Below are 114,168 nucleotides of genomic sequence, written 5' to 3'. Positions count from 1 at the left end.
CGCCCTGGCGGCCACGGCGGCGCAGGTGTCGGACTTCGCCGCCGAGCACGGGTACCCGGTCGTGTTGAAGCACCGGGCCGGCTACAACTCCATCGGGTTGCGTATCGTCCGGTCACCCGGGCAGCTGCGGACCCACCTGGACGAGCTGTACCGGGGCGGCAGCCGCGACGACATCATCGTCGAGCGGTTCGTGCCCGGGAGGATGTGCCACGTCGACGGGTTCGTCCGGGCCGGTCGGACCGCCGTGGCCTGGCCCTCGCAGTACCAGTACGACCTCGCCTCGTTCGGCAGCGACCCGGGCCCGCGCGTCGACGTGACGCTCGACCCGGACGACCCGCTCACCGGGCGGCTGCTCGATCTGGTCGACCGGGTGCTGGCCGCCCTCACCCGCCGCCCCGGTGGGCTCACCGACCACGCCTTCCACGCCGAGGTGTTCCACACCCCCGACGACCGGTTGGTGCTCTGCGAGATCGCCTGCCGCAGCGGCGGGGCGAAGATCCGCGAGGTGTTCGAGGTGATGTTCGGCGTCAACCTGGCGGAGGCGGAGCTGCGTACCCACCTCGGGTTGCCCGTCCCCGCCGTCGACCGGCTCGCTGGCGGCGCCCGGCCGCGTCCGCGCAGCATGTCCGGTCAGGTGCTGATGATGAAGCGTCCCGGGCTGGTCCGCACGGTGCCCACCCCGCCGACGGAGCCCTGGGTGCGCCGGTTCTGGTGCTGGGCGCGACCCGGGCAGGTGATCCCACCGGCCGCCGGGTCGGCCGACTTCCTGACCGCCGCCATCGCCGTCGCCCCGACCCGGGTCGAGTGTGAGGCGCGGCTGCGCCGGCTCGGCGACCGGGTCGCCGCGCAGATCCAGATCGGGGAGCCGTCGTGACGACCCGGGGTGTCCAGGCCCGGTACATGGCCGCGATGGTGATCGACGCCACCGGCAGCGGCATGTACCTGCCGCTGTCGCTGATCTACTTCCAGCACAGCACCGGCCTGTCCGTGGGGCGGGTCGGCGCGATCGTCAGCGCGGCGGCGGTGCTCGGCCTGATCGCCAATCCGCTGACCGGGGTGCTCGTCGACCGGTTCGGCGCGCGGGCCGTCGTGGTGGGCGGTTACCTGCTGCGGGCCGCCGCCTTCGCCTGTTACCCACTGGTCGACTCGGCGGTGCCGCTGTTCCTGGCCGTGCTGGTGGTGGCGTTCGGCGACGTGTCGTTCTCCCCGTCGGTGCATTCGCTGGTCGCCGAGATCGCCACGGGTAGCGCCCGGGACAAACTCATCGCCGCGCAACGCAGCCTGCGCAACGCCGGCCTCGGCGCGGGTGGCCTGCTCGCGGGGGCCGCCCTCACCGTCCGGGCCGACCGGGCGTTCACCGTGATCGTGCTGACCGCCGCGGTGGCCTTCACCGTCGCGGCCGGGCTGATCCGCGCGATCCCCGTCCAGGGCGGTCGACCCGATGCCACCGCCCCGGCCGCGGCGGCCCGCCGGGGTTACCGGCTGGTGGCCCGTAACCGGCCGTTCCTCGCCCTCACCCTGCTCAACGTGCCGACCGCGTTCGGTTACATGGTGTTGTCGGTGAGCCTGCCCGTCTACGTGACCCTGCACCTGGGGCAGCCGGCCTCGCTCGTCGGCGCGCTCTACGCGGTGAACACCATCGGCATCGCGGTGGCGCAGATCCCCGTCACCCGGGCGCTGACCCGGTTCCGCCGGTCCCGGGCCGTGGCGGCCGGCGCCGGCATCTTCGGGTTGTCGTTCGTGTCGTTCGCGGTGCTCGGGGCGACGGCCGGAGGTGCGGTCCTGCTGGCGGGCGTCTTCGCCGCGACCGGGCTGTTCACCGTCGGGGAACTCCTGCACGGGGCGACCGCGTCGGCGTTGGTGGTCAACGCCGCCCCCGCGCAGACCCGGGGTCGGCACCTGGCCGTCTACCAGCTGTCCTGGGCGGTGCCGGGCGCGTTGGCGCCGGCGGTGCTGACCGGTTTGCTGTCGCTGTCGCCGACCGGCATGTGGCTGGTGCTGGCGGTGGGTGTGGTGGTCGCCGCCGTCGGCGTGTTGCGCCTCGAACCCCACCTGCCGCCGGAGGCGCTCCGACCGCAGCCGGCACCGGCGCAGGAGGCCCCACCGCCCACCGAAACCGACCCCGGGGACGGCCGTGCTGCCGCGGGGCTCGTACGAGTCAGGGAGAAGAACTGATGGGAGTTGCCAGCTGGGTGGTGCTCACCGGCGACGATCCCCGGCACGCGCCACCGCAGGCCGCCGGGCAGTGCGGCTGGGTGAGTCAGATCGCGCCGCTGATCACCGAGTTCACCCACCCCGGGGACCTGGTGTTCGACCCGTTCGCCGGGTGGGGGACGAGCCTGGTGGCGGCCTCGGTCACCGGTCGGCGGGGCATCGGCCTGGAGATATCCCCGGACCGGGCCGCGCAGGCGTCGCGCCGGTTGGGGGCGTACCCGCAGCAGGTGATGATCTGCGGTGACGCCCGCCGGCCCCCGGTGCCCGACCGCAGCGTCGACTTCGTCGTCACCGACCTGCCCTACTTCGGCACCGCGCTCGACACCGACTCCCCGGTCGACGGTCAGTTCTATGCGCTGCGCGACTACTCCGCCTACCTGACCGCCCTCGACCACGCCTTCCACGCGTTGGCCCGGGTCCTCAAGCGGGGCGCGTACGCGGTGGTCGCGGTGCAGAACCGGCGGGTCGCCGACCGGTTCGTGCCGTTGGCGTGGGACGTCGGCCGGGTGCTCGGGGGGCACCTCACCCTCGGCGACGAACGCATCCACCTGTATCCGCGCCCGGTCACCGGGGGAGACCCGCTGGTCAACAACCGGGCCCACGAATATCTGCTCGTCGCGCAGAAGCGGTAGTCGACGGCTCAGCCGGTGCCCACGCCCAGGGCGCGCTTGTCCGGCTTGCCACTCGGCCCCACCGGGACCCGGTCGATCACCTCGACCGTCGTCGGGACGGCGGCTCCGCCCAGGGTCGCCGCGACCCGGTCGCGTAACCGGCCGACGTCCAACGGGCACCCGGTGGCCGGCACCACGTACGCGTGCACCGCCTCGCCGGTGACGTCGTCGGGACGGCTGACCACGTACGCCTCGGCGACGGCGGGGTCGGCGGCGAGCACCCGTTCGATCGGGCCGGCGTACACCAGGTTGGCGTTGACGATGATGACGTCCCGGACCCGGCCGGACAGGTGCAGGTAGCCGTCGGCGTCCAACCGGGCCAGGTCGCGGGTGCGCACCCACCCGTCGGTGAACACCTCGGCGGTCTCGGCCGGGTCCGCCCAGTAGGCGCTGGCCTGCGCCGGGGTTCGGACGAAGAGTTCACCCTCGGCGGCCGGTCGGCCGGTGGCGTCGCGGATGGACAGGTCGACCACGTCGGGCGCGCGCCCGACCGAGGCGAGCCGGCCCGGGTCGGCCAGCAGCTCGGTCGGGGTGACCATCGCGATCATGCCGGTCTCGGTCTGCCCGTAGCCGTGGAAGACCACCGGCCCGAGCACGTCGAGCGCCTCGGCGAGCCGGGACGCGGTGAGCGGCGAACCGGACACCACGAGCGCCCGCAGGCTGCTCAGGTCGACCGGGTCGGTGCGCTGGTCGCGGACGAGCTGGTGCAGCTTGCCGACGGTGATCACGCTCGCGGTGGCCCGGTGCCGGGTGATCATGCCGGGGAAGCCCGGCGGGCGGGCGGCGACCAGGGTGCCCCCGGCGGCGAGGGTGAGGATGCCGTACTCCAGCATCACCTGGCTGCTCAGTGAACCGAAGACCAGGTAGCGGCCCAGCCGGGGCGCGAGGTCGGCGATCGCCGCCGGCCACCGGTCGGGGTGGGCCGCCCAGGCCGCGCCCATCGCCGCGTACGTCTGGGCGCAGCCCTTGGGGTTGCCGGTGCTGCCGCTGGTCCAGGTGATCCGGGCGATGTCGGCGGGCCGGCCGGCGGCGACCAGCGGGCTGCCGTCGTCGGGGGTCCGCGCCAGCGCGGCGAGCCGGGTGTCGTCGACGAGCAGCGCGTCGTCGCTGGCGAGCAGCCGGTCGAGTTGTGCCGGCGTCAGCTCGGGCCGGATGCCGGAGACCCGGGCGCCGACGGTGAACGCGGCGAGGACACCGGCGAGCGCCTCCGGGGTGACCCCGATCCGCAGCGCCACCGCCCGACCCGGCCCGATGCCGGCGGCGCGTAGCCCGCTGGCGGTCCGCCGGACCAGGTCCGCCAGCTCGGCCGCGCCGACGATCCGGTCGCCGTCTTCGAAGACCGGCCGGTCGCCACCGGTGGTGAGCAACCGCAGCACGGGCTGCGGCCACCGCTCGACACCGGCGGCGACCGGGCCGGAACCGGCCCGGTCGCGGTCCGCCGACCCGCGACCGGCCCGGTCGTGCCCGCCGTGGTGGCCGGGCCCCGTCGCGCAGCGGTCGGCGTGCTGGTGCTCCGCCGCGCGACGGTCGTCGTTGTGGTGTTCAGCCGCGCGGTGGTCGGCGTGCTGGTGCTCCGCCGCGCGACGGCCGTCGTGGTGGTGCTCAGTCGCGCGGTGGTCGGCGTGCTGGTGCTGCGCCGCGCGACGGCCGTCGTGGTGGTGCTCAGCCGGCATCGGACAGGACGCCCTTGAGGAACAGCGCCAGGGGCTGCTGGTGCACGCCGGGCAGGTCCCAGTTGTTCTCCAGGTTCTCGGCGAGATGGTGGGTGGCGACGAGCTGCCCGCCCCGGTGCACCCGGACGACGGGGTGCAGGTAGCTGGCGTCGTGGGCGCGTTCGGCGTCGTTCTCGGCGATCCGGGGGACGGTGATGTCGAACGGGTCGACCTGGTCGTGGTCCGGGCCGTACTCCAGGGTGGTGACCACGGCGAACGGCTCGGCCCCCAGGCCACCGTCGTGCAGGTGGGCCACCGGCACCTCCTCGTGGTAGCGCGCGACGCCGTCGGCGATGACGACGACGTCGCCGAGGACGGTGAACTGCTGCCACAGCGCGGAGGTGCGGTTGATCCGGGCGATGATCGCGTCGGTGATCGCTTCCGGGGTGGCGTCCAGGGTGGTGGCCGGCCACGGCGTGCCGTGGTGCCGGGCGGCGAGCATCCGGTGCAGGGCGCGTACGCCGTACCGGAAGCCGTGGATGAAGCCGTTGGTGGAGCGCTTGAAGTCGCGCTGCTGGGTGAGGGTGCCGGCGAAGTACAGACCGGGCACGTTCACCGACTCGAAGCCGGAGGTCTGCTCGGGGAAGCGGTCGTTGACGGCCAGCCGGGGTCGCGCCGACGGGTCGAAGATGCTGGCGTCGAAGCGGAAGCCGGTGCACAGGATGACCCGGTCGTAGTCGAGCTGCCGGATCGACTCGCGGGTGCGGGCGTACCGGAAGTCGATGCGGTAGCCGCCGTCGTCGCGGCGGGCGATCCGCTCGACGGTGCCGTCGAGCACCGCGTTCTGCGACTTGAGCTGGTAGGTGTCGAGGAAGTTGTTGTTAACCGCGCGTAGGTGCCCGACGTAGTGCGTCTGCCAGGCCAGCCGGATCGAGTGCGGGCCGGCGACGTGGATGACGGCGGCGGTCTCGACCAGGGCGTCGGCGGTCTCGAAGGCCGAGTTGCCCTTGCCGATGATCAGGACCCGTTGGTTGGTGAAGTCGTCCGGGTCGACGCTGACGGTGTCGTAGCGTTCGGCGAGGTCGACGCCGTCGATCGGCGGGACGTACAGCTGGGAGACGCCGGTGGCGACGACGACCCGGCGGGCGGTCAGGGTGTCGGCGTCGGTCTGAACGGTGAACAGGTCGCCGTCGCGGGCGATCCGGGTGACCCGGGTGTCGTACCGGACCCGCAGCCCCTGCGCGAAGGCGGCCAGGTAGCGCACCATGTCGTCGGCGTCGGGGAAGTAGCGCCGGCTGAAGTTGCGGAACAGCAGCGCCGGGTCGTCGGTGAGCAGCGAGTTCCAGTCGGAGCGCAGGTTGAACTCCGGATCGTCGGAACCGGTCCAGACCTTGTTGATCGAGATCAGCTGCCGGTGCCGGGGATAACGGGCGAAGAACGCCCCCGGCGTCGGCCCGGCCTCCAGCACCAGGTGGTCACGGCCGTCGCGCTCCAGCAGGGCGGCGAGCTGGAGCCCGGCCGGCCCGGCTCCGATGATCAGGTAGTCGAGCGTCATGCGGCGCACCGTATCGGCCCGATTTCAAAGCGTTCTGAGATTTCGTCTCTAGGGTCCCGTCGCATGACGACAGAGGTAGATCTCGCGGCCCCGCTGCGGATCGCCGACCTGAGCGCCGCCCGGGACCCGGTCCGGGTCGTGGTCGGGCCGCAGGTCCGCGACCGGGTCACGCACACCCGCATCTTCCTGTCCGAGGTGCTCGGTGAGGACCGCGCGGTGTACGGCAGCACCACCGGTTTCGGCGCCCTCGTCGGGTACGCCGGCCGGGCCGACCTGCGCGACCAGGCCGACAACACCCTCGCCCACCTCGGCGCGGGCCACGGCCCCGACCTCGCTCCCGCGATCGTCCGGGCGACGGTGCTGGTGCGGGCCTGGTCGCTGGCCCAGGGCGCGTCGGGGGTGTCCCCGCACGTGGTCGACGCGTTGGCGGCGATGCTCGGCACCACCTTCGTGCCGGCGGTGCCGCGGTGGGGTTCGGTCGGCGCGAGTGGTGACCTGATCCCGTTGGGGGCGGTGGCCCAGGCGCTGCGCGGTCGCGGCCACGCCTACCTCGACGGGGTACGCCTGCCGGCGGCGCAGGCGTTGCGACGGGCGGGTCTGGAGCCGTTGCCGCTGGACGGTCGGGACGCGCTCGCCCTGGTCAACGGCACCTCGCTGACCACTGCGGCGACGGCGTTGGCGTTGTCCGCCGTGCGGGCAGCGCACCGGGCGGTGCAGGTGCTCACCTGCCTGCTGGCCGACCTGCTCGGTGCCGATCCGCAGTTCCTCGACGCCCGGCTGCTGCGCGCGTACGGCCATCCGGGCGCGATCGACGTGGGCGTGCGGATGCGGCGGGTCAGCGACGGGCTGGTCCCGTCGGGCAAGCGCCCGTTGCAGGAGCCGTACAGCATCCGGTGTGCGCCGCAGCTGCTCGGCGCGGCCGAGGACGCGCTGCGCCACGTCGATGCCGTGGTCACCGCCGACCTGGGCAGCGTCAGCGACAACCCGCTGTTCTTTCCCGACGACGATCTCGTGGTGCACGGCGGCAACTTCTTCGGCCAGCCGGCCGCGTTCGCCGCCGACCTGCTGTCGATGGTGGTGGCGCAGGTCGGCAACCTCGCCGAGCGGCAACTCGACCTGCTCGTCGACCCGCACCGCAACGGTGGCCTGCCGCCGATGCTGGCCGCCGGCCCGGGGCAGCAGCACGGGCTCCAGGGGGTGCAGTTGGCCTCGACCGCGCTGATCGCCGAGATCCGCCGGGACGCCATGCCGGCGAGCATGCAGAGCCTGCCGACGAACCTGCACAACCAGGACGTCATCCCGCTCGGCACCCAGGCCGCCCTGCGGGTCTGGGACCAGGCCGGGCTGCTCCGGCTGATCGTCGGGTCGCTCGCGTTGGGGCTGCGGCAGGCCGCGTACGTGGGTGCCCGGACGCCCACCGCGCCGGGCTGCGGCGAAGCGCTCGCGGCGTTGGTGGAGGCGATCCCCCCGGTGGATCCGGACCGGCCGCTCGACGGTGACGTGCGGCGGGCCGCCGACGTCATGGACACGCTCGAACTTCCGTTGACCCCTCTCACCCTGGATGGCCGTCGTGACGCTTGACTATCTGATCATCGGGGCCGGGCCGGCCGGCCTGCAACTGGCGGCCCTGCTGGAGGCCGACGGCCGGCGCGACTACCTGGTGCTGGAGGGCGCGGACATCCCGGGCGCGTTCTTCGCCACCTATCCCCGGCACCGGCAACTGATCTCCATCAACAAGCCGCACACCGGCTCCGACGACCCGGAGTTCAACCTGCGGCTGGACTGGAACTCGCTGCTCACCGACGATCCGGCACTGCGGTTCACCACGTACACCGAGCGGTACTTCCCGGACGCCGACGTGATGGTCCGTTACCTGGCGGACTTCGCCGCGAAGACCGGGGTCAAGGTGCGTTACGGCAGCCGGGTGACTTCGGTGTCCAAGGTGGACGACGTCTTCGAGGTGCACGCCGGGGAGACCTTCCGGGCCCGGCAGGTGGTCGTCGCCACCGGGGTGTCCCGGCCGTACCTGCCGGACATCCCGGGGCTGGAGCTGGCCGAACAGTACGCGGACATGCCCGTCGACCCGCGTGACTACCTCGACCAGAAGGTGCTGATCATCGGCAAGGGCAACTCCGCCTTCGAGACCGCGGACAGCCTGATGGAGACCACCACGCTGATCCACCTGGCCGGCCCGAGTTCGGTGCGGTTGGCCTGGCGCACCCACTACGTCGGGCACCTGCGCGCGGTGAACAACAACTTCCTCGACACCTACCAGCTCAAGTCGGCCAACGCGATCCTGGACGGCACCGTCCGGCAGATCACCCGCGACGCCGACGGCTACCTGGTGACGTTCGCGTTCTCCCGGGCCGACGAGGTCACCAAGGAACTGCGCTACGACCGGGTGCTCGCCTGCACCGGGTTCGCGTTCGACGCGTCGATCTTCGACGAGTCCTGCCGGCCGGAGCTGGCGATCCGGGACCGTTTCCCGGCGCAGACCCCGGCGTGGGAGTCGGTCAACGTCCCCGGCCTGTACTTCGCCGGCACCATCACCCAGGAACGGGACTTCAAGCGTTCCACAAACGGTTTCATCCACGGTTTCCGCTACGCCGTACGGGCCCTGCACAAGATCCTCGAACGGCGGTACGCGGACGCGCCGTGGCCGGCGGAGAAGCTGGACGCCACCGGCGCGGCGATCACCGACGCGATCATCGCCCGGGTCAACCGCACCTCCGCGCTGTGGCAGCAGTTCGACGTCCTCGCCGACGTGGTCACCGTCGCCGACGCCGACGCGCGTTACCACGAGGAGGTGCCGGTGGCGTACTTCGCCGAGGCCGGTCTGCGCACCGCCGACCACGACTACTCCGACGCTTTCGTGGTCACCCTGGAGTACGGCCCGGAGCACGACCAGGTGGACCCGTTCGACGTGACGGTGAAACGGGTGGCCCAGGATGTCGTCGGTCAGGCCCACGACGCGGCGTACCTGCATCCGGTGGTGCGCCACCACCGGGCGGGGCAGGTCGTCGCGACCCACCACCTGGCGGAGAACCTGGAGAACCGGTGGGACCGGCCGCAGGTGCACGTGACACCGTTGGCCGCGTTCGTCGACCGTTGCCTGCGCAGGGCCGGGGACTGACGTGCCGGCCGCCGACGAGGTGGGGTTGAACCTGGCCGACGTGGCCGCCGCCGCCCGGCGTCGGCTCGACCCGGTGCACTGGGATTTCTTCGCGGGCGGGGCCGGCGACGAGCGGACCCTGCGGGCCAACGAGGCGGCGTTCGGCCGGCGTTGGCTGCGGCCCCGGGTGCTGCGCGGTGCCGGTGAGCGCGACCTGCGGATCTCGCTGTTCGGTAGTGCGCTGTCGATGCCGGTGCTGGTCGCACCGACCGCGTTCCACCGGCTGGCCCACCCCGAGGGGGAGGTGGCGACCGCCCGCGCCGCCGCCGAGGCCGGCACGGTCATGGTGGTCAGCATGGCGGCCACCCGGCCGGTCGAGCAGATCGCGGCGGCCGGCGGGCCGCTGTGGTTCCAGCTCTACCCGCACACCGACCTGGAGTTCACCACCACCGTGGTACGGCGGGCGGTGGCCGCCGGCTGCCGGGCCCTGGTCGTCACGGTCGACTCGCCCGTGTTCGGTCGGCGCGAGCGCGACCTGCGGCACGGTTTCGTGGACCTGCCCTCCGGCATGGTCTGCGAGAACATGCGTGACGCGAACGGCCGGGTCCGGGACATCGAGATGAACGCCCGGGTGGGCTGGGAGCTGGTCGCCGTGCTGCGCCGGCTCACCACCGTGCCGATCCTGCTCAAGGGGGTGTTGCACCCCGAGGACGCCCGGCTGGCCGTCGAGCACGGGGTGGACGGGGTGTTGGTCTCCAACCACGGCGGCCGGCAACTCGACGGGGTGACGGCCACCCTGGACGCGTTGCCGGCCGTCGTGGCGGCGGTCGACGGCCGGTTGCCGGTCCTGGTCGACGGGGGCCTGCGACGCGGCACGGACGTGCTTGTCGCGTTGGCGCTCGGGGCGACGGCGGTGCTGGTCGGCCGTCCGGTGCTGTGGGGGCTGGCGGTGGCCGGCGCGGCCGGGGTACGGCACGTGCTCGACCTGCTGCGCGCCGACCTGGACCGGGCGTTGGCCCTGGTCGGCGTCGCCCGACCCGGCGATCTCAGCGCCGATCTCGTCACCACGGGAGCGTCGGCGTGAGCGGGCCGGTGGTGTGGGGCGCGGTGGTCGTGCTCGGGGTGGGTTGGACGCTGCCCCGGTGGCTGCCCTCGGCGGTGGTGCGGCTGCGGCAGTGGGTCTTCGCCCGGGTCAACGGCGGGGAGGGTATCCCGGTGCCGGGTCCGCTGGTGGGTGTGGAGGATTTCGAGCGGCTGTACGCCGATCCGGCGGCGGACGGGCGCAGCCGGGGCGCCGGTCTGTCCGACCTGTTCTGGTACTGGCTGTCACCCGGCCCGCACATGCACCAGGAGCACCTGGAGCCGGGGGAGCGTTACCGGGCGGTGGCCGGGGTGACCCGGCGGGTGCTCGCCCTGCGCCCGCAGCGTGCCGACGCCCTCGCGACCGCCGCCACCCGGCGGGTGCTCGACGAGTTGCCGGCGGGGCGGGTCCACGTGCGGCTGCGGGACCTGATGATGCCGGTGTGGGCGGAGGTCTACCACGAGCTGATCTTCGGGGAGGTGTGCCCGAGGGAGGTCCGGGCGTTGTTCGTCGCCAACGCCGCCGACGTGGCCGCCGCGCTGAAGTGCACCGGCCTGCGGCACCTGGACCGGCGTGCCCCGTTGACCCGGTACCTGCGCGGGCGGGTCGAGGCGGGCACCTGCCCGGTGACGTTGCCGCCGCCGTTCACCGCCGAGGAGACGGCCTGGTACCTGCACGGCGCGTTCGGCACCACGGCGGTGGTGCAGATGTCCGAGGCGATGTCGCACGTGCTGCTGGCGCTGGCCAACCATCCGGATCTCCAGCGGGGCCTCGACGACGACGACGCCCTGGACCGGGTGATCGACGAGACCCTGCGGCTGCATCCGCTCTTCGGGGTCGCCCACCGGATCACCTCCGCGCCGATCGCGCTGCCCGCCGGGGTGACCCTGCCCGCCGGGTCGGTGCTGCTCTTCAACTACCTGGCGTTCCAGCGCAGCGGGCCGGCCGGCGACGAGCGGTTCGACCCGGACCGGTGGCGGACGCTGACCCGCCGGGATGCCCGCTTCATCCCCTACGGGGTCACCGCCAACCGGGCCTGCCCGGCGCGCGGGGTCGCGCCGGTGATGATGCGGGCCGCGACCCGTGAGGTGCTGCGCCGGTACGCCCTGGCGTCGTCGGCCGCGCACAGCCGGTCGCTGCCCAGCCGGGGCCCGGCGTACCTGATCCCGGCCGGTGTCCCCGGCCCGGGGCGGCTGCGGCTGGCCGCGATGCGGTGGCGGGACCGCTGGGCCGACGTGGGACGCAGCGTCCGGCAACTGGTGTTCGGCGCCTGGATGGTCGTCGACGCCCGACGACAACGGTTGTGCACCAACTACTTCGAGGAGGCGGTCCGGTGACCCCCACCCAGTTGGCTCCACGGTTCTTCATCGCGGTCGCGGTGATCCTCATCTTCTGCAAGGCGGTGGCCTGGCTGCTCGGCCGGGTGGGTCAGCCCGCCGTGGTCAGCGAGATGCTCGCCGGGGTGCTGCTCGGCCCGTCGCTGCTCGGGTTCGTCCTGCCGGAGGTGAAGGACGCCCTGTTCCCGACGGCGCTGCTGCCGGTGCTCTACGTGGTGGGCCAGGTCGGTCTGGTGCTGTTCATGTTCCAGGCCGGGTACGCGTTCGGCGCCCACCGGGTCACCGGTCTGGCCGGCACCGCCGGGCTGGTGTCGTTGGCCGGGGTGACCGCGCCGCTCGTCCTGGGGGTGGGGCTGGTCCTGGTCACCGCGGACGCCGTGCCGATGCGGGCCGACGGGACGTCGATCGGGGTGTCGGCCGCGTTCGTCGGGGTGGCGTTGGCCATCACCGCATTCCCCATGTTGGCCCGGATCATCACCGAACGCGGGCACGCCGGCACCCGGCACGGCACGTTGTCGCTGGCCAGTGGTGCGCTCGACGACATGGTCGCCTGGATCATGCTGGCGGTGGTGCTGGCGTTCGCCTCCGGCCGGGCCGGGCCGGCGGTCGTCACCGCCGGTGGCGCGGTGCTGTTCGGGCTGGTGCTGTGGTTGGTCGGGCGTCGGGTGACCGCTGCGTTGATGACCAGCCCCCGCCTCAACGACGGTGCCCGGGTGCTCGGCACGGTGGCCCTGCTCTTCCTGGTCGCCTGGTACACCGACGAGATCGGGCTGTACGCGGTCTTCGGCGCGTTCGCGGTGGGGGTGGTGATGCCGCACACCGCCAACACCGACCGGGTGGTGGACACCCTCACCCCGGTCGCCGCGACGGTCTTCCTGCCGCTGTTCTTCACCTATTCGGGGCTGCGTACGGAGTTCGGGTTGCTGGGCAGCGCGCCGGTGCTGCTCTTCGCGGCGGCCTGCGTGACGGCGGCGATCGTCGGCAAGTTCGGTGCCTGCTGGGCGGCGGCCCGGGTGCGGGGCGAGTCGCAGGGTGTCGCGTTGCGGGTGGGCGCGTTGATGAACGCCCGGGGTCTGATGCAGCTCATCGCGCTCAACGTCGGCCTGGAGGCGGGCATCGTGAACGCCTCGTTGTTCACCGTGCTGGTGGTGGTGGCGCTGGTCACCACGATGATGACGACTCCGTTGCTGAGTTGGATCGAGCACCGGGAGGCCCGTAGGCAAACCCCTGTCCGACCCCAGACCCTCGCGGTGGTGAAATGATAAAAAGATAGCTGTCACTATTTAGCCTTACTCTGTGCGATTGTGGACGCATGCCCGGGGGAGGATCGAACCGTCTGCTGTTGGTCGAGGACGACGAGGAACTGGCCGGCCTGCTCACCGAGTCACTGGTCGGTGACGGGTTCCTCGTCGACCACGCCTCGGACGGCCAACGGGGTCTGCATCTCGGACTGACCCGCACCTACGACGTGATGGTGATCGACCGGATGCTGCCGGCGCTCGACGGACTCGACCTGGTCGTCCGGCTGCGTTCGCGGAAGGTCCCGGCCCGCGCGCTGATGCTCACCGCGCTGGGCACGGTGGGCGACCGGATCGCCGGGCTGGACGCGGGTGCCGACGACTACCTGATGAAACCCTTCGACCTGGACGAGCTGAGCGCACGGATCCGGGCGTTGTGCCGGCGGACGTCCGAGGCCACCACCGTGCTGCGTGTCGGGGCCGGGCTGCTCGATCTGACGTCCCGCGACGCCGTGCTGGCCGACGGCACCCGGGTGGCGCTGTCCGCCCGGGAGTTCGAGCTGCTGCGGGTGCTGGCGGCCCGGCCCAACCTCGTGCACTCCCGGGCGGAGCTGCGCCGCCGGGTCTTCGACGAGACCGCGGCGGCGTCCATGGTGGACACCTACGTCTACTACCTGCGCCGCAAGCTCGGCCGGACGGTGGTCCGCACCGTGCACGGGCTGGGCTACCGGCTCGGAGCGCTCTGATGGAGCTGGTGGAGCAGGCGATGGTGCGCCGCGCCCGGTTGCGCATCGGCCTGCTGGTCGGGCTGGCCATCGGTGCCCTGCTGCTGTTGGCCGGCGGCCTCTCGTACGCCGTGCTGGTGCGCAGCCAGGAGGCCCAGATCCACCGGGAGTTGGCGTGGGGCACCAACCACGCCACCATTCCGGGTCCGCCCGCGTGCAGCTGGATCTTCCGCTACAACGGCCTGATCACCGACACCGGTCTCAACCCGCCGCCGCCGGGCTTTCCGCTGACCGGTGCGCTGACGTCGGTGGCCGCGACCGGTGTCACCGAGGTCACCACCGTCACCCGCAACGGCACGACCTACCACGTCCGCACCGAGTCCCGCAACGACGGGCTGGTCGTGCAGGCGGTGTTCGACGCGCGGTTCCAGCTGTCCGACCGTCGGCACCTGCTGCTGGCGTTCAGCCTCGCCGCGGCGGTCGGGCTGCTCGTCGCCGTGCTGACCGGTGCGCTCGTCGGTCGACGGGCCGTCGCGCCACTGGCGGAGGCGCTGACCCGGCAACGGCGGTTCATCGCCGACGCCAGCCACGAGCTGCGTACCCCGATCGCCCAGGTGCACATCCGCGCCCAGCTGATGGCGCGGCGGGCCCATACCGGTGGCAGCGCGGCGAGCCTGGAGGATCTCGACCGGCTGATCGGTGGCACCCGCCGGCTCGGCGAGATCGTGGACGACCTGCTGCTCTCGGCCCAGCTCGCCGCCGCTCCCGCCGACCGCCGGGCGTACCCGCCGGTGGATCTGACCGCGCTGGTCGGGGCGGCCGTCGCCGCCGAGGCGGACCGGGCCGCCGAACGCCAGGTCACTGTCGCGGCGGACCTGCCCGGCGAGGCGTTGCCGGTGCCGGGGGTCGAGTCGGCGCTGCGCCGGGTGGCCGGGGAGCTGCTCGCGAACGCGCTCGCCCACACACCCCCCGGTGGCCGGATCGACGTGTCGCTGCGCAGTGGCGGCGACTACGCCGAGTTCGTGGTCGCGGACAGCGGGGACGGCTTCGACCAGGCCGACGCGCGGCGCATCTTCGACCGGTTCCACCGTGGCGGGGGTGCCGGGGAGCACCGGTTCGGGCTGGGGTTGGCCCTGCTCCAGGAGGTCGTCACGAGCCACCGGGGCACGATCGAGGCCGAGGGCCGGCCGCACCGGGGGGCGGTCTTCACCGTCCGTCTGCCCGCCACCCGACCGTCCGCCCCCACGGAGCGGGTCTCGGGAATCCGACGTCTGCGGGTACGGCAGCTCGTGGAGCGGTGAGCGGGGCGGTACGGCCGTCGCCGCGCCGGTCCGCTGCCGGGAAAAAATCCCGGCCGGGATGTCGAGAACGGGGGACCAGCGTCGTCCCCGGGGTGAATGCGGCCAGAATGGTGGTCGCACCGGCACCGAGGAGACACCCGATGGCGAAGTACCTGCTGCTCAAGCACTACCGAGGCGCCCCCGCCGCGGTCAACGACGTCCCGATGGACCAGTGGACGCCCGAGGAGATCACGGCCCACGTGCGGTACATGAACGACTTCGCGGCCCGGCTGGAGGGCAGCGGGGAGTTCGTCGACGGGCAGGCGCTCGCCCCCGAGGGGACGTTCGTCCGGTACGACGGGCCGGGGCGTCCTCCGGTGACCGACGGGCCCTTCGCCGAGACGAAGGATCTCATCGCCGGCTGGATGGTGATCGACGTGGACAGCTACGAGCATGCCGTCGAGCTGGCCGGGGAGTTGTCGGCCGCCCCGGGGGCGGGCGGGCGACCGATCCACGAGTGGCTGGAGCTGCGCCCGTTCCTGACCGAGCCGCCGACCATCACCGACTGACCGGTGGACGGTGACCTGCTGCGCCGGCTCACCCCGCAGGTGCTCGGGGTGCTGGTCCGGCGCGGGGCCGACTTCGCGGCGGCCGAGGACGCCGTGCAGGACGCCCTGGTCCAGGCGGTACACGGCTGGCCGGCCGACCCGCCCCGGGACCCGTTGGGCTGGCTGGTCACCGTGGCCTGGCACCGGTTCCTCGACGCGGGCCGGGCGGATGCCGCCCGGCGTCGGCGTGAGGACCTCGTCGTCGAGGAACCGGCCCCCGGCCCCGCGTCGGGGGTGGACGACACGCTCCAGCTCTATTTCCTGTGCGCCCACCCGTCGCTGACCCCGTCCTCGGCGGTCGCGTTGACCCTGCGTGCCGTCGGCGGGCTGACCACCCGGCAGATCGCCCGGGCGTACCTGGTGCCGGAGGCGACCATGGCGCAGCGGATCAGCCGGGCCAAGCGCACCGTGTCCGGCGTACGCCTCGACCGGCCGGGCGACGTCGCCACCGTGCTGCGGGTGCTCTACCTGGTGTTCAACGAGGGCTACTCCGGCGACGTCGACCTCGCCGCCGAGTCGGTCCGGCTCACCCGGCAGCTCGCGGCGATGGTCGACCACCCCGAGGTGGCCGGGCTGCTCGCCCTGATGCTGCTGCACCACGCCCGTCGCGCGGCCCGGACCACGCCGGAGGGCAGCCTGGTCCCACTCGCGGCGCAGGACCGCAGCCGGTGGGACACCGCCCTGATCGCCGAGGGGGTACGCATCCTGCAGGCGGCGCTGGCCCGGGACCGGTTGGGCGAGTTCCAGGCCCAGGCCGCCATCGCCGCGCTGCACGCCGACGCGCGCACCGCCGGGGAGACCGACTGGGTGCAGATCGTCGAGTGGTACGACGAACTCGCGCGGCTGACCGACAGCCCGGTGGTGCGGCTCAACCGGGCGGTGGCCGTCGGGGAGGCCGACGGGGCGTGGGCGGGGCTGGCGGCCCTGGCGGCGGTGGACCCGTCGGTGCCCCGCCACGCGGCGGTGACGGCGTACCTGCACGAACGGGCCGGTGACCGGGCGACGGCGGCCCGGTGGTACGCCGAGGCCGCCGACCGGGCCGCCCACCTCGCCGAACGCGACCACCTGATCCGTCAGGCCGCCCGCCTCAACACCCGTCCGCCCGGCTGATCACCGGTGCGCCCGCCCGGAACCCGGGGCTGACGGCGGTGCCGTCGACCCGGGACGGGACCCTTTTCATTGATACCCTTGACTGCTCTCGGGGTGACCGCATTCGTGGGGGGCGCAGGGACGGGGGCCGGGCGATGACCGACTGTCGTACCCCTGGGGTGACCGCCGCGCCCCGGGCGGTGGCGGCGCTGGTCGCGTTGTCCGTCTCGGCGTTCTGCTACGTCGCCATGGAGACGTTGCCGGTGGGCATCCTGCCCCTGGTCGCCACCGACCTGGACGTGTCCGTGTCGCACGCGGGGCTGCTCGTCACCGGCTACGCGGTCACGGTCGCGGTCGTCTCGGTGCCGCTGACCCACGTCACCCGGCGGGTGCCGCGTCGCCGGCTGCTGGGTGTCCTGCTGGGCGTGCTGGTGGTGGCCACGCTGGTGTCGGCCGCCGCCCGCGACTACCAGGTGCTGCTCGGGACCCGGGTGGTCGTCGCGCTCACCCAGGCGCTGTTCTGGGCGGTGGTCGCGCCCGCCGCCGCCGGCATGTTCCCCGCCCGGGTACGCGGCCGGGTCACCTCCGTCGTGTTCGCCGGGGCGTCGCTCGGGCCGATGCTCGGCGTGCCGGCGGGCACCTGGCTGGGTCAGCATTGGGGTTGGCGGTCGGCGTTCCTGGCCCTGGCCGCCGTGGCGCTGGCCGGGTTCGTGGCGATCGTGACACTGATGCCGCCGGTTGCGGTCGGGGCGACGCACGCGTCGACCGGAACCACCCCGGACGCCCGCCGGTACGCGGTCGTCGTGGTGGCCACCGCGCTGTCGGTGGGGGGCCTGTTCACGGCGTTCACCTTCACCGCCGTGTTCCTGACCGACGTCTCCGGGTTCGCCCCGGGCGCTCTCGGCCTGCTGCTGCTGATCCGGGGCCTCGCGGACTTCGCCGGCATCGCCGCCGGGGGGATCGCGAGCGACCGCCACCAGCGGGTGGCGATGGTGACCCCGGTGCTGCTGCTGGTGGTGGCCCTGCTCGGGATGTTCCTGCTGGCCGGGTCGCCGGTGGCCACCGGGGTGCTGCTGGCCGTGTCCGGGTTCGCCATGGGCGCGTTGACCCCCGCCCTGCAGAACCGGGTGCTGGAGGTGGCCCCGGGCGGCGCCGACCTGGCGGCGGCCGGCAACTCCGCCGCCTTCAACGTCGGCATCGCCGGCGGGTCCCTGCTCGGCGCGGTGGTGCTGTCCCGGTCCGGGGTGCAGGGCACGGCGTTGGCGGGCGGCCTGGTGGCTGCGGTGGCGCTGGTCGTCCTGCTGGCCGAGCCGCTGGTCGCCCGGGGCGGTACGGCGCGACGGGCCGTCCGGGGACGAGAATAGATCGTATTGCGAGATGGTGTCTCTGTTGACGTTGCGGTGGGTGTTGGTTAGCCTGGACCGATCATCGCCAGCCGCAGGAGAACGCCATGATCCGAGTTCCGCAAGGCTCTGGATTGCTGGTGCGCGGCTACGAGGAGCCGTTGCGGGTACACCCGCCGCGGGAGGGCATGCGCCCCGGGACCGCCGCCGGGGACCCGCAGACCCCGTTCTGATGGACAGGCACGCCGTCTCCCGACCGGGACACGGCGATCGCCCACGTCGTTGATCATCCCGGTGGGCGGCACCGCCGCCCCGGGACATTGACCCGTTTTCCGCAGAACCGACCCTCGGAGCGCACCATCATGACCACCGCAATCGATCTCGCCCCCATCTCCGGCCCGTCCGCCTGGCGCGGTGACGAGCTGCGTACCTCGACCGAATGGGTCTACCAGCTCAGTGACGCCGAGCGCGCCGAGCTGGAGACCGTCGGCCGCCGGTTCGTCGCCGACAACCCCGACCTGCGTACGGTGACCGCCGCCGACTACCCGCTGCCGGCCTGTGCCGGGCTCAACGAGGAGTGCGCCCGCCAGCTCGACAGCGGACGCGGCTTCATCCTGGTCCGGGGCCTGCGCACGGAGGAGTACGGCGACACCCTCGCCGGGGCGATCTTCTACGTGATGGGGCTGCACCTCGGCGTGCCGATGGGGCAGAACCAGATGGGCGACGTGCTCGACCACGTCATCGCCACCTCCAACAAGACCCTCGACGACCCGTCGGCCCTGCCGTCGCGGGTCCGCGACCGGCTGCCGTTCCACTCCGACAGCTCCGACGTGGTCGCGCTGATGTGCCTGCGGGCGGCCAAGGCCGGCGGGGCGAGCAGCCTGGTCAGCGGCACCACCATCTACAACGAGATCCTGCGCCGCCGGCCCGACCTCGCGCCGCTGCTGTTCGAGCCGTGGCACTGGGACTGGCACCGGCAGGACCCGGACGCCCCGGCCCACACCTACACCTCGCCGATCTGCAGCTACGTCGACGGCATCTTCAGCACCTACGCCGGCACCTCGATGATCTTCTCGGCGCAGGACTACCCCGAGGTGCCCCGCCTCACCGAGGCGCAGATCGAGCTGCTGCACCTCTACGACGAGGTCTCCCAGGCTCCCGGCCTGGCCCTGGACATGGACTTCCAGCCCGGTGACGTGCAGTGGCTGCTGAACTACGCCGCCCTGCACTCGCGTACCGGTTACGTCGACTTCCCGGAGCCGGAGCGCCGCCGGCACCTGCTGCGGCTGTGGCTCAAGCGCGACGTCGGTCGGCCGCTGGTGGGCGGCTTCGGCAAGCACGTGGTGACCGAGCGCGGCAGCGAGATCGCGCCGGGCGGCCGGTTCCACATCGCCGAGGCGGTCGAGCCCAACTTCGAGTGGGGCAACTGACCCACCGGCCCCTCGTCAGGACGGCCCGCAGCGCCCCAGTGTCGTGGCGCGGCGGGCCGTCCCCGTGCGGTCGGCATCCGGTGCATCGTCGGGTGGGGTGGCACCGGGGGAGCGGTGGCGGGCGGCGTAGGTGAGTAGCCAGCCCATCAGGACGACCTCGCCGACGAAGGTGACCCCGGAGACCTGCACCGGCTGGTCGGCCGACAGCAGCGACCCGACCGAGTCGGCGAGGTAGCCCGCACCGGCGACCGCCACCAGCGCCGCCAACCAGGTCGGCACGGTGTCCGACCGCCAGGCCAGCCATCCGACCAGCAGCAGGTGGACGCCGAACAGCAGCAGGCCCAGGTCCCAGACCTGCTGGAAGTCGGTGAGTCGCGGAGGCCCGTCGGCGGCGAGCCGGTCGGCTCCCGCGCCGTCGCGCAGCAGGCCGGTGACGGCGATCAGGTGGGTGAGTGCCACGGCGAGGACGACCGCGTACCCGGTGCGGCACCAGGCCGACAGCAGTGCGACGGTGGGCCGGGTGCGGCTGAAGAACGCCCGTAGCGCCCAGCCGACCAGCACGTCGAGGCAGGCCACCGTGTACAGGGCGACCACGGCCAGGGTGAGCGCCCCCTGCCGGGCCGGCAGTCGGGTGGCGGTTGCGGCCGCGTCGGTGTCGACCAGCGGCTGTACGACGCCGAAGTTGGCCCACCCGGCGAGCACCGCCATCAGCAACAGGCCGAGCCCGGCGGCCAGTGCCGCCCGGCGGGCGCGGGAGCCGCCCGCTCCCACCCCGTCCGCTCCGCCGGTGGTGTTCGGCACGGCTGCACCGCCGGTGTTGTTCGGCGCAGCTGCACCGCCGGTGGTGGCCGGGGCGTCTGCACCGCTGGCGCTGGTGGACGTGCGTGGTCCAGGGGCGGGGCCGGGCGACGTGAAGCCCCGGGTGAGCAGCCGCAGGCCGAAGACGACCTCGAACAACCCGCCCGGGACGGCCAGCGCGACCCCGACCGCCACGCCGGCCAGCTCGGCTGCCGCGCCGACCGCCAGCAGCGCGTAGCCGAGGGTTCCCCAGAGTGCGAGCCAGCGGGGCAGCCAGTGCCACCGGGCCAGGGTCAGGCAGAACGGCACGCTGCCCAGCCCCAGCGCCAGCATGGCCAGCTGGTAGGCGAGGTCGCCGGCCCCGTCGCCGAACCGGTCCCGCAGCACGATGCCGGCGGCGAGCAGGAACGCCTCCGCGCCCCGGGTCACCAGGTAGACCCAGGCGGCGCCCGGCTGCACCCGGCGCAGCGCCCGGAAGGCCAGCGCACCGATCGCCGCCACCAGCGCGGAGTTGGCCAGCACCAGCACCACCCCGGCCGGGTGCCCGGCGAGCGCGCTGCCGGCGCCGTAGGCGACGAACGCCGCCAGGAAGAACGCGCCGGCCCACCGACCGGCCACACGCAGGGACATCGTCGCCTCCAGGGCCCTTCGTACTAAGTACGACTTACTTAGTACGGTACGGTGGGCGGTGCAGGCGGTCAACCGGGTGTCAGGGGAGCGACAGGTGGGCGAACCGGTGCGGCAGCTCAGCCGGGAGCGGGTGCTGCGGGCCGCCGTCGCCATCGCCGACGCGGACGGTCTCGGCGCGCTGACCATGCGCTCGCTCGCCGCCGCGCTGCACGCCAAACCGATGTCGCTCTACCACTACATCCGCAACAAGGACGAGCTGCTCGACGCGCTCGTCGACGGGGTCTTCGCCGAGATCGACCTGCCCGCGCCGGGCGGCGACTGGCGGGCCGAGGTGCGCCGGCGTTGCCTGTCGGCCCGGACGGTCCTCGCCCGGCACCCCTGGGCGCTGACCCTGATCGAGACCCGGACCAGCCCCGGCCCGGCCACCCTGCGCCACCACGACAGGATGCTGGGCGTGCTGCGGGGCGGGGGCTTCTCACTGCCGATGACGGCCCACGCCTACGCGGTCATCGACGCGTACGTCTTCGGTTTCGTGTTGCAGGAGGCGTCACTGCCGTTCGACGGCGGCGGCTCCGCCACCGAGGTCGCCGATGCGATCATGGCGGGTTTCGCGGCGGGCGACTACCCGCACCTGGTGGAGTTCGCCACCCAGCACGTCCGGCAGCCCGGCTACGACTTCGGCGGCCAGTTCACCTTCGGCCTCGACCTGATCCTCGCCGCCCTGGCGAAAGCGGCCTGACGACCACCGGCCCCGACCGGGCCGCACGAACCGCCGGCCCCCACGCATCAGAGGCTCCGGCCGCGCCACTGGTGCGGCCGGGCCGTCCAGCCCGGAGGTGGACGCCTGGACGGCCGACCCCGGGACCGGGCCGGCCGTCCAGGCAGGACCTACAGGTCCAGCACCAACCGCTCCGAGTGGCACCGCCCGACGCAGATCATCAGGCTCCGGCCGGCCGCGCGCTCCTCGTCGGTGAGCAGCGAGTCGCGGTGCTCCGGCGTACCGGCGAGCACCCGGGTCTCACACGCGCCGCAGTAGCCCTTCTCGCAGTCGTAGGTCAGGCCCGGCACGACCTCGCGCAGCACGTCGATCATCCGGCGGTCCCTCGGCACCCGCAGGGTCGCCCCGGTCCGCGCCAGGTGCACCTCGAACTCGGTGTTCGCCGCCGGGTCGAAGGCGACCTCGAGGTCGTCACCGGCGGTGAACCGCTCGACGTGCAACTGCCCCGACCGGTCCGTCTCGGCGCAGACCCGCTCCACCGCGTCGATCATGCCGGTCGGTCCGCAGCAGTAGACGGCGGTGTCCGGCCCGGTGGCGTCGAGCAGCGCCCGTAGGTCGGGCAGGCCGGCCTCGTCCTGTGGCAGCAGGGTCACCCGGTCCCCGGCCAGCGCCGTCACCTCGTCGACGAAGGCCATCGAGGCGCGGGTACGCCCGCCGTACACCAGGTGGAACGGCACGCCCCGGCGGTCGGCCTCGCGGGCCATCGCCAGGATCGGGGTGATCCCGATGCCCCCGGCGAGGAAGAGGTATGCGGGGGCGTCGACGAGCGGGAAGTGGTTGCGTGGGCCGCGTACCGAGAGGGCGACGCCCGCTCGGGCCAGCGTGTGCAGCTCCACCGAACCGCCCCGGCCGGCGGGCTCGCGCAGGGCGGCGATCCGGTAGTGCCGGGTGTCGGCCGGGTCGCCGCACAGCGAGTACTGCCGGACCCGCCCGGACGGCAGCCGCACCTCCAGGTGCGCGCCCGGCGCCCAGGGCGGCAGTTCCGCGCCGGTCGGGTCGGCCAGGCGTACCTCCAGCACCTCGTCGGTGGCGGTGGCGGTGGCCGCCATGACCAGTTCCCGGTCGCCGGTCAGGCTGGCGGTGGGCCGGGTCCCCGCCGCGTCGGCGTCGCGGCGGGGACCCGGGGTGAAGACGGCCGGGATCGCGTCCCAACCGCTCTGGTTGCCCCGGGTGGGGTAGGCGACGAGGCCCTCCTCCACCACCCGGAAGTCGGGCAGCCGGGTGAGTACCTGCGTGATCATCTCGCGGAACATCAGCCGGGCCAGGTGGGCACCGGCGCAGCGGTGGCTGCCGATGCCGAAGCTCAGGTGCCGGGCGGCGTCGCGGTCCAACCGGAGCTGCTCGGGCTCGGGGAAGACGACTGGGTCGTGGTTCGCCGCGACCCAGGGGATCAGCACCCGCTCACCGGCGGCGACCGGGCAGCCGCCGACCTCGGTGTCGGTGCGGACGGTACGGGCCATCGACTGGGACGGGGCGAACACCCGCAGGAACTCGTCGGTGGCGGTGAGCAGCAGGTCGGGGGACTCGATCAGGCGTTGCCGGTCGTCGGGGTGCCGGCTCAGGTGCACCAGGGTGGAGCCGGTCAGCGAGGTGGTGGTGTCCACCCCACCCGCGATCAGCAGCCCGATGACCGAGACCAGCTCGTCGGCGGCGAACAGCTCCCCGTCGGGGCGGCGCTGGGCGGCCAGGTAGCTCACCGCGTCGCCGGTCGGCACGGCCCGCCGCTCGACGATCAGCTCGCGGATGCGCTGGTCGAGGTAGGCCAGGCCGGCGGCCCCGCGTACGGCGCGTTCGCTGCCGGGCAGCGCGGCGAAGATGTCGTGGATCGGGCCGGCGAGCTTGGCCCAGTCGGATTCGGGGAAGCCCAGCCAGTCGAGGGTGACGGCGGCCGGCAGCGGGTTGGTCAGGTCGCGGACGAAGTCCACCGACCCCTCGGCGATGAAGGCGTCCACCACGCGGGTGGTGTGCCGGGCGACCATCGGGGCCAGCTCGGCGACCGCGTCCTGGGTGAGCAGCGGGTTGATCAGGTCGCGGTAGCCGGTCGCGGCGGGCGGGTCCAGCTCGATCGGGTACTGCTCCAGGCCGGGGCCCCGGGGGATGACGATGGCGGTGCCGTCACCCCCGGCGGTGGCGCGGGCGGAGGAGAAGGTGTCGTCGTCGCGGGCGATCCGGACCACGTCGGCGTACCGGGTGGTGTAGACGAAGCCGCCGTGCGCGTCGGTCCGGCCCACCGGGCAGGTCTGCCGGAACTCCCGGTAGTAGCCCACCGGGTCGGTGTTGCACTCGGCCGAGTGGTGGTCGAAGGGCGCGACGGGCCGGTCTGCGGTCGCGGTCTGCGCGGCGGCCGGGGCGGTGCGCTGCTGTTCGGTCATCGGGACGTGCTCCACAGGTGCGGGACGCTGCGCGGTGTTGCCCAGCCGCGCCACTGGGTGTGGGTCTGACGCCAAGGGTAATGTCGCTCACATAGCGAGACAACGTTTCACGATAAGATGCAGAACCGTCGATGTCGACCGGTCAGAGGGTCAGTACGGCCTTGCCGACCTCGCCGGACCGCAGCGCCGCCACCGCCTCGTTGATCTGCGTGAAGGGGAACCGGGTGATCAGGCGGTCCACCGGGAAGTTGCCGGCGGCGTGCAGGTCCAGCAGCTTGGGCAGGAACACCTGCGGGAGGCTGCTGCCGCCGATGATGCCGGTGATGCTGCGGCCGTTGAGCACGCTGCGCCACTCGAAGCTCATCTGCTCGCTCGGGCCGATCCCGACCACGCCGCAGCGGCCGAGCGGGCCGAGCGACTCGACGGCCAGCCGCAGCACGTCCTCCCGGCCGGTGGTGTCGATCGCGACGTCGAAGCCGTGCGGGGCGATCGCGGTCAGCAGCTCGCGGGGGTCGCCGTCGGTGGAGTTCACCCCGTGGGTCGCGCCGAGCAGTCGGGCCGTGTCGAGCTTGCCGGCGTTGACGTCGACCGCCGCGACGACCGCGCAACCGGCCACCCGGGCGGCCAGGATCGCCGCGACGCCGACGGCGCCCGCGCCGAAGACGACGAGCGAGGAGCCGACCTCCGGGCGCAGCACGTTGAGCACCGCGCCGGCCCCGGTGCCGAAACCGCAGCCGAACGGGCCGACCACGCCCAGGTCGATCTCCTTGCTGATCGGCACCACCGCGCGGGCCGGGGCGACGACGTGGGTGGCGAACGACGACTGGCCCAGGAAGTGGCCGTTGACCGGTTGCCCGTTGCGGGAGAGTGCCGAGCTGCCGTCGGGTCGCCGGCCGGTGAAGTTGACCGCGTCGAACTGGCGGCAGTAGGCGGGGTTTCCGCCCCGGCACAGCGGGCAGTCGCCGCAGGAGGTGAAGCTCATCGCGACGTGGTCACCCGGCGAGACGCCGGTGACCCGCGCGCCGACCTGCTCGACCACTCCGCTGCCCTCGTGGCCGAGCACCGCCGGGGTGGGGAAGAAGTTGGCGAACTCCAGGTCGGTGGCGCAGATCCCCACGCTGTGCACCCGGACCAGCACCTCGTCCGGCCCGGGGTCGGCGAGGTCGATCTGCTGGAGGGTGAACGGCCCTCCGGCGTTCTCCAGCACCGCCGCTGTGATCCGCACGCGCCCTCCCTAGTGACTCACAAAGCGAGATTGCATCTTGACATGCGAAACGTAGAGGGTCAAGGATTCGCACATGGCTGACCTGGACATTCCCACCGCCCGCCAGCTCATCGACGGCGACTGGACCGCCGCCGCCGACGGCGGTGAGCTACCGGTGCTCGATCCCGCCACCCGGGAGACCATCCAGTCGGTGGCCCGCGCCCGCGCGGTCGACGTCGACCACGCCGTCGCCGCCGCCCGGCGGGCCGCCCCCGGCTGGGCGGCCACCTCGCCCAGCGAGCGCGGCGCGATCCTCTCGCGCTGGGCCGCGCTGATCGGCGAGCACGTCGAGGAACTCGCCGCGTACGAGTCGCGTGACGTGGGCAAACCCCGCTCCGGCGGGCGGCTCAACATGTACATCACCCAGGGCATCGTCGACTACTTCGCCGGGGCCGCGGACAAGCTCACCGGCGTCACCCTGCCCACCCGTACGCCCGACTACTTCGGCTACACCCGGCCGGAGCCGTACGGCGTTTGCGCGGTGATCATCCCGTGGAACGTGCCGGCCGTGCTCACCGCCGCCAACGTGGCCCCCGCGCTCGCCGCCGGCAACACGGTGGTGCTGAAGCCGTCCGAGGTCGCGCCGCTGTCGCCGTTCGCGCTGGCCGAGCTGGGCCGTCGGGCCGGGCTGCCGCCGGGCGTGCTCAACGTGGTCACCGGGCTCGGCCCCGAGGCCGGGGTCGCGCTCACCGGGCACCCCGACATCGACCACATCAGCTTCGTCGGCTCGACGGTGACCGGCCGGGCCGTCATGCGGGCCGCCGCGCAGCACCTGGTGCCGGTCAAGCTGGAGCTGGGCGGCAAGTCCCCGAACGTGGTCTTCGCCGACGCCGACCTGGACGTGGCGATCCCGGCGATCATCGCCTCGATCACCGAGAACGCCGGGCAGAACTGCTACGCCGGCTCCCGGCTGCTGGTCGAGGAGTCGATCCGGGCCGAGGTGGTCGAGCGGGTCGCCGCCGGCATGAAGGCCGTCCGGACCGGCCCCTGGGACCAGGACCTGGACATGGGCCCGCTGGTCAGCCAGGCCCAGTACGAGCGGGTCCGGGGTTTCCTGGCCGAGGCCCCGGCCGCCGGGGCCCGGCTGGTCGTCGGCGGCGAGCCGGCCACCGCCGCGTTCGACGACGGCTGGTACGTCGCCCCCACCGTCTTCGACCAGGTCGACTCGGACATGCGGCTGGTCCGCGAGGAGGTCTTCGGCCCGGTGCTGGCGGTGCAGGGCTTCCGGGGCGTCGACGAGGCGGTGGCGCTGATGAACGGCACCGAATTCGGCCTGCTGGCCTGCATCTGGACCAGTGACGTGTCCCGGGCGCTGCGGGTGGCCGGGCTGGTCCGCTCCGGGCAGGTCGCGGTCAACCAGTTCCACGACGCCGGGGTGATCGGCTTCCCGTTCAACATGCAGAAGGAGAGCGGCTTCAGCCGGGGCGGCGGCTACGCGGCGCTGCGCGAGTACACCCAGGAGAAGGCCGTCGCGGTCCGGCTGCTCGACCGACCGTCGGCGTGAGCCGATCGGGTGAGCTGGCGGCGGCCCGCCCCCGGTTGGCCGTCGCCGCCGCGCCGTCGCCGGCCGCGTTCGCCCAGTGGCTCGCCGAACTCGCGTTCGGTGGCGCCGGCTGGCCGGAGCTGCTGGCCGCGGTGGCGGAGCGGACCGGCGTGGCCTGCCGGCTGGTGGCCGAATCGGGGGAGCTGCTCGCCGCCAGCGACGGCGCGGACGGCCCCCGTTGTGCCGCCGCGCCGGACGACGTGCGCCGCGCCCTGGTCACCGGCCGGGCCGGAACGGGGGTGCCGACCCTGGTCCGCTGCGTCGACGGGTGGACCGGTCGGGCGGTGGCGGTGGGTGCGGGGTCCCGCCGGCTCGGCGCGCTGCTGCTGGCCGAGCCGGTCGCGGCCGGGCAACTGGCGCTGGCGGGGGCCGCGACCACCGCACTGTTGATCGAGGCGGTCCGGCACGAGTCGCCGCCGCCTGCCGTCCGGGATGCCGCGACGGTGCTGCGGGCCCTGCGTGACGGTCTCGGCGACCCCACCGGGTCGCCAGCCGGACCCGCCGGGGGCGTTGCCGGGCTGCTCCGGGCGGGCGGGGCCGGCTTGCCGCAGGCGGGTGAGACCGGGCCGCCCCCTGCCGGCGGGGCCGGGCCACTGCGGCCCGGGGAGGCCGAGCTGCTGCGGGCGGGTGCGGCGCACGGCTGGCGGTTGGACCAGCCGCACGCTGTCGCCGGGATCGCCTACACCGGGGCGCAGCAGCGCCGCTGGGCGTCGGCGCTGAGCTGGCTGGACCGGCCGGTGCTGGCCGAGGGGCGGCGGGCCTGGACCCTGCTGCACGGTGACGTGGAGCGCGAGGTGACCCGGCTGCGGGTCCGGTTGGACCAGATCGTGGGGGCCGGGCAGGTGCGGGTGGTGGCCGGTGCGCTGGTGACCGGGCCGGCCCGGACGGCGGCCTCGTTCCGGGACGCGGACCGGCTGCTGCGGCTGCTGCTGCGCGCCCCGGACGAGTGCGTCGAGCTGCCGTTCGGGCAGGCGGGGCTGGCGCAGGTGCTGTTGGCCGTGCCGGACGAGCGGTTGCGCTGGTTCGTGCACCGGCACCTGGGGCCGATCGCGCACCGCGACGACCTGCTGCGCACCCTGGACTGCTGGTTGGCGACCGGGGGCAGCCGGCAGGCGGTCAGCGAACGGTTGCACCTGCACCGCAACTCGGTGGGTTACCGGGTCGGTCTGATCAAGCGGCTGTTGGGGGTCGACCCGCTCGATCCGCAGACGGTCGCGGTGCTGCGTACGGCGTTGGCCGCGCGGGAGTTGCTGGCCGCGTCCGAGGCCGGTTGATCCCCTGGTGGGTGGCCTGTGAACGGCCTGGACGACCTGCTTCGTTAACCGTTCCGCCTCTTTTGCGGCAAGCCGTTGACACGCCGCCGCGCCGCAGGCAGAGTACGTCTCCAAGCAACGAGAATCACAATGCAAGACGCCATATTGACTGGTAGACCATGGGGGAGGTTGCGATGCGGGCGATGGTCCAGACCGGTTTCGGGGGTCCCGAGGTGCTGAGCCTGCGGCACCTGCCCGACCCCGAGCCGGGCGCGGGCGACGTGGTCGTCCGGGTGCACACCGCCGCCCTCAACCGCCTCGACCTGCTCCAGCGGCGCACCGCCCTGCTCCCCGGCTTCGCCCTGCCCCACGTCGGCGGCATGGACGTAGCCGGGCAGGTCGACGCCGTCGGACCGCAGGTCACCACGGTACGCCCCGGCGACCGGGTGCTGATCGACCCGACCATCGGCTGCGGAGCCTGCGCCACCTGCAAGAACGGCCAACCGGGCTACTGCCCGACACTGGCCGTGGTCGGTGGCAACCGCCCCGGCGGCTTCGCCGAGTACGTCACCGTCCCGGCCACCGTCGTGCACCGGGTGCCCGCCCACGTCGACCTCGCCGACGCCGCCGCGCTGCCCACCGCGTGGAGCCTCGGCTGGCACGCCGTGCACCGCGTCGGTGAGGTCCGCGCCGGGGAGTGGGTGCTGGTGCAGGCCGCCACGAGCGCGGTCAGCATCGCCGCCATCCAACTCGCCCGCCGGGCCGGCGCCCGGGTGCTCGCCGTGGCGCGTACCGAGGCCAAGCGGGCCGTCGCCGCGGACCTCGGCGCGGACGTGCTCGACCTCGACGAGCACACCGTGGAGCGGGTGCTCGAGCACACCGACGGTCACGGCGTCGACCTGGCCGTCGATCACGTCGGCACCGCCACCTGGGCCACCTCGCTGGCCAGCCTGCGCACCGGCGGGCGGATCGTGCTGCTCGGCAACACCACAGGCGACCAGGTCAGCTTCTCCCTCTCCGACGTCTACCGGCGCGGGCTGCGGCTGCTCGGGGCCGGGGCGTACAGCCCGGCGGACTTCGCCGACATGCTCGACGCCTACTTCACCGGTGGCCTGCGGGTGGTCCGGGGCGCGGAATACCCGCTCGACGAACTGACCGAGGCGTACGCCCGGCAGGAGTCCGGCGACCTCATCGGCAAGATCCTCGTCCGGCCATGACCACCACCCCGACGGCGGGCACCGCCGACCTCCGCCCGGCCGACCTGCTGATCGTCGACGCCGAGATCGTCACCATGGCGGCCGACCGGGCGGTCGTGCCCGGTGGCACGATCGCCGTGGTCGACGGCCGGATCGCCGCGATCGGCCCGGCGGCGACGCTGCGGGCGGCGTACCCGGGCAGTCCCGAACTCGACGCCACCGGCTGTGTGGTCGTCCCCGGCCTGGTCAACGCCCACCAGCACACCACCGCCGACCCGCTGGTGCGCAGCAGCATCCCCGACGACGTCCCGGCCCAGCAGGCGATCTTCGACTGGATCGTGCCGCTGCACAGCGCGGTCACCGGCGACGACGACGAGTTGTCGGCCACCCTCACCGCCGTCGAGTCGCTCAGCTACGGGGTCACCACCCTGCTGGAGCCCGGCACGGTGGCGCACCCGCTGCGGGTCGCCGCCGGGCTGCGTACCGCCGGCATCCGGGCCCGGGTCGGCGGCTGGGGCTGGGACGCCCCCGACGTGCCCTATGCCCGGCCGGCCGGCGACACCCTCGCCGTGCAGGCCGACACCGTCGCCGCCCTGGCCGGCGACCCGCTGGTCACCGGCTGGATCACACTGGTCGGACACGACCTGGTCAGCGACGCGCTGTTCACCGGCGCGGCGGAGCTGGCCGACCGGCTCGACGTGGGCATGACCTGGCACCTGTCGCCCGGCCCCGAGGACGCCGCCGCCTACGCTGCCGCCGGCCGGGCCCGGCCGGTGCGGCACCTGGCCGACCTCGGCGTGCTGGGCCCCCGGCTGCTGCTCGGCCACGCGGTGTGGCTCGACGACGCCGAGGTCGACGCGCTCGTCGAGACCGGCACCGCCGTCGCCTCCTGCCCGGGGGCCTACCTGCGGCTCGGCCAGGGTTTCACCCGGGCCGGCCGGCACACCGCGCTGCACCGGGCCGGCGGCCGGCTCGCGCTGGGCTGCGACTCGCACAACGCCGGGGACACCCCGGACCTGTGGCGGGCCGCCCGACTCTTCGCCGGCCTGGAGCGGGACCGGGGCGTTCCCGACCCGCTGCGCGCCGACGAGGTCTTCGCCCTGGCCACCGTCGACGGCGCCGCCGCCGTCGGGCTGGGGACGCAGACCGGCTCCATCGAGGTCGGCAAGGCCGCCGACCTGGTGCTGCTCGACACCCGGACCATCCCCTGGACCCCGCGCGGTGACCTGCCCACCCAGCTCGTCTGGGGTGCGGCCGGGCACACCGTCCGGGACGTTCTGGTCGACGGCCGGCTGGTGGTCCGCGACCGGCGGATCACCACCGTCGACGTCGACGCCCTGCGCGAGGAGGCCGCCCAGCGTCGGGCCGCCCTGCTGCGCCGGGTCGGCATCGACATCCCCCCTCGCTGGCCCAGCGTGCCAGCGACCGAGTTCTCCGCGCGCCGGTCCGTGCCGGGCCGTGCGCCGACCCCACGTGAAGGGAAAGCACCATGACAATGAGGATTGGTCGGGGTCCGGCGGCGCTGCTCGCCGGGGCGCTGGGATTCGCCCTGGTCGGTTGCGCGAGCAACGACGCGACCGCGCCGTCGGCGGGAGGGTCGGCCAGCAGCGGTACGGCCCCCGCCGGGCAGCCCGACGCCAACGGTGACGGCAAGGTCGTCATCGGCGTGCTCAGCCCCGGTGACATCAACGACAACGGCTACTACGAGAGCTTCGTGATCGGTGCCGAGAAGTTCGCCACCGAGAAGGGCTGGCAGGTCATCAAGCGCGGCAACGTGCCGCCGACCGAGGCGCTCAGCGCCGCCCGCGCGCTGTGTCAGCAGGGCGTGGATATGGTGGCGCTCGGGGCCTCCGAGCTCAAGGACGCCATCCCGGCCTCCGAGGAGCCGGTCTGCGCCAAGACCTCCTGGTACGTGCCGTCGTCGGAGAACATCCCGCAGACGCCGCGGGTGACGCTGTCCAGCGACGACCCCAACCAGAGCATGCTCGCCGCCGGGTACGCCACCGGCCTGGTCATGCAGGCCAAGAACGCCACCAAGGCCGGCTTCGTCACCGGCATGGAGGCCGACTTCTCGGTCAACGCCGCCAAGGCGTACAAGGCGGGCATCCGGATGGTGGTGCCGAACGCGACCCTGGTGACCACCTACACCGGTGACTTCAACGACTCGGCGAAGGCCCGGGAGGCCGTCCAGGCGCAGATCAGCCAGGGCGTCAAGGTCGTCTACCCGTACCTGGGCGGGGCCACCGACGCCGCCGCCAAGCTGGCCAACACCGGCGGCGCGCTCACCCTGACCCCCGGCACCGATCGGTGCGACTCGACCGACCCGCGCTTCGACATCTCGGTCATCTTCGACCCGGGTGCGTACTTCGCCGCCGCGCTGGAGCTGTTCGCCAAGGGTGAGATGACCCTCGGCACCACCAAGAAGTGGGAGCTGGGCAAGGACCCGTACCCGGCCGTCAAGATCTGCAAGCCGACCCCGGAGCAGACCCAGAAGATGGACGCCTTCGTCGCCGACGTGGCCAGCGGCAAGACCGACACCGCCGCGACGGTCGCCAAGCTCGGCTCCTGATTCCCGCTGCCCGACGACCAACGAGGTGAAACGGACTGTGGACGTTGACGACCAGCTGACGCCGGCTCTCACCCTGCGCGGAGTCAGCAAGCGTTACGGTCCGGTCGTCGCCTGCGACGCCGTGGATCTCGCCGTACGACCCGGCGAGATCCACGGCCTGCTCGGCGAGAACGGGGCCGGAAAGTCGACCCTGATGAAGATCCTGCTCGGGTTGGTGCACCGCGACGCCGGCACCATCACGCGCGGCACCGAACCGGTCGAGATCGACAGTCCGCAGGTCGCCGCCGACCTCGGGCTGGGCATGGTGCACCAGCACTTCAGCCTGATCGAGCCGCTCACCGTCTGGGAGAACGTCATCCTCGGCGACACCGGGCGGATCGACCGGGCGGCGGCCTGCGCCCAGGTCGAGGAGGTGTCCCGCCGGTACGGGCTGCCCATCGACCCGAACGTGCGGGTCGACCGGCTCTCCGCCGGGGAACGGCAACGCGTCGAACTGATCAAGTGCCTGCGCCGTGACCCGTCCATCCTGATCCTGGACGAGCCGACCTCGGTGCTCACCCAGGCCGAGTCGGCGGAGCTGTTCACCGTGCTGCGCCGGGTGGTGCAGGCGGAACGGCGGGCGGTCATCCTGATCAGCCACAAGCTCGCCGAGATCATGGCGGCCACCGACCGGGTGACCGTGCTGCGGCGCGGCGCGGTGGCGTTCCACGGCGCGACGAAGGACACCACCGCCCAGCAACTCGCCAGGCAGATGGTCGGCCGGGAGGTGTCGTTGCAGTCCGAGAGCGCGGCGCTGGGCCTGCTGCCGGTCGAGCGCCCCGCGCCGGTCGGCGAGGCCGACGGGGCGGTGGTGCCCCCGACGGCCCCCGGCCCGGCCGCGCAGGACGAGCCCGCGGCGTTGCGGCTGCGGGAGGTCACCATGCTCATCGGCGGCCTGCCGGTGCTGGACAAGCTCAGCCTGGAGGTCGCCCCCGGCGAGATCGTCGGCCTGTACGGGGTCGAGGGCAACGGCCAGGCCACCGTCGGTGAGCTGCTGGCCGGGCTGCTCGTCCCCGACTCCGGCACCGTCGAGATCGACGGCCGGCCGGTCGACCTGGTCCGCCCCGGCGCGCTGCACCACGCCGGCCTCGGCATCGTGCCCGAGGACCGGCACCACTCCGGTGTGGTGCTGGACATGAGCGTCGCCGAGAACCTGGTGATGAAGTCCCTCGCCGGGGTCACCTCACGCGGGGTGCTCAGCCGGCGCAGGATGCACCGGATCGCCCAGCGGCAGATGACCGAGTTCAACATCGTCGCGCCCTCCCCGGACACCCCGCTGCGCAGCCTCTCCGGCGGCAACCAGCAGCGGGTGGTGCTGGCCCGGGAGCTGTCCGCCGGCCCGAAGGCGCTGGTCGCCGCCCAACCCACCCACGGGCTGGACGTCGGCGCGATCGAAGACATGTACGTGCGGCTGCGGCAGGCCGCCGCGGAAGGGGTGGCGGTGTTGCTGATCTCCACAGAGTTGGAGGAGGTGATGGCCCTGGCCAACCGGATCGCGGTGATCTCCTCCGGCCGGATCGTCGGGGTGCTCCCCACCGCCGAGGCCACCGCCGAGCGGCTCGGCATGCTGGTCGGCGGGGTGAGTCACTGATGGCCACCCTCGGTATCGACGGCACCGGCCAGCGGCTGCTGCGCCGGCTCAACCCCGGCCCCGGCGGCTGGCAGGTCGGCCTCGCCACGGTCGCCACGATCGGCGTCGCGCTCGGCCTGTCCGCCCTGCTGATCGCGGTCACCGGCGGCTCGCCGACCGCCTCGACCAAGGCCCTCTACCAGGGCAGCATGGCCTCCCCGGCGGCCTGGTCCACCTCCCTGCTCTATGTCGCGCCGCTGCTGCTGGTCGCGGTCGGGGCCTGCGTCAGCGCCCGCTCCGGCTTCTTCAACATCGGCCAGGAGGGGCAGGTGCTGATCGGCGCGCTCGCCGGCGCGTGGGTCGGCCTGCGGCTGGCCGTACCCGGACCGCTGCTGCTGGTCCTGGTGCTGCTCGCCTCGGTGGTCGGTGCCGGGATCTGGGCCGGGCTCAGCGCGTTGATGTACCGGTTCCGGGGCGTCAACGTCGTGGTGAGCACGATGCTGATGACGTTCCTCGCCCAGCAGCTCATCTCGTTCGCGGTGAACACCCCGTGGCTGCTCCAGGAGTCCCGGCTGGGCCGGGGAACGCTCTCCCCGCAGTCCAACCCCGTGCCGGAGAACGCCCGGCTCACCTCCCTCGGCGAATACCCGAACCTCCAGCTCAACGGGGGTCTGGTGCTGGCCGTCGTGGTGGCGGTCGTGCTGGCCCTGGTGATGGCGCGTACCCGCTGGGGTTTCCGGTTGAAGATGGTCGGCCTCAACCCGGCCACGGCCCGGCACGCCGGTGTGCGGGTCGGTGCCCTCGGCGGCATGGCGCTGGCGATCTCCGGGGCGCTGGCCGGTCTGGCCGGCGCGCTGCTGCTGACCAGCCCGGTCGGCACCAACCGGTTGCAGCCCGGGATGTCGCTCAACATCGGCTGGGACGGCCTGCTGGTCGCCCTGGTCGCCCGGAACAACCCGCTGCTGGCCATCCCGGTGGCCGTGCTGTTCGGCGTACTCCGGGCCGGCGGCAGCTTCCTGGCCGCCACCGGTGTGCCGTCGTTCCTGGTCGACGTGGTCAAAGCGCTGCTGGTGCTGGCCTTCGTCGCACCCCCGGTGGTGATCGGCATGCTGCGCCGACGCCGCCTGGCCGACGAGCCGGCGACCCCCACGGCCGCCGCCACCCCGACGGCTCCGCCGGCCACGTCCACCCCGCCGGCCGCCGCCGCGTCGACCGGCCCGGCCGACACGTCGGCCCCGGTTGCCGGGTCCGCCCAGGCGGCACCGGACACCTCGACGGCCCCGGTGCCCGGCCCCCGGAGCACCGCGCCGGAACCGGCGGACCCCGGCGACGCCGGGACCGCCGGCACCAAGGACGCCATGGAAGGCAGGTTGGCATGAGCGCCGCCGACAACATCGCCACCATCCTCTCCAGCGGGGCCCGGCTCACCGTGCCCCTGGCCTTCGCCGCCTGCGGGGAGTACGTCGCCCAGCGCGCCGGCACCCTGAACATCTCCGTCGAGGCGATGATGCTCGGCGCGGCGTTCGGGTCGATCGCGGTCGCCAGCGCCACCGGCAGCGCCACCATCGGCCTGGTGGCCGGTGCGCTGGTGGGGGTGGCGGTGGCGTTCGTGCACGGCATCCTGTCGCACCGGGTGCAGATCAACACGTTCGTCGTCGGCCTGGTGCTCAACGCCCTGGTGCTCGGCCTGACCAGCTATCTGATCACGGTGAGCACCTTCACCGGTCACCAGGTCTGGCAGGTGAACGTCCCCGTGCTGCGGGACATCCCGATCGTCGGCCCGATGCTGTTCGTGCAACGCTGGCCGGTCTATCTGCTGCTGGTGGTGATCCCGCTGACCTGGTGGCTGGTGGAACGCAGCCGGTGGGGGCTGGAGTTGCGGGCGGTGGGGGAGAACCCACAGGCCGCCGACGTGAGCGGGATCGAGGTCAACCGGCGACGGCGGCAGGCGCTGCTGTGGTGCGGGCTGCTCGCCGGGCTCGGCGGGGCCTACCTGGCCGTCGGTGAGGTCGGCTCGTTCAACCAGAACATGACCGCCGGCCGGGGCTACCTGGTCATCGCGGCGGTCATCTTCGGGGCGTGGCGGTTGGGCCGTACCCTGATCGGCTGTGTCGTCTTCGGCCTGGCCGACGCGATGCGGCTGGCGCTGCCGGCGCTCGGGGTGACCATGAACTCGCAGCTGCTGATCGCCGCGCCCTACCTGCTCGCCCTGCTGGCGATGCTGGTGTTCGCCACCACCCACCGCGAACCCCGGGCGCTGGCCCAACCGTTCCAACGCGGCACCACCTGACGGGGGATTCCCCGACTCCGGTCCGCCCACACGGCGCAGCGGCCACCCTCCTCCGGTGGCGGTCGCTGCGCCGTGTGGGTTTGCGGGTCGGCATCCGCCCGCCGTGGTGGTCGTATCTCGTTGATCACGAGGACCCGGGGGTCCACGGGGCATACCATGACTTTTTGTCACGATCGGTCGTGACAGCGGGACACTTCCGCAGCGCCTCGCGCGCTTGATTGGCTGGTCAGGCATCACGGGAGCGATCCGGATGCGCCGCCGATCCGAAATGAGAACCCATGCGCAAGCCCGTGCGAGTCGTGCTCACCACCCTCGGTGTCCTGGTCGCCGTGCCGGTGCTCCTGCTCGCGACCACCGCCGTGGTGAACGTCGTGGCGACGAAGTCGGAAGCCTCCTCGATCACCCGTTACGGGCAACTCGTGCCCGTGGACGGCAAGCAGATGAACGTGGTGGTCGCGGGCAGCGGTGCCGAGACGATCGTGCTCCTGCCCGGCCTCGGCACCGCCGCCCCCGCGCTCGACTTCCAGCCACTGATCACGGAACTCCGCAGCAGCTTCCGGGTCGTCGCGGTCGAACCGTTCGGCACCGGCCTGAGCGACCCCGCCGACACCGACCGCACCGCCGCGAACATCACCCGGGAGGTGCACGGGGCGCTCCAGCACCTCGGCATCGACCGCTACGTGCTGATGGGCCACTCGATCGCCGGGATCTACGCGCTGACCTACAGCGCCAGCTACGCCGACGAACTCGTCGCCTTCGTCGGCATCGACAGCAGCGTCCCCGACCAGCCCGGCTGGGACGAGCCGATCCCGACCGGGGTGATCGTCGGCCTGAGCAAGCTCGGCGTCACCCGGGCGCTGGCGGCGATCGCCGACGACCCCTACGCGGGCCTGCCCTACGACGAGCGGACCAGGAAGCAGCTGCGGTTGCTCAGCGCGAAGAACACGGCCGCCCCGACCATGGTCGACGAGATGGAGCACGCCTCGGCGAACTTCGCCGCCGTCAGCGGGAAGACCTTCCCGAAGGGGCTGCCCGTGCTGTTGTTCGTCCGGTCGGACGACCCCGACGTGGCGGACTGGGTCGCGCTCCACGAGCAGCAGGCGGCGAGCGTCGACACCGGTCAGGTCGTCCTCCTGACGGGCGACCACTACCTGCACCACACCCTGTCGCCGGAGATCGCCCAGCAGACCAGGGCTTTCCTGGCGGCCCGGTCGCTAGGCTGAGCCGGTGACGGACACCTGGCCGGGTGCACCGCGGGTCACCGCCGACCTCAGGGCGATGCGGCTGTTCACGGTGTTCTCCCTGGGGCTGGGGATGCTCGTCGGCGGCGTCGTGCAGCTGGTGCTCGGCGCGGGCACGGCCACCGGCGTGCGGGCGGTCACCCTCATGGTCGCCACGACCGCCGCCGTCCTGGTCGGGCTGGCCGCGATCCCGCTGCTGCTCCGGGCCCCCGACGAGGCGACGCCCGGTCATCCACTCGTCCTCGTGCTGCTGGCGCTGTCCGGCGCGGTGTGGGTGCTGGCCGTGCTGCCACCGTTCGCGGGCTGGGGGTGGGCGTTCACGCTCGCGATGGCGGGCGGGGTGCTCAGTTGCCTCGTGACGGGCTGGTGGCGGGCGGCGGTGATCCTCGGCTCCTGGGCCGCGATCGGGCTCGGCGGCCTCCTCGGCGTGCTGGCCCGGCCGCAGGCCGCCGCCGTGGCGTGGCGTGCCGAAGCGGGCGCCGAGGCCGTCGTGATCAGCACCCTCGCGCTGTTCACGCTGCTGCCCCTGAGCGCGGTCTGGGTGCAACAGGTGGTGTGGCGCCTGGAACACGCCCGCCGGCTCGCGTCCGACCTGGCGGTGGCGAAGGAACGGCTCCGGTTCGCCACCGACCTGCACGACATCCAGGGCCACAACCTCCAGGTGATCGCGTTGAAGAGTGAACTGGCGGAGCGCCTGCTCACCGGCCAGCCCGAGCGGGCCTGCCGGGAGATCGCCGAGATCCGCCGGATCGCGCAGGTGGCCCTCGACGACACCCGCGCCGTCGTCAACGACTACCGCACCGTCACCGTCGCGACGGAGGCCCGCAACGCGGCGGCGGTGCTGCGCTCCGCCGGCATCCGCTGCACGGCACGCATCGAGACACCGGACCTGCCCGTGGCCCTCGGCGCGGTGTTCGCCGTCGCGATCAGAGAGGCGGTGACGAACGTGCTCCGGCACAGCAGGGCGACCGAAGCCACCATCGCACTCGTCCGCGTCGCTGCGGAGTACCGACTGACCGTCACCAACAACGCCGCAGGCGTGCCGCGTCCGGACGGAACGGGCCTGGTCGGCCTCACCCAACGCGTCGCGGCCCAACGCGGGACGGTCGAGGCCACCCGCGAGGACGACATCTTCACGCTGACCGTCCGCGTCCCGGTGCCCGCCGCCGACGCGCCGGGGTCCGCTGCGCAGGAGCCGACCCCGCCGGGGAGACGACGGGGGACCCGCCGGTGATCCGGATCGTGATCGCCGACGACGAGGAACTCATCCGGGGCGCGCTCGTGGCGTTGCTCTCCCTCGAACCCGACATCGAGGTCGTCGCGGATGTCGCCGACGGCGAGGCCGCGGTCGCGGCTGCCGTCGCGCACCGACCCGACCTGACCCTGCTCGATCTCGAAATGCCCGGACTCGACGGGGTCGACGCCGCCCGACGACTGCTGCGTCTCGTCGCGACGCAGGTCGTCATCGTCACCCGACATGCCCGACCGGGGACGTTGAAGCGTGCGCTGAGTGCCCGGGTGCACGGCTTCGTGCCGAAGTCCACCCCGGCGTCGGAGCTGGCCAGGATCATCCGGTCGGTCGCCGCCGGGGAGCGCTACGTCGATGCGCGCCTCGCCGCGTCGGCACTCACCGAGCAGGAGAGCCCGCTCACGCCCCGGGAGATCGACGTGCTGCGGCTGACCCGGGACGGCCTGCCCACCAAGCACATCGCGCGGCAGCTCGGCCTCGCCCACGGCACCGTCCGCAACCACATCTCGTCCGCGATGGCGAAACTCGACGTCGAGTCGCGTACGGCCGCCGCCACGATCGCCTGGGAACACGGCTGGATCTGAGCCCCCGCCGCCGCTTTTCGGAGATCTCGTGTCACCGGGGGAACGCGCTGATGCCTCGTCGCCCGATTCCTGCTGATCTGTCGATCGGTGATTGTATTCGTGCCCGCCGGGAGTTGCGTGGTTGGAGCGTGCGGTACGCGGCCAGCCGGGCCGGCATCTCCCACACGTCGTGGTCACGCATCGAGCGGCGGCAGCAGCGCACCGACCGGTACATGGCGGTGGATCTGGCGGCGGCCCTGGAACGTCCGCCGTTCCCGTGTCCTGTTCGCCCTGGATAACTAGGGGACCCCGACCGGCGTTGAGGCGGGTCATCGTGTCAGGTTGGTCAGGCAGGCGCCGAACCTGAGTTCTCCACCTGGTTGGTAGGCGTTGTCTGGGCTGAGAACGGGTTCGTGCAGGGCCACCAGGTCCCGGGTCTTTGACGGCCGGGAGGTAGCGGCTAGACCTGCCCTGATCGCCTTCTCCAGACGGTCGCAGGCGAGCAGTCGCCGCTGGCCGGTGTGCTGGTGCCACCACCACTGACCGTTCAGGTACCGCATCAGCTCGGTGGCCAATTGCATGTCATCTAAGGGCTCGATGATTCCGGGAGCGACGATCGCGCGAATCTCGCTGGACAGACCCGCTGCGCTGATCATGTGGGCGATCATTGCGGTGGCACCGAATGCGGGCAGGGCGCGTCCCGTGGCGCGAACCGCTTCAAAGGCGAGCGGGGCGTTCAACAGGGGAGAGAACACGACCGGCGCGACGCCAACGTAGGCCAGAGCAGCGCTATGGCCGAGTCCGGGCAGCTCGACGCCGTGCAGGACGGCGACGTCGTACAAGTCGGTCCGGACACCCTCCGAATCGTGCATGGCCCGCAGCTGGTCATCGTCGAGCAGCAACACGTGCACGTCGAGCTCGGTGGCTGCGGTGTGCTCGTCGGCGAACAGGTCTGCGTAAAGATAGCCCTGACCGGACAAGCCGCCAGCCACCACGTCAAAACCGCGGAGCCGGGCGGGCAGGACCGGGATGACGGTGCCACGACCGGGCGTGGCATATCGGTAGTGGCTCATCTTGAGGCGCAGGGTTGCCGGGTTGCGGTTGCCACCGTACGCGAGGACGGGATAGCGGGTGGCGACAGCCGGTAACGAACGGGTGTGGAGCAGATCGTTGAGTGATGTTCCCTCAGTCAGAGTGAGACTCCGGTCCAGTCCATGAACTTCGTTGTCCACGAGGACGAACGGGCCGTCCGGGTGGGCGCCGGGGTAGGTGAACGGATGGCTGCGCGCTGCCTCCCAGTAGCTCATGAAGCGGACTGTGCCTCCTCCAGCGCCTGAAGGCAATATCGATTGCCCGGATCGTCGGCGAGGCCTTCCTGCGCGACCTCTGCGGCCTTGTCCGGATGACGGACCAGGATGAGCCGGCTGGCAAATTCGGCGCGTAGCTTGGCGCGCACTGCGGGAGCTGAGCCCTCGGTCACGGCCTGCCGATGTGCGGTCCAGGCATCGTCGTCACGACCACCGAGATCCAGCAGCACGCATGCCAGCTCGTTCCAGCCCTGCGGGTACCTGCCGCCCTCGGCCGCCACGATTGCGAGGGCACGTTGGTAGCTCTTCTCGGCGGCGGCCGGGTTGCCGAGCAACCGGTCCACGTTGCCCAGGTTGGCCCAGCCGAAATGCAGGTCAGGATGCGCCTTCAGGGATTCCAGGAAGTAAGCCCGGGCCTTCCGGTACGACTGCGCATCCGAGCCACGTTCTTTGAGACCGGCCTCAGTCATGTGCTGGTAGCCGAGGTTGTTGTACAGCACAGCTGGGACCGGGGCGTTCACAGCACGTAGGGTCTCGATTGCATCCTCATAGATCGGAATGGACGACCGTACGTCGTCCTCTTCCTCGGTGACGTGCTGGGCGAACGCCTCGGCGTATCGGGCCAGGGCGTAGCCCTCCATCGCATTGCGGTACACCCGTCGCGACAGGTTTCGCTGCTTCAGACGCTCTCTGGTCTTGGCCACAGCATTTGCGGCGGCGCTGCGGCTCGCCGCCAGCACACCCGGGGTTTCCATGCCGAACCGGTGGTAGAGTTGACAGTTGGCTAGTGCGGTGCCTGTCAGGCAAAGCCCGATCAGCCCGTCCATGCCGGGAGCGAGACGTCCCGAGGAAGCGTAGGCAACCGCGAAGTGTTCTAAGGACGTCTTCGTTGGTTCGACCTCGTATTCGTTGTAGCCGAGCGCTCCAAGAGCGTAGTTGACGACCGGACTGAGTGGGTCTGCTTGGCGCGCGGAGAGCAGGATTCGCCGACACCGGGCGGTCGACGGACGACCTTCGTCGATCCAGATCCGGTTAGATGCGGTCGCGCAGGCACGGACGAACCAGGAAGCGCCGTCACGCGGGTCTACCACGTTGAGAATTCGGGCCGTCACTTCGTCGATCGCGGTCAGCTTCAAGCCGGCGTCCGGGACCCCACTGGTCAGGCCCCGTTCGATCGGGACGGGCGGTAAGGTGCAGGATCGCCCACGAAACGTCACGGAGGCGATGATCGCCCCTCGGGCGACGCTGACCCGGACGGCCGCAGTCGACCAGATCCTGAGCGACAACCTTCCGGCCCGGACTCGCAGCGCCCGCGGCGGTCGCACAGTGAGTGGCAACGACATTCGCACACCTGCCACCTGCCGAGACAGGCTCTGCTGACGGGCCATTTCGGCAGCGATATCCCGGGCCGTGTCGGCGGCATGAGGCGTGGCCGGGACGAGGAGCACCCGACGCACCCCCATCCACTTTTCATCAACCGACTGCGGGGATGCGCCGTCCAGATCGTCCTCCGGCCAACGGGTGCGTTCATCGGAACGGGCGCTGCAGCGTCCCTGCACCTCGTCCAGTCGGGCATCGGTCAGGTCGGCGCCGCGTAGGTCGCAGCCGGTGAGGATCGCCCCACGGAGGTCTACGGACCGTAATACCGCGCCGATGGCCTTACACCCGGTCAGATCGGCCCGGATCAGCGAAGCGCCGGTGAGTTCAGCGCCGGAGAGATCGGCCAGGGTCAGGACGGCCTCGGAGAGGTTGGCACCGAGCAACTGCGCGCCGGTCAGATCGGCGCGTGCCAGATGGCCGCCACCGAGGTCGGCGAAGTGCAGGACAGCGCCGGTCAGACGGGCTCCGGCGAGCCGTACCGAGGTGGCCCGGACGTACCTAAACTGGGCGCCGTCGAGCTGCGCATCCTCCAGATCCGTACGCAGCAGCGACGCCAGCGTCAGGTCCGCTCCACTGAGGTGGCCGCCGCTCAGGTCGGCGTCGTCGAGAACCGCGGCCGAGAGCACGCTCCCAGTGAGGTCCGTGCCACTCAGATCTGCCTGGGTTAGTCGACACCGGGACATTCGGGCCTCACGGGCGCGCGCCGCCTTCATGGTGGCCCGGCTGAGGTCGGCATCGGTCAGGTCAGCTCCGTCGAGCACGATCCGGTCGAGGACCGCGTGTGTTAGGTCGCTACCCACGAGCTGGGCCGATTCGAGGTTCTTGCCGCGCAGGTAGGCATCAGTGAGCCTGCGACCCGACAGGTCGATACCAGGCAGATTGATGCTAGAGGTGAGTAGGAGCCGCAGGTCAGCCTCCTTCTCTTGGGACTGATTGCGCTGGGCCATCGTGTACTGCACAAAAGCGAAGACCAAACCGGTAATCGCACCGCCGATAAGGCTTGCGCCGATGTCAGGCAGAATCGTGTTGCTCGGATTCGCCAACCCAAGGGTCGCGCCAAAAATGAGCGGAACTAGCGCGAGCAGGAACACGGCAACCCATGGCGCTGGCCGCGCGCCGGTGAGAAACGATGAACGGGTGCTTTCCGGCTTGTCTTGCGGGAACTTGCGCTTCCGCCTCATCCAACTATTGGAACGAAGCGATCAGCCGGCCGGCCAGTCGCGTTCCCGACAAGGAAACAGCCGCTCCTCGCACCAAATGATGACTATCTAGGACTGAATCCATCGCCTTCAACTCATGGCGCGTCAACGGACCCTTCTGGCGTCGACGATCAAATCAATCGAATAGAGGCTCCCGCTGCCGCTGCTCCCATGATCGACAGTGGACAAAAGCTGCGGTGCTCCTGGGCGACAGCGGCCAGAGGTCAGGCTGGGTCTAGCCGCAACGCCGTTGCTGAAGCTGACGATGGATCAGAGCGACGCGGGACCTAGTAGTGCTTTGTTGGGTCGTTGTGGCGTGCCGCTTGTACGGGCATCGTGGCGCTGCTCGGCTGCGGTGCGTGGATGAGCGGGAGCCGTGCAGAGTCGGGTCACGGCCTCCGCTGGTGTAGCGCGGCGATGACCTGACGTTAAGGTGGCCTTCCACTCAGGATGGTGCGCTTGTGAAGGTCAGAACGGATTTGGTCACACCAGATGGCTCGACTTCCCTGAGCCCTCTCATCTGATCTTGGGTTTTCCCAGCCAGGGCGCGTTTACGAGGCTGTCCGGCTCCGGGGCGAACCCCATTGTCCATCCGGCGCAACTTGACGTGGTGAAGTTGCGGCTGGGCTGCGCGTCGCCGGGCAGCACCGACCCGAGATGTCGTCGCTCCCTTTCCCCCGTAGACCTCATCGCCCCGTCTATGCAGTCAACAGAAGAGGGTTATGTGGTGGCGGGAAGGTCGGTAGCGTTGACGTGAGGCGGCCGGTAGGCCGGCGAGGAGGTCGGGGTGGATTTCTTGCCGGAGTTGACGTTCGGGCAGCGGCTGAAGGTCTACCGGGAGCGTTCCGGAAAGACCCGAGCGGTGCTCGGTGGGCTGGTCGGTCGCAGCGCCGAGTGGGTCAAGGCGGTGGAGACCGACCGCATCCTGCCGCCGCGCATCCACATGTTGGACCGGATCGCCCGTGCCCTCAAGATCGACGTCTCCGTCCTCGCAGGAGAACTGGGCAACCAGTCGGCGGTGGTCAACGGCCCGGAGCATCCCGCACTGGCATCGGTGAGGGACGCGGTGAACCGCTTCGCGGGCCTCCGGGACGCTCCGGCCGAGTCGTTGTCCGGGCTGCGTGAGCGGCTCGCGGCGGCCTGGCGGGCGCGTCATCAGGCGTCGGACCACCGGACGGTGCTGGGCGCGTTGCTGCCCGGGTTGCTGCGGGACGTGCAGCATGCCGCCCTGGCGTACGAGGGCGCGCAGCGGCGACAGGCACAGGCGCTGCTGGCCGAGACGCTCGGGCTGGTGCAGATGTTCCTCGCCTACCAGCCCGCCGCCGAGTTGATCTGGCGGGTTGCGGACCGGGCGATGGTGGCGGCACAGGAGTCGGGCGACTCCGAGGCGATCGCCCGTGCCGGGTGGTTCCTGGGGCAGGTGCACCGCGACACCGGAGACTGGGACACCGCGATGGCGGTGACGCTGGACGTGCTGTCCGCCCTGGAATCCCGGGCGGCTGAGGGGAATGCGGGTCTGCTCGCCCTGTGGGGGGCGCTGAACTTCGAAGCCGCCTACACCGCCGCTCGGGCGGGGGAGGAAGGCCGGGCGTGGCGTTACTGGGATCGCGCGGACCGGGTCGCACAGCGGTTGCCGCAGGGCTTCTACCAGTCGCAGACGTCGTTCTCCCAGGTCATCATGGGTGCTCATGCGGTCACCGTGGCCGTGGAGTTGCAGAAGCCCGGCGAGGCGCTGCGGCAGGCACGCCGGCACGAGGCGGCGGCGATTCCGTCGAGGCCACGACGGGCGCGGCACCTGATCGAGGTCGCCCGGGCGCACTACGGCAAGGGTGACAAGGAGATGACCGTAGCGACGCTCCAGCAGGCGTACGAGTCGGCCCCGGAGACGATCCGCTTCAACGGGTACGCCCGGCAGATCACTCTGGACCTGCTCGACGGTCCACGGTCCACCCGCGACGAGGCCCGCGACCTCGCGGTGAAGGTCGGCCTCGTCCCCTGAACCGGGGGTAGAAACCCTACCCATTCCCTCTGGTCACCGTACGTAACGTCTTCCGCACGGGATGCGGCGGGCGGTGCGACGTCGCCTGGTCGCCGCGTCCCCCTCAGCACGGAGGCGAGCAATGCCCCGTGATCCGGCGCGGCGGCCTTCCGAGCACACCGCCGCGCCCCTTCCGAAGGGGACGCACATGGGTGAGCTGAACAGTGATCGGGGCGCAAGCCGGGGTGAGCAGATCCAGGCGGCGGAGCACGAGGCGGCGCGGCAGCGGCTGCTCGCGCAGGCCGAGGCCGAACGGATACCGGAGGAGGAGACGACCCGGGCGGTGCCGGACCGGCGGTGGCGTCGTGGACGGTAGCGAGTTGTTGCCGGTGGGTCGGCGGGTGGCGTACTGGCGGGGGCGGCGCAACCTGTCGCAGCAGGTGTTCGCCGACCGGTTGGGCAAGTCGAAGAGCTGGGTGGACAAGGTCGAGCGGGGAGTCCGCACCTTGGACAAGGTGTCCACCCTCCAGGACATCGCCGTGGTGTTGCGGATCGACACCAGCGTGCTGCTCGGCCGGGACGTCCCGCAGCCTGGGGGAGTCGGGCAGGTCGAGGGGGTGGGGCGGGTCCGGGAGGCGTTGTCGACGTACGACGTCGTGGTGGGTCGGCCGGCAGCGCCAGGTCAGGCACACTCGGCGGACCGGCTGGCGCGGGACGTCACCCACGTCTGGGTGACGTTCCAGCATGCCCGCTATCCGCAGGTGACCGGGATGCTCCCGGGTCTGCTGGTCGCCGCGCAGCGGGTCCACGCGGACGATCCGGTGGCGGGGCGGTCGGTGCTGGTGCAGACGTACCGGCTCACCGCGTCGTTGCTGGTCAAACTCGGTGAGGTGGAGCTGGCGTGGTTGGCCGCCGACCGGGCGATGACTACCGCTACCGGGGACGCGGTATTGGTGGCCACCGCCACCGTGCAACTCGGCCAGGTGCTCCGTGCCTCGGGGCGGGCGCGGATGGCCCGGTCGACGGCGCTTGCTGCCGCGTACCGGATAGCCCCGCCCGACCTCGACGATGCGCCCGCTGCGGAGCTGTCCCTGTGCGGAACGCTGGTGATGCAGGCGGCGTTGGCGGCTGCCCAGGACGGCGACGACCAGACCTGCGCGGACCTGCTCGACGAGGCCGCCGCGATGGCGGCCCGGGTCGGCGACGGCCACGACCACCATCGGACCGGGTTCGGGCCGGTCGCGGTGGACCTGGCCCGGGTCGCCGCCGCCCTCGACCTGGGCAACGCCGGTGATGCGGTGGCGTGGCACGAGAAGAGCGTCGCCCGGGACGGCTGGCGGTGGCTACCTGCCGAACACCGCGCCGCGCACCTGCTCGACGCCGCCCGCGCCTACCTGCACGCCGGCGACCCGGGCAACGCCGCCCGCGCCCTGCTCACCGCCGAGCGCACCGCCCCCGACGAGGTACGCCACCGGCCCGTCGCCCGCACGGTGCTCACCCAACTCGCCCACGACCCGCACACCCCCGCCACGGTCATCCAACTCGCCGCCACCCTCAAGGTGACCTGAGCACGACCGCGCCGTTCCTGTCCACGGCCAGCTCCGCAACTCTCTGGCCCAGCTCCGCAACTGCCTGACCCTCCAGACCCGCCACCCCCACACAACCCACAACGACGACCCACGCCCCACTTCCGACGCCCACTGCCGGCTGCCCGCTGCCCGTGGCCGACCGGCAGGATCGTGCTAGTTCCTGGTTGTAGTTGCTTCCGGGCGTGGCGAGGCCACTACAACCAGGTTCGAGCGTGATCTTGCGGTGCGAACCCCGATGGCCGTCTCGCCCGCCCCGGCGGCAGCCTCGCTGACCGCTCCGCCGACGGCCCCGCTGACGACCTCGGCGGCAGCCCTGTTGCCCGTGGCCGACGGGCAAGATCGTGCTAGTTCCTGGTTGTAGTTGCTTCCGGGCGTGGCGAGGCCACTACAACCAGGTTCGAGCGTGATCTTGCGGCGCGGCCCCCGCCGACCGCCTCGCTGACTGCCTCGGCGGGTGTCGGTGGGGGCGTCAGGGGCGGCGGCGCAGGGTGGGGTCGGTCAGCGCCGGTACCCGGTAGCCGGCGTCGGCCGGGTTGACGTCGTGACCCGGCTGAACCAGGGCGTCGATCCGGTCCAGCACGTCGGCCGGCAGCCCGGCGGGCTCCCCGGCGGGCAGTTGGCTGCGCAGCTGGGCGAGGGTACGCGGGCCGATGATGGCGCTGGTGACCGCCGGGTGGCTCAGCACGAACCCGAGCGCCAGCTCGATCAGTGTCAGGCCGCTCTCGTCGGCGAGGGTGGCCAGCTCGTCGACCAGGGCGAGTTTGCGGTCCCGGGCGGCGGCGTCGCGGAAGTCGAAGTGGTCGCCGTTGCGCCCGGCGCGGGAGTCGGCGGGTACGGCCGTCGACCGGTACTTGCCGGTCAGCCAGCCGCCGTTGAGTGGGCTGAACACCAGTACGCCGAGCCGGTAGCGGGCGCTGGTGGGCAGGGCGGCGGCCTCGACGCCCCGGGTGAGGATCGAGTAGCCGAGCTGTTCGACGGTGAAGCGTTCCCGTCGCCGGCGTTCGGCCACCCACTGCGCCTCGACGATCTGCTCGGCGGGGAACGCCGAGGTGCCGATCATCCGGACCTTGCCCTCCCGGACCAGGTCGGTCAGCGCGCCGAGGGTCTCGTCGACGTCGGTGAGCGGGTCGGGCCGGTGCACCTGGTAGAGGTCGATCCAGTCGGTGCCGAGCCGGCGTAGGCTGCCCTCCACCGCCTGCCGGATCCAGCGGCGGGAGTTGCCGCGCCGGTTGCGGTCGTCACCCATCGGCTCGTGGAACTTGGTGGCCAGCACCACGTCGTCGCGCCGGCCACGCAGCGCCCGGCCGAGGATCTCCTCGGACTCGCCGTGGGCGTACACGTCGGCGGTGTCGACCAGGTTGATCCCGGCGTCGAGCGCTTCGGCGACGATCCGGTGGCACTCCTGCTCGTCGGTGTTGCCCCAGGCGCCGAACATCATGGTGCCGAGGCAGAGGGTGCTCACCTCGACCCCGGTCCCGCCCAGTCTGCGGTACTGCATGATCCGACCGTCCTCCCGTACGCGGTGTGCCCCCACGCTGGCACGCCGGCCGGCCGCCGGCACCGTCCCGGCGCGTCGAAGCCGGCGCGTCGGCTTTGTGTCCCCGGCACATCGCCCCCGCCACCGAACAGTGAATAGGCTGGTGGACGCGATAGCGATGGACATTTCGGTACGGTGGAGGTAACAGTGGCGACCGGCCTGACCCAAGCCCGATGGACGCATGTGGCGTTGCCTACCGGCGACCTCGACAAGGCGATCTCGTTCTACACCACGCTCACCCCGCTGGTGGTGGTGGAGCGGTTCGCCGACGCCGACGGGGAGAGCGTCTGGCTCTCCAACGACAAGCAGGCCGACACCCCGTTCGTGCTGGTGCTCGTCTCCTTCAACAAGGACAAGGGCGGCCAGCTCGGTCTGCTGCACCCGTTCGCGCACATCGGCATCGAGGTGCCGCAGCGCTCGGACGTCGACGAGATCGCCGCGCGGGCCCGCGAGCTGGGCTGCCTGCACTGGGAGCCGCGGCAGATGCCGCCGCCGGTCGGCTACATCTGCGCGCTGAAGGACCCCGACGGCAACGTCATCGAGATCTCCCACGACCAGCAGGTCTTCGACACCGTGCGGCGTCGGTGGGGGAGCTGACCGCAGCCTCCACCCGCGCCGCCGTCCAGCGGTATCTGGCGGCGCTGAACGCCCACGACGCCGATGCCGTCGCCGGTTGCGTCAGCGTCGACTTCGTCAACGAGCACACCGCCGCCCTCGGCCGGACGGTGGTCGGCCGGGTCCGTTACCGGGCCCGGCTCGACGGCTTCCTGGCCGAGTTCGTCGACCTGCGCTACGAGGTGGAGGAGCTGCTCGTCGACGGTGAGCGGGCGGCGGTGGCGTACCGGATGTCGTTCCGGCTGGCTTCGGCCGGCCGGGCCCCGGTGCGCATCCGTGGCGTGTTCCGGTTCCGGGTCGACGCTGACGGTCTGATCGCCCACCGGGTCGACTACTGGGACAGCGGCGAGGTCCACCGTCAGCTCGCCGCGGCCACCGGACCGCCGTCCGTCCCCGGTTCGGGGGCGGGCGGCCCGGCGTGAACCCGGGTCGGCACGGCGATGCCGCCCGGTGAGGTGGGGCGCTCCGGGTGGGGAACCACCCACCCGGGCCGGCAGCAGCCCGGCCACCGTCGCGCACCCCCACCACGCCGGCCCCGCCTGGGGCGGGAGTCCGTCCCGGTCGTCGGGGCGTCGGGGCGTCGGGTGGGGATCGTCGCCCGGGGTGGTGTCCGTGTCGCCGGATACGGTCCGTGCTCGGTAGAGTTCGCCTTTCGGTGGACGGCGAGTGCGAGGTGACGCGGTGACGGGCGGAGTCGACGAGTCGGCCGGTGACGCGCCGGCGATCCAGACGGTGCAGCGGGCCGCCACGATCCTCCAGGCGTTCTCCGTCGAGCGGCCCCGGCTCACCCTGGCCGAGTTGACCGCCGACCTGGCCATCAGCCGGGCCACCGCGCACCGCTACGCCCGCGCGTTGCGGGCGGCCAACCTGCTGCGCTTCGACGTGGCCACCGCGACCTACACGCTCGGTCCGCAGGTGTTGGCGATGGAGGCCGCCGCCCGTGCGGCGCTGCCCATCGTCACCGCCGCCGAGCCGTACCTGGACCGGCTCACCCGGCTGACCAACCAGACCTCGGTGCTGAGCGTGTGGAACGGCGAGGTGCCGACGGTGGTCCGCTGCATGGACAACACCAGCGGTGACGTGCGGTTGAGTGTGCGTACCGGCTCGCCGTTGGATCTGCTGCGCTCGGCGCAGGGTCGGGTGTTCTGTGCCTACCTGTCGGCCGCCGAGGCGCCCGCGGTGGCCCGCCAGTTGCGGCTGTCGGCGGGGCTGCGGGCGGTCGTCGAGCAGGTCCGCCGGGACGGTTTCGCCGCCAACTCCCCGGAGGATTTCGGGGTACGCGTGCTGGCCGCGCCGGTGTTCGAGCGTACCCAGGTGGTGGCCGCCCTGGCCGTGTTGGGCACCAGCACGACGCTGTCCGGCGCGGTGGAGGCGGCTGCGGCGGACAGCGTTCGGCTGGTGGCGCGGGAGTTGTCCGAGGCGCTCGGCGCGAGCTGACGCCCGGGGTCTGCCCGCCCGTCAGCGGTGACCGTTGCTGCCGACCGGGGGGTGGTGGCCGTTGCCGCCACTGCCCAGCTCGGCGGTGACCAGGGCGGCGACGCGTTGCAGGGCGATGGCGAGCGCGCTGTCGGTGCCTTCGGGCACCGAGGTGGTGGTGCCGACGATGGCCATGGCGGCGATCAGGGTGCTGCCCCGGAAGATCGGTGCGGCGATGCTGCGGACCCCGTTGGCCGAGGGCGTGTTGGCCGAGATGCCGGTGCGTCGGATCTTGTCGACCTCCCGGCGCAGCTCGGCGGAGGCGGCGATCTCGGCGGCCAGCCCCGGGACGTCGGCCTCGGGGAGGAAGGCGCAGAACACCCGGCCCTGGGCGGACTCGGTGCGCGACAGCCGGGAGCCGGTGCGCACGCTGACCCGGATGACCCGGTCGGTGTTGTCGTCGGCGCGGACCACCACGGCGGTGTCGCCGTCCCAGACGCTGAGCACGACGGTCTCGTCGATCTCGCGGACCAGTTGCTGCATGCGCGGACCGGCGATGCTGATGACCGGCATCGCCGCGCGGGCGGCGGCGGAGAGGGTCAGGATCTGCGGCCCGAGGGAGTAGAGTCCCTCCCGCTCGTCGTAGCGCAGCAGGTTGCTCTCCCGCAGCGCCTTGGTGTAGCGGTGCGCGGTGGCCTTGCTGGTGCCGAGGCTGGCGGTGAGTTCGTTGAGGCTCAGGCGCGGACGTGCCGCCGTGAACGCGTTGAGGATGACCGCCGCGCGCTGCACGGTCTGGATCGCCGGTGAGCTGGGATCAGCGCTCTTGACCGGCGAAGGGGCATCGTCCGCCATCTGGATTCCTTTGTGCGCAGAGTGAGACAGTATCATGGCATATGACACGTCAGCCTGTCGATGCCTGCTGGTGGCGTAGCGCGATGTCGGCATATAACCGGGCGAAGCGCAGCAGTTCCGGCACCGCGTACCTTTCCCGTCGCGGATCGGTCGGATCGGGCGGGAGCGCCGGTGGCCCCAGCCGCACCGTCGGCACCCCCCGTCGCCGCAGCACCACCCCGTCGGTCGAGCCGGTCCAACCGCGCACCGGTGGGGCCGGCCGGCCGTACGCGGCGAGCCAGGCTCCGCCCGCGTGCCGGCAGATCGCTGCGTCCACCGGGGTGGCGGCGGACGGGTGGGCCGGGTGGCCGGTCACCGCCACCCCGCAGCCGGCGAGGGGAGTGTCGCGCAGCCGCCGGGTCAGGGTCGCCCGCAGGGCGTCGGTGATCTGCCGCGGGTCGTCGCCGGGCACCGTGGTCAGGTAGAGGTGGACGTCGACCACCCCGGGCAGCAGGTCGGGTTTGCCCGGTTGGCCGGCCCGGACCGCCCCGATGCCCAACTCCGCGCCGACCGGTGCGTCCGGGTCGGCCCGACGGGCCAGGTGCGCGTGCCGGAACTCCTCCAGCGCCTCGACGAGCACGCCCAGGTGGACGAGCAGCCCGCCGGGGGGCGTGGCGGTGTCCCGGAACAGGGCGGGATGGAACCCGCTGGTCAGCCGTACCCGCAGGAACATCGCCCCGGGCTCGGCGGTGAGGATGCCCGGGCTGGTCTTGGCCACGATCGCGGCGGCCGGCAGTGGCCGGTCCTCCAGGTGGTGGAGCACCCCGCCGACGGTGGGGGCCGGCGCGACCCCGTCGTCCGGCCCGGCGGTGGGATCGTCGCGGTGGGTGCCGGTGGCGGCGAGCAGCAGGGTCAGCCGGTGCGGCCGGCCGGCGGCCCGGCAGGCCTCGGCGGCGGCGGCGTAACCGACCAGGGCGGCGGCGGCGGCCGCCCGGGCCACCCCGAGGCCGAAGCCGCTGACCACCTCGCGGGCCGGGCCGGACAGCTCCAGCGCGGGGGCGGGGGTCCGTCGGCCGGTGATCGGGGCGTCGAAGTCGGCCGCGCCGGTCAGTGAGGTGTCCAGGTGCGAGTAGATCAGCAACTCGGGGCGGTCGCCGAGCACGGAGCCGCCGACCAGGTTGGCGCTGTCGGGGGTGCCCGCCGTGCGGGCCAGCGGGTCGACCTGCCAGGACAGCTCCGGCCAGCGGGTGGCGGCCCAGTCGGCGACGCGGTGCGCGGTGGCCCGTTCCCGGCCGTACGGGGTCGGCTGCGCGGTGAGCGCTGCCAGGGCGTCGAGCAGGGTGGCCTCGTCGACCGCCCGCTCGGCGGCGTGGCGCAGGGTCGCCGGCACCTCGTCGTCCATCCGGTTCCTCTCGCCTGCGTGACTTCATTCAAGATGACGTCTCGTATGTTGACATACTCTGGGCCAGGTCTCTAGCGTGGCCTGACACCAAACGACATCGCCCCCGCATCCGGCGACGTCGCGGAACGGGCCCGGCACGCCGGATCGGCTGCGCGCCCCGACCTGCCACGTCGGCTCGGATGTGGCCGGCCGACCCAACCGCAGGAGGACCGATGGCCTACGTGGTCACCGACGAATGTGTGGACGTACAGGATCGGTCCTGCGTCGAGGAATGCCCGGTGGACTGCATCTACGAGGGCGACCGGATGATGTACATCAACCCGGACGAGTGCGTCGACTGCGGGCGCTGCGAGCCGGTCTGCCCGGTCACCTCGATCTTCCACTTCGACGACCTGCCCGCCGACCGGGCCCGGTTCGGCCCGATCAACGCCGAGTTCTTCACCGAGATCGGCACCCCGGGCGGCGCCCGCAAGATCGGCCGGGTCGGCCACGACCACCCGGCCGTCGCGGAAAGCGCCAGCTGATGGCCGAGCGGCACGAGGTCGACCTCGCGATCGTCGGCGCCGGCCCGGCCGGCCTCTACGCCACCTACTACGCCGGCTTCCGCGGAATGAGCGTGGCGGTGATCGACTCGCTGCCCGAGGCTGGCGGGCAGATCGCCGCCCTCTACCCCGAGAAGGCGATCTACGACATCGCCGGACTGCCCGCCGTCCGGGGCCAGGAACTCGTTGACGCCCTGCTCACCCAGGCCGCCACCGCCAAGCCGACCTTCCTGCTCGGGCAGAGCGCCATCGAGCTGACCTGCGCCGAGGACCACGTGCTGATCGGCACCGACACCGGCACCGAGGTCCGGGCGGCCGCCGTGCTGCTGACTGCCGGCATCGGCACCTTCACCCCCCGCGAGCTGCCGGTCGGCAGCGGCCACCTCGGCCGGGGGCTGCGTTACTTCGTACCCCGGCTGGAGGAACTCGCCGGGCAGGAGGTCGTGGTGGTCGGCGGCGGCGACTCCGCCGTCGACTGGGCGCTGGCCCTGGAGCCGTACGCCAGCAGCGTCACCCTGGTGCACCGGCGACCGCAGTTCCGCGCCCACGAGCACAGCGTCACCCAGCTGCACGACTCGACCGTGCGGGTGCTCACCCCGTACGAGGTCTGCGGGATCGACGGGGAGCAGCACATCGAGGCGGTGCAGATCGCCGAGGTGCGCGGCGAGGGCCGCCAGACGCTGCCCGCCCAGGCGGTGGTGGCCGCGCTCGGCTTCATCGCGGACCTCAGCGCGATGGAGCAGTGGGGGCTGGAGATGCGTCGCCGGCACATCGCGGTGGACCGGTCGATGCGCACCAACCTGCCCCGGGTCTTCGCCGCCGGCGACATCACCGACTACGACGGCAAGGTACGCCTCATCTCGGTCGGCTTCGGTGAGGCCGCCGCCGCCGTCAACAACCTGGCCCCGCTGGTCAACCCGGCGCTCGGCACCGTTCCCGGCCACTCCTCGGACGCGGCATGACCGCCCCGGGGCCCGCCGACGCGCACCTGGTGGTCACCCGGTACGGGCTGGGCCGGATCGTCGGTGACGACGTCGAGCTGCTCGACCTGCCGTACCCGGACGTGGCGGCCATGCTGCGCGCCGGACTCGGCTTCACCCCGGCCGTCGAGGCCCGGGTCCGGCGGCGGCTGCCGCTGGAGACCCTCGTCGGCGACCTGCGCGCCCCGCTGTCCGGCACCCGGGCGGTGTGGGGGGTCGGGCTGAACTACCACTGCAAGGCCCGGACCACCGGACGGGCGCTGCCCACCCGGCCGGTGCTCTATCTCAAGTCGCCCAGCGCAGGCTCCGGCCCGGGGGACACCGTGCCGCTGCCCGGCTCGGTCAGCGAACAGCCCGACTACGAGGGTGAGGTCGCCCTGGTCGTCGGTGCGCGGATGCACCACACCCCGGCCGGGCAGGTCTGGGCGCACCTCGCCGCGATCACCGCCGCCAACGACCTGACCGCCCGGGACGTGATGGCCGCCACCGGCAACCCCACCCTGGCCAAGAGCTTCCCCGGCTTCGGCGCCCTGGGCGCCTCGGTGCTCGGCCTCGGCGCGGTCGCCGACCGGGAGGCCATCGGGGTACGCACCACCGTCAACGGCGAGCTGCGCCAGCAGGCCAGCACCGCCGACCTGATCTTCCCGGTGCCCGACCTGCTCGCCTGGATCACCAGTTACGTGGTGCTGGAACCCGGTGACGTGGTGCTCACCGGCACCCCGACCGGCACCGGCCAGGACCGGGGTTGCTTCCTGAGCCCCGGCGACCAGGTGGAGGTCACCGTCGCCGGGGTGCTGCCCCTGCGTACCCGGTTCCGTGCCGAGGGCCCGGAACACCCCGCGCCGGCCGCCGTCAGCGCGGCCACCGTCAGCGCGTCGACCCACTCGCTTCGCACAGAGAGCCCGATGTCATGAGTGAGAATTCCGACCGATACGACCTGGTGCTGGCCGGTGGCCAGGTGTTCGACGGCGAGACCGGGGCCAGTCGGGTCGCCGACGTCGCGGTCAGCGGCGACCGGGTGGCCCGGATCGCGCCCGGCCTCGCCGCCGACGCCGACCGGGTGATCGACTGCACCGGGCAGTACGTGCTGCCCGGCCTGGTCGAGGCGCACACCCACATCTTCGCCGAGGTCTCCAAGGTCGGTGCCCCGCCGGACGAGGCGCACCTGCACCGGGGCGTCGTGGCCGCCTGCGACGCCGGCACGGTCGGCGCGTCGACCTTCGCCGCGTTCGAGAAGTACGTCGCCGTCCCGGCCCGGATGCGGTTGGTCAACTTCCTCAACGTCTCGGTCCTCGGCCTGATCGACTTCCGGTTCGGTGAGCTGATCAACCCGGGCACGCTGGTGCCGGAGGACGCGCTGGCGGTGGCCGAGGCGAACCCGCACCGGGTGCGCGGTTTCAAGATCCGGCTCTCCGAGGACGTCGTCGGGATGGACTGGCGTCCGCTGCTCAAGCGGTCCCTGGCGCTCGCCGCCGAGGCCGGCCTGCCGCTCATGATCCACATCGGGGAGACGCCGGAGCCGCTGCCGGTGATCCTGCCCCTGCTGCGCCCCGGCGACGTCGTGGCGCACTGCTACACCGGCAAGCCGTACGGCATCCTCAACGACGGCACCGTGCTGCCCGAGGTGTACGCCGCCCGTGAGCGCGGGGTGCTGTTCGAGTCCGCCCACGGCAAGAGCAACCTCAGCTTCGCCGTCGCCCGCCCGGCGATCGAGCAGGGCTTCCTGCCCGACGTGGTCACCTCCGACACCAGCGCCCGCAACTGGCGCGGCCCGGTGTTCGACCTGGTCACCAGCATGGCCAAGTTGCGCGCGATGGGGATGACCCTGGAGCAGCTGGTGCCCCGGGTGACCTCCGCACCGGCCCGGCTGACCGGCCTGGAGGCCGAGGGCTACGGCAGCCTCGTCGAGGGCGGCCCGGCCCACGTCACCGTGCTGGCCGAGGCCGAGGAGGCGGTGCTGCCCGACGCCGCCGGCAACAAGATCACCGCGCCCCGGCTGGACCCGGCCGTGGTGCTGCTCGCCGGTGAGCAGGTGCCGACCGTGCCGTGGCGCGGCCTGCCCGCCACCGGGGCGTGACCCGCTGATGTCCGCCGTCGAGCCGTCCCCGCCACAGGCGTCCGCCGTCGAGCCGCCCCCGCCGGGGCGTGCGCAGGTGTCCGCCGGGTCGACGCCACCGGGTTCGGCGTCCGCCGGGCCGCCAGCAGCGGGGGCGACACCCGCCGGGACGACGCCGTCCACCGGCGTGCACGCCGCCCGGGCCCGGCTGCGGGGCACGCTGCGCGACGGCGGGCAGCTCGTCGGCACCTTCGTCAAGCTGCCCGGGGCCGACGTGATCGCGCTGGCCGCCCGCGCCGGCCTCGACTTCGTCGTGGTCGACCTGGAGCACTCCGGGCTGGACGAGCGCACCGCCACCGACCAGCTCCGGCTCGCCGCCCTGGCCGGCCTGCCGGCGCTGGTCCGGGTCCCGGCCGTCGACCCCGGCCAGGTCAACCGGCTGCTGGAGGCCGGGGCCGTCGGGGTGCAGCTGTCGACCGTGCGTCGCCGGGCCGACGTCGAGGCGCTGCGCGCGGCCAGCCGGTACGCCCCGCACGGGCGGCGCAGCATCAGCCTGGCGCACCCGTCGGCGGGGTACGGCGGTGACGGCCTCGACCGGTACCTGGCGGCGGAGGCCGAGCACCCGCCCGTACTGGTGGCGCAGATCGAGACGGCGACCACCGACGACCCGCTGCCCGCCCTGCTGACCGGGGTGGACGTCGGCTTCGTCGGGACCACCGACCTGGCGGTGAGCCTGGGCCTGTCGACCACCGACGACCGGGGGCCGTTGTTGCGGCGCACCGGGGACATCGCCGACGCGGCCCGCGCGACCGGGGCCGCCCTCGGCGGTTGGGTCGCCGAGCGCTCCGCCGAAATGCTGGATGGCTGCGGCCTGACCGACGCGCGGTACCTCGTCGTCGGCTCGGACCTGCAACTGCTCGGGGCCGGCCTGCGTCGGCTCGCCGCACCTGCCCGACCCGCCTGAGAAGGGGACGCGTTCACATGCTCAATCCGCAGCTGTACGGCATCTCGGTCAACTGGGACGACATCCCGGCCACCGAGGTCCGGCCCGGGGTGCGCCGCAAGGTGTACGCCACCGACGAGGTCCTCTTCGCCTGGCACGAGCTGGCCGTCGGGATGGACCTCAACCCGCACCACCACGACGACTTCGACCAGTTGGTGCTGATCCTCGGCGGCCGGTGCAACTACTACGTCGACGGCGTGCCGCACCCGATGGGAGCGGGCTCGCTGCTGCTCGTGCCGCGGGGCGCGGAGCACTACATCGAACCGACCGAGGGCCCGTGCATCAACGTGGACGTCTTCGCCCCGCCCCGGGCGGACTTCCTGCCGCACGCCTGGCGTCCGGGGCAGGGCTGACCGCGATGACCGACATCGTCGTGGTGGGCAGCCTCAACGTGGACGTGGTGGTGCCGCTGCACGAGCTGCCCGCCCCCGGTCAGACCGTGCTCGGCGCGGCCGACCACCGGCGTACCGGCGGCGGCAAGGGTGCCAACCAGGCGGTCGCCGCCGCCCGGCTGGGTCGCCGGGTGGCGATGGTCGGCGCGGTCGGCATCGACGCCGACGGGGACTGGCTGCTCGGGCTGATCGCCGCCGAGGGGGTGACCACCGAGTCGGTGCTGCGCGCCCCCCGGCCGACCGGGCAGGCGATCGTCCTGGTCACCGCCGACGGCGACAGCACCATCGCGGTGAGTTCGGGGGCGAACATGTGGCTCGCACCCGAGCACCTCGCGCCCCTGCGTGACCTGCTCGGGTCGGCGCGGGCGGTGTTGCTGCAACAGGAGGTCGACGCCGCGGTGGTGGCCGAGGCGGTACGCCTGGCGGAGGGCCTGGTGGTGCTCAACCCGGCCCCGGCCCGCCCGGTCGATCCGGCGACCCTGGCCCGGGTCGACGTGCTGGTGCCCAACCGGGGTGAGCTGGCCGCCCTGGCCGGTGCGCCGACGCCGGACGTCGGGGTCGACGGGTTGGCCGCGATGGCCCGGTCGCTGGGCACCCGGGGGCCGGTGGTGGTGACCCTCGGCGGCGACGGCGCGCTGGTGGTGACCACCGACCGGCAGTGGCTGGTGCCGGCGGAGCAGGTCGACGCGGTGGACGCCACCGGTGCCGGGGACACCTTCTGTGCCGCCCTGGCCGACGCGCTGCTCGACGGCGCGGCGATCGACGAGGCGGCCCGGTGGGCGAGCCGGGCGGCGGCGGTCACCGTCACCCGGGCGGGGGCGATGGCCGCCGCGCCGCGCCGAGCCGAGGTGCCCACGGTCGCCTGACCTGTTCTCCCTGATCCTGCCGCCCGTCGTGCTGTTTCCGGCGACGGAGCGGCCCGGCTCCGGCCGGCTGCGCGTCGCCCCCGGCCTGTCCCGGTCGGGGGCGACGGCGTGGCGGCGGTGCCGCTGCGGGCCTCGCCGGTGCACCGTGCGGTGACCCGGGTCCGCTGGTGACCCCTCCCGGTCGTCCCGGCCGGTGGCGTGGTGCCACCGGCCGGGACCCGTGCCGTCGGTCAGCAGGGGGCCGTCGGTCAGAAGTGGGCCGGGAAGTCGGCCTTGCGGATCAGGCAGTGGATGCCCTTCACCCCGTCGACGACCTGGCTGACCTCGAAGTCTGCGGCGGCGCTGAGGTAGGCCAGGGCGGTCTGCGGGGGCATGCCCTGGGTGCGGACGAGGAAGTCGACGGCGGCCCGGACGGCCCGCCGCATCGCCTCGTCGAGGTCGGCGTGCAGGCCGACCGGCAGCCAGTGGGTGGCGGTCTCGCCGAACGGCCCGTCGACCCCGCCGAGCAGCAGGCCGGCCTGCGCCCGGGGGATCACCGACAGCCGCAGGGTGGCCCGCAGCGGTGCCTCCAGGGCGGTCAGCGCCACCTCGCCGTCGCCCTGGGCGTAGTGCGGGTCACCGGCGTAGAAACCCGCCCCGGGCAGCTGCACCGGCAGGTAGAGGGCCGAGTCGACCTGCAGCTCGTTGATGTCGAGGTTGCCGCCGAACGCGCCGGGCGGCACCGAGTGGACCGGCTCGTCGGTGTCGACGGCGACGCCCATCAGGCCGAGGAACGGTGCGAGCGGGAAGCGGGCCGCCCGGCCGTCGCCGTACGGCAGGGTGCCGAACAGCCGGCCGCCGTGGTGGATCACCTCGGTGAAGTGGCTGACGGTGCCGTACTCCCGGGGGCCGTCGCTGTCGGGGCCGGTGTCGGTGGGGGTGAGCGGGTACTCCCCGGGCAGCGCGCCGTAGCCGTGGCGGCTGCTGATGAAGCCGTAGGGGGCACGGACGAGCAGGTCGAGCACCTCGATCCGGAGCAGGTCGCCGGGTTCGGCCCCGGCCACCGTGATCGGGCCGGTGACCACGTGCGGGCCGTCGGCGTCGTAGTCGTGGGCGACGTCGGAGGCGGCCAGGTCGCGGGCGTCGGTGAGCACCCGGTCGGTGGGCACGTCGAACTGCTTGAGGTAGCCGACCGGGTCACGCCCCTGGTCCTCCAGGATCCCCTCGTGGCTGAGCGTGTCGATGGTCACGGTCTCCCCGGAGCCGACCCGCAGCACGGGGTCGTGCCGCCGGTTGGGCAGCCGGCCCCACAGGCAGGTGTCCGGGGTGCTGGGCAGGTAGTGGGTTCCACCGATCGGGCCATCGTGCGGCTGGAGCATGACATCCTCCGGGAGGGGTGACACCGGCTGGCGGTGCGACGGGACGGCGCTGCCCGGTGCGGGTGGCCGGCGGCCGGCGACGGGGTGCGCGGGCCGCATCCGGGGCCGGTGATCGCCGTGGGGCGGATCGGCCGGGCCGAGTCGGATGTGGGGCATCGTGGCCGGCGAATCAGCAGGTACGTGTTGCGTTCGTATTAACAGCGAGTAACCCGGTGCCGGAGTCTTCCCTGCTCTTGACAGTTGCCATGGCGGAGTAGCAGCATCGTGTAGCGAGATGCTGTCTCGCATGACGTAGAAGGCGGTGAGGTGATGGCGCAGCAGACGCCGGTACGTCCGCTCGGTGCAACCGGCGCGATGATCGACGAGGACTGGGAGGCGCTGCGGTTCCGGGTGCACCGCTCGGCGTACCGCGATCCGGAGGTCTTCCGGACCGAGGTCGACCGGATCTGGAATCACACCTGGCTCTATCTCGGTCACGAGACCGAGATCCCGAAGGCGGGCGACTTCAAGACCCGTACCCTCGGCGGTCGACCGCTGATCTTCTGCCGGGACGCCGACGGCCAGGTGCGGGCCTTCTTCAACGCCTGCACCCACCGGGGCACCGTGCTGTGTCGGCACAGCGAGGGCAACACGAAGTTCTTCCAGTGCTTCTACCACGCCTGGGCGTTCAGCAACTCGGGCGAGCTGGCCGCGCTGCCCGGTGACGACGCGTACCCCGACGACCCCGCCTTCCGGGCCTCGATGGCCCTGCGGCAGGTGCCCCGGCTCCAGATCCACGAGGGCTTCGTCTTCGTCGCCTTCGACCCGGACGTGCCGGACCTGCTGACCCACCTCGGACCGGCCGCGCACTACATGTCGCTGACCGCCAAGATCGGCGAGCACGGCATGACCACCCTGCCGGGCGTGCAGCTCTACAGCGTGAAGGGCAACTGGAAGCTGGCCGTCGAGAACGCGATGGACGGCTACCACTTCGCCCCCACCCACAACACCTTCGTCGGCTACCTGCGCGAGACCGGCTTCGCCGTCACCGACGACGACCAGTACGCCTACGACCTCGGCGGCGGCCACGGGCTGCTCGTGCTCACCGGGCACAACGGCCGGATCGGCATGGTGTGGGAGCCCCGCTTCGGCGACGAGGAGAAGACCCGCACCGTCACCAAGCGCCGCGAGCTGGAGGCCCGCCTCGGCCCCGAACTCGCCGCCGAGGTGGCCGACGCCAGCCGCATCCTGTTCGTCTTCCCCAACCTGCTGCTGTTCGACCTGGAGGCGCTGACCATCCGGCAGCTCGAACCCGTCGCCGCCGACCGCACCGACGTGCGGGCCTGGCAGTTCGTCGAGGTCGGCGAGCCGGAGTCGGTCCGCGCGCTGCGGATCAAGACGATGGTCAGCTTCGTCGGACCGGGCGGCCTTGCCACCCCCGACGACATCGAGGCGTACGAGGCGGTGCAGCGCGGCATCACCGCGACCGCCGACTCGGTCGACCCCGCGCACGACTGGAGCGACATGTCCCGGGGCATGGCCAACGAGAAGCAGGGCAACCAGGGCCGCTCCATCGACGAGGGCGCGATGCGCAGCTTCTGGCGGCGCTGGGCCGAGGTCGTCGGGGCGGGCACCAGCGTGGCCGGCGACCCGCCGGCCGGTACGCCCGCCGCCGGACCCGCCGCGGGGGGTGCGGGCAAGTGAGCGCGTTGTCAACGACGGCCGGGAGCCGTGGGGGAGTGGTCAAGGTGGAGTCGCGCGAGGTGACCCGGGCCGAGGTGGAGGACTTCCTCTACCGGGAGGCGCAACTGCTCGACGAGTGGCGACTCGACGAGTGGCTCACCCTGATCGAGCCGGGTGGCCGGCTGGAGGTGCCGACCACCGACTGGGCCGGTTGGGACGCCACCACCGCCGGGTACTTCGTCGCCGACGACTACGAGCTGATCCAGGCCCGGGTCAAGCGGCTCAAGAGCCGCAAGGCGCACGCCGAGAACCCGCACTCGCGGACCCACCGCATGATCTCCAACGTGCTGCTGCTGGAGGCCGGCGCGGAGACCGTCTGGATCAGCGCCAACTTCCTCATCCACCGCTACCGCGACAACGGCGCCTACACCTACGTCGGCCGCTACGAGCACGTGCTCAAGGTCGACCCGGACGGGCTGCGGTTCCGGCTGCGCCGGGCCGTGCCGGTGATGGAGTCGATGGACCCCGGCGCCCGACTCAGCTTCATCCTCTGAGCCGGCCGCCATGATCACCCACATGCTGGTCTTCCGGTTCCGCGACGACCTGCCGCCCGGCGCGGCCGAGTCCGTCCTGGCCGAGCTGGAGACCTTCCCGAGCCGGTATCCCGCGATGCGCAACTGGCGCAGCGGGGTCAACGTCAGCACCCGCGACACCAGCATGACCCACGGCTTCGTCGTGGAGTTCCCCACCGAGCAAGACCTGCTCGACTACCTGCACAGCGACTCGCACGAGCGGTTCGTCCGGGAACGCTGGCGGCCGGTCATCGAGCGTCAGGCCATCGTCAGTCTCCCCACCGCCGGGGACGCCCAGCCCATCGAGAGGGGTCACAGATGACCACCGAGGCCACCGCCCGCCGCCGTGGGCCCTACGGCATGGAGTACGCCCGGATCGAGGTGCCGGACCTGGCCGCCTCCATCGAGTTCCTCCAGTACCACGTCGGGCTGCAACTGGAGCAGCACGACGACGAGTACGCGTTCCTGCGCGCCGACCTCGAACACCACAGCATCGAGCTGGTCGCCGCGCCGCAGCGTACCGAGTCCTGGACCACGGCGGTCGGGTTCAGCGTCGAGAACGACGCCGTCCTCGACGACCTGCGGGAGCGGGTCACCGCCGCCGGGCACGAGGTCTTCGAGCTGGCCGACCGGGTCAAGGGCCTGGTCCAGCGGGGCTTCGCCGTCCGCGACCCCAACGGGCTGATCGTCGAGCTGTTCACCGAGTTCCAGGAGTACGCCGAGCCGCCGCTGATCGAGCTGCGCCCGCTGGACCTGGTGCACCCCTTCCTCGCCACCGACAAGTACGACGAGACGCTGGCGTTCTACACCAAGGTGCTCGGCTTCCAGGAGTCCGACCACGTCGGCGACGTCACGGTCTTCCTGCGCAGTGAGGACCGCTACCACCACAGCCTGGCGATCCAGCGCAACAACGAGTTCTACGTCGCGCACCTGTGCTTCATGATGAAGAGCTTCGACCACGTGATGCGCGGCCGGGCGCGGGCCCAGTACAAGAAGGTCCCGATCGCCTCGGACCTGGTCAACCACTCGGCCTCGACGTCGATCGCCTTCTACATGCACGACACCCGGCACGGGCCGCGCTACGAACTGTGCGACAGGCACCGGGTGTTCACCCCCGAGGAGCACGAGACCCACCGGGCCCGCCGGATGGCGGTCGACCCGCGCAACATCGACGTGTGGCGGCCCGCCGCCGACGACTGGGCGCGCTTCTGACCCCTCGCCCGTGACCGGCGGGCGGGGCCGCACACCCGCCCGACCGGTCGGCGCGGTGCAGCGGGGCGAGGGAACTTCGACCTCTTAATCCGCGGGTTCGGGGTTCGAGTCCCTGGCGGCGCACCACAAAAAGGCCCTGACCAGCGTTTAGCTGGGCAGGGCCTTGATGTTTGTCTATGTAGTTTTGAACCGCCCCCCGTAAACCCCTCAGTAACGCCCTGGGGCGATCACATTCGACGGGGCGGGTGGTGCTGCCGGCCGCTGCCCGTCTATGCGGTCGGCTGCGGGCCAGGGCCGGGGTTCTCCGGATCGCCTGACGTTGGCCTTCCGCCGAGCTGTTCGAGGATGGCGGAGCTGTCCGGGGCGAGGGCGGCCTTGACGATGTAGTGCTTCTTGGTGATCTCGTTGCTTCCATGTCCGAGCTGGGCGGCGGCGCTGTCGGTGTTGGCCTCCCGGTCGATCAGGGTGGCGACGGTCTTGCGGAAGGTGTGCGGGGTGACCCATTCGAGGCCGGTGTCGGCGCGGGCCGCACGCCACTGCCGGCGGACGTTCGGCGGTGATAGCCAGGTGCCGCGTCGGGAGGCGAAGATCGCGTCGTGGGGGTTGTCGGCGGCGTCGAGCTTGCGGGCCATCAGCATTCCGACCGCGAAGCGGGGCAGGACCACTGACCGGAAGCCCGCGTCGGTCTTCGTCCACTCCTGGCGGAAGAAGCCCTGGCCTTTGACGTAGATGATGGTGCCGCAGATCGTCAGGACAGGATGTTCGACGGCGAGATCCAGGTCTTCCCACCGCAACGCCAGGATCTCGCCGATGCGGGCGCCGGTGGCGAGCATGAGGTCAACGATGTCGGCCAGGTCGCTGGTCGGGCGAGGGCCTGACTTGCCGGGGGTCGGCTGTTGCCACCTCCGGATCGCTGAGCGGACGTCGTCGAGTTGTTCCCGTTCGAGGGCGACGACGGTCTTGCGTGGCTTGCGTAGGCGGCTGGTGTCGCGGATGGGGTTGGTGGTGAGCGCGCCGCGACGTACGGCCAGGGCCAACATCTGGCCGAGGACCACCTTCGCGCTCTTGGCGGCCGACGGACGATCCTCGGCGATCTTACGCAGGAACTTGTCGATGCGGCCTGCGCTGGCCTCCCGGATCCGTAGGGCACCCAGGGCGGGCACGATGGAGACTCGCACGCTGATCTCGTACCTGCTGATGCTCTGCGGCGAGACGCGCTCCTCTGCGGTGATCTCTTCCAGCCATCGAGCAGCGAGCGTGCTGACGTACGTCTCCCGGGTGATCTCGTCGTCGTTGGGGGCAACCCGGTCGCGTAGCTTGATCTTCAGCGCGCGAATGGCGGCCGGGCCGGTGGTGTCGGTGGCCTCGACGTCGCGGGTCTTGCCATCGTGATCGCGGTACCGGGTTCGGGCGCAGTACCGGTTGGGGCCGAGCTTTTCGGTGCGGATGTTGCCCCAGGTACCGATGGGCAGCGGAGGTCGGGCCATGGCTCAGCGCTCCGGGTCGGTGTGGGCGTCGAGCCAGCGTTCGACCTCGCTGCGCCGGTAGCGCAGGGTGTTGCCGACGCGGATGGCGCGCGGTCCTTTGCCTCGGCTGTGCCAGGCGTAGAGGGTGTTCTTCGGCTTGCCGAGCCAGGCCGCGACGTCGTCGATGGTCAGAAGGGGGTCGGGCTGCCACCCAGCGGCCGGGGTGCTCACTGCGGACCCGTCGCGGTGGGAGGGCTGGGCTGGGGGTGTGACCTGGGGGGATCGTCGGACCACCGGCGGTCGGTAGGGGCGCGTCGTACGTCCCCTGGCGTGGGGTGCAGATGGGGCGGGCACGGATCGGGTGTCCTTTCATCGTCCCGGTCCGGGTGGGACCGGGGATCGATGGCGCTGCCGCCGGGATTGACGTTTCCCAGGGGCACCGCCTGTGCACGTCGATCCACGCGGTGCGGGGTGGAGGCATCAAGCTGGTCAGCGTGCGCGGTGGTGTCGACTGGCCAGCCCTCGGCGTCGTGTGCGCTGGAGTTCGTCGGGCGGCGGAAAATGGCGACGTCCTCGTGTTGCAGGAGCCATTGCGGGTCGCCGGTGGCGATGGCGTCGCGGATGTTCTTCTGCTGGAAGAACGAGGCGCGGGGGATGCTCCGGCCGTCGCGGACGCCGCAGATGAGGGCGATGCACTCCTCGACCAGTTCGAGGCCAGCATTGGTGCCGGCGGCGGCGACCATGCCGGGGATGTCGATGAGTTCGCCGTGGCGGCGGTAGGGGCGGGCGGTGACGATGACGTGCCCGCCGGGCTGCAGGAGTTGGCGGCAGCCGGTGAGGATTGCGGTGAACCCGTCGGCGAGTTGGCCGGGGGTGCGGTAGGCGAGGTTGTCGCTGTTGCCGTATCTGTGGTTGATCTTGCGGACCTGTCCGCGTCTCGGGCCTGGTGTGCGGACGTGGCCGTGGGTGGATGGCCCGTAGGGTGGTGAGGTGATCACCAGGGAGACCTGTCCGTGCAGGCTGGCCGGCAGCAGGGCCGGTAGGGCGGTGGAGTCTCCGTGGTACATCTCGCCCCGACCCGGTGCGCCGCCTTGGTGGGTGTGGCGGATGTTGTCGGCTGCTTTGGCGACCCATTCGGCTTCGTACTCGACACCGACGCCGTGGCGGCCGAGGTGCATAGCTTCGATGACGGTGGTGCCGATTCCGGCCATGGGGTCGAGGACCAGGTCGCCGGGTTCGGTGTAGGTGCGGATGGCGTACCGGGCGATGGTGGGCAGCATCTTGCCGGGGTGGGTCAGTGACTCGGGGGTGTATCGGCCGCGACGTAGGTCGCGGGACGGGTGCTGGCCGGTGAGCCAGACCGTGCCGAGGTAGCCCTCGGCGAGCAGGGCCGCCAGATCGGGCCCGTCAGGGTACGACGGTTTGGAGTTGTGCAGGCCGGTGGCCCGTTGCGACGGGTAGGACTCAGGCATGGGCGTTCTCCTCACCGGTGGCGGTGGTTCCGAACACGACCAGGTCCCGGAACATCGGAAGGTGTCGGCCGGCGAGCAGGCGCCGTCCGTCGTCGCCTTCGTCGGGGCGTTGCGAGGCAGTGCGCGGTTCGTGCTCGGGTAGCGGGACGAGAACGGCGGGGATGTGCTGGTGGTAGAAGAGGCCGGCGGCGCGGGCGGCAGCGATGACCGTCGCGCGGTAGCTGAACCCACCAGGTGGGGGCGGCGTGGTGGTAAGTCCGGCGATCAGGAATCCGCCGGGGCGCAGCAGTTGCCGCCAGGTGCTCATTGCGGTGTTCACGTCGCCGTGCTGCTCGATCGTCTGTGGTAACGCCGCCAGGATCAGGTCGACACCCTGATCGGGCCGGTGAGGCACGCCGGAGTCCGGACGTGCGAAAGGCGGGAGCCACAGGCACTGGCCGTGGGGGTCGGTGTGCAGCTGAGCTGGTCTCCGGTGCAGGTAGGTGGTCGCGGCCAGGGTGGCGGGGTGCGTGTCGAGGTCGAGAACCACATCCCCGGCGTCGGTGTACCGGCGGATGAGGTAGGCGAGGTGGTTCGGGGATAGTCCGTGCCAGTCCGGCACTTCCGCGTGGTGCGTGCGTGGTGTGCGGGGGAGGAGCAACCCGACCGGTACCGGCTGAGGCCGGTCGTCGGGAGCGGTGGAGCTGGGCTTCGGCATGGCGTGTGGGCCACGTCCGCCGACGAGCGCTGACACCAAGGGATTACAAATCTGGACCTCGGATTGGAAACCCGACCCCCTGTCGGCATACCGGTCCAGATGCACAAGCAGGCACGGCTGAGCCTCCCCCGGGATGTGGCCATTGGGTTCATGCCGCGATCTGGTGTAAGGGATTGTTCGTAGTTGGCGGGCTGAGGTAGCCGAGCGCGGAGTGGCGGCGTCGGTGGTTGTAGAGGGCGATCCACCGGAAGACGTCGCGGCGGGCGTCGGCTTCGGTTGCCCAGGTGCGGCGGTCGGCGTCGAGTTCGCGTTTGAGGGTGGCGAAGAACGCCTCGGCCAGGGCGTCGTCATACGACGATCCGACACGCCCCATCGAACGGCGGATGCGGTGGCGGCGGCAGGCGTCGGCGAAGTTCCTGCTGCTGTATCGAGGCGCCCCTGTCGGAGCGGACGATCACGCCGTTGGCCAGTCCGCCGCGGGCGGCAGCTATCATACGGTGCTGTCGGCGGAAAGCCGCTTGAGCATCCCCGCGGTCGCGACGATCAACATCTCGCCGTCCTCCCTCGTGAACTCGAAGTCCTTCGTTACCTCGCCCTTGTGGCCGGCGGCGCTCATGGTCGAGAACAGATCCTCAACCATGAACGCCCACCGCTCGTCGTAGGTCTGCTCCCGCGGAGACTTCGTCTTCCCCGCGTTGAACAGCCTCTGCGTTTCGTTCGCGGCGCGGACCTGCTCCACGGCCTTGCGTGCCTCAATGCTCCCCTGCCGTAGCAACTCGAGTGCCTCGCGCAACGCCTTCACTGCGTCGGTGTAGTCGGCGCCTCTGGCCAGAGGAACGAGAAGCTCGACAAACGCCCCTGCCTGGACGTTCATGAGCTGCGCCGTCCACTCGCCAGCGTTGATGCCGAATCCCAGTTTCCTGGTTAGCTGCTTGTCTAGCGGTCGCTCGAACGCGACTGAATCCGAGGGTGGCAACGGGGTGGATCTGTCCTTTACCCGTGCCGTTATCTCCTCCAGCGCGGCCACGGGCACGTTCGAGATGAACGGCGGGGTGGCACCCGGCTTCGGGATAGAATCGGCCGGCCACTCCACGGATGAGGTGTTCAGCTGTAGGTTCAGCCAGAGATCCTCGCCGCCGCGCAGCTGTCCGACCACGCGTATCTGCTCGTCGGTGATGAAGCCGGAGAGCTGCACCGGGCTCAGCCGCACCGTCGGCGTGATCGGGTTCGTGGCACGCAGGTCGCAGAGCATCCGCTCCTGCCGGCGGTTGATGTTGTCCTCGACGAACACCCGGGCGTACACCTGGTAGGCGATCCCGGGCAGCTCCCGGGCCTTGCAGATGCTCAGTCAGCCCAACCTGGGCACCGGCGGCGCCAGGATAGAGGCGAAGGGCGCGTCGGGCCGGCTCCAACTGGAGTGAGTCTCTGTTACCCAGTTCGATGACTGCGTTCATTCCTCACCCTTACTTCAGGCTTTGGCGTGGCACTTCGACGCTGAACCCCAGGCGACGCGGGATCTGGAAGTGAAGTCGCTACCGTCGCGGCTGGCCTGGCGATACACCGCGGGTCTTGACCCGGCCGGCCGTTGACGTCGGGGGTGCTGAACCCAACGCCCTGAAGAAGCGTCCCCAACAACCGGCCCACGACCGATGTCAGGTCGCCCCGATGTTCGACGGTGGTGATATTCGTGGCGCGCGGAGGTGATGCTCCTGCCGCCGCTCGGCACAATCGGTCAGGGAGTTGCTCAGATAGTCCATGATGGTGTAATGACGCGACGGTTGTGGATGGCTGCGGGCGGTGCGCTGCTGCTGGCGGCCGGGACACTATGGCTTCTGCTCGTGCTGGTTCCGGACCGCCTGCACAACTGGGCCAGCTTGCTGGGCCTGGCTTTGGTGTCGATCCACGTGAGCTTCGTCGCCGTGTTCTCGTTCGTGGGCCGGTCACGTCGAGGTTCGCGAGAGCAGTGGGTGAGCAGCTCGCTCGTCAAAACAGGAGTGAACCAGGTCCGGATAGGCTCTTCATTGCGGAGTGGTCCTGCGCGCGCGACGAGCGGTAGCGTGGCGAGCAGTGGCATTGTGATCGATGATCTTCGGATAGGCCAGCCCTCCGCGCGAACTGGAAGCGACAGGCCGAGATGGGCAGCGCCGCTTGCGTCTCAGGGCCCTGGCGTGATGGCGTCCAATTCCCCCAGTGGTCCGGATACCGTTGACGAATCCGACCCGGGGGCGCAGCCCGGCCGGGAGTTGCCCAGTGACGCTAGAGACAGCAGGCTTAGGGATCTTGCGGTCGCCTATGGCGAACCGGCCGTTGTTCAAGCTCTGCAAGACACCGCTGCCGCCCTAGCTGTCGTGGCACGCACCGGCGCGCAGGAGGCGTCATGACCACGTCCGCCCCGATCAGTCCGGGAGAGTTCAAGTCCTGGCTGACCGTGCTACGGGACCTTCCTGGCGACCGGTTCGACCTAGTCCTCAAGATCGTCGAGGAGCAGTTGGCCCGCAATCACGAGCTACTGATGGCGCGCGAGGAGACCCGCAGGCAAGAGGTGGCCGCAGAGTTGTCGGCCGAGGCTGCCCGGCGTTCAGACCGGCTCCTGCTCTGGGGCCTTGTAGCTGGTCTCGTGATCGTCCTCGGCATGACCGCAGCCTCAATCGTTGTTGGGCTACAGGGGCATGTCTGGCTATCCGCAACTCTGTCTGGTCCGAGCGTTATCGCTCTGGCTAGCCTGTTCGTTCTGCGCAAGGCGGTCCGAGTGCCGCGTTCGCCGGGGCTGCCGGTCGAGACCACGGTCAATGCCCCTGCAGCTTAGGAACGCGGATGGGTGGATTCGTGCCGAACGATAAGCTTGTCATGTCGGGCGACCAGCCTCGATGGCGTTTGAGGCGGTTGATGGCGCACCCGGCTGCGTGGCGCTGTCGGTAGACCTCGGGGTCGAAGGCGGGTGGTCGGTCGTTGGCGCGTCGGTGGGCGTACTGGTCGACTTCGGGATGCAGGCATTGATCCACCGGCGGGTAGATTGGTCCGATTGGCGTGGGAGGTGTAGGCCTCCAACTGCTCCCGCCGGCGTCTTGGCTTAGCGGTCGTGACATGCTCGCGGGGTGCAGATTGAGGATCTGGTCCGAGCCCGGATCCGTGGTGTGCTCGCCGTGCCCGGCATCGACGGGCTCGTTGCCGCCTACTTCAGTCCCGACGGACCATTCGCCGGCACGTCGTTCGATCTGGTCGGCGAGAACCCACCTGACGTGCTGACCCTCGACGACCTGCTCGCCACCACATTGCTCGACATCTCCTGGCGCCCGCTCGCCATCCGGGCCCTCCTGGCTGGCGGCGACCACGTCAGCGCAGCGCTCACCGCGATCCCCGCCGATCTAGATCTGTGGAACGCTGGCCCTGACACCCTTCAGGTAGCGACGGCGCTGCACCGATGGCTCGACGATCTGCCCGGAGTCGGTCCGGTGACCGCGAGCAAACTCCTTGCCCGCAAACGCCCCAGGCTCGTGCCCATCCATGACGAGATCGTGCTTCGCGTGCTCGCCCCGCCGAAGAAGCAACTCTGGGTGACCCTGGCAGCCGCGCTGGGCGAATCCGCCCTCCGCGATGAGATCGAAGGACTCCGCCCAGCCGGCATCCACTCACCCAGCCTGCTGCGCCTGCTCGACGTCGCCATCTGGACACGCCACAGCCGGTCGCGCAACGCACGCGATGCGCGAAATGCGGTCGGGATACCGGAACCTGGCATCACCTTCGCCGAGGGGCCCTTCGTGGCGGCCTCTCGTTGAGATCGAGCGGCGCCCGTTCCTCGTAGCGCCGAGGCATATCGTGCTGGGGTGCGCATTCGCCGGAGGCCACGCCATGGGTGGTCACGCGATCATCGTCGTGCGGCCATCGCAGTGTTGCTGTCAGCCGCGATGATCGAGATCCGGGCGTTGGCATCGAACCCGGACCGGTCGAGACACCCAGATGGGCACCTTGCCGAGATTCGGCTTATCGCCGACGTCTGCCACAACCTGCCCTGGGCCGACCAGCTCCAGCCGGTCGGCGAGTACGACGGGCTTGTCTACACCTGGCAGACCGCGAACGACTTCCAACGCTCCTGGCTCCGCAAGCACTTCGCCCGAGCCGACATCGACACCACGTTCCTGGAGCAGGCACCGCGCCTCCCACGGCCGGCCACCGCACCCGACACCCGGCCCACGTGGAAGCAGTGGCAACTCCCCCGGGACCTCACATTCTTGGCGGTCGACTCCGGCACCCTCGCCGACCTCGTGCGCGGGGCCCGGGCAATCGACCACTACGACCCCACACACGGGCCAGCACGTACCGCCTTCATCGAATGGTTCCTCGCTCATCTCCACCCGAATGGCCGGCACATCCTCCGCCCCAGCCGCCACGACGAAACCCTGTTCCAGCCGAATGGCCCGAACGACCTACGTCAGTACCGGGCCCTGGTGACCATGAGCGACGGGACGCTCATCGTCGACCACCCGCGCCTACGCGCCACTGACGTCGCAGCGCTGCCCACCAACCTTCACCTACTGCGTCGCCTACAGCTTGCCGCCGTTCCGCCTTGCCGACACGAGACCGACGCTGGCCTCTGGGCACGCCAACACCGCGCCACACACCCCACCTGCCGCGACTGCGCCGTACTCAATACATCGAACGATGTTGATGCGACGAATCTGCCTCCGAGCGAGCCGCCGGTAACTTTTTGAGGACCTCGTTCGGGCTCTCCTGTCCCATCGCGCTCAGCTCCGAAGGACGGTTACAGGTAAAAGGGTCTCTCGGTCACCCGATGCCGCCTGCCTGCACAAGATTCTCAGTGGATTGAACAAGATCATTCTTGCTTGGGCGCTGTCCGATCCTCGCTTACCGTCCCGCCCCTGAACAGAATCGTCGTGGGCGCAGTAGGAGGTCCTGGCCGCGTTCCTCTGCGATGCCATGGCTGGGTCTTGGTCGGCGCGTGTTCAAGGGGCGCAGCCTCTACGCAGGTGCGGCTGGCACTACGGCCCGTGAACGGCCTGGTCACGCATTGCACACCGTGAAGCGCGACGCCCTCCGGTTCATGCCGCAGTGCGTTGACGAGTGACGGCGAGGTGTTCGGGTTGAACACGCGTCGAGACGCCTAGAACAAGATCAGCAGTGTTCATGATCTGTGCAAAGGCCCTGGTGGCGTGGTGGCACAGCGCCGATCGGCACTCCCGCCGACCGGCACATGGTCACCACGAGGGAGCACCACCATGGACCGTCGTATCCCCGCCACCGGCTCGGCCGCCGGGCGACGTGGCGAGACGCTGCTCAACGACATCGAGTACCGGTTCCGGCTGATGGGGCAGCGGCCGAGTCCGCTGTCGGTCGATGGACGCAGCCTCGGCCTGGGCCTGCCCCGCCGGATCATCGCCCTGCCGGAGTTGTCGGCGATCCTGATGCACCCGTCCTGCGGCTACGCCGCCCGAGACGCCGTGTGGCGGCTGCTGGTGCAGCGCGCCCGTTCGGGGGACCCGTCGTGGCGTGTCGGTGCGGTGGGTGTCGCTTTGCCGGGCCTGCGGTTCAAGGCGTACCTGCTGGCGAAGCTGTTCACCGGGGATGTGCAGGCCGCCATCGTCGAGCACTTCCTCCGCGCGCTCGGCATGGTCGACCTGGACAGGTCGGGCGTGGTCGGGAACCTGCTGTCCGCGGCGTTCTCGAAGGCCCGCGCCGAGCTGCGTGGTCTGGAGCCGGCCTCGTCCGGGACGCCGAGCCATGCCCCGGGGGCGGTGTCGTCGCCGGCCGCGTATGGGCATCCGGATGTTGTTTTGGCTCGCGCGGTTGCCGCCGGGGTGATCAGCGCCGACGATGCCGAGCTGATTGGTGCGACGTACCTGGAGGACGTCAGCCTCACCGCCTACGCCGAACGGACCGGTGAGCCCCGCTGGAACCTTTACAAGCGGCGGTCTGCTGCCGTCGCCCGGCTCAGGGCCGCGATCGAGTCCGGCGCGTTGTCTGACCCGTACGCCGAGGTGATCATCGAGGCCACGTCGACGGTCACGCTCGACTCGCCGACGGCCCGTAAGCGCCCGTAAGTGCCCGCCTTGAGCTGCGGGTTTCCAATCCGGGGCTCGGATGTGTAATCCCCTGGTGCGGGACTCTTCCGCGTAGGTGACCTTGTTTCCGACCGGACCGCTGACGGCGCTGACACCCGCACGGTCCCATGCCCACCCGTCGCTTCCTGTGAGGAGGACGGCCGCGCCGGTCGGCACCACAGGTCACCGATGAGCGCACCGCCCGGTGTCCCGCGTCTTCGCCAAGCCCACTCGCGCCTACGCCCCGATGAGGGCTGCTCAGGCGTGCGCTCCGGAGGTGCCCAGCCATGAGGAATGTCCCTTCCCTGCGCCCCGAGGCGGCGATCCGCCGCCTCGGGGCCGGCCCACACGGCCGCTCGATCGCCCAGCGCCCCCGGACGGTGGGTGCGCTGATGCTGTGCGGGGCCGCCGCGGTGACGGTGGCTCTGATCTTCACTCCCCACGCGGCGTACGCGGCGGAGCCCGGTCCGGTGCTGGCCGTCGAGTCGATTCAGCAGGTCGCCAACAACATTCGTGTCTGGCTCGTCGGGATCCTGGTCTCCGTCGCCAGCCTGTTCCTCACCGTCGGTGGTCTGCGGTACCTGGCCGCGAATGGTGATCCCGGCGAGATCGAGAAGGCGAAGTTGGCGATGCGGTCCGCCGCGATCGGTTACGGCCTTGCGTTGTTGGCACCGCTGTTCGTGACCATCGTCGGTAGGTGGGTGGCCTGATGGCTACCATCACCGATCCCCTACGCCGCACGAGGCATCCGGCGGTCGTGCTGCTGCTCGGCGTGGTGCTCCTCGCCGGCCTGGCCGTCGCCGGGGCCGGGCCGGCACACGCCGAGCCGACCCCACCTCCGGCCATGCCTGCCGCACCACCGACGACGGACGTGCCTGATCCCGGCGTCCGCCCGCCGGGAGCGGCACCGGCTCCGTCCGCGACGCCAGCACCTGCGCCCGGCCCGGCTCTCGGGCGGCCGTCGTACGACGACGATCCGGCGTGGTACGACATCGGAGGCCAGGTCCGCACCGCTGTGGTGGGCCTGGTGGTGTGGGCGGCGGAGCAGGCCCTCCAGCCGGTGCTGGAGGCGCTGGGCAACTCGTGGCTGTCCACCCCGGATCTCACCGCCAACGAGCACGTCAAGGCGTTCTGGACGACCAGCCTGATCGCCGCCAATGGTGTCTTCGTCTTGTTCGTCGTGGCCAACGGGTTCCTGGTCACAACCCGGGAGACCCTGCAGACCCGGCATGGCCTCAAGCAGGTCCTACCCCGCATCGCCGTCGGCGCGGTGCTGGCCAACAGCAGCCTGATAATCGGCCAGAAGGCCATCGAGGCGACCAACGCGCTGACCGTGGCCCTCGCGGGCAACAGCGTCGACGGCCCGGCTGCCGCGACCGCAATTCGGCAGATCACCGACGACGCGCTACGGGGCCAGGGGTTCCTGATGGTGTTGCTGGTCATCGCGGTGGTCGTGATGTGCCTCCTGCTGGAGTTCACGTTCGTGCTCAGACTGGCCGCGCTGGTCATCCTGCTCGGTATCGCCCCGGCCGCGCTGATCTGCCACACCAGCCCGCTGACCGAGGGCCTAGCCCAGCTGTGGTGGCGCGCATTCCTGGCTTGCCTGGGTCTGCAGCTCGCCCAGGCCGTCGTCGTGATGGCCACCGTCAAGGTGTTCCTCACCCCCGCCGGCCCGACCGTGCTGGGCGTCCCCTCCACCGGCAACGGGCTCCTGGGTGTCGTGGTCTGCCTGACCATGTTGTGGCTGCTGATCAAGCTGCCGGGCTGGATGCGGCAGTTCGTTCTCGGTCCGCTCGGACAGAGCAACGGTCGAGGGCTGCTCGGTCAGATCGTCCGCGCCTTCGTGATGACCAAGACGTTGGGTGCGGCGGCCGGCATCCTGGGACGGACGGCATCATCGTCCCCGGTCGCCGGACGGACGCCTCCTCGTCCGCCTGGGAGCCGTCCACAACTCGGTGGCTCTCGTCCGTCCCGTCCGCCGCGCCCGTCCCGTCCGGGGCCGACTCCCCGTCCGCCGTCCCCGGCAGGGCCGGTCGCTTTCAGCCATGCCCCGGTCCCGCACACGCCGCTGCCCGCACCTGCTGGGACGAACGCCGCCCCCGCCTTCAGCCACCCGGCGGACCCGTCCACCCCGATGGCCGCGTCGTCCGGCGTTGTCCCGCCGGTGCGGTTCTCCCACCCGGCATCGCCCCAGTCGAGTCCGCCGTCCCCGGCCCTCCCACCGGCCCGAGTCGCGTTCAGCGACGCCACGACCACCACTGCGCGGACAGCAGCCGACAGGCCGGCACCGGTGGTGACGTTCTCGTCAGCACCCACGCCGCAGACTGCGCCGCGCCGGCCACCTGGCCCCGTCACACCGGTGTTCTCCGCCGCCCCGACGGCCACCAGCCCACGAGCCTCGACCCCTCGGACACGGCCCACGGCGGCACGGCGCGTCACCCCAAGCGGCTCGGCCGCCGCCAGTCCGGCCGCCCCGTCCACCGCCCGGCGAGCCTCGTCCGGCGGCCCGCGCCGACCCCGTCCACCAGCCCCGTCCGCAACACCGTCCCCGGACGGGCGCGGCGCGGAGGTCCCCACCCCGTCACGACCGTCCCCGGCGGGCGGTGCGACAGCGGCGGGTACGGGTGCCGTCCGCAGCGAGTCGTCCCCGCCGCCGGCCCGTCCGTCCGCCCCGGCGCGACGCCGGTCATCGCCCCCGAGGAGTGATCAGTGATGAGTCGCCGCGACGAGGAGGAGCCGATGCGGGCTCGGGTGCCCGCCGACATCGACCGGCCGGACCGGATCGCGTTCGGCCTGTCCGGACGGCAGCTGGTGATCCTGGCGGTCACGGGCCTGCTGCTCTATACGGTGTGGACGGCGGCGGCCACGGTGGTGCATCCGCTGGTGTTCCTTGCCGGGGCGGTGCCTGTCGCCGCTGGGGCGTTCCTCCTCGCGGTCGGCCGCCGGGACGGTGTCAGCCTCGACGCCTGGGTCCTCGCCGCGCTGCGGCACCGTCACGGCCCACGTCGCCTCGTGCCGACAGACAGGCCGATCATGCCCGCCCCGGCATGGGTGACCACCACACGTGGCCCGAGGGACCGGATACCGCTGCCCGCGCCGCTACGTCTGCCCGCGAAGGGCGTCACTGGCGACGGGTTGATCGATCTCGGGGTGGACGGCATCACCGGCCTGGTGGCCGCGTCGACGGTGGCGTTCGGGCTGCGTACCCCCGCCGAGCAGAACGGTCTGGTGGCCGGGTTCGCCCGGTGGCTGCACAGCCTCGACAGCCCGGTGCAGATCGGTGTCCGGGCGCAGCGGGTCGACCTGACCTACCTCGCTGACCGGTTCCTCACCGCTGCCCCGGGGTTGCCGCATCCCGCGTTGGAGGAGGCCGCCCGCGCGCACGTGGCGTTCCTCGCCGACCTGGCCGGGCAGCGGGAGTTGCTGCACCGGCAGATCACCGTGGCGGTGCGCAGCCGGCGAGGCGCGTATTACGCCGCGCACCAGGCGGCCGAGACGGTCCGCGCGTTGGGCGGCTGCGAGGTCTCCGCCCGCGTGCTCGATGGTCGGGACGTCGTGGCGCGGCTCGCGACCAGCCTCGACCCCACCGCCCCGACCCACATCCCCTACGCCCCATCTGACGGAGGTGACGACCGGTGAGCCTGTTCTCCGCGCTGCTGCCGGCGCGGTGGCGTGCCACGCCCGCGTCGGCCACGGTCCTGCCCGGCTCGCCGGACGCCGTCGATGTCGACGGACGCCATGTGCGGGTGGGGGACGGCTACCTGGCGACCCTCGCCGTGGTCGGCTACCCGGCCGAGGTCGGCCCCGGGTGGGCTGAGCCGTTGTTGTCCTATCCGGGCCTGGTCGACGTCACCTTCCATATCGAGCCCGTCCCGCCGGTGGTGGCCTCCGAGCGGCTGCGTAAGCAGCGGGGCCGGTTCGAGTCCTCCCGCCGCCAGGATGCCGCCAAGGGGCGACTCGACGATCCCGAACTCGATGCCGCCGCAGCTGACGCCGCCGAGCTGGCTACCCGGGTCGCCCGAGGTGAGGCCCGCCTGTTCCGTCTCGGCCTGTACCTGACCGTCCACGGCAGCAGCCCGGACGATCTCGCCGACCGGGTGTCGGAGGTGCGGTCCCTGGCCGCGTCGCTGCTGCTGCACACCGCGCCGGTGACGTGGCGGCAGTTGCAGGGCTGGATCAGCGGCCTCCCTCTCGCGTATGACGCGCTGGAGATGAAGCGGGTCTTCGACACCGATGCCCTCGCCGCAGCGTTTCCGTTCACCAGCCCCGACCTGCCCGACACCGCAGGGGACACCGGCATGGGGGTGCTGTTCGGGTTGAACCTGCACTCGGCCGGGGTGGTCGTGTGGGACCGGTGGGCGCAGTCCAACTACAACGCCGTAATCCTGGCCCGCTCCGGGGAAGGCAAGTCGTACCTGGCCAAGCTCGACCTGCTGCGCAATCTGTGCCTCGGGGTGGAGGCGTTCGTCATCGACCCTGAGGATGAGTACCTGCGGCTGGCTGATGCGGTCGGCGGGACGGTCGTCCGCCTCGGCGCGGCTGGCGTGACCATCAACCCTCTGGACCTGCCGGCCGGTGACGACGACGCCCTCCACGATCGGGCACGGTTCCTGCAGACCCTTGTCGCGGTCATGGCCAGCGGCGACACCGCTGTCGACGCGCCGTTGCCCGGCGACGAGGCCCGCTCCCTCGACGTGGCGGTGCTGGCCGCCTACCGGGCCAAGGGCATCACCACCGATCCGCAGACCTGGAGACGTCCCGCACCGCTGCTGCGGGACGTGATGGCAACCCTGGACGACACCGATGACGCGGGCCGGCGGGTCGCCGCCCGCCTGCACCCGTACGTGATGGGCAGCATGAAGGGCCTGTTCGACGGGCCGACCACCACCGCCCCCGAGGGTTACCTGGTGGTGTTCGCCCTCAAGGACCTGCCCGAGCAGCTACACCCGGTCGGCACGCTGCTGACCCTGGACACGATCTGGCGCACCGTACGGGGGGCCACCTCTCGTGGCGGTCGCCCGGACGTGCTGCGGATGGTGCTGGTCGACGAGGCGTGGAAGCTGTTGTCCGGCGGCCGTGGCGGCCGTTTCCTGCAGACCCTGGCCAAGTCCGCCCGCAAGTACGGCACCGGCCTGACCGTCGTCACCCAGGACGCCGCCGACGTGCTCGCCACCACCACCGGCCGGGCTGTCGTCTCCAACGCCGCCACGCAGATCCTGCTGCGGCAGGCACCGCAGGCCATCGACGCCGTGACCGAGGCGTTCGGGCTCACCGACGGTGAACGGGCGTTTCTGCTGTGCTGCCAGCGGGGGGATGCGCTTCTGTCGGCCGGGTCGGCGCGGGTGGCGTTCCACAGCCACGCCTCGACCACGGAACACGAGCTGATCCTCACCGGCCCGGTCGCCGGCCCCCGCCCGTCGTCGACCTGCAGGTGAGCCCTTCTCGCACGGAGGTGTCCATGATGTCCGCCGTCGTTCTGCGTGTGTCGGTGCCGGCTCCTCCCGGTGGGTGCGTGCCCGGCCGTGAGGGGGTGCCCGGGTCGTTCGTCGGTGAGCTGTGGTGTGGCTCCTGGGGCACCGATGCCGCCGACACCGGATGGCACCTGGTGCGGGATCGGTGGCCGCTGCTCCTCGCCGCCCTGACCATGCTCGCCGCCGTGCGGGTGGGATGGGCGGTGTGCCGGCGGCAGGTCTGGCGTCGGCATGCCGCGCGGGCGCGGTGGTTGGAGATCACCCCGCCGGTGACCGCGACTCCGGCCGCGACGGTCGGCCTGTGGCGACTGCTCGCCACCGTGTTACCCGCCCCGCGCCGGTGGGCGTGGCGGCCAGCCCGGATCGTGTGGGAGGTTGCCGCTGACCCGGACGGGCTGCGCTGCGGGCTGTGGCTCCCGCCGGGGGTCAACCCCACCGCGGTGGTGCGGCTGCTGCACCGAGGCTGGCCCGGCGTCCGCGCCGCCCAATGCGCGCCTCCGGCGGTGCCGACGGTGGGTGCGGTGGCCGCGGTCGCGGTGCGGCCCACCCGACCGGAGTGGCTGCCGCTGGTCGAGGACACCACCCCGGCGTCCCGGCGGGGGATGGACGTCGCCGCCCCGGAGGACGATCGGCTGCGCGCCGTCTACGGCGGGTTGGTTTCCGCCGGGCGCACCGGCGGCGCGCTGCTGCAGGTCCACCTCGGTCGGGCACCGGCCCACCGGATGCGGCAGCTCCGCCGGGCGATGACCCACCCGCACCGTGCCCGCCACCCCCGAGGCGTCGTCCGCGCCGTCCTCCAGGCGACGCTCGACCTGATCACTCCTGGTCCCGGCATCCGTCGGCACCCCACCGGTCGGCTGGACCCGTACGCGGCGGAGTTGGCGCGGCAGGCGCGGGTGAAGTTCACTGACGCGCCGCATCTGCTGGTGGCCGTGCAGACGGTTGCGGTCGGCCCGACCCGGGCTGCCGCGTCGGCTGCTGCTGCCGATGTCAGTTCCGGCTTCGGGCTGCTGTCGCCCCACTTCACGCGCCGTCGGCTCCGGCGCGGCACCCGTGCCGTGGCCGACCGGTGGGTGCCCGTGTCCCGGATGAGCCTGGCCGGCGTCGGCGACGCCGCCGCGCTCGCCGGACTGCCCGCCGAACCCACCGCCTACGGCCTGCCCGGCGCGGCATCCCGCCGCCGGGCCGCCACCCGCGAGGTCTTCCGCACCACCGGCCACGCCACGGCCAGCCCCGACACCACACCGTCGGAGACGACCGCCGCCGACGCACCCACCGTCTGGAGCAGCCCATGACCACGACTCGTAAGGAGGGCACCCCGCCCGATTCCCGCCGGCTGCATCTGGTGCCGCGCGAGCAGCGGCACGGCCTGGGCGGCAAGGTCATCGGTGTCGCCAACGCCGGGCCCGCGATGCGGGTCGGGATCTCTCTGACCGACTGCCGCTACCACGTGCACGCCCTCGGCCCGACCGGCACCGGCAAGACGACCCTGCTGATGCGGATGATCCTCGACGATGTCGACGCCGGGCGCGGCGTGGCCGCGTTCGACCCGGCCAAGGGTGACCTGATCCGTGACCTGCTTGCCCGGCTACCCGCGTCGTGTGGTGACCGCCTGGTGCTCATCGACCCCGACGAACGGGCTGCGCCACCGGCGATCAACCTGCTCGACCCGAGCGTGCACGGCGGTAGCGCCCATGACGTGGCCGCGAACCTGACGGCGGTGATGGCGAAGGTGTGGTCGCGGTGGTGGGGGCACCGCACCGCCGACATCTGCTACCACGGCCTGCTCACCCTCGCCCACTTCGACGACGCCACTCTCGCCCACCTACCCAGGCTGCTCTCGGACGCCTCGTGGCGGACCGACCGGGTAAACGCGGTCGTCAGCAGGTTGAACGCGTGGGAGGGCAACACCCTCGGCGAGTTCTGGGAAGGGTTCAACGACCTGCCCGCCGCACAACGCTCCGGTCTCGTGGCCCCGCTGCTGTCCCGGCTGCGGCTGGTGATGGCGCACCCGATGGCGAACAGCCTGTTCGGCGTACCGGCGACCACGTTCTCCTTCGCCGACATCCTCGACGGTGGTGTCCTGCTGGCCCGGCTACCCAAGGGCATCCTCGGTGAGGACGGCACCCGACTGGTCGGCTCCCTTCTCCTTGCCGGGCTGTGGCAGGCCACCACCGCCCGCGCCCGCATACCCGAAGACGACCGCCCGGACGCCATGATCGTGCTCGACGAGTGCCACAACTTCCTGCACCTGCCCATCGGCATCGATGACGCCCTCGCCGAGGCCCGCGGCCTGCACACCTCGTTCGTCCTGGCCCACCAGTACCTCGGGCAGCTGTCGGCGGACATGGTGGCCGCGATCGACGCCAACGCCCGCAACAAGGTGTACTTCGCCCTGGCCCCCCGCGACGCCATCGACCAGGCCCGCCACCTGCGCCCGTACCTCGACGACGGCGACCTGATCCGCCTCGGCGGCTACGAGGTCGTCCTGCGACCGGTCGCCGGCGGCCGGGTCCTTCCACCGGTCACCGTCGACACCGAGCCGCCACCACCGGCGCAACCCGGCCGCGCGCACGCGTTACGCCGTGCCGCCCGCGACCACACCGGCCTCACCGTCGCCGAGCGGCGGCGCCTGCTCGGCGAAGCCGCCACCTCCTGCGCCCGCGTCGAGCCACCCGGGCCCGCCGACCCCGCCGTCACCGACCTGGTCGGCCACAACACGTTCGTCGACCCCGAGTGGTCTAACGAGACCTCCAACGAGCGATCAAACGAGCATTCCAACGACCGTGACCAGCCGGGTGAACACGCCCCCATGAACACGTCGTACGGGCACGTCGACGGCGGTGAGGAGGACTGGTGGACCGGAACCGACTGATAAGAGATATCCCTCCCACCCGCACGTCAGCCATCGGCAGCTCCCGCCTGACGGCGTCCGTCGTGGCCGCCGAACTCGGCCGGCTCACCCCCCGAGACCGGCTCCTGCTCGACCTGCTCGACCAGCACCGAACCTTCACCACCGACCAACTCGTCGACCTCGCGTTCGGCTCCGTCGGCCGAGCCCGCAACCGCCTCAACACCCTCCACGATCGAGACATCCTCGACCGGTTCCGCCACTACCAGCGGCCCGGCTCACAAGCGTGGAGGTGGACCCTCGGCCCGGTCGGCGCGGCCCTGCTCGCCGCCGGACGAGGCGCACCGCTGCCCCGTCCCGCCGCTGTACGCGACGCCACCGCCCGACTCGCCATGTCCCCGACCCTGGCGCACCTGCTCACGGTGAACGGGTTCTTCGTCGCGCTCACCGCCCACGCCCGCGCACACCCCGGCGCGCGGTTGGTGCGGTGGTGGAACGAGGCACGTTGCCGGGAGGCGTGCGGCAACCTGGTACGCCCGGACGGACACGGCGTGTGGGCCGACAACGGGCGGGCGGTGCCGTTCTGGGCCGAGGTCGACCTCGGCACCGAGACCCTGAGCCGGGTCGTGGGCAAGCTGGGCCGCTACGCCGCACTGCCGCCCCGCCGCGCGTATCCGGTGCTGTTCTGGCTGCCAACCGCCGCCCGCGAGGCCAACCTGCACGACCACCTGCGCCGGGTCGGGCTACCTGATGGGGTGACGGTCGCCACCGCCACCGCCGACCCCGGGGGTCCGGCGGGGCCGGTCTGGCGGGTGGTGGGCCACCGGGACCGGGTGAGCCTGGCCGAGCTGCCCGCACCGGTCACGGACGGTGTGCCGTGGGACGGGTAGCCGTGGGGATCGCGGTGGGACTTGCCGGGGCGTTGCTGCTGGTCGCCGCCGTTACCGCCGGAGTCGTCTCGTCAGTGTTCGGCGGCGGGGGTGGGGGCGGTTGCGTCGGGGCGGTGCACTCAGACGCGCACGAGACGTGGGCGACAACGGCCGGTGCGACGTCGCCTGTCTGCGCGGAGGTGCCGGTCGGCGGGTGGACCCGTCCGGTGGTGGGGGAGGCGGGCTCCGGCTTCCGCACCGGTGACCGGCCCGGCCACGACGGGGTCGACATCATGGCCGCGAGAGGGACGGTTGTCCGGGCAGCGTCGGGTGGGGTCGTCGTGCGGGTGCGCTGCAACGTCGGCGGTGACTCGTGGGAACCCACCGGCGGGCCGATGCCGTGCGACAGCGACGGATACCCCGGCCTCGGTGGGTGCGGCTGGTACGCGGAGATCCGCCATCCGGGCGACGTGGTGACGCGCTACTGCCACCTGATCCGACAGCCGACCGTGACGGTAGGCGAGCCGGTGACGGCGGGACAGCCTATCGGCCACGTCGGCAGCTCCGGAAACTCCTCCGGCCCTCACCTGCATTACGAGGCCCACGAGGGTTATCCCGCCACCGAGGACAACGCTGTTGACACCATTCCGTTTATGCGACGCAAAGGGGTGTCCCTGTAAATCGGTGAAGTGATTTTCCGCACCATGCGAAAGTGGCCACGACGGCCGCCGTCCGCCGCGCATCCCGGCCACGGGTACGGGGAGTGTTGTCGACAGTGGGGAGGTTGCCGCCCCGCCCTGCCGACGTGTCGCCACCGTCCCTGTGCAGCGGTAGGGGGCGGCGCGGCAGGGGGCAAGGCGGCGATGTGGGGGCCGTCAAATGGCATTGCGGGACACGGCGACGGATTCCCGAATGGAGCGCGACGCGAACCATTTAAAGAGTCTTGGTGGGCGGGGTTGACAACTATCGGGCGTCGAGCGTCCATGGACGTGGGCAACGAAAACCGCCCCAGCGAAACCGCAGAAACGATGCGCGCCGCGCATGCGGAATCGCTATTGTCGACCCCTTTTTGTGGAGGTGTTCTGCCATGACCGCAAACATCAATCTCACCCCCGGCACCAACGAGGCCCGGTCCGCCGTCGCCGAGGAGTTGCGTCGTCTTCCGGGCGTCACCGCCCGCAAGTTGGCCGGACAGGGGAACCTGCCGCTGTCGGTGGTGACCGAGGCGCTCGCGGCCATGGAGGCCGCTGGTACCGCCGCCCGCACCTCCGACCCGGCCAAGGGCAACCGTAAGAGCGCTGACGTCTGGCACCTCACCCCCGACGCCTTGGCGGCCGACGACGCGTCGCCGGACACCGCACCCGAGCAGGACGCCCCGGACACGACGCCGGATGCCGCCACCGAGCCCGCCGCCCTCACCGACGACGCTGCGGCGGCCGATGACGCGACGTCCGACCCGACCGACCCGCCGTCGCCCACCGGTGACGTCCCGTCGGCTGACGCGGTGACCACGCCCGACGCGGCTGTCACCGACGACGACCCGACCGACGCCGATGCGCCGACGCCCACGAGCGACGCCCCGACGGCTGATGACATGACGCTGCCGGAAGCTCCGGTGTCCGGGGTGCCCGCCCCGGTGTCCGGCGTGCCCGTGTCCGGGGCACCGGTCGGGACGCAGCCCGACCTCAAAGTGCTGATTATGGCGGGGGTGCTCGGTGGGCACCCGGACGGCATCACGGCCGACGCGGCGATCAATGAGAGCGGCCTGTCGGTGGCGATGGGTGACACGATCCTCGCCGCGATGGAGGTCGCCGGGGCCGCCCGTCGCCTGCCGGTCACCGAGGACGGTGACGAGCTGTGGGTGATCGGCGACGGTGACCTCGCCACGGTGGACCCGGCCAACGCCCCGACGCACTCCACGTGCCCGACGTGCGGGCACACCCGCAAGATTCGCCGCCCGTCGGCCCGCCGGGTGGCTGGCACCGGTCGTGGAACGGGTGAGATCAACAGCGACGGGTCGGCCAAGTTGGGCAAGAACGAGTTGCGTAACCGGGTCGAGGCGTTCATGCGCGACCTCGGACCCGGCCACGACGTCACCCCCGGCACCGTCGCCCGTGAGATCGGCGGACGTAGCCCCGGGGCGGTCCGCAACGGCATGGACAAGCTGACCGGGTTCGGGGTGCTGGTCCTGACCCGTGAGGCCCCGGAAACCTACGCCCTCGCCGACAACCCGCCCGCCCCGACCGCCGAGGTTCGCGCGTTCATGGCCGCGCCCGAGACCGACACCACCCCGCCCGCCGGTGACGAGACCAGCGCCGACGAGACCGGCACCGACGAGGCCGCCGCCGCGCTGGTAGCGGCCTGACCTACCGCCCCGCCGGGGCCGGGCACCACGCCCGGCCCCGGCACCCGCACGCCCACCCACCAGCGCCACGGAAGGAACAGACCATGACCAGACCCGACGACCACCCCCACGGCCCGATGCACGCGCCGGGGTCGCTGCGCTGCCCCGAATGCGGGGAACCGGCCCGGACCGTGCCGCCGCGCGACTGGCCCCTCGACGGGTTCGCCTCGCGCCCGGCCACGTCCCACCACGACGGCACCCCGCTCTGCCCGGTGCCCGGCCCGAACGGTTCGCAACCGGCGGACCCGATCGGCGCACCGGCACGCCTGACCATGTGGCAGGCCGTACGGCAATCGTGGCTCATCCACCCTGACTGGACCGTCGCCGATCACCTTGCGTGGCTCGATGACGAGAACTACGACACCGGCACCCTGGCCGGCGACCCGGCGGAGGTGGTCGGGCGGTGGCTGGCCGACCACCTCCGTACCGCCGTGGCCTCACCCGCCGATGACCCTCGCGTCTATGTGGTTGCCGGGGGCGACATGGTGGCCGTGTTCGACTCGGCGGACGAGGCCGACATCATGGCCGTGACGATGACCGCCGCGCACCTCGAACCGGTAAGCCGGAGTCTGACCGAGGCGCAATGGGAACAGGCGCACGCCGTACTGCGGGCGCAGCTACCGCACGTCACCGTGACCGATGCCCGGTCCACCCGCGCGGACGGTGCCTCGTGACCGGCCCATCGGCCACCGCCGACGGGCCCGACATCCCGCCCTCGCTGGCCGCGCGTCCTCACGACGCGCGGCGCGGGCTGCCCATCCCGCCGGTCAACATCCACCCGGACTCGACGGGCGGCGGGTCGCACGTGGACTTCACCACTATCAACACCACCGTCTCGACCCGCCTCGCCGTCGAACGGAGGTGCTCGCTGTGCGGTGAGCCCATGGGCTACTGGGTGGCGTTCCTCGGCGGCCCGAGAGCCGCTGAGCTGATGCGCTACGCGGACCCGCCGGGGCACCCCGAGTGCATGACCGCCGCCCTGTCGCTGTGCCCGCACATCGCGCTCGGTCGGCACCGCCGCGCCCGTGCCGACCGGCCCGGGGCGGGCATCATTCCGCCGGGGTCGCACGGTGACAAACCCGACCGGTACCTGTTGGGCGTCACCCGCGCGTATCGGACCCGGTTCATCGCCGAACACGGGTTCACCGTGTACCTACCGGCCCCGTTCACAACCGTGCACACCTACGTGTACGGGCCGGACGGGCGGCTACGCCCGGCCACCGACACCCGGTAGGCCGCGCCCGGCGGCGGGCGTCAGATTCGCCGCAGAAACCTCCATCGGCTCGAATCGATCGCCTTGATCGACACGTGGAGGTAGGAAACATTGATGTTGACGGCGCGGTCGGGGCCGGAATCCCCGGCCCGCCGCGCACCCGAACACCACACGACCGGGAAGGGGTGCCACCGTGGCACACGAACTGGAGACCCTCGCCAACGGCCAGACGGCCTTCGCCTCCGCGCGGCTGACCGCCTGGCATCAGCTCGGCACCGTCACCGATGCCTGCATGACCGCGCAGGAGGTGATGAGTAAGGCGTGGCTCGGCGGTTGGGAGGTCCGCAAGATCGCCCTTCAGGGCATCGAGGTCACCGAGCGTGGGGTGACGAAGGTCGACTGCCCCGACAAGTACATGACCGTGCGCACCAACCCGGCCACCGGGCAGACCGAGTACCTCGGTGTGGTCGGCGAGGACTACTCGGTGGTGCAGAACGAGCAGGTCGCCGAGACGCTCAACCTCCTGGTCGACGCCTCCGGCGCGCACTTCGAGACCGCCGGCTCCATGCGGAAGGGCCGGTCGGTCTTCGTCACCATGAAGCTGCCGACGGCGATGCGGATTGCCGGGGTGGACGACATGGACCTGTACCTCGCGGCCACCACCTCCCACGACGGCACCGCCTCGTTGCGACTCGACGCGACCCCGGTGCGGATCGTGTGCGCGAACACCCAGGCCCTCGCCTACCAGCGGTCGCGCAGCTCGTACACGTTCCGGCACACCTCGAACGTGACCAGCAAGATCGCCGAGGCGCGGCAGGCCCTCGGCCTGATGTGGGAGGCGTTCGACGCGTTCGAAACGGAAGCCGAGAAGATGATCAACGAGTCGTTGACCATGGGCGAGTTCGAGAAGATCGTCGCGCAGGTGTGGCCCCTCGCCGACGACGCCTCCGACACAGCGCGCAACAACGCGAAGCAGCGCACCGCGACGCTGCGCTACCTCATCCGCGACGCGGACACGCAGAAGGCGATCAAGGGCACCCGGTGGGCCGGCTACCAGGCCATCACCGAGTACGTGGACCACTTCGCCCCCGCGAAGACCAACCTCGTCCGGGCGAGCCGGGCGCTGACCGGTGCCGGAGCGGACCTCAAGGCCCGCGCGTTCGAGCTGCTGGCGGTCTGAGGTGGGCCGGCATTGGGGCCGGCGCGGGAACACCCCGCCCGGCTCCGGTACCGGCGCGCACCCCGCCGCCGATACCGCCCCCACCCCGCCCGCCTCGACGCCCCCGCCTCCACCGGAGTCTCCCGTGACGACGCTGCCGACGCCGGAACACACCGCCGGGACCATGATCGCGCTGGCCAACCGGGTGTGCGCGAACTTCGCGGCGGCCGAGGTCGCCCGCGCGCTCGCCGAACACTCCACCAGCCAGGCCGAACACGCCACCCTCACCGCCCGCGCGGAGCACTGGGAAACCCTTGTCAACGAGCAATGGAACGCGCTGTGCGCGGCGATCTGGGCGACGGCACCCGGCGGCGCACAGGTCGAGCGGTTCCTCCCGGTCCGGCCGCTGACCACCGGTCACGTCGAGCTGCGAGTCCACGACACCCACGCCCGCCGCCTCGTCGTCCTGCTCACCGGCGCACAGGCCCTCGCCGTGGGCGCGCACCTGACCGCGTACGGAGCGGTCAGCCTCGACCGCATCGGCCAGAAACTCGACCCCGGCCTGCCCCACGTGAAGGCCGCACCGCCGTTCCCCACCGAGGGGGCCATCTGGCCACCGGCCACCCCCGACGGTGCCGACGGCCCACCGGCCGCCCACCCCTGACCGCCGATGGGTGCCGCGCGACCCGGTCCCACCCCGGGCCGCGCGGCACCCCCCGAGAACGGCCATCCCACCAGCACGCGCCCCTGAACGGAGTCCTGATGTACCGGTCCCTGGAGTACGGCGACACCGCCCGGGTGATCAACCCGGCCGACCCGGTCGAATACCGCCTCGGCACCGTCACCGATGTCCGCTATTCCACCCCGCACACCACATACGCCCGCCACTACACCCTCCGCTTTCCCACCGGCGACGAGCGCACCTACCCGGCAGCGAACATCAGGCGAGCCACCCGCGACGACGACCGCGCCGCCCTGGAGGCCGCCCTCACCTCCGCGTGCGTCGCGGTGCGCGAGGCCTGCCGCATCGCCCACGACTACGACCCTGACCTCAGCACCGGCACGGCGAGCCTGCTACGACGCCTGGTCGACCTCGCGACCCTGCGCCTCGGCCTGACCCTCGGCCCCGCTCACCCCACCCCGCCGCAGCCCACCCGCAACCAGGACGGAGGCGACCAGTAATGCCACCGCACTCCCCACACCACGAGGAATCCGCCCGACTCCCCGAGGCGGCAGCGCTCAACGCGAGTGCGGCGCCGGTCCCGGAGCCGTTCTACTGCCGCCGCTGCCGTCGCGCGCTCAACCTCCGCATCAACAACCGGGGTCTGATCGTCGAGTACCTGCACGCGGCCGAGCAGCGCGGCCAGCCCAGCGACCACCGCCCCGAGCCCGCACCCGTCACCGAGATCCCCGATCCGATCATCGACTGTGACTTCTGCTCCGCACCGGAGGCCGCCTGGATCTACCGGTGCGCCAACCAGGTCACCGACACCCGCCGAGTCACCGCGCAGGTCTTCGCCGTGGGCGACTACCAGACTCGACACCATGCGGCACGGGTACGCCGCACCGACACCGAGCACGCCTTCACCCAGGCATGGGGCGAAGGCTGGTCGGCCTGCGCCGAATGCGCCGACTTCATCGAGGCCCGGGACCTATACGGCCTGATCGGCCGAGTGGTTGAGGCCCTGCCCGCGAAACTCACCCGAGGCAAACACCTCATGCGCACCCGGGGTCAACTCCACGAACGGTATTCCGACGTATTCGACACCCTCGTCCCCGGCCGAGGCCGGATCGCGCCTGGCCAGCCGCTCGGCATCTGGCCCCAACCGACGGGGGAGGCACCATGACCACCGACACGGGGAGGCACGGGTGGCCCGTGCTCACCCACGCGAAGGCCCGCCGCCGGGTCGGGCCGGTGTGCGGCGCAGAGCGCGTGCCGGTGGGTCGGATCACCGAGGACCCGCACATGGTGACCTGTCCCGACTGCGAAGGGCTGGCCGACATCGACGCGCTCCCCGACGACGCGACCGTAGGTGACCCCCGTGTCATCGAGTTGCTGCGCGAGGCGAAGGGTGGCGCGTGCCGCAAGATCGACGGGGTGCTGGTGGACGCGACCACCGCCGCCGCGATCCTGACCGTGTACGACGCGCTCAAGCCCGCTACCCGCGCGAAACTGGCCGCGCTGCGCATCGACCGCATGGCGCAGGTGGCATGGAAGGTGCTGCGCCCACCGACGTGACCGGGTGGGAACGGTGGCCGGCGGGCGGGCCCGGGAAGTGCGGGCACCGCCCGACCGGTCACCTCGCCCGTTGCGGGGCCGCCGAGCACGGCCGCCCACCGAGCCATGAAGTACCCGACCCTCCGGCCCGAGCCGCCGCCACCTCGACCATGCGAGCGGTAGCCGCTGGCCGGAGAGGAAGATGAACGGCGTGGCACGACAGGTCATCGACGGACGGACCGCCCTCGACCGGGCCGGAGTCGCCGCGCACACCGGCGCGGCCTACTCCACCGTCATCCACTGGCGCAGCCACCGCGCCCGCTTCGGCTTCCCCGAAGGCTTCGCCCACGACGGCCGGGAGTGGTTCTGGCTCGATGACATCGAGGCGTTCCACGCCGCCCACCTGAGGGCGAAACGGGCGGAGCTGACGAGGGTCGACCGCCGCGGGGACCCGGAGGATCTCCTCGGCTCGGGCGCAGCGGCGAAGGTCCTTGGCTACGGCTCGTACCGCAACCTGCCCGACACCCTGCTCCACCATCCCGACCGGGTCGAGACGCTGCCCGACGGACGGGTCCGCCGCCTGTGGTTCCGCCGCACCGTCTGGGCTGTCGCCGACGCCCGCACCGGCCGGCAGTCCACCGGCCGGCCCCTCGGCGCGACCGGTGTCCGCCAGCCGCACCCGTACGCCGACGATCCCCGCCTCCAGGCCGCCGTCACGCTCCTCGCCGAGGCCGACGCCGCCGGGCAGGACCGACGTGGGCTCGGCGTGATCCTTGCTCAACAACTCGGCATCACCCCACGCACCGCGCAACGACTCCTCGCCGCTGCCGCCGACGCGACCGGCGCGGCACCCGCGTAGGGGCCACGAGGACCCGCAGAACACGTCGCCCGGTCCGCCAGCGCGGACCGGGCGACGTGTTCCGTATGCCGACTCAGTCCTCGTCATCCTCCGCGACGGTCCGAGGCGTCGGCGCCTCGATCAGGTAGCGCAGCGCGCCGTTGACATCGGTGTCTCGACTGGCGGCAGTGCGCGCCAACACGTCGTACACGTCAGCGTCGACCTCAACGGTGCGGCGCGTGGGTGGATGGTCGGTCATCTCTGGTGCCTCCTGACGGTGTTCGGCATGGTGCCCGACCGGGCAGCCGTGCCTATCCACGTCGACCTCCACGCCCCGATCAAGACCGCCGGTCAGGGCGAACCGGGGTCGGGGCCACCAGCCTCTGCGCGAGCGAAGCCACGAGGTGAGGCTCACCGGCTGCGGACGGCGAACGGGAACCGACGGCCGCCGAGGTCTTCGGCCGGATGGCGGCGAGGAGTTCCGATACCCCGCTGTTGCGGAGGGAATGGCCGTTGCGGCGTAACCGGCGCGCGAGGGCATCGCGGCTGACCGTGTGGCCTTCGCGGATCAGCTCGTCGCGGGCAGTCCGGGCGGCGGGCAACAGCGGCACGAGATCCGCAGACAGGCCTACGTCATCGTCCGCGTCGATCTCCCCGGCGGAGACCTCATTCGCCGGTGGCCCACTGTCCCGATCACTCTGAAGCCGGGGGCTGTGGATGGCCGGGCGCTGCTCGGGGACGGGTATGACCTCCGGGCGCGACCGGTCGCCGTCGTCATGGCGTTCAAGCGCGGGATCCGGGTGGGGTGGTGCGGTGTCATCGGGAACCGGCGGCTGCGCTGTCGCTGTGGGGGCGGCGGTGGGTGGGGGCGTCGCTGTGGCGGGTGCCGGTCGGGGGTTCTCGGATTCGCGGCGGCGGGCGGAGAGTTCCACCAGGGAGACGGAGGCGACGATGATGAGCCCGTCGACGGAGAGCGGTAGGAGGTAGGGCACGGTGCCGGTTTCGCCGTAGCGGGCGACGACTCCGACCATGTGGTGGTAGCTGATCCAGGCCGCGATGGCGGCGATGGTCGAGGCGGCGATGACTCGGATCGCGCCGAGCGCCCGCTGGTGCACGGGGATGCGGGTGACCAGCTCGACGGTAATCAGCAGTGCGAGGGGTGGCCATGCCGCGATGGCCTGGGCAATCGGGTTTGCCTGCGCGTGCAGGATGTTCGCGGTGACCGAGGCTGCCACGCCCAGGGCCAGCGTGGCGCGCACCGCCCACTGCATCCGACGCAGCCGGGTCTCGGTCATGATGCCCTCCCCGCCCGGGAGGCGGCGGGTAGAAGCTGGCGTTCGGCGACGCGGCGGGTGGCCTGCGACGGTTCGGCGTCGACCAGATCGGCGAGGCGTTCCTCCAGACGGCGCAGGGTGCGCCGGACGGCGTCGGGGCGTTGCTGCCGGCCGTGGATCCGCATGATCCGCTGGTACAACTCCTCGTTGACCGGGTCGAGGTCGGTGGCACGTTCGAGGGCGGCCACCGCGCGGTCGGGATGGTCGGGTTCGAGGATCTCGGCGATGCGGGCGTAGGCGGTGAGGATCTGGTGGCGGTAGCTGGTGGCGTAGTCGACGGCCCATGGGTGGTCGTGGCCTTCGGCGAAGTCACCCGCGTACAGGTCGGTCGCGCGGCGTAAGGCGGCGAGCGTCTCGTCGTCGTTGTCGCTGGTGGTGGCGTGGTTGATGGCGGTGAGCATGTGCCAGAGGTCCACGGTGACGGTCTGCGGATCGAGGTGATAGCGACCGGAGGCGGGGTCGAAGACGATGAACATGGGCTCCTCGTGGCCGCTCGCGGTACGCAGGACGCGGCGGGCGGTGGTGATGTCGGTCCGGACGCGCTTAACGGCGGACGCAGGGTCCACGTCGGGGTGTAGGTCGGCGGCGAGCTGGTAGAGAGTGCGGCCGGCGGGGTGGGCGGCGAGAACGGCGAGGATCACGTAGGAGCCGCTGCGCATCCCGGTGGTCACCGGGCCGGCGGCGGTGGTGACGGTGACCGGGCCGAGGACCCGAAGGTGCACCAGGGCTGTCGGGTTCTCCGGCGGGACCGGGCAGGGCTCGACGGTCGGCGCGGTCGGTGTGGCGGCGGCCGGATCGTCGAACTCGACGCCGGGCTCCGGGCGGGCCTGGGCGTCAGTGAGCATGACCAGGACGGCGGCCAGGTCCTCCGCGCTCAGGGTGGATACCCGGTGCAGGGGGTGCGGGCGGTCGCTGCGGGTGGTGCCGTCGCGGGTGATCTCGACCGTGGGAAGGCCGTCGTGAGGGCCGAGGACGATCGGGTGGAGGTCCAGTGAGCTGCGGTGGGTGGCGATGGCCTGCACGCGGCCCGTGTGCCGAGTGGCCGGTTCGATGAGCAGGACGTATGGCGGCGGGGTCTCGGCATGGTCGTTGCGGGCGTGCAGATCACCGATGGTGGTGGTGTCGAAGGAGTCCAGCAGCCGTCGTCGGCTGGTCATCTCCTCCTCGGCGTGGGTGACGGCGGCATCGGTGTCGGCGAGGACGATCAGGCGTTCGCCGTCGTATGCGGTGCCGTCGGGATCCAACCCCACCACCGGGACGTCTACGGGCAGGAGTTGCGCCAGGAGGCCGGCGGTCGTGACGACGACCGGGCGGCCGGAGGCGGTATCGGCCGCGCCGCTGGTCAGCAATGCGGCGACGATGGCTCGGGCTGCCGGAACGGCCCCATCACCGTGCAAGGCGAGGCCGGGACTGGGGAGGCGGAACAGGCTTACCTCGGTGCCGTTGCTGTCGACTCCGATGGGAGCCGGCACAGTGGGATAAGCGGGCTGTTGGTCGTTGCTGGTGAGGCCGAGGTGGCGGCGGCCGATCGCATCGGCGCGCACCAGAGGCGGCGGCACCGGGGCAGCGTGCGGCGCGGTGCTAGCGGCCGTGGTGAAGGTCAGCCGGGCGTGGCGGCGTCGTTGAAGGCGTAGCAGCGTGGCCACGGCGGCGATGGCGGCGGCGAGGCCGAGGCTGATCCAGCCTCGCGCCGGCAGCACGACCCCTGTCTCGTCGTGTGGCTCGGCGTGGGGTCGCTCAGGGTACGCGGCTGATGCCGTGGCGCCGGCTGGCCCGGCTGGTGTGCTGGGCGCAGGGGCATGCGGCGTCGAGCGCTGCTGGGCAGGCGGCGGCGTGTGAGGGGTAGATGGTGCAGAGGGAGTCGTCTCTGCTTCGGGTACGGCGGGGCCGGAGTTGCCGGCGGCAGGACGCTCGGGACGGGGTGGTCCGGGTGTGGGTGCGGCCTGGTCGTCGGGGAGGGTGAGCTTCCATCCGACGTGGATCGTGCGGGGGGTGGTGAGCGCGTAGCCGTTGGCCTGGCGATGTCCCCGGTTGAGGGTGTAGATCTCCCGCCAACGGGTCGCGTCACCGAGATGTTCGGCAGCCAGGTCCCACAGGTTGTCTCCGGCCACGACCCGGACCCTTTCCCCTCGGGCGTGAGGTGGAGGATGGGCGCTGGTGCGGTTGAGGACCGGCAGGGACGCGTGACGTGCGGAATCCGTCTCTGGCGACGGTGGGGCGGTGTTCGCTGTTGTCGAGGTGGCAGTGGCTCCTCGGCGGAGAGGTGAAGGGTCGACTGGCGGCGGTTGGGCCGGGGCATCGCGGATCGTCGGGGTGGCCCTGTCCGCCGGGGGTGGATCGGTATCGGCTGCGGTGTGGTCGTGCGCGACGGCGGGAAGGGCGGCAGCGGTCGTGACGGCGGTAGTGCCCAGTAGGGCTGCCGCGAGCGCCTGCAGAGGGCCGGGTAGGTGCAGGGTGAGATGCCACCGCAGGCGAGCGGTGAGGTAGCGGTGTGCGTGGTCGGCGACGGCGGCCATCAGCAGTACCCACAGCGTCCAGGCTCCGGTGTACCCCAACATGGCGATGAAGCCGGCGGTCAGCGGTTGGTGCACCCACGCCCGGAGTTGGTCCGTGGACAGGGCGGGGACGGTGAGCCAGCCGACCTGGTAGAGCAGCGCTGGCGGTGCCAACGCGAGGACTGCGGTGACGGCGTGTGCGGCTGTTGCCGAGACCCGTTTCGCCATGGCCTGTCTCCCTCCGGCGTTTCCGCGGTTGGTGAGACAGACCGTAAGAGCGCGACGGGCGAAGACGGCGGGTTGAGGACCTTACAGCACCTCACACTTCCTTACACGACCTCACAACCGCAGGTCAGAGTGGTGCCGAGGGGCGGTGGCACATGGAAGGCACGACGCCGAGGTTTCGAGATCGAACCAAGAAGCAGCCGTGTAAGTACTCGTGGACTACGGCCCTGCTGAGAACTGTCCAGGTACGCGTGCTTGGCCCCGCGCACGTGGCGGCATGTTGGTGATCGTGGGGGGCGGGCGACGGTTGACAATGGTAGAGGGCGGTAGCGAAACGGTGGCAAGGACGCCATGTGTCGGGGATTCGCTGAGTTGGACGGTAATGCCGTGATGCGCGGCGAGTTGGGAGACTACCAGAAGGCCCAATCGCCGGCTCCCTGACCTAGTGAAATCCGGCGGCGCGGAGAGCTGTTGGTTGATCTCAGTTAGACGCTCGCTCTCGATGCCAAGGCCGGAATCGATGATCTGGAGGGTGGCCCCAAGGTCGAGTCGGCGAGCCGTTACGGTGACCACGTGGTTCGGCGGTGAGAAAGCGGTTGCATTGTCGTATAGTTCAGCGAGTAGGTTCACCACGTCGTTGATGGCATGTGCAGCAACCTCGATGTTGTTGTCAACGTCAACAAACTCGATTCGCATGTACAGCTCGATCTCGGCTTGGGCGGCACGCATCACATCGGTTATTTTTGCCGGCTCCCTCTGCTGGGAAGGTCCGGTTGCGCCCGCTAGAGCAAGTGCGGCCTCGTTGGTGCGGCGCATCAGACTCGCCATATGGTCAATCTCGAATAACTTGCTGAGCCGTGCAGGGTCCTCCTCGTCGCGTTCTAGCCGATCCAGATCGCCGATCAGCCGGTCCACAAGATGTTGCGACCGGCGGGCGAGGTTGACCAGGACAGCGGCGGGTACCGGTGTATCGAAGTCCGACCCTGGTGGTGAGTCTGCGGGGTTTCCTGGCTGCTGAATATCATCTATGAGGGCGTTGTGCAGCGGATTTGGTGCGAGTGCGAGGTTGCCGGAGTTGTCGGTCTTGAGCCGATGGGGCTGCGGAAGGTTGCGGGCCTTCATCCGCGCCTGAAGTTGACCGTACAGGATGTCCAGGGTTAACAGCTGCCCCACGCTCGGCACCCCGTGCCGTAGCACCTGAATCAACTCGCCGGTGAATTCCGTGATTGCCTTGCCTGCGGATGCTGATTCGTTGGCGGCAGTCGCCGTGAGGACGTACGCGCCTTCGATGTCGATCTGTCCCAGTATTGTGCCAGTATTGCCGGACATCAGTGGCGCTGCCGCGCGGCCCGAAAAACAAGAGTCGAGGATGACTACGCGGTTTCGTGCCCGGCTGTTGAGCACCTCCTCGCGTAGAACCTCGTAGGCCAGCGAGTGGAAGGCCGGGCGCTCGGGATCGGTGTCCTTCAAGGTGAGATAAAGTTGGTTGCGACGCAGTCCTACGAGACCGTGACCGGCGTAGTAGACGAGCAGCATGTCGGTCGCCTCCGCGGCGGCGGTGCCTACCGCGCGGCCGACCGCGTTACCGTCCGAAGGATCGTGGACCACCGTGCAAGAGCGGGCGGGTAGCCCGCACACTCGTGGGTCTGTCAGCACGGCGGCCAGTTCCTTCACGCTTCGCCGCACTGAGGGCAAGCTAGGGAGGGTGGAGTAGCGGCTTGCCCCGATCAGCACCGCACGAGATGCCGCAGGGTCGAAGAGGCGGGCGAACACTTCAGCGAGATTCAGTCCACGGCTTCACCGCAGCGGCGACAACCGCTTCAACATCGTCGACGCCCTTGGCATCGACGTAGAGCTTCGTGCCGTCTGGGAGTTCCAACCGTAGTCCAAGTTTGCCTGGCCGCCCCGGCGCTCGTCGGCGCAACCAGAGAGCGACCCCGCCGGCGATGATTGTCGCTGCGCCTCCCGGCACGAGAGCGATGGAGAGAGCCTCGATAGCAGCACCCATCTCACCAGGCCCGGGTGCCGCCCATACTGAGCGCGTCTGACCACGCAACTCGTCATACCCATTGAAGAGATCCAGCAGGGTTGACAGATCATCGTCACTACCATCGACGATGCGCAGCAGCATGGAAGGCAACGACCAGCTCCTCATGGCGGGGATAAAATAAGGCTAGTGACTGTCATTGAAGATGTGCAGTCCAGTATGCACGGTCGCTCAAAGAGGTGAGGGCCGAGGACGGGGCGTGTCCATGCCCGGACTGCCGCTGTGCTGGACGTGACCTTGTCCGGGTGTGGGGGCGCCCTCGGTATCCGCATGGCCCGCTGCCGCTCGTCTCTCAGCGCGGCCAGCCGGTCATGGCTTGCGACAGCATCACCTACAGGCGTCTGGTGCGGTGAACGAGACGCGAGGAGAGGACTCGCTGTCGAGCCCAACTCGTGAGAGGGACTGCTGATGCCGGTGCTGCAGCTCGACGGCGGCTTCCAGCTCACCCAAGTCGATGAGGGTACGGCCGGCGAGTCTATGTAGGTCGGCGTTGTACGGGTCGACGCGGACGCCGTCCTGCAGCAACTGCAGGGCGCGATGTGGGTCGGGCTCCTTGGCGGCGAGGGCGGCGCACAGGTCGATGACTCGGCGGCGGGTTGCTTCGCGGTGGGGGTCGAGCCATGGCCAGGTGCGGGTGGTGGCGAGGTCGGCGGGGTAGGCGTCGAGGACGGTCTGCCAGGCAGTGGTGGTGTGGGTAAGGGTGGCGGCAGCCTGGTGGATGGTGGTGTGGAGGTGCCACAGGTCGACGTCGATGTGCGCGGGGTTGAGGCGGTAGCGGTCATCGGAGTGGTCGATGACGGGCAGGTCGCTTGCGGTTCGGATGGTGCTGCGGAGGTCGCTGAGGGCGGTGTAGAGGCGGCCGGTGAGGGAGTGGCGGGGCAGTCCTGGCCAGATGGCGTTGGTGAGTTGTGCGGTGTCGGCCCCGTGGGGGTGGATAGCGAGGTAGACGAGGACCTGGAGGCCGGCGCTGCGGCGGATGGCCAGGGGCTCGCCGTCGATGAGCAGTTGCGGGTCACCCAGGACGCGCAGATGAAGCCGTCTCCGGGGCGTGGTGGACAGGTGTGGACGTTCGTGCCAGGCAACGTGTCGTGGCAGTGGCAGCTCTGGTGATCCCGCGTAGGGGAGTGGTGGGCGTCCGCTGAAGGGGTGGGGCGGTGCCGGGTCGGGACTGGCGATGACGGTGAGCAGGTCGGTGGTCGCCGTCCGGTCCAGGACGCACAGCCGTGGTCCCGGCATGCCGGGATGGTGTGGGTCGCGCAGGTGACCGGTGGAGTCAGCGTGCCAGTTTGGCCCGCCCGGCCGTTCTCCCAGAACGACGACGAGAGCAACGGCGGCGGTGCTCGTCTCGGCGAGTTGCTTCAACTGCTGCCCGTTGCCGTCGTGGTCGTTCAGCAGCACCATCTTTCGATGGCCGTGTCCACTCGATGTCTCACCTTGGCGTTGACCAGGAATGGCTTCACCAGCGACGGGGTCGCCGGGTTGGAGTAGCTGCGCTGCTTCGTCAACGGTGTCGACGATCGTCAGCGGCAGGCGTCGCCCGAGCGTCTCCGCAGCCGGCCCGAGAAGGAGGGCCAGCGTTGCCTTCGTGACGATCAACGTCGTCGAGCTGTGGCGTTGTCCGGCCAGGATGGCGGTGACCAGCAGTCCTCGCCCGACGGGCAGCGCGCCCGGTCCGGTGAGGCCCACCCCGCCGACCGGCAGGGCTTCGAAGGGGGCCGCGAATCCGTCCGACGGCGGCGTGGAGGGGGTGTCGGCGAGGGCGGCTTGTACGGCGGTGACGGTGGGCGGTAGTGGGGTGAGGTCGGTGTCGTCGGGGTGGGTGGGGTGGGGTTGGTAGTCGCGGCGGCGGCGTAGCCAGACCAGTGCTGCGGCGGCGGTGACCTGTTCGGCGACGTCCCGGGGCAGCCAGCCGCCGGTAACCGTGACCCCGTCCTCGCGTACGGCCTGGTCGCGATGGTCGTCCGGGGCGGTCTCGTCGTGGAATGTGGCGGTGCCTGTTGCTGCGGGCTGTGGCGGTTCCGGCGGGGTGGTGGTGACGGTGTTGGTGGTGACGCCGAAGACGGCTGCGCCGGCCATTCCACTGGCCGTCGCCTGTAACGGTGTGGGAAGGGGCATCCGCCGTATCCACGCCGTGGTCGCGCGGAGGCGGATGATGACCCGGACGGCAACGGTGTAGGCGACAAACAGCCAGACCAGCCACGCGCCGATGGCGAGTCCGGCGGTCAGGGTCTCCTCGGTCAACGGCTGCTGCAACCAGGCCCGCAACTGCTCCGAGGTCGGCCATCCGCGAAGGGGCGGGCCGATCACGGTCAGGAGCACCGCTGGTGGGCCGACCAGGAACGCCAGGACGAAGATCAGCGACATCAACTGTCGTGGCCAGCGCATGTCACCCGCCTCGATTTGGTGGGCTGAGGGCGGTGGGGCCGGTGGTGGGGTGGATGAGGCGGGTCCAGACGCGTGCTGCCCACCAGACGGTGATGGCTATGGCGTAGCTGACGCCGAGGATGCCGGTGGATTGTCCGGTGACGATCGCGGCGCTGATCACTGATACCGGGGCGGCGAGCACGATGCGGAATATCAGGGGTGTCACGAGGGCCATGACGGTGCCGATGCCGAGGAGGAGTCCACCGATGCGGGCGGTGAGGTCGAGCCAGACCACCAGGTGGGGCCATCGGTCGGCGGTGCGTGCGTACTGGATGAGTCCCATGCCCACGGCGGCGGTGACGACTGAGCCCGTCGGTGTGGCCAGGAGCGCGGACCAGCCGCCGGAGGGTGTTCGCCATTGTCGGGCGGCGATCATCGCCATGACCACGGCGAGGACGGCGGTGGGGGCGATCGGCCAGAGCGCCCAGGTGAGAAAGCCTCGTAGGGGTAGGCCGAAGTATTGGCTGATGACGACGGCGTAGAGGGCGGCGATGGCGACGCCGAGGGAGACCCCGGCGAGGATTCCGATGCTGACCTTTCCGCCCTCGGTGCGTAGTTCGGGGGTGGGGCTGCGGGCGGCGATCAGCGAGCCGAGGATGGTGCCCGCTGCGATGCAGGCCACCAGGGCGAACACCGCTGCCATCGTCAACTCGCCCAGGTTGAACAGGACGTAGTAGTACGCGCTGAGGGTGTTGTTGCGTTCGGCGGTCAGTAGGGCCTGCCACAGCAGTGCCAGGGAGGCGAGGCCGGGCACCGCGATGGCGACGGCTCGCCGGATCGGCGGCACCGTCACCTCCACCGTGTTCACCCCGGCCGCGGGAGCGCTCACCTCGGCGGCGCCCCGTGCCGCGACGAGTTGAGGGTCCGCCACCAGCACCGGACTGGTTCCCGTGTGCTCGGTGATGGCGGTGTCCAGGCGTGGGAGGTGGGCGCTGCCGCCGACGCAGTAGATTCCCGCGAGGTCGCTGGGGGCCAGTTCGGCGGCGGCGATGCACTGCTGGGTCAACTCCGCGACTTGTCGTACGACCGGTTGGGCGGCGGTGTCGAGCATGGTGCGGTCCGCGATGACCGGGTGGTGGCCGGCGACCGGCACGGTTACCGCCGGGTGAGAGCCCAGGTTTTCCTTCGCGACCCGGACGCTTTCCGCCATCACCCACTGGCCCATACCGCCGGCAGACACCTCCCGACCATTGAGCACAGCAGCAGTCAACGCCAGGTCGACGGCAGCACCACCAGCCGCAGGGTCGGCGAGCGTAGCGAGGACCTCGAACCCTGCCGGGCCGCGGCGCAGCACCGTCACCTCGACACCCGCGCCGACATCACACACGACAACGAAGGACCCGACCGTCAGCCGTACACCGGTGGTCACCAGATGCTCCGCGACGGCCACCGGAGCCTCCACCAGGCGCGGCTGCCCGAGACCCGCCCGGTGCGCGACCTGCCGCATCCAGGTACGCCGACGCGGCCCCCACCCGGCCGGCACCACCAACCGCACATCCCGTATCGGCTCACCGACAACACCTTCGGCCTCCGCAGCAGCCCGCCGCAACGGCGCCGCCGCCAACTCCACGGCCTCTGCCTCAGCGCCGTCGACGACCGACTCGCCATCGCCGGTACGGCGGGGATTCGGTACGAACCGGTGCGGCTGCGCCTCGGCGGCCTGCCACGCCTGCCGGCCCGTCCACACCTGCCCACCCTCGGCCAGGAACAGGCCGCTGGGCAGGTATGGCAGACCATCGAACGGCAACACCGACGCACCACCGTCAGGCCAGGCCAACACGGCCACGGTGCTCGCGCTACCGCAGTCGATCGACAGCCGTGCTCCCCCCGCCCCCACGCAGGTAGTCAAACATGAATGCCCATTCAAGTCACCTCCTGATCACTCAGGAGAGTCGATGACCTCTAGCTAATAGCCCGTTTTGGTAGGAATCCTCAGTTGTCAGGCGGGACTGATCCTCGCCAACGCCCCCGGAACAGCTCGGCTAGAGCCTTGATGATGCTGGGCCTGTCCTTCGGGTTGGTGCCACGAAGGGCCAAGGCGGTGATGATGATTCTTCCTGCGGCTGGGACGGCGAAGGCGATCACGAGCCACGGGCCGGCGCCGACGAACGGCTCAAGATGCGTGAGTCCCACGACCTATCTCCTCCCACTCCGGCCGAGTGAGAGTGCGCAGCACGGCTCAGCTCGACCAGTCGCAAATGACATGACTGGTTTTCGCTGAGTCCGCGCTACCGGCAGAGCGGGGTTCTCAGAGTGACCAACCAGGGTGGGTTGGTCGTGATCTTGATTCGTCTTTGGGTCGCCGAGTTAGATGCCGGTGAACGGGATCTAGCACCAGGCGTCAATAGTTCGAATTAGGCCTGGGTCCGCCGTGTGGCGGTACGCAAGAAGCGTACCCGACCGGAGCCATCGATGCGACGACCGCACATGGAGTGGCCTGATGCCGCCGCAGAGCCGTCATGGCGAGCCATGATCGATTAGGTTGTGCTATGCCGGTACCCGTCTTTACGCTGCCACGGTTCTCTGTAGATCCGGGCCGGAGGGTGGCGCGATGTCGCTGACCGACACCATTGGTGCTGACTTGCAGGCGATGGCAGCGGGTGTGGACCGAGCGCAGCAGGAGACTGCGGCTGTCGACCAGGCGATCGAGCAGATCAGCGCACGGTCGGTGGCTTCCGGCTTCGCCGGCATCGCGGTGGGCTTGGCTCGCGCGCGGGAAACGCTCGGGCAGGCCCGGTCTCGGCTGGCGCAGGCGGACGGGGTGCTGGGTGAGGCGTCGCGGTCGTTGAGGGCCGTGCCGCAGCAGTCATCGCCGCAGGAGACGATCGCCGCGCTCACACCGGTCCTGGCCGCGCTGACCGCTCTCGACGGCCATGTCTCTGCGGCGGGGTCTGCTGTTGACGACACGCGACGGCTGCTCGCGGCGGCGTTGCATGGAGGACAACCCGGTCCCACGCTGGCACGGCTGCAGCAGGTGCTGCAGCTCCTGACGATCCTACGGACTCGCAGGACTGAGGCGCGGCAGCACGTCGAGGCGGCGTTGGCGCAGGCCCGGAAGGTCGGTGAGCTGGGAAACTGACCCCGGGCGGCGGTAGCGACAGCGGCCGACCGCCCGCCACACGTGACTCTTCCGACGAAGCAACGGAACCGCCGGCTGTCTCCGGGCTGTCGCCCGAAGGGTTGGCGGAAGCCGCCCGCAGTCTGCCTCGACGGCAAGTGAAGGACCCGACGTCCGGAGTGGCGTTCGTCGGCGGCGAGTGGATACCCATGAGGTCCGGCCGTGATCCGGCTGCCGCCGCCGACCTCAAGCCGGCCTACCAACTCATCGCCACCACGACCGACCACCTGGAGGCCAAACTCGCCGCCCGGATGCGCCGCGACCACCTCACCGAGGCCGCGGTGGTGACGAACAACCCACCCTGCGACTACACCCCCTACGGCTGCGAGAAGATCCTCTCCCGGCTGCTGCCAGTCGGCACGCAGCTGGCGGTCTACGTACGCGACGATGACGGGCAGGTCCGCCACTGGCGCACCTACACCGGAAACGGAAAGGCGATCGCATGAAGGTGACCTGGACCTACGACCGGGGCGACCAGCGCGACAACCACGAGGTCGAGCTCAACGACCCCGACGCGCTGGAGGCACTTCTCCGCGAGATCCAGCGGGCCGGCGAACCCGTCGTGCTGACCATCTTCAGCGACAACGCCGATGACCCCGACGATCTACCACCCGGCATTCAGATCGGCCTTGGCCATCCCACCCACGCCTTCGCGGTGCACATCGCCGACGACGGCGGCTACATCGAGGACCCCACGGTAGAAACCCCGGCCGAGGCGCTCCGATTCGACTTCGGCGGAGTGCCCACGGAATACCCAGCCGAGCACCTACGACTTCGGCCTGAAACGGCGATCCAACTGGCAGTCGCCTTCCTCAGGACCGGAGGTGAACCGCCGCACCTGAGGGTCGTCGCCGGGTGAACGCGGCTTTGGAGGATCGCCCATTGAGGTTGTTGCTGAGCACACACAGTCAGTGGTGCCCCCTCCTACGCCGTCTAACAGGAGAGGCCAGTGGATGGTCAACTCTCGGCCCTTCGTCATGATTAGGGACCCGGGGGTTGAGCGGACGCAGAGCGGCCAGCCCTTCCATGATCTCTCGACGCTCACGAGGCCGCGTATCACGTAGCGCGACTTCCAGCATGGCCCTGTCCCGATCGGCATGGATCTTGTCGCGTATCAGGCGAAACGCCAAGGAAGACATCACAGCTATGGCGCTGGGGAGCGCCACCCAGAGCCCCGGTTCTACGAGCCCCACGATCTCGCCTCTCGCTTATCCGGTCGAGAGACACCTGCGCAGGGCACGATTCAGCTCGACCAGTACTTGACTGGTGAACCGAGTCGTTCCCATACGACTCGCCATCGGGCGGCCCCTGCGGGCAGGCCCGGTCTTGCCATCGCACAGAGTGCGGTTGTTCGTGAAGCGCTGCCTACTTGGTAATAGCCTACCTGACCGGCGCAGCGCGACGCTAGGCACGGGATGTCCGCGCTGTCTCCGCCGCTTGTTACGAAGCATCCGCCTCGTCGCTGAGGCGTCAGTCGAGCAGGCCACGAAGAGCAGAATCCCTGTCTCGCACGACACCATGAACTGACCTAGGATGCCGGCCTTCAGCCCTCAGGTGCGGCGGCGGGGTGGCGGAGCCGAGGTGGCGGAAGCTCGGCAGGTTGGCTAGAGGTCGCCGACAGTGCATTCGTAGGTTCTGTGAGGTGGGCCGGGGTTTCAGTCTGCCGTCAGTCGTGTCGCTGCCGAACGTGGGGCGTATTGATAGCCGGTGGCATAGTCGGCAGGGCTGGCAAGCTAGGCTGAGGGGAGAAAAGGTGCCTCGTCATCCGGATACGGTGATCAGGCCGAACACCGGGGTCAGGGCGGCCCGGAAGCGGTTGCCGTCGCAAATGCGTCCTGGTCAATTTGTGTCCCGTAGCGAGCTGGCTGATGCCGTCAACGCGACGCTTGACGCTACGTACCCGGGCCGTGACGGAGTCCCCGAGATCCGCTACTGGTGGCGGGTTCAAGTTGCAACGGCGGCTCCGCCGGAGGCAGCCGATCCACCTTCCAGAACCTTCGCCCAGCCGCGTTCGGCGGCTGCTTGAAGGAGTGGATTGCGAGGGTTCGGCTCGCCGAGCTTGGCGGCGTGCGCGCTTGCGACTGCGTTCGCGTCAATGCCGTCAGGGCCCCAGTCGGTCAACGCGCGGAAGAAACCCGCCGGATCACCTACCAGAGCGGCTGACACCGCGAACTCCAGCTCGTTTAACGACAGGATGATGGTTGGGTAGCCCGAGTCCGGCAGCAAGGAACGGAACATCGGGCTATTCAGCATGTAGTGAGGCTCCGCTGTCACGACGATGCCGCGGATCTGGGCAGCCGGGTCGATCCCCTGGAAGGCCGGATGCCCGGCCTTGATGAGGTCCGCCGTGACCTTGATCTGCCGCTTCATCGCGTCTCCGACGTCCTTCTCGACGTCGGCGAGGTATCCATCCACGTCGAGCCGTCCGGGCTGGGCCACGCGGGCCGACTTGACCTCCACAATGACCGTGAGGCCGGGGTATCCGATCACGTAGTCAGAGGCGTGCTGGCCCTTCTTGTACTCGACATCGTGTAGGAGGATGGGCGGCTTAACGAGGCCGAGCTGCTCGCCGACGTACGCCTCCGTGACCTTGCCCAAGTCCCGGGTGAACTTCTTCTTCCACTTGTTCCAGCCCACGTAGTACAGCGAGCCAGGGCTGACCCGCTGCGCGACCAGGTGCACGCACGGGGCCAAGTTGGTGCCGTCGGGCATCCGGACGAACGGTGTCCCCAACAGAGGGTTCGGGTCGAATCGCCGCAGATGCGGATCGGGGTTGCGGTTCGCTGCCGCCAGGGCGTGCACATCGGCGAAGTCGGCCACGAACACCCGGTCGAAGACCTCCACCACCTCGGCCGGGACCATCTCGTACGCGTCGAACACCGGTGCGAAGTGAGGCATCGACAGCCAGCCCGGATCGAACCGTCCACCGTTGCACAGGGCACCGACCAGGATGAAGAACGCCGACCGCATGAACCGCTCCAGGGGAGCGCCCAGCAACTCCTCCCACGCAGTGACGGAGAGGACTTCGCAGTTCAACGAGGAGTAGTCCCGGTCGAACAGGAGCAGGATGCGCGACAGATCCTCGTAGCGTGAGTGAGCGAACGGGAACTGCTCGAACACCGTGCGGACCATCAGCGACTCCACGGCACCGGGCTGACCGGCCGTGTTGAGGATGGGATCGTGCATTTCCTGGTACGTGTTCCGGAGCCGGAGCAGGTCCTTGCGGGACACCGTCCGTTGCCGGAACTCGTTGCCGTACGCGATGTTCTCCCGAGCCGCCGCCGCGATGACCCACGCCTGGATTACCTCGTCCGCACGTGGACGGTAGACGCTGCTGCCACGGAGCTGCTGGATCGATGCGTTCGCCAGCACAGGCAGCATGACCGACGGCGCGACGCGCCGGGCCGCAGCGACGAAGCCCGCGTATCGAGTGCTGGGAACAGGGGACATGGGTTACATGATGCAAAAATCGCCGTGGCATCTCCAACCGGCTTTACGGGACCAACCGGGCATAGAAGAGGCGGGTACGTTCCAGGGCTTGGCACCGGGCCTGGCTGCTCCGCTGCGCGCTGCCTGAACGAGTACGGCGAGGTCCTCCGTCGGCATTGTGGCGGTAAGAGGCGAGGATGTCGCCGGTGGCCGGCCCCGCACATGACCTGACGTCTGTTCATGAGGACAGTGCCTCGTAGGGAGCCACCTTCGAGCGGTAGGAGACGCTGCCCGTTCCCATTTGTGCGAAGGTGCCCATGTGGCTGGTGACGTTCACCTGCCGTGCTGGTTCTTCCTTATCTCGGGGATAGCGGCGGTGTAGCAGCGCCAGGTTGCCATGAGGTTGGTGTCCAGGGTGGTGCGTACCTGCTCGAAGCTAGCTGCGGTCTGACCTCGGTCGATGGCGATGCCGGCGTTGTTGACGAGGATCTCGGGCCGGCCGTGGTGATAGCCGACGTCCGCCATAGCCCGAGCGACGCTGGCCGGATCGTCGATGTGCAACTGCTGGCCCGCTACCGACAAGCCGTCGGCGTCTGGGGAGAGCTGCTTCTGATGAGCCCGGCGCCCCCGGTCGTCCAGTGCCCCTCGACATGGCCGCTATGTCGCTTACCGGGCCTCGGCTCGCAGGATTTGATCGATGGCTTCGGCGAGAGAATTGACCGACGCGGTGGGGTGCACGCTTCCATTGCGGCGGTGTGTCGAGTCGGGGTTGAGTACGAGCGCACTCCGAAATCCGGCGGCGTCGGCGGCCTGGATGTCGGTGTCCGAGTCGCCGACCATCCAGCGGGAGCGGACACCGAGCCGGGCTGTCACTTGGGACACCCGGCGCGGCATGGCCGGCCCCGGCTTGCGGCAGTAGCACCTTTGCCGCAGGAACGCGGGCAGGACGTCGAGGTGGTCCAGGCAGTAGAGGTAGCGGCACGGTCGCGCGGTGTGCAATGAGTTGCCGGTCCACGGCCGCGTGTATACGGGCCAGGATCCGGACGGTCACCTGACCCATCCCGACGCCGGGCTGGTTGGATGCCACGACGACTACGCCTCCGCATGTGGTGATCGCCCGCACTGCGTCAGCCGCGCCGGGGCACAGCCGGACATGCTCCGGTGTCAATGGGCCTTCGGGTAGAGCTCCCGCCGGTTCGGGCACGTGCTCGTTGATCACACCGTCCCGATCGAGCCCACCAAGAACTCGGCCCGGTCGGGGAGGGCAGCGTTAACCAGCTCGATCACGACGAGCCTCCGCTCATCGCAGCGGCATCAGGGGCATGCTCCAAGTGGGAGAAGTTGTCGGCCATCGGTCGCGGAGGCTCGGTGGAACACGGCCATCACGAGGGCCGATCACGGTCTGCGTCCTGAATTTGGATGTTCGCTGCTGCCAGCCCGCCCCGGCGAGGGTGTTGCCGGGGCGGGCTGGGCCGCAGGCGTTTACGCCGTGCTGGTCCAGCGCAGCGATGGGGTGGTTGCCGAGGGGGTGTTGTCGGCGGGGGTGGTGCGCGGCGGGACCTTGCCGGTGGCGATCACTCGGTGGATCCAGCCCGCGTAGTAGGGCAGGGAGGTGTAGACGGTTGGGCCCGTTCCGCAGTTGGGTTCGGTCTCGCGGCTTGCGCCGCCGACGACGGCCCACGTGCGTGGGTTGAGCCGTTGGAGGGCGGGGCTGCCGCTGTCGCCGTAGCAGGCGCCGTCGGTGCCGTTCACGTTCGCGATGCAGATCTCACCGGCGGTGATGCCCGCTGCCGCGCACGCCGTCTTGCCCGTGACGGTGGTGTCCAGCTCCTGGAGGGTGACCGGGAGCGGTCCCTCGCCCGATGCCTTGGTCGATCCCCAGCCGAGGATGCGGGTGACCGCCCCTCGCCGGGTGACGCGAGGGGCGATGGTGAAGGGCTTGAGGTTGACCCGGTTGTTCAGGCGGAGCACGGCCACGTCTGCGACCCGGTCGGTGCCGGTGCCCCAGTCCCACTCGGCGTGTGGGAGGACCCGTTCGATGCCAACGACCACGCCGCCGCTGGTCCGATCGGCTGAGCCGATCCGGACCTGCAACAGCGTTGGGTCGACGGTGCCGGAGTCGGGTTCGGTCACACAGTGTGCGTTGGTGACGACGTGACGGCGGTCGACGAGGGTCGCACCGCACAGATGCCCGAACACTCCGTTGCGGTTGTACTGCAACGTCGCCATGCCCGGGTAGTCCTCGGTGGCGTCGTGTCCACCGACGACGGACGGCGTGACCTCCGAGGGCGCTGGCTGCTGGTCGTGCGGTGCTGCCGAGGCCGGCATGGCGCTGGCCAGCAGGCCGAGGATGGCCGTGCCGGTGGCGATCGGCCGGTACAGGGTGATCTTCATGGGTTCCTTTCTTGTCCCCTGCGGCACCGTGCCGGAGGGATCGCCGCGACGAACGCGGCGAGACTGAGGGGTACCGGGGCGCGCATCACCGCGAGGTGGTGTCGACGGCTTCCCGGTGCCGGGTTTAACGCTGTGTTGTGGGTGACCCGTCGGTCGGTGCGGTGCGGCTGCGTTCGAGGTAGAGCCGGTAGTCGAACAGGCCGGGCCGGGGGCATGGCTTGCCTCGGGCCGGGCAGGTGTTGAAGGTTTCCTGGAAGGCGAGGAGTTCCCCGCTCGTGGGGCGGATGATCAGGCGCTTGGTGGATCCGTCGCGGTTGAGGCTCACGGCGATCCCGGTGCGACCGGCGATGTCGGCGGCGGTGGTGTCGATCGTGATGCCGGGCAGGTCGGCCAGGATCAGCAGGATGACTTGGCGCTGTTGGTGGCCGAGGTAGTGCTCGTTGTTCAGACTCACCACGCCGGTGATGACCGAGCCGGGGCCGTTCTCGGGCGGGGATATGGTGCCGAGTTGCTGTTGAAGGCCGGCACGATCGCCGGGAATCGGCTCGGAGCCGGGGCGCACGAGGCCGCCGCGTGCGTATGTCTCGTCGGACACCACGGGTGCCGCCGCGAGGGCGTCCCGGTCGCTGCCGTCCGGTAGCCGGGTGAGATTTTCCCGGTCGGGCAACCGGCGCTCGATGACCCGACCGGACCCGTCCGGCTGGCTCCAGCGACGGATGTCCCACCGGCTGACGACCGTCGTCGCGCGGGACCACGACTGGACGTGCAGGTAGGTGTGCGGGCCGGGCTCGGCGTCGGCCGCGACCGGTGTGATCGCGTCGGCCAGGAGGCGCAGCCGATCCTGCGCGGTCCGCGGCTCGTTCGTCGGCGTCGAAGAGGCAGACGGCTGCACGGCCACGTCGGCGGATGGCGTGGAAGTGCGGACGGGGGCGCAGGCGGTGGGCACGGTGACGACGAGAACGAGAGCGAAGACCAGGGCGCGGGTGGGCCGCTGCCACCCGGCGACGGTTCGGACCTTGGTCATGGTTTGCGCCTCCTGTCGCGGAGGTCGTAGGGAACGGTCAGTTCAGGTGATGCGGACCCGGCGCTCTCCGTGGTGGCGGCGGGGTTGCCGCTGCGGGTGAGCGGCCAGAGCCGGGGCCCGCTGGGCAGGTGCAGGGGCAGGCCGGCGCGGTAGCCGTGGCCGCTCAGGAAGTCCCGGGCCGCCTCTGTCGTCACGACCGTGTCGTAGGGGTCGCCGAGCTGGTCGACACGGTGGTGGTGCCGGTCGAGCAGACGCCCGCCGATGCCCTGTCTGCGTCGGGTGGGGGTGACGTGGAGCCAGGACAGCCAGTGGTGCGGCGCGTCGGATCGGTAGCTGCCGGTGAGTGCGTGGAGCTGCCGGAAGCGGGGCAGCGCGCGGCCGGCGAAGACGCCCAGGTGGTGTTCGGAGAGCACGGCGGTGTCGGGGACGGGGTGGCGGTGCCACACCGCGACTGCGGTCAGGTCGAGGGGGACGTCGACGTTGCCCCACTCGACGGCGTGGTCGACCTCCATGGCCAGTAGGCCGTGGAAGACCGTCTGCCGTTCGGCGGGGTCGGGCACCAGCCATTCGGCGACGGGGTCGTCGGTGACGGCGTCGACGAGTAGGGCGGTGATGGTGGGCACGTCGCCGGGTTGTGCGGGTCGGATCTGGGCCATCGGGTTCACCGGGTGGGCCGTCGGGGCTGCGGGGCGGGTGGGAACGGTGAGCGGCCGGTGGGGGTTTGTCGGCCGCGCCACATCCGCCAGATCGGTAGGCCGTCGGTGGGCAGGATCAGCGGTGGGCCGGCGGTGTAGCCGAGCCGGCGGTAGAGCTGCCGGTTGCGGGTGTTGCTGGCCTCCAGGTACGCCGGTAGGCCCAGCTTGTCGAGGTGCCGGTGGTGGTCGTGGAGCAGGGCCGCGCCGATGCCCCGGTTCTGCTGCTGCGGGTCTACCGCGAGGTAGGCGAGGTAGTGGTGTGGCTCGTCGGGGTGGAAGGCGTCGAACATGGCCTCCATCAGGGTGAACCTCGGCGCGTAGGGGCCGGTGGCGTGTTCCAGCGCCTCCTGGCGTTCCCGGGTGTGGCCCTGGGGTGGGTCGAGCCGGGGGTACCAGATCGCTACGGCGGACAGGTCGGCGGTGGTGTCGACGTGGCCGTGCGCCAGGCCGTGCTGGAACGCGTCTCTGAAGTAGCGGTAGAAGACCACGCGCCGGTCGGCGGGGTCGGGTATCAGCCAGTCGGCGACGGGTCCGTCGTGGAATGCCTCGGCGAGGACGGCGATCAGCGGCCCCGCGTTCTCGGGTGTCGCTCGACGGACGGCGACGGTGTGGGTGTCGGGCATGGTGTCTCCCTCGCGGGGTCAGGCCGGTTGGCGGATCGGGTCGTTGCGCAGGGGCAGGGTGTGGCTGTCCGCGCCCAAGCCGATGGCGGCGTAGACGGGCGGGTTCGTGGTGCGCAGCGTCAGCGCCCAGACCGCGCCGAGCAGCGCGGCGGCGGCGTAGGCCGCGGGGAAGAGCCAGCGCAGCGGGGAGTGCGTGTCGACGCCGAGCAGGGTGTCGAACTCGCGGAGGGTGACGGTGAGGATCGCGGCGAGCGCCAGCGTGGCGGTCAGCGGCGCGACCGTGCCCCGCCAGTGGCCCTCGTGGTGGCTGGTCCGGGCGAAGTAGCCGGCGACGGCGGCGGAGGTGACGGTCATCAGGATCAGGACGCCGAGCCCGCCGGTGACGGTGACCCAGAAGAACAGGTGCACGATCGGGTCCGCGTCGGCTGCCGCGTAGCCGACGAGGACGGCCAACGCGAGGCCGCTCTGGGTCATCGAGCCGACCTTCGGCGCACCGGTGCGCCGGCTGGTGCGGCCGAAAGCGGCGGGGACGACCCGTTCCCGGCCGAGGGCGAACAGGTACCGGGCCACGGTGTGGTGGAAGCTGAGCAGCGCGGCGAACAGGCTGGTGATGAACAGGACCCGGCCGATGGTCACGACGCTTCCGTCGAGGTGCGGGGAGACCAGGTGGAAGATGAGGTCCGTGCCGTCGGCGCGGGCGGCGTCGACGATCCGGTCGGGGCCGGTGGCGACCGACATCGCCCACGCGGACAGCCCGTAGAGCAGGCCGGTGACCGCGACGGCGAGGTACGTGGCGCGGGCGACGGTGCGGCGCGGGTCCTTCGTCTCCTCGGAGAACACGACCGTGCCCTCGAAGCCCACGAACCCGGTGATCGCGGTGACCAGCGCCGCGCCGATCCCGGCGGCGAGGACGTGCGTCGGGGCGAGGGTGTCGACGGTGACGGTCCCGCCGGCGGGGTGGGTGACCATGACCGTGTCGAAGACGACCACCACCGCGCACTCGGCGATCAGCATGACGGCCAGGACCGCGCCGTTGAGGTCGATACGCAGCACCCCGAGGACCGCCACCGCAGCCCAGGCGGCCAGGGCACACAGCCACCAGGTGACGGCCCACCCGTACCGGTCGTGGAGGAACTGGGCGAGGACCGCGCCGAAGCCGCCGTACAAGCCGATCTGCATGGCGTTGTACGCCAGCAGCGCGACGGCTGCGGCGGCGACGCCGGCCGGGCGGCCGCATCCCCGGGTGACGTAGGTGTAGAACGCTCCGGCGTTGACGATGTGTCGGGACATCGCCACGTAGCCGACCGCGAACAACGCGAGCACGGCGGCGACCACGAGGTACGCCACCGGGATGCCGGTGACACCGGTGACGGCGTACCCGGTGGTCGCGCCTCCGGCGACGACGGTCAGCGGCGCAGCGGCGGCGATCACGAAGAACACGACGGAGGGGATACCGAGTCGACCGCGTGCCAGGGTCGCGGAGATGGTGTCGGGTGAGGTGGGGGACATGGGCTCTCTCTTCCGCGCGGGGGTGGGGGCGGGACGGGCTAGGCGGTGGGGTAGGGCGGGAACAGGGCGGCGGGTGCGACGGCGGCCAGGACGCGAGTCACGGAGACGTAGGCGAGGACGCCGATGGCCTGGGCGGCGGCGAGCTGCCAGGGCGCACCGGCCAGGTTCGCGGCCGGGTCGTTGCCGCTGACGGCGGCGGCGACGAGCAGGATGCTGCCGTTGTAGGCGAGGTGGAAGGCGATGCCGGCTTCGAGGCCGCCGGTGCGGACGGCGAGCCAGCCGAGCGCGACGCCGATCGTGAAGGTCGCCGCCAGCCCGCCCACGGTGCCGACGCCGTGGAGCGCGGCGAACAGGGCCGCCTGGACGGTGATGCCGGGGCACGGCGAGCAGAAGAACCAGCCGACGCCCTGCATGAGGACGCCCCGACCGAGGTACCCTCGGTGCCGACCTGCCCGACCATGAGCGCCCCGACAATGACGAGGGTGCCGAGGTACGGGCCGAGGCCCACCCACGTCGAACCCGCATCCGACGGTGCCGCGGCGGCAGAGGTCGTGACCCCGACGACCCCGACGAGGAGGGACAGCGCGGCGATGGGCGCGGCGGCGGCCAGGCAGACGGCCAGCCACCGCCAGCGGAGGCGGCCGACGACGCTGCTGACCGTGCCGGCGGGCCGGCGCTCGACCCAGCGGACCGTCAGCAGGACCAGTGGCAGCGCGGCGGCGATGCCGGCGAACGACCACGCCAAGGCCGTGTTCCCCCTGAGTACCGGCAGGGGCGGCAGTGACCGCTCCACGGCGGCCGTGACCGCCATGGTGGTCACGACCAGGGTGAGCGCCACCGCGACGGCCAGCGGTGGACGCCACCACGCGGTGACCCACGGCCGGGTCATCCGGTGGTAGTCGATGGCGGAGGACCCCGCCGCCACACCGGGGCCCGGTGCGGGTGGGCGGAGAACGGGAACGGACATGGGACTCCCTCGGGGACGATGAGGAGCAGGCGACGGGACGGCGGACAAGGGTGTCGGCCGGTGGGCTAGGTCCCGCCGCCGGTGAGGACCGTCGCGTCGATGAACAGCCTGAGCAGCGGCCGGAGCAGGCGACCCAGCGTGGCCGTGCAGTCCGCGACGGCCGGTCCGGCGAGGTTCCCGCCGACGGCGGCTGCTACCAGCACACCGACGATGACGCCCACCTGTCCCGGTGTCCGGCGGTTCCGACCGGTGGAGGCCCGAGGTAGGCGTCGTTCTCCGCTGGTCATGAACCGTCTCTCTGATCAATGAGGTGCTGTCGACCACCGGGCAGGCGATAGCTCGCGCACGCTCAGGAGGTGCGATGGCTCAGCACGGCAGCGCCGACGGCGGCACCGAGTTCGCCGAGCAGTTCCGGCCAGGGCGGCCAGAGCTGCCTGATCAGACGGCCCAAGTAGTCACGGGCGAGCCAGGAGGCTCCGTCGAGTAGCGCCGTGTCCAGTTGGGTGCGCAGGACCAGACCGGCGAGCAGGACGTCGTGCTCGAAGAGGTCGCGGCGGTTGCGCAGCTGTTGGGACAGCCGGGCCCAGGGCCAGGCGGCGGCGTTCATGTCCGTCGGTACGTAGACGGTGCGCCGTCGCCACCTCGGGCCGGCCGTCTGCTCCCGGAGCAGACCGGCCTGGGTCATACGCTGGGCGACCTGTTCCTCGGCGGTGGTGGCGAGGTACGACAGCCACTGCCGGACGGGGGTGTTCTGCGGCTCGGTGAGCATCCGGTCGAGGATCTTGTGCTGCAGCCAGTCCTCCGGGGTGGGGCCGTCGCGCCAGACGTGGACCGCGCCCTGGGAGAAGCTGATTCGGCCGGCGTAGTGCAACTCCATGAGCAGCCCGGCTGCCAGCCCGAGGGAGATCGCGGCGGGGAACAGGCGGGGCTGCCCGGTCTGATCGTGATGGGCGAGGAAGTAGAAGTCGTTGGCGATCAGTGGCGGCTGACGGTGTGCGGTGGCGACCGCGCGGGCCGGCCGGTGGGCGGGGGCGGGTGCGTGGTGGGCGGGCCGAGTGTGCTCGTCGCCGCCGGCGGGGGAGGTAGTCACCGCTGCTGGCCTTCCTGGGTCGGATCGTCGGAGGGGTCGAGGAGGCCGTGACGTTCGAGGAGGCCACGGCCGATCGGGTGGTCACGCAACTCCGCGACGGCCCAGCGGTACTGCGCGCACCCGTCGTCGCGGCACTCGAAGCAGGCACGGTCGAGGTGGCCGAGGACCGCCCTGCGGGCCGAGTCGTACCGGGCACCGGGGTGGACGCTCTCGTGGGTGCCGGTCATCGTGCGGGGCCGTAACGACGCAGCGCGGTGATGCGGACCCGTAGTTCCAGGCAGGGCGGGTGCTGCTCCACGTGCGGGTACTCGCACTGTGGACGGTGGCCGAGGACCCACATCCACTCGTCACTGAGATGGGCGAGGTCGGTGCGTAGCCGTACCAGGACGACATCGACGTGGACTCCGGGTGTGAGGCCGTGGCCGAAGGACCAGTCATCGCCGTCGAGTTGCAGCAGCGTGCCGGGGTCGACCCGGGGCGGGGGATGGCTGCTGCCGGTCATGCGCGTGGCCACCAACGCCAGCGGCGTCGCTTCGGGCGGTTGGGAGTCTGCGTCCGGAGGCTGAGGCTGGCCCAGAATCGGCGGTTGACGCGCGCCACCTCATGGGCCGTGGCCTCGTCGGATCGGCTCCAACCGCCCCGGTGACCGTAGAGCGTGGCCGCGCCCTCCCGATCGATACCGAACGGCCGGTACGACTGCCCGTCCCGAGGAACGAACCACTTGATACGGGTCAATGCCATCACCTCCCTGGGTGTGAAACGGATGGCTGGGCCTGCCCGGCAGCCGGCCGTGCCCTCGATTCGTGGGGCACAGGTACCGCCCCGCATGGGCGGACACGCGCTCCTGCACCCGGCTCCTGCCGCTGTGGCGAGGTTGTTCTGCGGCACCGGCTTGCTGGTTGTCATCGTGTGATGCAACTAGGCAAGATGCAAGGCGTCATAGTGAAAGAAACCATGAGAGGGGTTGCATGTTAAAGCTGATCGCAGGATGTTAGTCCTGGTCAGGGCGGCAAAAGCCGCCCTGTGATCTAGTGGCCGCTCGTTTGTATGCTGCTATTTGGCAAATCGGTGATAGGAGGCTCCGTGCCCGACACGGACGGATCAGCCCTGTTGAGACGGAGGATCGGCCGCAAGCTGACGGCGCTCCGCAAGGAGGCCGGGCTAAGCCAGGAGAAGGCGGCTGCACTTCTCCAGCGCAGCCCTGCGACGATCCATCGCATTGAGGCCGGCGACCACCGCGTCAAGTTCCGCGACATCGAAGTCAAGGCCATGTGCGATCTGTACGAGGCCAGCGCGGACGATCGCGCCGACCTGCTCGCGCTCGCCGCCGAGACTCGAAGCAATGGCGCGAGCGCCTGGTGGCACGACTACACCAACACCAGCCTGCCGAGCTGGTTCGGCCTGTTCGTACGACTGGAAGCCAGCGCCGACCGCATCCGGAACTACGAACCGGAGTCCGTGCCCGGCCTCCTCCAGACCCGTGCATACGCCAG

108 protein-coding genes and 1 pseudogene (1 of these 109 only partly in view) are annotated in these 114,168 nt (G+C 71.3%); 71 read left to right on the top strand and 38 right to left on the bottom strand.

The window, feature by feature from the left end; genetic code table 11:
* The 3 genes in view from AB0B63_RS23615 to AB0B63_RS23605 are tightly spaced (each overlapping or abutting the next) and all read left to right on the top strand, a layout consistent with a single transcriptional unit that may run on beyond the window.
* On the top strand, positions 1-874 hold the 3' portion of the coding sequence (locus AB0B63_RS23615) for an ATP-grasp domain-containing protein (RefSeq protein ID WP_357022231.1). 389 nt of this gene lie to the left of the window's left edge; only the last 874 of its 1,263 coding nucleotides appear in the window; its start codon lies beyond the left edge, outside the window; it ends in the stop codon at positions 872-874.
* Positions 871-2,175 carry an MFS transporter gene (locus AB0B63_RS23610; RefSeq protein ID WP_357022228.1) on the top strand — a complete coding sequence of 435 codons (1,305 nt, stop codon included), beginning with the start codon at positions 871-873 and terminating at the stop codon, positions 2,173-2,175. The genes AB0B63_RS23615 and AB0B63_RS23610 overlap by 4 nt, the downstream gene beginning before the upstream one ends.
* Positions 2,175-2,846: a DNA methyltransferase gene (locus tag AB0B63_RS23605; protein ID WP_208570038.1), complete on the top strand. Its 672-nt coding sequence runs from the start codon at positions 2,175-2,177 to the stop codon at positions 2,844-2,846. The genes AB0B63_RS23610 and AB0B63_RS23605 overlap by 1 nt, the downstream gene beginning before the upstream one ends.
* 8 nt (positions 2,847-2,854) lie before the next feature.
* On the opposite strand, the gene AB0B63_RS23600 is transcribed toward AB0B63_RS23605, so the two are convergent.
* Both AB0B63_RS23600 and AB0B63_RS23595 read right to left on the bottom strand, forming a co-directional pair.
* Positions 2,855-4,558 (bottom strand): AMP-binding protein, encoded by a 1,704-nt coding sequence (locus tag AB0B63_RS23600; RefSeq protein WP_357022225.1) that lies wholly within the window; start codon positions 4,556-4,558, stop codon positions 2,855-2,857.
* Positions 4,548-6,092 carry an NAD(P)-binding domain-containing protein gene (locus tag AB0B63_RS23595; protein ID WP_357022222.1) on the bottom strand — a complete coding sequence of 515 codons (1,545 nt, stop codon included), beginning with the start codon at positions 6,090-6,092 and terminating at the stop codon, positions 4,548-4,550. Before AB0B63_RS23595 ends, AB0B63_RS23600 begins: the two co-directional genes overlap by 11 nt.
* Positions 6,093-6,155: 63 nt before the next feature.
* On the opposite strand from AB0B63_RS23595, the gene AB0B63_RS23590 reads away from it, so the two are divergent.
* From AB0B63_RS23590 to AB0B63_RS23535, 12 genes are all read left to right on the top strand, one after another.
* Positions 6,156-7,673, top strand: a complete 1,518-nt coding sequence (locus tag AB0B63_RS23590; RefSeq protein WP_208570036.1) for an aromatic amino acid ammonia-lyase — start codon at positions 6,156-6,158, stop codon at positions 7,671-7,673.
* Positions 7,654-9,225 carry an FAD-dependent oxidoreductase gene (locus AB0B63_RS23585; RefSeq protein WP_357022219.1) on the top strand — a complete coding sequence of 524 codons (1,572 nt, stop codon included), beginning with the start codon at positions 7,654-7,656 and terminating at the stop codon, positions 9,223-9,225. The genes AB0B63_RS23590 and AB0B63_RS23585 overlap by 20 nt, the downstream gene beginning before the upstream one ends.
* Before the next feature lies 1 nt (position 9,226).
* Positions 9,227-10,288 carry an alpha-hydroxy acid oxidase gene (locus AB0B63_RS23580; RefSeq protein WP_307799774.1) on the top strand — a complete coding sequence of 354 codons (1,062 nt, stop codon included), beginning with the start codon at positions 9,227-9,229 and terminating at the stop codon, positions 10,286-10,288.
* Entirely contained in the window at positions 10,285-11,622 is a 1,338-nt protein-coding gene (locus AB0B63_RS23575) for a cytochrome P450 (protein ID WP_357022216.1), read from the top strand. Before AB0B63_RS23580 ends, AB0B63_RS23575 begins: the two co-directional genes overlap by 4 nt.
* Positions 11,619-12,884 (top strand): cation:proton antiporter, encoded by a 1,266-nt coding sequence (locus AB0B63_RS23570; RefSeq protein WP_357022213.1) that lies wholly within the window; start codon positions 11,619-11,621, stop codon positions 12,882-12,884. Before AB0B63_RS23575 ends, AB0B63_RS23570 begins: the two co-directional genes overlap by 4 nt.
* 80 nt (positions 12,885-12,964) lie before the next feature.
* Entirely contained in the window at positions 12,965-13,606 is a 642-nt protein-coding gene (locus tag AB0B63_RS23565) for a response regulator transcription factor (protein WP_244253320.1), read from the top strand.
* Positions 13,606-14,886, top strand: a complete 1,281-nt coding sequence (locus tag AB0B63_RS23560) for a HAMP domain-containing sensor histidine kinase (RefSeq protein ID WP_357022210.1) — start codon at positions 13,606-13,608, stop codon at positions 14,884-14,886. Before AB0B63_RS23565 ends, AB0B63_RS23560 begins: the two co-directional genes overlap by 1 nt.
* A 140-nt stretch (positions 14,887-15,026) precedes the next feature.
* Positions 15,027-15,434 carry a YciI family protein gene (locus AB0B63_RS23555; RefSeq protein WP_357022207.1) on the top strand — a complete coding sequence of 136 codons (408 nt, stop codon included), beginning with the start codon at positions 15,027-15,029 and terminating at the stop codon, positions 15,432-15,434.
* 3 nt (positions 15,435-15,437) lie between these two features.
* Positions 15,438-16,583, top strand: coding sequence for a DUF6596 domain-containing protein (locus tag AB0B63_RS23550; RefSeq protein ID WP_357022204.1), 1,146 nt, complete (start codon positions 15,438-15,440; stop codon positions 16,581-16,583).
* Between the two features lie 134 nt (positions 16,584-16,717).
* Complete coding sequence (locus AB0B63_RS23545) at positions 16,718-17,926, top strand: MFS transporter (RefSeq protein WP_357022201.1); 1,209 nt, start codon at positions 16,718-16,720, stop codon at positions 17,924-17,926.
* A gap of 86 nt (positions 17,927-18,012) precedes the next feature.
* Positions 18,013-18,138, top strand: coding sequence for a hypothetical protein (locus AB0B63_RS23540; RefSeq protein ID WP_255554102.1), 126 nt, complete (start codon positions 18,013-18,015; stop codon positions 18,136-18,138).
* Between the two features lie 129 nt (positions 18,139-18,267).
* A complete protein-coding gene (locus tag AB0B63_RS23535; RefSeq protein ID WP_208570028.1) occupies positions 18,268-19,335 on the top strand; it encodes a TauD/TfdA family dioxygenase in 1,068 nt (355 codons plus the stop codon).
* A 15-nt stretch (positions 19,336-19,350) separates the two neighbouring features.
* On the opposite strand, the gene AB0B63_RS23530 is transcribed toward AB0B63_RS23535, so the two are convergent.
* Positions 19,351-20,763, bottom strand: coding sequence for a DUF4386 domain-containing protein (locus AB0B63_RS23530; RefSeq protein WP_357022197.1), 1,413 nt, complete (start codon positions 20,761-20,763; stop codon positions 19,351-19,353).
* Between the two features lie 94 nt (positions 20,764-20,857).
* Between AB0B63_RS23530 and AB0B63_RS23525 the strand changes: the two genes are divergently transcribed.
* Positions 20,858-21,502 (top strand): TetR/AcrR family transcriptional regulator, encoded by a 645-nt coding sequence (locus AB0B63_RS23525; RefSeq protein ID WP_357022194.1) that lies wholly within the window; start codon positions 20,858-20,860, stop codon positions 21,500-21,502.
* 149 nt (positions 21,503-21,651) lie between these two features.
* On the opposite strand, the gene AB0B63_RS23520 is transcribed toward AB0B63_RS23525, so the two are convergent.
* Positions 21,652-23,913, bottom strand: coding sequence for a cytochrome P450 (locus tag AB0B63_RS23520; protein ID WP_357022190.1), 2,262 nt, complete (start codon positions 23,911-23,913; stop codon positions 21,652-21,654).
* 142 nt (positions 23,914-24,055) lie between these two features.
* Entirely contained in the window at positions 24,056-25,138 is a 1,083-nt protein-coding gene (locus tag AB0B63_RS23515; RefSeq protein WP_357022188.1) for an NAD(P)-dependent alcohol dehydrogenase, read from the bottom strand.
* A 73-nt stretch (positions 25,139-25,211) separates the two neighbouring features.
* Between AB0B63_RS23515 and AB0B63_RS23510 the strand changes: the two genes are divergently transcribed.
* The 12 genes and pseudogenes from AB0B63_RS23510 to AB0B63_RS23455 all read left to right on the top strand — a co-directional run.
* Entirely contained in the window at positions 25,212-26,681 is a 1,470-nt protein-coding gene (locus AB0B63_RS23510) for an aldehyde dehydrogenase family protein (protein ID WP_357022185.1), read from the top strand.
* Positions 26,678-27,994: a helix-turn-helix domain-containing protein gene (locus AB0B63_RS23505; protein ID WP_357022182.1), complete on the top strand. Its 1,317-nt coding sequence runs from the start codon at positions 26,678-26,680 to the stop codon at positions 27,992-27,994. The genes AB0B63_RS23510 and AB0B63_RS23505 overlap by 4 nt, the downstream gene beginning before the upstream one ends.
* Positions 27,995-28,167: 173 nt before the next feature.
* The gene (locus AB0B63_RS23500; protein ID WP_208570021.1) at positions 28,168-29,190 is read left to right on the top strand and encodes a zinc-binding dehydrogenase; all 1,023 of its coding nucleotides are present in this window, start codon (positions 28,168-28,170) and stop codon (positions 29,188-29,190) included.
* Positions 29,187-30,662, top strand: coding sequence for an amidohydrolase family protein (locus tag AB0B63_RS23495; protein ID WP_357022179.1), 1,476 nt, complete (start codon positions 29,187-29,189; stop codon positions 30,660-30,662). The genes AB0B63_RS23500 and AB0B63_RS23495 overlap by 4 nt, the downstream gene beginning before the upstream one ends.
* Entirely contained in the window at positions 30,659-31,738 is a 1,080-nt protein-coding gene (locus AB0B63_RS23490; protein WP_244253319.1) for a BMP family ABC transporter substrate-binding protein, read from the top strand. The genes AB0B63_RS23495 and AB0B63_RS23490 overlap by 4 nt, the downstream gene beginning before the upstream one ends.
* A gap of 37 nt (positions 31,739-31,775) precedes the next feature.
* The gene (locus tag AB0B63_RS23485) at positions 31,776-33,368 is read left to right on the top strand and encodes an ABC transporter ATP-binding protein (RefSeq protein ID WP_357022175.1); all 1,593 of its coding nucleotides are present in this window, start codon (positions 31,776-31,778) and stop codon (positions 33,366-33,368) included.
* Positions 33,368-34,726, top strand: coding sequence for an ABC transporter permease (locus AB0B63_RS23480; RefSeq protein WP_357022172.1), 1,359 nt, complete (start codon positions 33,368-33,370; stop codon positions 34,724-34,726). The genes AB0B63_RS23485 and AB0B63_RS23480 overlap by 1 nt, the downstream gene beginning before the upstream one ends.
* On the top strand, positions 34,723-35,637 hold the full coding sequence (locus tag AB0B63_RS23475; RefSeq protein WP_357022169.1) for an ABC transporter permease: 915 nt from the start codon (positions 34,723-34,725) through the stop codon (positions 35,635-35,637). Before AB0B63_RS23480 ends, AB0B63_RS23475 begins: the two co-directional genes overlap by 4 nt.
* A 278-nt stretch (positions 35,638-35,915) precedes the next feature.
* Positions 35,916-36,860, top strand: coding sequence for an alpha/beta hydrolase (locus AB0B63_RS23470; protein ID WP_357022166.1), 945 nt, complete (start codon positions 35,916-35,918; stop codon positions 36,858-36,860).
* A 4-nt stretch (positions 36,861-36,864) separates the two neighbouring features.
* Positions 36,865-38,112, top strand: a complete 1,248-nt coding sequence (locus tag AB0B63_RS23465; protein WP_357022163.1) for a histidine kinase — start codon at positions 36,865-36,867, stop codon at positions 38,110-38,112.
* Positions 38,109-38,711 (top strand): response regulator transcription factor, encoded by a 603-nt coding sequence (locus AB0B63_RS23460; RefSeq protein ID WP_357022160.1) that lies wholly within the window; start codon positions 38,109-38,111, stop codon positions 38,709-38,711. The genes AB0B63_RS23465 and AB0B63_RS23460 overlap by 4 nt, the downstream gene beginning before the upstream one ends.
* 83 nt (positions 38,712-38,794) lie before the next feature.
* Positions 38,795-38,953, top strand: a pseudogene (locus AB0B63_RS23455) (helix-turn-helix transcriptional regulator); the annotation flags it as partial.
* 66 nt (positions 38,954-39,019) lie between these two features.
* Here AB0B63_RS23455 and AB0B63_RS23450 read toward each other — a convergent pair.
* A complete protein-coding gene (locus AB0B63_RS23450) occupies positions 39,020-39,997 on the bottom strand; it encodes a hypothetical protein (protein WP_357022157.1) in 978 nt (325 codons plus the stop codon).
* A complete protein-coding gene (locus tag AB0B63_RS23445; protein WP_357022154.1) occupies positions 39,994-42,558 on the bottom strand; it encodes a pentapeptide repeat-containing protein in 2,565 nt (854 codons plus the stop codon). The genes AB0B63_RS23450 and AB0B63_RS23445 overlap by 4 nt, the downstream gene beginning before the upstream one ends.
* 805 nt (positions 42,559-43,363) lie before the next feature.
* On the opposite strand from AB0B63_RS23445, the gene AB0B63_RS23440 reads away from it, so the two are divergent.
* The 3 genes from AB0B63_RS23440 to AB0B63_RS23430 all read left to right on the top strand — a co-directional run bounded on the left by AB0B63_RS23440 (position 43,364) and on the right by AB0B63_RS23430 (position 46,122).
* Positions 43,364-44,575, top strand: coding sequence for a helix-turn-helix transcriptional regulator (locus tag AB0B63_RS23440; RefSeq protein ID WP_357022152.1), 1,212 nt, complete (start codon positions 43,364-43,366; stop codon positions 44,573-44,575).
* Positions 44,576-44,762: 187 nt separating this feature from the next.
* A complete protein-coding gene (locus AB0B63_RS23435) occupies positions 44,763-44,930 on the top strand; it encodes a hypothetical protein (RefSeq protein WP_357022149.1) in 168 nt (55 codons plus the stop codon).
* Complete coding sequence (locus tag AB0B63_RS23430; RefSeq protein ID WP_357022146.1) at positions 44,920-46,122, top strand: helix-turn-helix domain-containing protein; 1,203 nt, start codon at positions 44,920-44,922, stop codon at positions 46,120-46,122. The genes AB0B63_RS23435 and AB0B63_RS23430 overlap by 11 nt, the downstream gene beginning before the upstream one ends.
* 490 nt (positions 46,123-46,612) lie before the next feature.
* Here the strand turns inward: AB0B63_RS23430 and AB0B63_RS23425 are convergent, their stop codons facing one another.
* Positions 46,613-47,641: an aldo/keto reductase gene (locus tag AB0B63_RS23425; protein ID WP_357022143.1), complete on the bottom strand. Its 1,029-nt coding sequence runs from the start codon at positions 47,639-47,641 to the stop codon at positions 46,613-46,615.
* Between the two features lie 222 nt (positions 47,642-47,863).
* Between AB0B63_RS23425 and AB0B63_RS23420 the strand changes: the two genes are divergently transcribed.
* The 3 genes from AB0B63_RS23420 to AB0B63_RS23410 all read left to right on the top strand — a co-directional run bounded on the left by AB0B63_RS23420 (position 47,864) and on the right by AB0B63_RS23410 (position 49,732).
* Positions 47,864-48,277: a VOC family protein gene (locus AB0B63_RS23420; protein ID WP_357022141.1), complete on the top strand. Its 414-nt coding sequence runs from the start codon at positions 47,864-47,866 to the stop codon at positions 48,275-48,277.
* Positions 48,265-48,717 carry a nuclear transport factor 2 family protein gene (locus AB0B63_RS23415; protein WP_357022138.1) on the top strand — a complete coding sequence of 151 codons (453 nt, stop codon included), beginning with the start codon at positions 48,265-48,267 and terminating at the stop codon, positions 48,715-48,717. Before AB0B63_RS23420 ends, AB0B63_RS23415 begins: the two co-directional genes overlap by 13 nt.
* Before the next feature lie 259 nt (positions 48,718-48,976).
* Positions 48,977-49,732, top strand: a complete 756-nt coding sequence (locus AB0B63_RS23410) for an IclR family transcriptional regulator (RefSeq protein ID WP_208570013.1) — start codon at positions 48,977-48,979, stop codon at positions 49,730-49,732.
* A 21-nt stretch (positions 49,733-49,753) separates the two neighbouring features.
* Here AB0B63_RS23410 and AB0B63_RS23405 read toward each other — a convergent pair whose 3' ends face one another.
* On the bottom strand, positions 49,754-50,563 hold the full coding sequence (locus AB0B63_RS23405; protein WP_208570012.1) for an IclR family transcriptional regulator: 810 nt from the start codon (positions 50,561-50,563) through the stop codon (positions 49,754-49,756).
* Between the two features lie 49 nt (positions 50,564-50,612).
* Complete coding sequence (locus AB0B63_RS23400) at positions 50,613-51,944, bottom strand: hypothetical protein (RefSeq protein ID WP_357022133.1); 1,332 nt, start codon at positions 51,942-51,944, stop codon at positions 50,613-50,615.
* 212 nt (positions 51,945-52,156) lie between these two features.
* Here AB0B63_RS23400 and fdxA point away from each other — a divergent pair, with 212 nt between their 5' ends.
* From fdxA to AB0B63_RS23365, 7 genes are read left to right on the top strand one after another with little or no spacing between them, the layout of a single operon-like run.
* Positions 52,157-52,468, top strand: a complete 312-nt coding sequence (fdxA, locus tag AB0B63_RS23395; RefSeq protein ID WP_208570010.1) for a ferredoxin — start codon at positions 52,157-52,159, stop codon at positions 52,466-52,468.
* Positions 52,468-53,448 (top strand): NAD(P)/FAD-dependent oxidoreductase, encoded by a 981-nt coding sequence (locus tag AB0B63_RS23390; protein ID WP_208570009.1) that lies wholly within the window; start codon positions 52,468-52,470, stop codon positions 53,446-53,448. The genes fdxA and AB0B63_RS23390 overlap by 1 nt, the downstream gene beginning before the upstream one ends.
* Positions 53,445-54,380: a fumarylacetoacetate hydrolase family protein gene (locus AB0B63_RS23385; protein WP_357022129.1), complete on the top strand. Its 936-nt coding sequence runs from the start codon at positions 53,445-53,447 to the stop codon at positions 54,378-54,380. Before AB0B63_RS23390 ends, AB0B63_RS23385 begins: the two co-directional genes overlap by 4 nt.
* Positions 54,377-55,543, top strand: coding sequence for a hypothetical protein (locus AB0B63_RS23380; RefSeq protein WP_357022126.1), 1,167 nt, complete (start codon positions 54,377-54,379; stop codon positions 55,541-55,543). The genes AB0B63_RS23385 and AB0B63_RS23380 overlap by 4 nt, the downstream gene beginning before the upstream one ends.
* A gap of 7 nt (positions 55,544-55,550) precedes the next feature.
* Complete coding sequence (locus AB0B63_RS23375) at positions 55,551-56,486, top strand: aldolase/citrate lyase family protein (RefSeq protein WP_357022123.1); 936 nt, start codon at positions 55,551-55,553, stop codon at positions 56,484-56,486.
* Between the two features lie 17 nt (positions 56,487-56,503).
* Positions 56,504-56,878, top strand: coding sequence for a cupin domain-containing protein (locus AB0B63_RS23370; protein WP_357022120.1), 375 nt, complete (start codon positions 56,504-56,506; stop codon positions 56,876-56,878).
* Between the two features lie 5 nt (positions 56,879-56,883).
* On the top strand, positions 56,884-57,783 hold the full coding sequence (locus tag AB0B63_RS23365) for a ribokinase (protein ID WP_357022116.1): 900 nt from the start codon (positions 56,884-56,886) through the stop codon (positions 57,781-57,783).
* 248 nt (positions 57,784-58,031) lie between these two features.
* Here the strand turns inward: AB0B63_RS23365 and AB0B63_RS23360 are convergent, their stop codons facing one another.
* The gene (locus tag AB0B63_RS23360; protein ID WP_357022113.1) at positions 58,032-59,141 is read right to left on the bottom strand and encodes an acetamidase/formamidase family protein; all 1,110 of its coding nucleotides are present in this window, start codon (positions 59,139-59,141) and stop codon (positions 58,032-58,034) included.
* Positions 59,142-59,450: 309 nt separating this feature from the next.
* On the opposite strand from AB0B63_RS23360, the gene AB0B63_RS23355 reads away from it, so the two are divergent.
* From AB0B63_RS23355 to AB0B63_RS23340, 4 genes are read left to right on the top strand one after another with little or no spacing between them, the layout of a single operon-like run.
* Complete coding sequence (locus AB0B63_RS23355) at positions 59,451-60,824, top strand: aromatic ring-hydroxylating dioxygenase subunit alpha (protein WP_208570002.1); 1,374 nt, start codon at positions 59,451-59,453, stop codon at positions 60,822-60,824.
* A 44-nt stretch (positions 60,825-60,868) separates the two neighbouring features.
* Complete coding sequence (locus AB0B63_RS23350; RefSeq protein ID WP_208570001.1) at positions 60,869-61,357, top strand: aromatic-ring-hydroxylating dioxygenase subunit beta; 489 nt, start codon at positions 60,869-60,871, stop codon at positions 61,355-61,357.
* A 10-nt stretch (positions 61,358-61,367) separates the two neighbouring features.
* Positions 61,368-61,697: a Dabb family protein gene (locus AB0B63_RS23345; protein WP_088647650.1), complete on the top strand. Its 330-nt coding sequence runs from the start codon at positions 61,368-61,370 to the stop codon at positions 61,695-61,697.
* Positions 61,694-62,587: a VOC family protein gene (locus tag AB0B63_RS23340; protein WP_208570000.1), complete on the top strand. Its 894-nt coding sequence runs from the start codon at positions 61,694-61,696 to the stop codon at positions 62,585-62,587. Before AB0B63_RS23345 ends, AB0B63_RS23340 begins: the two co-directional genes overlap by 4 nt.
* 269 nt (positions 62,588-62,856) lie before the next feature.
* On the opposite strand, the gene AB0B63_RS23335 is transcribed toward AB0B63_RS23340, so the two are convergent.
* The 6 genes from AB0B63_RS23335 to AB0B63_RS23310 all read right to left on the bottom strand — a co-directional run bounded on the left by AB0B63_RS23335 (position 62,857) and on the right by AB0B63_RS23310 (position 67,513).
* A complete protein-coding gene (locus AB0B63_RS23335) occupies positions 62,857-64,074 on the bottom strand; it encodes a site-specific integrase (RefSeq protein WP_357022107.1) in 1,218 nt (405 codons plus the stop codon).
* Positions 64,075-64,077: 3 nt separating this feature from the next.
* A complete protein-coding gene (locus AB0B63_RS23330; RefSeq protein ID WP_357022104.1) occupies positions 64,078-64,284 on the bottom strand; it encodes a helix-turn-helix domain-containing protein in 207 nt (68 codons plus the stop codon).
* Positions 64,281-65,525 carry a DNA methyltransferase gene (locus AB0B63_RS23325; protein ID WP_357022101.1) on the bottom strand — a complete coding sequence of 415 codons (1,245 nt, stop codon included), beginning with the start codon at positions 65,523-65,525 and terminating at the stop codon, positions 64,281-64,283. The genes AB0B63_RS23330 and AB0B63_RS23325 overlap by 4 nt, the downstream gene beginning before the upstream one ends.
* Entirely contained in the window at positions 65,518-66,222 is a 705-nt protein-coding gene (locus tag AB0B63_RS23320) for a hypothetical protein (RefSeq protein WP_357022267.1), read from the bottom strand. Before AB0B63_RS23320 ends, AB0B63_RS23325 begins: the two co-directional genes overlap by 8 nt.
* Positions 66,223-66,370: 148 nt before the next feature.
* On the bottom strand, positions 66,371-66,607 hold the full coding sequence (locus AB0B63_RS23315; protein WP_357022264.1) for an integrase core domain-containing protein: 237 nt from the start codon (positions 66,605-66,607) through the stop codon (positions 66,371-66,373).
* A gap of 105 nt (positions 66,608-66,712) precedes the next feature.
* Positions 66,713-67,513, bottom strand: a complete 801-nt coding sequence (locus tag AB0B63_RS23310) for a hypothetical protein (RefSeq protein ID WP_357022098.1) — start codon at positions 67,511-67,513, stop codon at positions 66,713-66,715.
* A 1,086-nt stretch (positions 67,514-68,599) separates the two neighbouring features.
* Between AB0B63_RS23310 and AB0B63_RS23305 the strand changes: the two genes are divergently transcribed.
* From AB0B63_RS23305 to AB0B63_RS23205, 21 genes are all read left to right on the top strand, one after another.
* On the top strand, positions 68,600-69,028 hold the full coding sequence (locus AB0B63_RS23305) for a hypothetical protein (protein WP_357022095.1): 429 nt from the start codon (positions 68,600-68,602) through the stop codon (positions 69,026-69,028).
* A gap of 289 nt (positions 69,029-69,317) precedes the next feature.
* Positions 69,318-69,998, top strand: a complete 681-nt coding sequence (locus AB0B63_RS23300; RefSeq protein WP_357022092.1) for a DUF6308 family protein — start codon at positions 69,318-69,320, stop codon at positions 69,996-69,998.
* Positions 69,999-70,127: 129 nt separating this feature from the next.
* On the top strand, positions 70,128-70,931 hold the full coding sequence (locus AB0B63_RS23295; RefSeq protein WP_357022089.1) for a hypothetical protein: 804 nt from the start codon (positions 70,128-70,130) through the stop codon (positions 70,929-70,931).
* A 525-nt stretch (positions 70,932-71,456) separates the two neighbouring features.
* Positions 71,457-72,278: a hypothetical protein gene (locus AB0B63_RS23290; protein WP_357022087.1), complete on the top strand. Its 822-nt coding sequence runs from the start codon at positions 71,457-71,459 to the stop codon at positions 72,276-72,278.
* 287 nt (positions 72,279-72,565) lie between these two features.
* Positions 72,566-72,988 (top strand): pilin, encoded by a 423-nt coding sequence (locus AB0B63_RS23285; RefSeq protein WP_208567401.1) that lies wholly within the window; start codon positions 72,566-72,568, stop codon positions 72,986-72,988.
* Positions 72,988-74,991, top strand: coding sequence for a hypothetical protein (locus AB0B63_RS23280; RefSeq protein WP_357022083.1), 2,004 nt, complete (start codon positions 72,988-72,990; stop codon positions 74,989-74,991). The genes AB0B63_RS23285 and AB0B63_RS23280 overlap by 1 nt, the downstream gene beginning before the upstream one ends.
* The gene (locus AB0B63_RS23275) at positions 74,991-75,917 is read left to right on the top strand and encodes a PrgI family protein (protein ID WP_357022081.1); all 927 of its coding nucleotides are present in this window, start codon (positions 74,991-74,993) and stop codon (positions 75,915-75,917) included. Before AB0B63_RS23280 ends, AB0B63_RS23275 begins: the two co-directional genes overlap by 1 nt.
* The gene (locus tag AB0B63_RS23270; RefSeq protein WP_357022078.1) at positions 75,914-77,713 is read left to right on the top strand and encodes a DUF87 domain-containing protein; all 1,800 of its coding nucleotides are present in this window, start codon (positions 75,914-75,916) and stop codon (positions 77,711-77,713) included. Before AB0B63_RS23275 ends, AB0B63_RS23270 begins: the two co-directional genes overlap by 4 nt.
* 26 nt (positions 77,714-77,739) lie before the next feature.
* Complete coding sequence (locus AB0B63_RS23265; RefSeq protein ID WP_357022076.1) at positions 77,740-79,044, top strand: hypothetical protein; 1,305 nt, start codon at positions 77,740-77,742, stop codon at positions 79,042-79,044.
* On the top strand, positions 79,041-80,624 hold the full coding sequence (locus AB0B63_RS23260) for a type IV secretory system conjugative DNA transfer family protein (protein WP_208567397.1): 1,584 nt from the start codon (positions 79,041-79,043) through the stop codon (positions 80,622-80,624). The genes AB0B63_RS23265 and AB0B63_RS23260 overlap by 4 nt, the downstream gene beginning before the upstream one ends.
* A gap of 62 nt (positions 80,625-80,686) precedes the next feature.
* Positions 80,687-81,490 carry a replication-relaxation family protein gene (locus AB0B63_RS23255; protein WP_357022073.1) on the top strand — a complete coding sequence of 268 codons (804 nt, stop codon included), beginning with the start codon at positions 80,687-80,689 and terminating at the stop codon, positions 81,488-81,490.
* A 2-nt stretch (positions 81,491-81,492) separates the two neighbouring features.
* Positions 81,493-82,149, top strand: a complete 657-nt coding sequence (locus AB0B63_RS23250) for a M23 family metallopeptidase (RefSeq protein WP_357022071.1) — start codon at positions 81,493-81,495, stop codon at positions 82,147-82,149.
* Between the two features lie 407 nt (positions 82,150-82,556).
* Complete coding sequence (locus AB0B63_RS23245) at positions 82,557-83,834, top strand: hypothetical protein (protein ID WP_357022068.1); 1,278 nt, start codon at positions 82,557-82,559, stop codon at positions 83,832-83,834.
* Positions 83,835-84,085: 251 nt separating this feature from the next.
* On the top strand, positions 84,086-84,547 hold the full coding sequence (locus AB0B63_RS23240) for a hypothetical protein (RefSeq protein ID WP_357022067.1): 462 nt from the start codon (positions 84,086-84,088) through the stop codon (positions 84,545-84,547).
* The gene (locus AB0B63_RS23235) at positions 84,544-85,107 is read left to right on the top strand and encodes a hypothetical protein (protein ID WP_357022064.1); all 564 of its coding nucleotides are present in this window, start codon (positions 84,544-84,546) and stop codon (positions 85,105-85,107) included. Before AB0B63_RS23240 ends, AB0B63_RS23235 begins: the two co-directional genes overlap by 4 nt.
* 172 nt (positions 85,108-85,279) lie before the next feature.
* Positions 85,280-86,266, top strand: coding sequence for a DUF932 domain-containing protein (locus AB0B63_RS23230; protein WP_357022061.1), 987 nt, complete (start codon positions 85,280-85,282; stop codon positions 86,264-86,266).
* A 124-nt stretch (positions 86,267-86,390) separates the two neighbouring features.
* On the top strand, positions 86,391-86,909 hold the full coding sequence (locus tag AB0B63_RS23225; RefSeq protein ID WP_357022058.1) for a hypothetical protein: 519 nt from the start codon (positions 86,391-86,393) through the stop codon (positions 86,907-86,909).
* 98 nt (positions 86,910-87,007) lie between these two features.
* Positions 87,008-87,427, top strand: a complete 420-nt coding sequence (locus tag AB0B63_RS23220) for a hypothetical protein (protein WP_357022055.1) — start codon at positions 87,008-87,010, stop codon at positions 87,425-87,427.
* A complete protein-coding gene (locus AB0B63_RS23215; RefSeq protein WP_357022052.1) occupies positions 87,427-88,092 on the top strand; it encodes a hypothetical protein in 666 nt (221 codons plus the stop codon). Before AB0B63_RS23220 ends, AB0B63_RS23215 begins: the two co-directional genes overlap by 1 nt.
* Complete coding sequence (locus AB0B63_RS23210; protein ID WP_357022050.1) at positions 88,089-88,484, top strand: hypothetical protein; 396 nt, start codon at positions 88,089-88,091, stop codon at positions 88,482-88,484. The genes AB0B63_RS23215 and AB0B63_RS23210 overlap by 4 nt, the downstream gene beginning before the upstream one ends.
* 181 nt (positions 88,485-88,665) lie before the next feature.
* Positions 88,666-89,322: a hypothetical protein gene (locus AB0B63_RS23205; RefSeq protein WP_357022047.1), complete on the top strand. Its 657-nt coding sequence runs from the start codon at positions 88,666-88,668 to the stop codon at positions 89,320-89,322.
* 73 nt (positions 89,323-89,395) lie between these two features.
* On the opposite strand, the gene AB0B63_RS23200 is transcribed toward AB0B63_RS23205, so the two are convergent.
* The 8 genes from AB0B63_RS23200 to AB0B63_RS23165 all read right to left on the bottom strand — a co-directional run bounded on the left by AB0B63_RS23200 (position 89,396) and on the right by AB0B63_RS23165 (position 99,959).
* Positions 89,396-89,632 carry a hypothetical protein gene (locus AB0B63_RS23200; RefSeq protein WP_357022044.1) on the bottom strand — a complete coding sequence of 79 codons (237 nt, stop codon included), beginning with the start codon at positions 89,630-89,632 and terminating at the stop codon, positions 89,396-89,398.
* A 7-nt stretch (positions 89,633-89,639) separates the two neighbouring features.
* Complete coding sequence (locus tag AB0B63_RS23195; RefSeq protein ID WP_357022041.1) at positions 89,640-90,596, bottom strand: DUF2637 domain-containing protein; 957 nt, start codon at positions 90,594-90,596, stop codon at positions 89,640-89,642.
* Entirely contained in the window at positions 90,593-93,358 is a 2,766-nt protein-coding gene (locus tag AB0B63_RS23190) for a BTAD domain-containing putative transcriptional regulator (RefSeq protein WP_357022038.1), read from the bottom strand. The genes AB0B63_RS23195 and AB0B63_RS23190 overlap by 4 nt, the downstream gene beginning before the upstream one ends.
* Before the next feature lie 216 nt (positions 93,359-93,574).
* Complete coding sequence (locus AB0B63_RS23185; protein WP_357022261.1) at positions 93,575-95,089, bottom strand: ATP-binding protein; 1,515 nt, start codon at positions 95,087-95,089, stop codon at positions 93,575-93,577.
* A 40-nt stretch (positions 95,090-95,129) separates the two neighbouring features.
* Positions 95,130-95,486, bottom strand: a complete 357-nt coding sequence (locus AB0B63_RS23180; RefSeq protein ID WP_357022035.1) for a hypothetical protein — start codon at positions 95,484-95,486, stop codon at positions 95,130-95,132.
* Between the two features lie 243 nt (positions 95,487-95,729).
* A complete protein-coding gene (locus AB0B63_RS23175) occupies positions 95,730-97,787 on the bottom strand; it encodes a hypothetical protein (RefSeq protein ID WP_357022032.1) in 2,058 nt (685 codons plus the stop codon).
* 1 nt (position 97,788) lies between these two features.
* On the bottom strand, positions 97,789-99,576 hold the full coding sequence (locus tag AB0B63_RS23170; RefSeq protein WP_357022029.1) for an Hsp70 family protein: 1,788 nt from the start codon (positions 99,574-99,576) through the stop codon (positions 97,789-97,791).
* 182 nt (positions 99,577-99,758) lie between these two features.
* Positions 99,759-99,959, bottom strand: coding sequence for a hypothetical protein (locus AB0B63_RS23165; RefSeq protein WP_357022026.1), 201 nt, complete (start codon positions 99,957-99,959; stop codon positions 99,759-99,761).
* Between the two features lie 418 nt (positions 99,960-100,377).
* On the opposite strand from AB0B63_RS23165, the gene AB0B63_RS23160 reads away from it, so the two are divergent.
* The 3 genes from AB0B63_RS23160 (at position 100,378) to AB0B63_RS23150 (ending at position 101,803) form a co-directional block, all read left to right on the top strand.
* Positions 100,378-100,905 carry a DUF6244 family protein gene (locus AB0B63_RS23160; RefSeq protein WP_357022023.1) on the top strand — a complete coding sequence of 176 codons (528 nt, stop codon included), beginning with the start codon at positions 100,378-100,380 and terminating at the stop codon, positions 100,903-100,905.
* A gap of 101 nt (positions 100,906-101,006) precedes the next feature.
* Positions 101,007-101,390 (top strand): DddA-like double-stranded DNA deaminase toxin, encoded by a 384-nt coding sequence (locus tag AB0B63_RS23155; RefSeq protein WP_357022020.1) that lies wholly within the window; start codon positions 101,007-101,009, stop codon positions 101,388-101,390.
* Entirely contained in the window at positions 101,387-101,803 is a 417-nt protein-coding gene (locus tag AB0B63_RS23150; protein ID WP_357022017.1) for an Imm1 family immunity protein, read from the top strand. The genes AB0B63_RS23155 and AB0B63_RS23150 overlap by 4 nt, the downstream gene beginning before the upstream one ends.
* Before the next feature lie 1,085 nt (positions 101,804-102,888).
* Here the strand turns inward: AB0B63_RS23150 and AB0B63_RS23145 are convergent.
* From AB0B63_RS23145 to AB0B63_RS23105, 9 genes are all read right to left on the bottom strand, one after another.
* Positions 102,889-104,394: a hypothetical protein gene (locus tag AB0B63_RS23145; protein WP_357022015.1), complete on the bottom strand. Its 1,506-nt coding sequence runs from the start codon at positions 104,392-104,394 to the stop codon at positions 102,889-102,891.
* Positions 104,395-104,706: 312 nt separating this feature from the next.
* Entirely contained in the window at positions 104,707-104,955 is a 249-nt protein-coding gene (locus AB0B63_RS23140; protein ID WP_357022013.1) for an SDR family NAD(P)-dependent oxidoreductase, read from the bottom strand.
* An 84-nt stretch (positions 104,956-105,039) separates the two neighbouring features.
* Positions 105,040-105,372, bottom strand: a complete 333-nt coding sequence (locus AB0B63_RS23135; RefSeq protein WP_357022010.1) for an HAD hydrolase-like protein — start codon at positions 105,370-105,372, stop codon at positions 105,040-105,042.
* Positions 105,373-105,855: 483 nt separating this feature from the next.
* A complete protein-coding gene (locus tag AB0B63_RS23130; RefSeq protein WP_357022007.1) occupies positions 105,856-106,767 on the bottom strand; it encodes a serine protease in 912 nt (303 codons plus the stop codon).
* Positions 106,768-106,891: 124 nt separating this feature from the next.
* The gene (locus tag AB0B63_RS23125) at positions 106,892-107,791 is read right to left on the bottom strand and encodes a hypothetical protein (protein WP_357022005.1); all 900 of its coding nucleotides are present in this window, start codon (positions 107,789-107,791) and stop codon (positions 106,892-106,894) included.
* The gene (locus tag AB0B63_RS23120) at positions 107,788-108,447 is read right to left on the bottom strand and encodes a GNAT family N-acetyltransferase (protein WP_357022002.1); all 660 of its coding nucleotides are present in this window, start codon (positions 108,445-108,447) and stop codon (positions 107,788-107,790) included. Before AB0B63_RS23120 ends, AB0B63_RS23125 begins: the two co-directional genes overlap by 4 nt.
* Positions 108,448-108,452: 5 nt before the next feature.
* The gene (locus AB0B63_RS23115) at positions 108,453-109,109 is read right to left on the bottom strand and encodes a GNAT family N-acetyltransferase (RefSeq protein WP_357021999.1); all 657 of its coding nucleotides are present in this window, start codon (positions 109,107-109,109) and stop codon (positions 108,453-108,455) included.
* 18 nt (positions 109,110-109,127) lie between these two features.
* Complete coding sequence (locus AB0B63_RS23110; RefSeq protein WP_357021996.1) at positions 109,128-110,618, bottom strand: APC family permease; 1,491 nt, start codon at positions 110,616-110,618, stop codon at positions 109,128-109,130.
* A gap of 38 nt (positions 110,619-110,656) precedes the next feature.
* Positions 110,657-111,031 (bottom strand): CPBP family intramembrane glutamic endopeptidase, encoded by a 375-nt coding sequence (locus AB0B63_RS23105; RefSeq protein ID WP_357021993.1) that lies wholly within the window; start codon positions 111,029-111,031, stop codon positions 110,657-110,659.
* A gap of 138 nt (positions 111,032-111,169) precedes the next feature.
* Here AB0B63_RS23105 and AB0B63_RS23100 point away from each other — a divergent pair, with 138 nt between their 5' ends.
* Positions 111,170-111,517: a hypothetical protein gene (locus tag AB0B63_RS23100; protein WP_357021990.1), complete on the top strand. Its 348-nt coding sequence runs from the start codon at positions 111,170-111,172 to the stop codon at positions 111,515-111,517.
* A 133-nt stretch (positions 111,518-111,650) separates the two neighbouring features.
* Here the strand turns inward: AB0B63_RS23100 and AB0B63_RS23095 are convergent, their stop codons facing one another.
* From AB0B63_RS23095 to AB0B63_RS23080, 4 genes are all read right to left on the bottom strand, one after another.
* Positions 111,651-111,806, bottom strand: a complete 156-nt coding sequence (locus AB0B63_RS23095) for a hypothetical protein (protein WP_357021987.1) — start codon at positions 111,804-111,806, stop codon at positions 111,651-111,653.
* Between the two features lie 128 nt (positions 111,807-111,934).
* Positions 111,935-112,675: a GPP34 family phosphoprotein gene (locus AB0B63_RS23090; RefSeq protein WP_357021984.1), complete on the bottom strand. Its 741-nt coding sequence runs from the start codon at positions 112,673-112,675 to the stop codon at positions 111,935-111,937.
* Positions 112,672-112,902 carry a hypothetical protein gene (locus AB0B63_RS23085; protein ID WP_357021981.1) on the bottom strand — a complete coding sequence of 77 codons (231 nt, stop codon included), beginning with the start codon at positions 112,900-112,902 and terminating at the stop codon, positions 112,672-112,674. The genes AB0B63_RS23090 and AB0B63_RS23085 overlap by 4 nt, the downstream gene beginning before the upstream one ends.
* Complete coding sequence (locus tag AB0B63_RS23080) at positions 112,899-113,177, bottom strand: hypothetical protein (RefSeq protein ID WP_357021979.1); 279 nt, start codon at positions 113,175-113,177, stop codon at positions 112,899-112,901. The genes AB0B63_RS23085 and AB0B63_RS23080 overlap by 4 nt, the downstream gene beginning before the upstream one ends.
* A 581-nt stretch (positions 113,178-113,758) precedes the next feature.
* On the opposite strand from AB0B63_RS23080, the gene AB0B63_RS23075 reads away from it, so the two are divergent.
* Positions 113,759-114,168, top strand: a 410-nt coding sequence (locus AB0B63_RS23075; protein WP_357021976.1) for a Scr1 family TA system antitoxin-like transcriptional regulator, incomplete at its 3' end; no start/stop codon positions are given.

Origin of the sequence: Micromonospora sp. NPDC049081, assembly GCF_040648835.1 — a bacterium.
Lineage (GTDB): Bacteria > Actinomycetota > Actinomycetes > Mycobacteriales > Micromonosporaceae > Micromonospora > Micromonospora antibiotica.
Note: the sequence above shows the minus strand (reverse complement) of the source record. Positions and strands in the feature narration are given on the sequence as shown.

Coding starts and splice junctions, on each gene's coding strand:
- AB0B63_RS23245 (WP_357022068.1), top strand. CDS start 82,557: ATGACCGCAAACATCAATCTCACCCCCGGCACCAACGAGGCCCGGTCC.
- AB0B63_RS23495 (WP_357022179.1), top strand. CDS start 29,187: ATGACCACCACCCCGACGGCGGGCACCGCCGACCTCCGCCCGGCCGAC.
- AB0B63_RS23545 (WP_357022201.1), top strand. CDS start 16,718: ATGACCGACTGTCGTACCCCTGGGGTGACCGCCGCGCCCCGGGCGGTG.
- AB0B63_RS23145 (WP_357022015.1), bottom strand. CDS start 104,394: ATGTCCCCTGTTCCCAGCACTCGATACGCGGGCTTCGTCGCTGCGGCC.
- AB0B63_RS23125 (WP_357022005.1), bottom strand. CDS start 107,791: ATGACCAAGGTCCGAACCGTCGCCGGGTGGCAGCGGCCCACCCGCGCC.
- AB0B63_RS23480 (WP_357022172.1), top strand. CDS start 33,368: ATGGCCACCCTCGGTATCGACGGCACCGGCCAGCGGCTGCTGCGCCGG.
- AB0B63_RS23520 (WP_357022190.1), bottom strand. CDS start 23,913: ATGACCGAACAGCAGCGCACCGCCCCGGCCGCCGCGCAGACCGCGACC.
- AB0B63_RS23180 (WP_357022035.1), bottom strand. CDS start 95,486: ATGCTGCTGCGCATCGTCGATGGTAGTGACGATGATCTGTCAACCCTG.
- AB0B63_RS23390 (WP_208570009.1), top strand. CDS start 52,468: ATGGCCGAGCGGCACGAGGTCGACCTCGCGATCGTCGGCGCCGGCCCG.
- AB0B63_RS23360 (WP_357022113.1), bottom strand. CDS start 59,141: ATGCTCCAGCCGCACGATGGCCCGATCGGTGGAACCCACTACCTGCCC.
- AB0B63_RS23210 (WP_357022050.1), top strand. CDS start 88,089: ATGACCACCGACACGGGGAGGCACGGGTGGCCCGTGCTCACCCACGCG.
- AB0B63_RS23130 (WP_357022007.1), bottom strand. CDS start 106,767: ATGAAGATCACCCTGTACCGGCCGATCGCCACCGGCACGGCCATCCTC.
- AB0B63_RS23500 (WP_208570021.1), top strand. CDS start 28,168: ATGCGGGCGATGGTCCAGACCGGTTTCGGGGGTCCCGAGGTGCTGAGC.
- AB0B63_RS23290 (WP_357022087.1), top strand. CDS start 71,457: ATGGACCGTCGTATCCCCGCCACCGGCTCGGCCGCCGGGCGACGTGGC.
- AB0B63_RS23265 (WP_357022076.1), top strand. CDS start 77,740: ATGTCCGCCGTCGTTCTGCGTGTGTCGGTGCCGGCTCCTCCCGGTGGG.
- AB0B63_RS23215 (WP_357022052.1), top strand. CDS start 87,427: ATGCCACCGCACTCCCCACACCACGAGGAATCCGCCCGACTCCCCGAG.
- AB0B63_RS23285 (WP_208567401.1), top strand. CDS start 72,566: ATGAGGAATGTCCCTTCCCTGCGCCCCGAGGCGGCGATCCGCCGCCTC.
- AB0B63_RS23535 (WP_208570028.1), top strand. CDS start 18,268: ATGACCACCGCAATCGATCTCGCCCCCATCTCCGGCCCGTCCGCCTGG.
- AB0B63_RS23280 (WP_357022083.1), top strand. CDS start 72,988: ATGGCTACCATCACCGATCCCCTACGCCGCACGAGGCATCCGGCGGTC.
- AB0B63_RS23190 (WP_357022038.1), bottom strand. CDS start 93,358: ATGGCGAAACGGGTCTCGGCAACAGCCGCACACGCCGTCACCGCAGTC.
- AB0B63_RS23605 (WP_208570038.1), top strand. CDS start 2,175: ATGGGAGTTGCCAGCTGGGTGGTGCTCACCGGCGACGATCCCCGGCAC.
- AB0B63_RS23560 (WP_357022210.1), top strand. CDS start 13,606: ATGGAGCTGGTGGAGCAGGCGATGGTGCGCCGCGCCCGGTTGCGCATC.
- AB0B63_RS23205 (WP_357022047.1), top strand. CDS start 88,666: ATGAACGGCGTGGCACGACAGGTCATCGACGGACGGACCGCCCTCGAC.
- AB0B63_RS23375 (WP_357022123.1), top strand. CDS start 55,551: ATGTCCGCCGTCGAGCCGTCCCCGCCACAGGCGTCCGCCGTCGAGCCG.
- AB0B63_RS23540 (WP_255554102.1), top strand. CDS start 18,013: ATGATCCGAGTTCCGCAAGGCTCTGGATTGCTGGTGCGCGGCTACGAG.
- AB0B63_RS23400 (WP_357022133.1), bottom strand. CDS start 51,944: ATGGACGACGAGGTGCCGGCGACCCTGCGCCACGCCGCCGAGCGGGCG.
- AB0B63_RS23260 (WP_208567397.1), top strand. CDS start 79,041: ATGACCACGACTCGTAAGGAGGGCACCCCGCCCGATTCCCGCCGGCTG.
- AB0B63_RS23425 (WP_357022143.1), bottom strand. CDS start 47,641: ATGCAGTACCGCAGACTGGGCGGGACCGGGGTCGAGGTGAGCACCCTC.
- AB0B63_RS23445 (WP_357022154.1), bottom strand. CDS start 42,558: ATGAGGCGGAAGCGCAAGTTCCCGCAAGACAAGCCGGAAAGCACCCGT.
- AB0B63_RS23120 (WP_357022002.1), bottom strand. CDS start 108,447: ATGGCCCAGATCCGACCCGCACAACCCGGCGACGTGCCCACCATCACC.
- AB0B63_RS23555 (WP_357022207.1), top strand. CDS start 15,027: ATGGCGAAGTACCTGCTGCTCAAGCACTACCGAGGCGCCCCCGCCGCG.
- AB0B63_RS23405 (WP_208570012.1), bottom strand. CDS start 50,563: ATGGCGGACGATGCCCCTTCGCCGGTCAAGAGCGCTGATCCCAGCTCA.
- AB0B63_RS23475 (WP_357022169.1), top strand. CDS start 34,723: ATGAGCGCCGCCGACAACATCGCCACCATCCTCTCCAGCGGGGCCCGG.
- AB0B63_RS23325 (WP_357022101.1), bottom strand. CDS start 65,525: ATGCCTGAGTCCTACCCGTCGCAACGGGCCACCGGCCTGCACAACTCC.
- AB0B63_RS23295 (WP_357022089.1), top strand. CDS start 70,128: ATGATCGAGATCCGGGCGTTGGCATCGAACCCGGACCGGTCGAGACAC.
- fdxA (WP_208570010.1), top strand. CDS start 52,157: ATGGCCTACGTGGTCACCGACGAATGTGTGGACGTACAGGATCGGTCC.
- AB0B63_RS23380 (WP_357022126.1), top strand. CDS start 54,377: ATGAGTGAGAATTCCGACCGATACGACCTGGTGCTGGCCGGTGGCCAG.
- AB0B63_RS23355 (WP_208570002.1), top strand. CDS start 59,451: ATGGCGCAGCAGACGCCGGTACGTCCGCTCGGTGCAACCGGCGCGATG.
- AB0B63_RS23385 (WP_357022129.1), top strand. CDS start 53,445: ATGACCGCCCCGGGGCCCGCCGACGCGCACCTGGTGGTCACCCGGTAC.
- AB0B63_RS23435 (WP_357022149.1), top strand. CDS start 44,763: ATGGGTGAGCTGAACAGTGATCGGGGCGCAAGCCGGGGTGAGCAGATC.
- AB0B63_RS23115 (WP_357021999.1), bottom strand. CDS start 109,109: ATGCCCGACACCCACACCGTCGCCGTCCGTCGAGCGACACCCGAGAAC.
- AB0B63_RS23305 (WP_357022095.1), top strand. CDS start 68,600: ATGACCACGTCCGCCCCGATCAGTCCGGGAGAGTTCAAGTCCTGGCTG.
- AB0B63_RS23370 (WP_357022120.1), top strand. CDS start 56,504: ATGCTCAATCCGCAGCTGTACGGCATCTCGGTCAACTGGGACGACATC.
- AB0B63_RS23175 (WP_357022032.1), bottom strand. CDS start 97,787: ATGCGCTGGCCACGACAGTTGATGTCGCTGATCTTCGTCCTGGCGTTC.
- AB0B63_RS23490 (WP_244253319.1), top strand. CDS start 30,659: ATGACAATGAGGATTGGTCGGGGTCCGGCGGCGCTGCTCGCCGGGGCG.
- AB0B63_RS23590 (WP_208570036.1), top strand. CDS start 6,156: ATGACGACAGAGGTAGATCTCGCGGCCCCGCTGCGGATCGCCGACCTG.
- AB0B63_RS23080 (WP_357021979.1), bottom strand. CDS start 113,177: ATGACCGGCAGCAGCCATCCCCCGCCCCGGGTCGACCCCGGCACGCTG.
- AB0B63_RS23160 (WP_357022023.1), top strand. CDS start 100,378: ATGTCGCTGACCGACACCATTGGTGCTGACTTGCAGGCGATGGCAGCG.
- AB0B63_RS23585 (WP_357022219.1), top strand. CDS start 7,654: ATGGCCGTCGTGACGCTTGACTATCTGATCATCGGGGCCGGGCCGGCC.
- AB0B63_RS23600 (WP_357022225.1), bottom strand. CDS start 4,558: ATGCCGGCTGAGCACCACCACGACGGCCGTCGCGCGGCGCAGCACCAG.
- AB0B63_RS23510 (WP_357022185.1), top strand. CDS start 25,212: ATGGCTGACCTGGACATTCCCACCGCCCGCCAGCTCATCGACGGCGAC.
- AB0B63_RS23340 (WP_208570000.1), top strand. CDS start 61,694: ATGACCACCGAGGCCACCGCCCGCCGCCGTGGGCCCTACGGCATGGAG.
- AB0B63_RS23110 (WP_357021996.1), bottom strand. CDS start 110,618: ATGTCCCCCACCTCACCCGACACCATCTCCGCGACCCTGGCACGCGGT.
- AB0B63_RS23365 (WP_357022116.1), top strand. CDS start 56,884: ATGACCGACATCGTCGTGGTGGGCAGCCTCAACGTGGACGTGGTGGTG.
- AB0B63_RS23275 (WP_357022081.1), top strand. CDS start 74,991: ATGAGTCGCCGCGACGAGGAGGAGCCGATGCGGGCTCGGGTGCCCGCC.
- AB0B63_RS23345 (WP_088647650.1), top strand. CDS start 61,368: ATGATCACCCACATGCTGGTCTTCCGGTTCCGCGACGACCTGCCGCCC.
- AB0B63_RS23530 (WP_357022197.1), bottom strand. CDS start 20,763: ATGTCCCTGCGTGTGGCCGGTCGGTGGGCCGGCGCGTTCTTCCTGGCG.
- AB0B63_RS23320 (WP_357022267.1), bottom strand. CDS start 66,222: ATGCCGAAGCCCAGCTCCACCGCTCCCGACGACCGGCCTCAGCCGGTA.
- AB0B63_RS23220 (WP_357022055.1), top strand. CDS start 87,008: ATGTACCGGTCCCTGGAGTACGGCGACACCGCCCGGGTGATCAACCCG.
- AB0B63_RS23150 (WP_357022017.1), top strand. CDS start 101,387: ATGAAGGTGACCTGGACCTACGACCGGGGCGACCAGCGCGACAACCAC.
- AB0B63_RS23105 (WP_357021993.1), bottom strand. CDS start 111,031: ATGCAGGGCGTCGGCTGGTTCTTCTGCTCGCCGTGCCCCGGCATCACC.
- AB0B63_RS23470 (WP_357022166.1), top strand. CDS start 35,916: ATGCGCAAGCCCGTGCGAGTCGTGCTCACCACCCTCGGTGTCCTGGTC.
- AB0B63_RS23335 (WP_357022107.1), bottom strand. CDS start 64,074: ATGGCCCGACCTCCGCTGCCCATCGGTACCTGGGGCAACATCCGCACC.
- AB0B63_RS23085 (WP_357021981.1), bottom strand. CDS start 112,902: ATGACCGGCACCCACGAGAGCGTCCACCCCGGTGCCCGGTACGACTCG.
- AB0B63_RS23450 (WP_357022157.1), bottom strand. CDS start 39,997: ATGAGCTACTGGGAGGCAGCGCGCAGCCATCCGTTCACCTACCCCGGC.
- AB0B63_RS23195 (WP_357022041.1), bottom strand. CDS start 90,596: ATGACCGAGACCCGGCTGCGTCGGATGCAGTGGGCGGTGCGCGCCACG.
- AB0B63_RS23595 (WP_357022222.1), bottom strand. CDS start 6,092: ATGACGCTCGACTACCTGATCATCGGAGCCGGGCCGGCCGGGCTCCAG.